Here is a 111443-nt window from a genome sequence, read left to right as displayed (position 1 = left end):
CGGCCGAGGTGTTGGCGTGTTTGTCGACCGTGACCACGACTTGATCCATCGGAAGGTTCAGCCGCTTGGCCATCGCCTCGATGATGCGGACGTTGGCCTGATGCGGCACCAGCCAGTCGATATCGCCGGGCGTGAGCGCGTTCGCCTCCAAGGCGGCATCGATCGCTTCGGCCATGCGAACGACGGCATGCCGGAACACCTCTCGTCCCTCCATCCGCAGATGTCCTGTGGTCTGGGTCGAAGACGGCCCTCCGTCGACGTAAAGCGCGTCGTGGTGCCGGCCGTCGGAGTAGAGATGGGTCGAGAGGATGCCACGGTCGTCGTTGCCGCCTTGACCGGGTTCGGCCCGCAGCAAAACGGCGCCGGCGCCGTCGCCGAAGAGCACACAGGTCCCACGGTCGTCCCAATCGAGAATACGGCTGAAGGTTTCTGCGCCGACGACCAAGGCCGTCTTGGCCTGGCCCAGACGCAGGAAGTTGTCGGCCACCGCCAAACCGTAGACGAAGCCGCTGCAGACCGCCTGAACGTCGAAGGCGGCGCCGCCGGTGGTGCCGAGCTGCGCCTGTACCCGGGTCGCCGTCGCGGGAAAGGTCTCGTCCGGCGTGGCCGTGGCGCAGACGATCAGATCGACGGCCTGGGCCGGCACGCCGGCGCGTTCGAGCGCCTGACGGCAGGCGGCGACGGCCAGGTCGGATGTCAGCTCGCCCTCGGCCGCGATGTGGCGCTGACGAATGCCGGTACGCTTGACGATCCAGTCGTCCGAAGTGTCGACCTTTCGGGCCAGCTCGTCGTTGGTCCAAACGGTCTCCGGCAGATAGGCGCCGTGTCCAATCACTTGCGAACGCAAGGGCATCAGGGGATCCGGGGAACTTGGGCCGGAGCCGGTTTAGACGGCTGCAGCCTGGGCGGGACTGGAAGAGCGACGGTCGAGTTTTCCGATATCGGCACGAATCGAATCGATGAAGCGATGGCGCGCCAAATCGACAGCAAGTGTAACAGCATGCGCGAAACCTAGCGCATCGCTTCCTCCATGGCTTTTCACGGCAATGCCGTTCAGGCCCAGCAGGACGGCGCCGTTGTAGCGGCGGGGGTCCACGCGCTTGCGCAACTTACGCATCGCCGGCTTGGCCAGAAGGTAGCCCAACTGGGCGAGCGGCGAGGATCGGAAGGTGCGGCGGAGAAACTCGGTATAGAGTTTTACGGTCCCCTCCGCGGTCTTCAGCGCGACATTGCCGGAAAAGCCGTCCGTCACCACGACATCCGTCGTACCGGTGGCGATGTCATCGCCCTCGACGAAGCCGTAGAAGCGGCCCGGCAGATTGACCTCGCGCAGGATAGCGGCCGCCTCCCGCAGTTCCTCGTGCCCCTTCTGCTCCTCCGAGCCGACGTTCAGCAGTCCGAAGCTCGGCTCCTGCAGTCCCAGGACCGAACGGATGAATGCGTTGCCCATAACCGTGAACTCGACCAGGTTTTCGGCGTCGCAGGCAACATTGGCGCCCAGGTCCAGCATCACCGACTCGCCGCGCAGCGTCGGGAAGAAGGAGGCCATGGCGGGACGGTCAATCCCTTGCACCATCTTCAAGGCGAACTTGGCCATCGCCATCAAGGCGCCGGTGTTGCCGGCCGAAACGCAGGCATCCGCCTCGCCGTCTCTCACGGCGTTGATCGCCAGCCGCATCGAGGAGTTGCGGCCGCTCCGCAGGGCCACCGACGCACGCTCGTTCGAATCGACGACCTCATCGGTATGAACGATCCGCGAGACCTTCTTCAGCTTCTTCAACTTGTTCAGAAGCGGGCGGATCTGCTCTTCGCGTCCATAGAAGACGAAATCCAGGTCGGGCTTACGGCGCAAGGCCATATTCGCGCCCCGTATCACAACGGCCGGCGCGTGATCGCCTCCCATGGCGTCCAACGCGATGACTAAACGAGCGCTCACAGCCTCTATAGGTTCCAAGTGCCGCAGGCGAACCCGACGGCGGCGACTTAGAACTCGTCCTTTGGCTCTAGGATCTGACGACCGCGATACATCCCGGTCTTCAGGTCGATATGATGCGGGCGACGCAACTCGCCGCTATCCTGGTCTTCGACATAACTCGGGGTCTTCAATGCGTCGTGGGCGCGGCGCATATCGCGGCGCGACTTCGACACCTTCTTCTTGGGTACAGCCATCTTTCTACATCCTTATTCTTGCAAGGTCGAACTGTGCTCCCTCTCGAGAACATGCCCTTGGTACAAAAAAGCAGCGCGGCCGGGCGTCAAGACCGCCCCACCCCGAAGCCCCGGACCCTGCGCTTTACACACCCAGCACCCCTAGGGGACGCTGGCATTCCAGCCCCTCTTAGCCCAAAACGAAAGGGAGCGGCAAGGGCGCCGGCCTCGCGCGCGGCGTCTTTGTCACAAGCTACCTCTTACGCCCCTCACCTCTTCCCGCCCGTCCCGGTCGGAGCTGTTCAAGCACCGCGAAGGGAGAGATCTCCCGATTCGACGAAGCGGCAGCGCCCGCTCCATCGGTCTGTTGCGCGTCCGGAGCGCCATCGGGCCCGAACTCGCTTCGGTTCAACACAGCCTCCGCCGCGCGCGGAAAGGGATCGAGCGCGACCGCCAAAGTCTGCGCCATCGCTTCCCCCAGATCGATCGCTCCATGCTCGATCGGCTCCGGCGGATCGTCGCCCTCGGCATCGACCAGGACCTCCCCGGCATCCTGAAGCTGAGACTCCGTCGCGAAGCTCAAGGAAACCGGCAATTCGAGAGCGAAAGGCACCGGCTCCAAGCTCACCACGCAGACCTGCGCGCCCTCTGACCGCAAACGGCCGGCAACGCGGACCAACCCGGCCCCGACCCGATTCACCTGAAGATCCGCGCTCAGGCGGTCCAGACTCTTCAGATCGAAACGTACCGCCAGGGCCGCGCGTTCCAGGGGTTTCGCCTCGATTTCGACGAGGGCCGTCTGCGCCCCGAGCTTGTCCAGCGCAAAGGGGCGCGAAAACTCCGGATCCGGCCCGCGCAGCCTGCCTTCGGCCAGGCCCTGACTCCCCTTCCGCATGGTCGTTTCCTTCCATTCCCGGCCGCGACCGAAGCTCTCTAACCGGCCCTTAAGCGGCGTCTTTCAGCCGATCTCGGTGACCGCAGTTTCGGAGGATGCCTCCTCCACCGAAGGCGGGGGGCCGAAGACGATCCGGCCGACGAGAAGCTCGGCAATCGCCTGATCCGACAGATCCCGTTTCTCCCGTCGCAGATAGGCTGCCATGCCTTGGATCTGCAAGGGGCTGGGCTGGTCACCGCTGCCGTAGAGATTACGGGTCAGCGCAGCCTCCAGATCCGAGGGCTCCCGCGCAGCCAGCGCTTGCTCGTAGGCCCGGTAGCGGCCCATCAAAGCCTCGCCCATGGCCTTGAGGCGCGTTGCGCTGCCGTGATCGCCCGCACCACTGTTCCGAACCGACTGGTCGAGATGGAAAGCCATGATATCGAACAGGCGTTGCGACAAATCCTCGGTTGCGCTGCGATCCTGCTTCAAGCGATGAAAAACGAGGAAGGAATGCAGCGCGAGGAGCTCGAAGCGGCCGTCGACGCTGTCCGGAATCGCCATATCCGTATAGAATCCAGGCTGGCGCGCCTGGATCACGATCGTATCGTAGAGAGCACGCGCCGCCTCGTCCCCGCGGCGGTCGCCGGGAGTCTTCAAGGGGTTGCGGCTAAACAGTCGTGTCAGCACAATCGCCTCGCCTTTCGTGGGGCTTCGGCATTATTTAGAGAGTCGCCCCGGACCGTTGACCGTCAAATGGCAGATTCCGGCCAGAGGTCAAGGCGACGTTGCCAGGACGGATGTAAAGACCATGTTCGAGTTTACGTTACCTCATCTTCGCCGGCTGCTGTTCGCCGGCACAGCCGCTTTTCTGCTCGCCGGCTGCGCGGAGCGCGTCGACGTGCGCGGCAACCTGCCGGATGTCGAGCAAGTGGTTGAGATCCAGCCGGGTCTGTCGACCCGTGACGACGTGGTTCGGATCCTGGGGACGCCTTCGACTCTCTCCAGCTTCCAGGATCGCACCTGGTACTACATCGGTCAGCGCCAGGAACAGTTCGCGTTCCTCCGGCCCGACGTCACCGACCGCAGTGTGCTGATCGTCACCTTCGACGAGCGCGGACTGGTTCAGGAAACCCGCCTGAACACCATCGAGGACGGCCGCAGCGTCGATCTGGTCGATCGGGAAACCCCGACCGAGGGCCGGGAACTGACGGTCCTGCAGCAACTGTTCGGCAACCTAGGCCGCTTCCCCGGATCGACGGGGGAGTAGAACCCTGCATCCAGGAGGGGCGTTCGGCCACCCCTGGCTCGGCGCCGCGCAAACGAAAAAGGGCCCGGAGAGATCTCCGGGCCCTTCGTCGTTTTACCTGCCACTCGTTAGTGCGCGAGCACCGCGAGCAGGAGCAAAGCCACGATGTTGGTGATCTTGATCATCGGGTTGATGGCAGGGCCGGCGGTATCCTTGTAGGGATCGCCCACCGTATCGCCGGTGACCGCGGCCTTGTGAGCCTCGGAGCCCTTGCCGCCGAAGTTGCCGTCCTCGATGTACTTCTTGGCGTTGTCCCAGGCACCGCCGCCGGCCGTCATGGAAATCGCCACGAACAGTCCGGTGACGATCACGCCCAGCAACATGGCGCCAAGCGCGGACAGTGCCGCCGACTGATCGGCAACGACCCAAACAACGAAGTAGAGCACCAGTGGCGAGAAGATGGGCAACATCGATGGGACGATCATCTCCTTGATCGCCGTCTTGGTCAGCATGTCGACGCAGCGCGCGTAGTCCGGCTTCTGCGTGCCTTCCATGATACCCGGCATCTCCTTGAACTGGCGCCGGACTTCCTCGACCACGGCACCGCCGGCACGGCCGACCGCCATCATGCCCATGGCGCCGAAGAGATAAGGCAGCATGCCGCCGACGAAGAGGCCGATCACCACGAAGGGGTTCGACAGCGAGAAGTCGACGACGACGCCCTCGAAGGCCTCCACCCCTTCCGCGATGAAGAAGTTCAGATCCTCGGTGTAGGCGGCGAAGAGCACCAAGGCGCCGAGACCGGCCGAGCCGATCGCGTAGCCCTTGGTCACCGCCTTCGTGGTGTTGCCCACGGCATCCAGAGCATCGGTGGTCTCGCGCACGCTGGCATCGAGGTCCGCCATCTCGGCGATCCCACCCGCGTTGTCCGTGACCGGGCCGAAGGCGTCGAGCGCCACCACCATTCCGGCCAGGGCCAACATGGCCGTCACCGCGATGGCGATACCGAAGAGGCCGGCAAGCATGTAGGTCAGATAGATGCCGACCACGATCACCAGGGCCGGCAGGGCCGTCGCTTCCATGGAAACAGCCAGTCCCTGGATCACGTTGGTGCCGTGCCCCTTGACCGAAGCTTCCGCGACCGACTTGACCGGCCGGAAGTTCGTGCCGGTGTAGTACTCGGTGATCACGACGATCAAGCCGGTGACCGCCAGCCCGACGAGGGCGCAGAGAAAGAGGTCGAAGCCGGTAAAGACGGTGTCGCCGTAGCTGTAGTCCGTGCCGAATCCGATCGTCGCCCAAGTCACCGGGATAAAGGCGATGGCCGAGAACACCACCGATGCGCCGAAGCCCTTGTAGAGAGCGGCCATGATCTTCTTGCTCGGCCCGAGCTTCACGAAATAGGTGCCGGCAATCGAGGTGAAGATGCAAGCGGCGCCGATCAGCAGCGGATAGAGCATCATGTCCGGCAGGAACGTCTGGCCGGCGAAGATGATCGAGGCCAGCACCATAGTGGCCCCGACCGTGACCACGTAGGTCTCGAAAAGATCGGCAGCCATGCCGGCGCAGTCGCCGACGTTGTCGCCAACGTTATCGGCGATCACGCCGGGGTTGCGGGGATCGTCCTCGGGAATGCCGGCTTCGACCTTGCCGACCAGATCGGCGCCGACGTCCGCGCCCTTGGTGAAGATGCCGCCGCCGAGGCGCGCGAAGATCGAGATCAGGGACGCACCGAAGGCGAGCGCCACCAGGGCCGCCACGATCTCACGGTCGCCCAGACCGTAACCGACGAGCAGAAGCAAGGCGAAGTAAAGGCTGAGCCCGAGCAACGCGAGCCCGGCGACCAGCATGCCGGTCACCGCTCCGGACTTGAACGCCACGTCCAAGCCCTTCTCCAGCCCGCCGGTCGCGGCGGCCTGCGTCGTACGCACGTTCGCGCGCACCGAGACGTACATTCCGATGTAGCCGGCAAGTCCGGACAGCACGGCGCCGATCAGGAAGCCGATTCCGACGATCGGGCCGAGCAAGATGGAAACCACCACGAAAATGACCGCTCCAACGATGGCGATCGTCCGATACTGGCGGTTGAGGTAAGCGGCGGCACCCTCCTGGATCGCAGCCGCGATCTCCTGCATGCGCTCGCTTCCGGCGTCTTCCGCAAGTACCGATTTCGCCGTGATCGCGCCATAGACAACAGCGACAAGTCCGCTGAGGATGACGAGAATCAGAGTCACTTCCATGAGACGCTTCCCCCGTTTGCCCGAACCGACTGCCCACGCTTTCCAACCATCGTTCGGACGGTCACGCGGACACTCGAAAGTGGTGTGAAATACCCAGTGCGCCCCGCTCCGAAACGAGGCGCGCGGACCATGGCAGAAGTGCCTCGTTATGGCAACAGAGTCAAAGAAACCGGGGAGATACCAGCGAAACGGCAGTGTTTGTCCAGGACCTTCAGGCGGTCGCGGTCCGGCGCGTTCCGAGCCAGGCCAGCGCGGCGAGGACAAGCAGCAGAGGCACCACCACCGCGAGGTTGACCGCCGCCCATCCCAGGCCGTTGTAGAGGGCGCCGGACGAAAAGGCCGTGATCGCGACGGTGCCCCAGATCAGGGTGTCGTTGAGCGCCTGCACCTTGGCCTTTTCTTCGGGCCGGTACGTTTCCGTCACCAAGCTGGTGCCGCCGATGTAGAGGAAGTTCCAGCCCAGGCCCAAGAAGATCAAAGCGACCGAAAAGTGGGTCACCTCGACGCCCGACAGATTGACGCCGACGCAGCCCAGGATCAGGAGCACGCCGAGTCCGAGAACCGGCAGGTGCCCGAACTTCTGGATCAAATGGCCGGTGAAGAAGGAGGGCGCGTACATACCCAGTACGTGTAGCTGGATCACGAAGGCCGCAACTTCGAAAGGATGGTCGCAGCCGAGCATCGCCAGTGGCGTCGGCACCATGATCAGGTTCATGGCGCCGTAGCCGACCATGGCGGCGAGGACCGCGACGATAAAGGCCGGCTGACTGGCAATCTCCAGCAAGGGCCGCCCGCTAGCACCGCCCGCCGCACGGACGGGCGTCGGGATGCGGATCAACTGGAGCAACGCCATCACAAGAAGGTTCAGAACCGCGATCGCCAGAAACCCGCCGAAGAACAGCAGCGGCTCAAAGAGATCGCGTGTGTGCTTTGCCAGCTCCGGCCCCAGAACCGCCGCCCCGACGCCACCGGCCATGACCAGAGAGATGGCCTTGGGTCGAAAGCCGGGGCTGGCCGTGTCCGCGGCGGCGAAGCGATAGAAGCCGCCGTGCACCGCCATCACGCCCAAAAACCCGGAGCCAACGCAGAGCAGCACGAAACTGCCGTACCAAACCGCGGCAGCGGAGATCAGACTCCCCACGAGGCCGCAGAACGCTCCGAGCGTGAAACCGGCCCGGCGGCCGAAGCGCTGCATGAAGAAGGAGGCCGGTATAGTGCTGCAGAGCACCGCCAGAAACTGCAGAGCCAAGGGGAAGGTCGCGAACTTCGGATCGGCGGCGAGCATGTAGCCGACCACCGCCGAAACGGTCATCAGCAGGCTGAGCGAACTGATCGTCAAGGCCATGCAGGCGGCCAGCACCGCGACGTTGCGGACTGTGGGATTGCGGTCTCCCGAGAAGGGCTGAGCTATGGATTCCGTCATGGCGGCGAGAGCTTAGCGACAGCACTTCTCCGGCGCCACCTGCAGAGCGACAGGTCAGCTTTGTAAATCGCGCTGGCCCTTGACCCGGTCGACCGACCGGATCAAAACGTCGGTGATCACGCCAGGGCCGAGTTCGCGCTCGCTGACCAACAGGAGGCGCTGCTTGACGAGCGGCAGTTCCGCCCCGCCCTGGCGGACGAACTCCAGCGACATCAAACCGTAAAGCTCGGTGTTGAAGGCGTCGATGACCCGCGGCATGGCCTCGCGTAGCTTCGCATCGGCCTCCGGGCCTGCCACCTCGACGGAAATTGCCAGCGTCAGATGATGCGTCACGCGGTTGTTTTCGATCACCGGGACCAGCAGTTTGTCCAGACTGACGTAAAGCGGCGCCGGTTTTATCGCCGCCTTTTCCGCCTGCATCTTCTCGTAGAGCGGCATACCGTAGGTCCAGGCGGCAAAGCCACCGCCACCCAGAAGGGCGAGTAGGACCAGCAGAATTACGAGGCGCTTCATTTTCGAGCTCTGAACCGGAGTTTAAGTCGCCGGCCCAGACTCCCCTAGGCGTGGTAAAGGCCGAGTAAAGTCGGCTAGAAGTGAACCCAGCCGGGGCTTTCCAGCTCCAACCGGCGGCCCTCTCGATCCAGCACCGTAACTCCCGGTTCCTCGAGGGTCCGGCCGATACAGGCGACCGGGACGCCCGTCTCGCGGCTCAAGGCCGCAATCGCCTCGGCATTCTCCGGCGCCGCCGTAAAGGCCAGTTCGTAATCGTCTCCGCCGGTTAGAATCAAAGGCAGACAGTCCGGATCGTCGGCGAGTACCGATCCCGCCGCCTCCGACAGCGGGACGTCGGCGGACCGAACTTCCATGCCGACCCCGGAGGTCTTCGCGATATGGCCGAGATCCGCCACCAGGCCATCGGAGATATCCAGACAAGCGGTGGCAAGGTCCAACAAACCCGGCCCGAGCGCGGTTCGCGGCTCGGGGAGGCGGTAGCGCGTTTCGAGAAAGGCACGCTCTCGCTCCGGCAGGCCGGTGAGGCGGCCTTGTCGAACCAGAAGACCCAGCGCGCCATCCCCGATCGTGCCGGTGACGTAGACGAAGGCCCCCGGTTCGGCGGTTCCACGCTCGAGTACCCTCCCGTCCGGAACCCGCCCGAAAGCAGCCAGGGACAGGGTCACGGGACCGGGTGTCGAGACGGTATCGCCACCCAACATGACAAGACCGTAGCTGGCCTGATCGGCGGCAAGACCTGCGGCGAAGCGCTCGATCCAGCTCTCGTCGCGCGCCTTGTCCAGCGCCATCGTCAGCAGATAGCTCTCGGGACTGGCCCCCATGGCCGCCAGATCCGAAAGATTGGTCCTCAAAAGCTTCCGGGCCACGAGATCGGCGGGATCGTCCGGCAGGAAATGAACCCCCTCGACCAGGGTATCGATCGTGGTCACCAGTCCGCGCGCACCGTCGGGCGCGATCACGGCGGCGTCGTTGGTCAAGCCGAAGGCCCCCGGCGCGTCCTTCGCCAAAGGTGCGAAATGACGCGCGATCACAGCAAATTCGTCGCGCGCGCCCATGGATTCAACCGAACGCCTCGGCTCTGACCAGACGGGCCAAACGATCCAAAACGCCATTGACCAGGGCCGGCTCGCGCCCCCCGAAGAAGTCGTGGGCCAGTTCCACGTACTCGCTGATCGCGACTTTCGGCGGCACGTCGGACCGGTGCGCCAATTCGTAGGCGCCCGCGCGCAAGATGACCCGCAAGAGAAGCTCGAGACGCCCAAGCGTCCAGTCGGGCGCAAGCAGGGGCGTCAGCATCTCGTCCAGCCCTGGTTTTCGCGACGAAACGCCCTTGACCAGATCGCTGAAAAGGTCGCGATCCATATCGGCCAGCCGCAAACCCTCGTCGATCTCCTCCTCCAGCCGGTGCTGCAGGAACTCCAGCAACACAGCGTCGGCGCCGACTCCCGCCACCTCGATCTGATAGAGCGCCTGCGCCGCGGCGAGCCGGGCGATACGCCGCCTGCGCGCGGGATCGTGTCGGGGTGCGGGGGCCATCACGTCTCTCAGCGGGGAAAGAGCCGAAAACGGCGCTTGAGATCTAGCATCTGAAGGCAAGCGCGCGCCGCTTCACCACCCTTGTTCTTCCGATCGCGCGCGGCGCGGGCCCAGGCCTGATCGGCGTTCTCAACCGTCAGGATGCCGTAACCGAGCGCAAGGCTGTAGCGCACCGCCAGATCCTGGAGGCCGCGAGCGCTTTCGCCACAGACATAGTCGTAATGCGAGGTCTCGCCGCGGATCACGCAGCCGAGAGCCACATAGCCGTCGAAACGACGGCGGCCGGCGAAGAAATCCATGGAGCGAATGGCGTACTGGATCGCCGCCGGAACCTCGAAGGCGCCAGGCACTTCAAAGCACTCGTAGGTGGCATCCGCCGTCTCCAGCGCCTCGATCGCGCCGGCCCTCAGTTCGTCGGCGATCTCGCTGTAGAAGCGAGCCTCCACCACCATAATGTGTGGGCGGTCGTCCATGAAACCTACCTACTCCGTTACTTAGCGCGACGCGTTTTACCGTCCGGCTGAGGCCGAGCCGCACCGCCGGCCGATCCGCGATCCTACCCGATGACAGTCATGCAGGCTCGCCGTCCAGGGGCAGTTGGCCGACGACGCGCAGGCCGTAGCCTTCGAGCCCGACGATGGTGTGCTTGGTGTTGTGCAGAAGGACCATGTCCCGAACGCCGAGGTCCAGCAGGATCTGTGCCCCCTCCCCGTAGTCGCGCAGTTGCACGGAGGGACGCCCGCCCTCGTCCAAGCGCGCCTTGATCTCTTCTTCCAGGCTACTCGCGTAGGGTTGGCGGATCAAAACCGCGACCCCACGCCCGGAGTTGCCGATCACCTCCAGCGCCGCCTCCAGTTCGCCGCCCCGGCCAAGCGACAGATCGCCCAGCAGGTCGTCGAAGAGGTTAAGGGCGTGGACCCGCACCGGAACCGGCGCGCCGTCGTCGATCTGCCCGCGCCAAAGCGCCACGTGCTCGGCGCCGGTGACGGTGTTGCGATAGATCGTCATGGTGAAATCGCCGCCGTGGCGGCTCGCGAAATTGCGGTCCAGTCGCCGCTCGACCAGCTTGTCGTGTTTGCGGCGATAGGCGATCAAATCGGCGATGGTCGCAATCTTGAGGCCGTGGCGCTGCGCGAAGGCGATCAAGTCGTCGCGCCGGGCCATGGTCCCGTCTTCGTTCATGATCTCGCAGATCACACCGGCCGGAATGAGCCCCGCCAGGCGGGCAAGGTCAACGGCGGCCTCCGTATGGCCGGTTCGCACCAGAACGCCGCCGTCGCGCGCCATCAACGGGAAGATGTGGCCCGGCGTGACGATATCCTTCGGCCGGCTGTTCGGATCGATCGCAACCCTGATCGTTCGGGCCCGATCCGGCGCGGAAATCCCTGTGGTGACACCCTCGCGGGCCTCGATCGACACGGTAAAGGCCGTCTGATGACGCGTTTCGTTGCTGCGCGCCATCATCGGCAGATCGAGCTGTTCGATCCGCTCGCGCGTCATGGCCAGGCAGATCAAACCGCGACCGTAGGTGGCCATGAAGTTGACCGCCTCCGGCGTACACATCTGCGCCGGGATCACCAGGTCCCCTTCGTTCTCCCGGTCTTCGTCGTCGACCAGGATGAACATGCGGCCGTTGCGCGCCTCCTCGATCACCGCCTCGATCGGCGAGGCCAGCTCACCGAAGGTGACGCGCCAAGGGTCCTGCGGGTTGGGATTCACCATGGAGTCTTCGCTACAAATCCAGAAAGCTGGCGTCAGACGCCGACCGCGCGGCTGGCCAGCAGCCGCGCAACGTAGCGTGCGAACAAGTCGATTTCCAGGTTCACCCGGTCCCCGCCGCGCAAACGTCCGAAGGTCGTGACCGCGTAGGTGTGCGGGATGACGTTCACCCCGAAGGTCGCACCGCCGCCCTCCCCGTCCCCTTCCCGGTCCTCGACGTCGTTGACCGTCAAGGACACGCCGTCCAGGGCGACGGAGCCCTTGGAGGCGATGTAGGGCGCGATCTCCGGACCGACGGCAATCCTGAAACGCCAGGACCCGCCCTCCTGAACAACCGTTTCCACCCCCGCCGTCGCGTCGATATGGCCGGAGACCAGGTGACCGCCCAGTTCCTCGCCCAGCGCCAAGGCACGTTCGAAGTTCACCGGCGTCCCTTCGCGCCAAGCGCCAAGGGTGGTCTTCGACAGCGTCTCGGCCGAAGCATCGACCGCGAACCACCCTTGCCCCCGATCCACCACCGTCAGGCAGCAACCGTTGCAGGCAACCGAAGCACCCAAGGCAATCGTCGCCGTGTCATAGCCGGTTTCGAAGGCGAAGCGCGTGTCGCCCCGCCGCTCGATGCTGCGTACCGCGCCCAGATCCGTAACGATTCCCGTGAACATGACGAAGGATTTAGCTCGCCCGGCGCCAGCATTCCAGAAGATCCGGACCGAGGCGTTCGAAGCCTTCGAAGTCGAAAGCCGGCGCTTCGACCAGACGGTCGAGCCCGAAGCCCGCAACAGCAGGCAGGCCGTCGCCGCCGATCAGTCGGCCAGCCTGGAACCACGCCAAGCGATCGACGAGGTCCGCGCGCAGAAATCCAGCGGCGACTTGGCCGCCACCCTCGACCAACAGGCGCGTGATGCCACGCTCGGCGAGCACTGCCAGCACCTCCGTCACGTCGAGACGCTCCGCCGCATCCAGGCCGACGGTCAGAACCTCGACGCCCGCCTCGCGGAGCGCGGTCAAGCGATCCTTCGGATTGTCGTCCCGCGTGAAAAGCCAGGTCGGCTGCCGGTCGGCCCCGGCGATCATCTTGTGGGTCAAGGGGGTCCGCAAGCGGCCGTCGAGCAGCACCCGAAGGGGGTTGCAGGACGTCAACCCGGGCAGTCGAACGTCAAGCTGCGGGTCGTCGACGCCCGCCGTCCCGGCACCGACGAGCACCGCATCGTGATCGGCGCGCAGCAGGTGCGCGCGTGCCCGTGCGGCTTCGCCGGTGATCCACTTGCTCTCGCCGCGCTGAGTCGCGATGCGCCCATCCAGCGTGGTCGCGAGCTTCAAGGTGACAAGCGGCCGCTGTCGGCTGATGCGCAGAAAGAACCCCTCGTTCAGGCTGCAGGCTTCCTCGGCCATCAAACCGACCTCGACCGAGATGCCGGCGTCGCGCAGTTGTTGCAGCCCGCGCCCCGACACCCGGGGATCCGGGTCCTCGCAGGACACCACGGCGCGCGCGATACCCGCCTTGATCAAGGCCTCCGTGCAAGGCGGCGTCTTGCCCCAATGGGCACAGGGCTCGAGGTTGACGTAAGCCGTTGCCCCCTTGGCCGCCGCACCGGCGCGAAGCAGGGCTTCCGTTTCGCCGTGAGGACGCCCGCCGGGCTGGGTCCAGCCGCGCCCGACCACGCGACCGTCACGCGCCAGGACGCAGCCGACCGATGGATTCGGAGCGACGCGGCCGAGACCGCGCTCCGCCAGACGCAGGGCCGTCGCCATCAAGGCGTGGTCTTGTGGGCTCCAGGAGACGGATCTCGGGTCACCGGACGGCGGCAGACCGGGCGGAACCTGACCGGGCGGCATCAGTGCGTCTGGTCTTCGGCCTCGACGCCGAGCTTACCGATGAAGTCCTCGAAGTCGCCGACTTCGCGGAAGTTCCTGTAAACGCTCGCGAAGCGGACGTAGCCGATCGGGTCCAGAGTCGCCAGCGCATCCATCACCATCTCGCCGATCAGCTTCGAGGGGATCTCGCTTTCACCGGACGATTCCAGACGCCGGACGATGCCATTCGCGACCCGCTCGACGCGATCGCGGTCGACCTGTCGTTTCTGCAGCGCGATCAGCATCGACCGCAAGATCTTCTCGCGATCGAACGGCTCCTTACGGCTCTTGCTCTTCAGCACGGTCAACTCGCGAAGCTGAACGCGCTCGAAGGTCGTAAAGCGAGCGCCGCAGTTCGGACACTGGCGGCGTCGGCGGATTGCGGCATTGTCCTCGGTCGGCCGTGAATCCTTTACCTGGGTATCCTCGTTGCCACAGAACGGGCAGCGCATTCCAAACTTCTCCCCCAATATCCCCGAAACACCACGCAGGCGTGTGGTGGACTACGACTAGACTTCCAAATCCGGATAAATCGGAAAACGTTGGCAGAGCGTCTTCACCTCCGCCTTGACCTCTGCTTCCAAGGCCGCGTTGCCCTCTTCACCGCTACGGCGCAGCCCATCGAGCACCTGATCGATGAACTGTCCGACCCGCACGAACTCCGCCGTGCCGAACCCGCGCGTCGTGCCCGCCGGGGTTCCGAGACGAATGCCGCTGGTGACCATCGGCTTCTCCGGATCGAAGGGCACACCGTTCTTGTTGCAGGTGATACCGGCCCGATCCAAGCTCGCCTCGGCGGCCTTGCCCGTCAGCGCCCGCGGCCGCAGGTCCACCAGGCAGAGATGATTGTCCGTCCCGCCGGTGACCATGTCGAAACCCGCCTCCATCAAGGTTCCGGCCAGCGCCCGAGCGTTCTCGACGATCTGACGGCTGTAGGTCTTGAACTCGGGCCTGAGCGCCTCGCCGAAAGCGGCCGCCTTGCCCGCGATGGCATGCATCAGCGGCCCGCCCTGCAAACCCGGAAAAGCCGCGGAGTTGATCTTCTTGCCGAGATCGGGATCGTTCGACAGCACCATGCCGCCCCGCGCGCCGCGCAAGGTCTTGTGCGTGGTGGTCGTGACGATGTGAGCATGGGGCAGCGGGCTGGGATGGACGCCGCCGGCCACGAGCCCGGCGAAGTGCGCCATGTCCACCAGGAAGTAGGCGCCGACCTCGTCGGCGATCTGGCGAAAGCGGGCGAAGTCGATGATGCGCGGATAGGCCGACCCGCCGGCGATGATCATCTTCGGCTTGTGCGCGCGCGCCAGCCGCTCGACCTCGTCGAAATCGATCAGACCGTCGTCCTTGCGCACCCCGTACTGAATTGCGTCGAACCACTTTCCGGAAAGGTTCGGTGCCGCGCCATGGGTCAGATGACCGCCCGCCGAGAGAGACATGCCCAGGATCGTATCGCCCGGCTTCAACAGCGCCAGCATGACCGTCTGGTTGGCCTGCGCGCCCGAATGCGGTTGTACGTTCACGAAGCTGCAATCGAACAGCTTCTTGGCACGTTCGATCGCCAGGGTCTCGACCACATCGACGTGTTCGCAACCGCCGTAGTAGCGGCGCCCCGGATAGCCTTCCGCATATTTGTTCGTCAGCACCGACCCTTGGGCCTCCAGAACCGCGCGAGAGACGATGTTCTCGCTGGCGATCAGCTCGATCTGGTTCTGCTGGCGACCCAACTCGTCGCGCAAGGCTTCCGCCAGATCGGGATCGCTCTCGCGGACCGAAGCCGAGAAAAAAGCGCTCGGCATGCTTTCCAGGTTTTGCGCGGCGTCTGAGGGGCTCATGGCAGTCACCTTCTGTCTGAAACTCTGTTTAGCGGCGAACCGTACCGGGATATCGCGCCAGGACATCGCGCCGGGCGTCGCAAAAACCGAAGCGGAGGCCCTAGGGCGCGCCGAGCTTCTCCACACGGCCGGCATGACGTCCGCCCTCGAAAGGGGTGTCGAGAAAGGCGAGCAGAATGTCCTTGGCTGTTTCCAGCCCTGTGATGCGGGCGCCAATCGCCAGGACGTTGGCATCGTTGTGCTGACGCGCCAAGCGGGCCGTTGTCGTGTCGTGACACAGGGCCGCACGAACGGCGGGATTACGGTTGGCGGCGATCGAAATGCCGATACCGGTCCCGCAGACGATCACGCCGCACGGCGCCTTCTTCGATGCCAGGGCGGTGGCGATCGCCTTGCCGTAGTCTGGATAGTCGACCGACTCGGGTCCATTCGTGCCCAGGTCGAGCAGGCTGTAGCCGAGCGAGGTCAACTCCTTCGCCAAGCACTGCTTCAATTCATAGCCAGCGTGATCAGCAGCCAGCGCAACGGTCTTGTCGGTCATGACTCTCAGTCGCCGTGCCCGCAGGCTCCGATGTGGATGGATCGTGGAGGTGGCCTTCGCCCCCCGACGTGGCCTGAACGCTACCATATGTCGGTTCGCCGTCAAAGCTCACCACAAGGCCTGGACTTCATAATTCGACTTCCCACCCCGAATTTCTAGACTTTCGCGAGATTCGACAAAGTGGCCCTTTCCACTCTCGTCAGCATCGCTTTCGTCGTGATCTCCTTAAGGTGAAGCGGGACTTATTCAATAATAGACAGCGTACCTTTATGCTTTTCAGTAACGAGTCTTTCGCGTAGTGTGACGATCATTGGGGGTCTTAAGTGGGGCGGCTGAGAATGACCGAAGAAACGCGAGAAGATGTCAGCGAAGCCGAAGTGCTGAGAATGACCGCGGCGGTGGTGTCAGCCTACGTGCGGAACAACTCTCTGCCGACCGCCGACGTGACTGGGCTGATCGGGTCCGTCCACCGGGCACTAGCGGAACTCAATGCCTCCGCGATCGAACCCGAAGCGCCGACACCCGTGGTCCCGATCAACAAATCCATTCAACCGGATCACCTGATCTGCCTGGAAGACGGCCGCAAGCTGAAGATGCTGAAGCGTCATCTGCGGACCACCTATGGGATGACACCGGAAGACTATCGGGCCAAGTGGGGGCTTCCGGCCGACTATCCGATGGTGGCGCCCAGCTACGCCAAGCAACGTTCGGCTTTCGCCAAGCAGATCGGCCTGGGCACCAAGGGCGGACGCCGCAAAAAGCGCAGGTAGCACGCCCCCGCCCGGCGCGCGCCGCATCGACCCGGATCGACTGTGCGGTATCGCCCTGTCGCGGTCCTGCGAGACCGTGGCTCCGCCGAGGCTGCGTCACAGCTCTTCTTGCGCAGACCTGTACAGATCGGGGGCAACCCTGGATATAGTATGGCAAGCGCACCTTCTGGCGGAGGATGCGATTGAATCCGCCGGCGCCGATAACCTCCGCCCGGCGCCGGCGAAAGACGGATAAACAACCAGGTAAACAACCAGGGAGATTGAGACATGACGTTCGGCAAGTCATCGCTAGCCCTTGCCGGTCTGGCAGGCATACTGCTCGCCACCGGCCCGGCTGCCGCACAAGACGTCAAAATCGGCGCCCTGATGCCGATGACCGGCGACCTGCAGGCTTTCGGCCCCTCGTCGCTGTCCGGGATCGAACTGGCGCTGAAGGAGATCAACGCACAGGGCGGGCTGCTCGACGACCGCACGCTCACCGTTGTTGTCGGCGATACCCAAACTGCGGCTCAAACGGCTGTCGACGCCGCTCAGAAGCTGGTGAACGTCGATAGCGTCATCGCCATCGTCGGGGCCCTCTCGTCGGGGAACTCGGGGCCCGTCGCCACCTCCGTGACCGGACCGCTCGGCATCCCACAGGTGTCCAGCGCTTCGACGGCCCCGGTGCTCAGCGACATCGACGACAAGGACTTCTTCTTCCGCACGGTGCCGGCGGACAGCCTGCAGGGCGTGGTGCTGGCGCAGGTCGCCAAGACCGAAGGCTTCGATACGGTCTCGGTGCTCTACATCAACAACGATTACGGCGAAGGCTTGGCGACCGCCTTCACCGGAGCCTTCGAGGCCAATGGCGGAACGATCGCCGCCAACCTGGCCTACGAGCCGGGCAACGCCTCCTACCGCGGCGAGTTGCAGAACGCAGCCGGCGACGGGGCCGAGGCTCTGGTTCTGATCGGCTATCCCGAAAACGGCGTAGCCATCCTTCGGCAGTCGCTCGAGGGAGGCTTCTTCGACTCCTTCATCTTCACCGACGGCATGAAGACGCCCGACGTGATCTCGGCGATCGGCGCGGACTTCATGGACGGTTCGATCGGCACCGCTCCGCAAGCCGTCGCGGACAGCCCCGCCGCGGTCACCTTCCGCGATGCCTACGAGGCGGAGTACGGCGAGTTGCCGCCGAAACCCTTTATCGACACGGCCTACGATGCCGCTTTCGTCCTGGCTTTAGCGATTGAAAAGGCCGGCTCCACCGACGGCACGGCGATCCGCGACGCCCTGCGCGAGGTCTCCAGCGCACCCGGCGTCGAGATTCTGCCGGGCGAATGGGAGAAGGCGAAGGCCACGATCGCGGCCGGAGAGGACGTCGACTACGTCGGCGCCGGCGGCAGCCAGGATTTCGATGCCAAGGGCGACGTGCCCGGCACCTTCGCGTTCTGGGCCATCGAAGGCGGCGAGATCGTCACCCGCGAGGTGCTCGCGCCCGACATGTAGTCGCGTTCCGTTGCGTGCGATTGCCGGCGCCCGCGGGCAACTTCCCGCGGGCGCCGTGCTTTCGGCGGTCCTCGCCCGCCGTAAAGAGTATCGGTTCCGAGGTCAGTATCGGTTCCGGGCCGCCGCCCACCACAGCCGCAGGGCGCGGTTCGGCAATGCCATCTGAACCCGCGAATCGAAGGGATCGAAACCGGATCGCTCCAGCCGTGTCAGATAGCCGTCGGCCAAGCGCGCCGGCAGCAGAGCCGGCAAAGCCTCCCGCGAGACCTCGCGGTGCCGGTGACGGGCTTCAGCCAGGTGTTCTCGCGCCCGTTTCGCCAGGCGCATGACCACGCCGGTGAGCGCATCGGAGCTTTGCAGCTCGAACAGCTCGGCGATTTTCACCCCGGTCACGGCAAGATGATCTTCCGGCAGGTAAAGCCGTTTCTGGCGCGCATGGAACGGCACCGCCCGCAACAGACCGGTCAGGGCCCAGGCGACGCCGACATGTCGGGCGGCTGCCTGCGCGGCCTCCCCCTCGCAGCCGAGAACGGTCAGGGCCAGCCTCTGCAGCGTCGCGCTGGTTCCTTCGGCGTAGCGCTCCAGCGCGGCGAGGTCCGAGGGCGCCGCCGGGTCGAGATCGGCCTCGCGGGCCTCCAGCAGACGCTCGAAAGCCGCGCGCTCGAGACCGCGATCGCGGATGGCCGCCGCCAAGGGCTCGACCACCTGGTGCTCACGCACAGGCCCGCCCAGATAAATCTGATCCAGCGCCTCGCGCCACCACTGCAGGCGGATTTGACCGAGCGTCGGCTCGCTGACGAGCTCCGCGGTCTTGGCCACCTCCAGGTTGAAGGCATAGAGGGCGAACAGGGCTTCGCGCCGCTCGGCCGGCGCGAAAAGGCAAGCCAGAAAGCGGTCGCGGTCGCGCGTCCGGACCTCCTGAGCGCAGTAGGAAAGAGCGTTACTGGGCATCGCAGCGCCCGAACGTCGCAGTGGACATGGAACCCCATAGAATTCAAATGGTTCACATAAGCGTACCTTCGCCTATGTAAGCGGGGCCGGTCGCGGTAAAACACGCGAACGATCCAATGCGCAACCGCGCTCACCGGATTTCCATCCTGGCCAATATGATCGACGTAAGGAGAGACGTCATGCCGTTCCAATTGCCCGAGTTGCCCTATGCCAAGGACGCGCTCGAGCCCCATTATTCCGCGAAGACTCTCGAGTTCCATCATGGCAAGCACCACAACGCCTACATCACCAAGACCAACGAGCTGGTCGCGGGTACGGAGCTTGACGGCAAGCCGGTCGAAGAGGTGATCGCCGCGGCCAAGGCCAAGGGCGACAAGACCCTGTTCAACCAGTCTGCCCAGATCTGGAACCACACCTTCTTCTGGCACGGCATGGCGCCGGGCGGCGGTGGCGCTCCGAAGGGTGCCGTCGCGGAGGCCATCGACAAGGCCTTCGGCAGCTACGCCGACTTCGTCAGTCAGTTCAAGGCAAAGGCCGCAGGCAACTTCGGCTCAGGCTGGACCTGGCTGGTCAAGACCGGCGGCGGCCTCGAGATCGTCAATACCGACGATGCCGATACCCCGCTGGCGCACGACGGCATGACCCCGCTGCTGACGGTCGACGTCTGGGAGCACGCCTACTACCTGGACTACCAGAACCGCCGGCCCGACTACGTCCAGTCCTTCTTCGACAACCTGGTCAACTGGGATTTCGTCAACGAGAACTTTGCGAAGGCCTGAGCAAGGTTGCCCGTGAAGACGACAACGAAAGGGCCGGCTCGATGCGAGCCGGCCCTTTTTTCTTGAGCAGAGCGATCCGCCCCTGGATCCTCATCGCCTTGTCAGGCGACGCGCCGAGCCAAGCCGACGAGAGGTCAAGTCGCCTCGTCAGACGGCGATCAGAGCCGCCGCGACCCGGCGGCCCTCGGTCTGCAGCAGATTGAAGGTCCGCGCCGCGGCGCCGGTGCCCATGCACTCGGCCACCGGTCCCTTCTCCCGAATCGCGCTGCGCAAGGCCTTGGGCAGCAACACCGACTTGGCGCCGGTTCCGATCAGCAGAACCTCGTAGGACGGGCTCTTGTCGAGGATGAAAGCCAAGCTTTCGAGCGTGATCTCGTCGTGCGAGCCCACGGCCCAGGCGCTGGTCTCGTTCATGGTCAACAGGAGCGCGCCCTCGTGAAGCTGGCCCGCGACCGTGAAGCGGCCGGGTCCGTAGCCCTCGACGAGCTGCCGACCCTCCGGCAGTGACGATGTGAGATCGTCTTCCTTCATGACTCTCAGGTCGGCGACTTCGCGCCGCTTTCAACCGCCCCTTTCGGCAGAGTCTGCGCTTCGTCGCCATCTCCGCCGGTCAGTTGTTCGCGCCGCAAGCCCATGTAGAGCAGCAGCGGAACGGCCAGGGCGACCGAGGAGTAGGTACCGATCACCACGCCCCAGATCAGGCCCATCGTGAAGCCACGGATCACCTCGCCGCCGAACACCGACAGCGCAACAAGGGCAAGAAGCGTGGTCACGGAGGTCAGCAGCGTGCGCGTCAGGGTCTTGTTGATCGCCAGATTGAGCAGCTCCGGCATCGGCATCTTCTTGAATTTTCGGAGCTTCTCGCGGACACGGTCGAACACCACGACCGTGTCGTTGATCGAATAGCCGGCAATGGTCAAGACGGCCGCGAGGGTCGCCAGATTGAACTCGATCTGAGTGATCGCGAAGAAGCCGATGGTGGCGATCACGTCATGCGCCAGGGCAACCAGCGCCGCCAGGCCGAACTGCCACTCGAACCGCAGCCAGATGTAGATGCCGATGGCTCCCAGCGCGAGCACGGTCGCCAAAATACCGGCCTGGCGAAGCTCGGCGCCCACCTTCGGTCCGACGAACTCGGTCCGGCGGTATTCGACCACCTGCTCGCCCAGCGTCTGCTGCACCAGCTCGATGGCGGCCCGCTGGTCCGCATCACCGCCGTCCTGCCGGCTGATGTTGAGCAGCAGCACGGTCGGTTCGCCGAATTCCTGAAGCGTGATCTCGCCGAGGTCGAGGTCGCCAAGGTCCGCGCGCAACTGGCCCAGATCGGCCGGCTCGCCGGTTTCCACCTCCATCAGAATGCCGCCCCGGAAGTCGACCCCGAAGTTCAGGCCCTGAACGAAGAAGGTCCCGATCGATCCCAAGACCAGAAAGGCGGAGAACAGCATGAAAAGCTGCCGCTTCCCGAGGAAGTCGAGCTTCGGGTCGATCGGAAGCAGTCGGATCAAGGCCATGACGTGGGTCCTACTCGAAACGGCTCAGATCGGCAGAGCCTTGGCGGGCGTGCGCCGGCGGCGCAGCCAGGTGACCACCAGAAGGCGGGTCACCATGATGGCCGTGAACATCGACGTAAGAATGCCGATGGCAAGTGTCACGGCGAAGCCGCGGATCGGACCCGAGCCGAACTGGAACAGCAGCAAGGCGGCGATCAGGGTCGTCAGGTTGGAGTCGATAATCGTGGTGATCGCCCGCTTGTAGCCCGCATCGATCGCGGAGACAGGCCCGCGCCCGAGACGCGCCTCCTCGCGTATGCGCTCGAAGATCAGGACGTTGGCGTCCACCGCCATGCCGATGGTCAGCACGATGCCCGCGATACCCGGCAAGGTCAGCGTCGCCTGGAGCCCGGAGAGCGCAGCCGTCAGCAGGATCAGGTTGATGATCAGGGCGACGTTGGCGAAGAGGCCGAAGAGGCCATAGGCCGAGCCCATGAAGACGATGACCAGAAGAAGGCCGAGGACCGCCGCGAATTCGCCGGCCCGAATCGAGTCGGCACCGAGCCCCGGACCGACAGAGCGCTGTTCGATGACGGTCAAGGGTGCCGGCAGGGCGCCGGCACGCAGCAGCAGCGCCAGGTCTTGCGCGCCCTGAACCGTGAAGCTGCCGCTGATCACCCCGCTTCCGCCCAGGATCGGTTCGCGGATGACCGGCGCCGAGATCACCGCCTCGTCGAGTACGATCGCGAAAGGCCGTCCGACATTCTCCTGCGTCACCTGACCGAAGCGCTGGGCTCCGGTCGAGTCGAAGCGGAAGCTGACCACCGGTTCGCCGTCCTGGAAGGTCGGCTGGGCATCGGTCAGGTTCTCGCCGGACACCAGGATCCGTTTGCGAACGACGATCTGCGACGCACCCATGCCGTCGTCTTCCATCGGCAGCAGTTCGGAGCCCGGCGGGACAGGGTCGATACCTGGCTGGACGTCGCCGTTGACCATGCGGAAGCTGAGCTGCGCCGTCTGCCCCAACAGATCGATGAGGCGTTCCGGATTCTCGACGCCGGGCACCTGGACCAGGATCCGCTCCTCACCTTGTCGCTGAATGGCCGGCTCGCGGGTGCCCAGTTCGTCGATCCGGCGGCGCACGATCTCGATCGACTGCTGCAGGACGGTGATCTGGCGCTCCTGCTTGACCTGCGCCGTCAGCTCGATTTCGCCCTCGCCCGTGCTGTCGTTGATCCGCAGCAGAGCGTCGCCGGTGAAGACCAGCAGTGCCTCCTGTGCCGCCTGCGCCTGGCCGGGATCGCGCAGCGTGAAGAAAACGCTGTCGCCCTCGCTGCGCAGACCGGTGTAGCCGATCCGCTCCTGCCGCAGCTCGCTCCGCACCGTGTCGACGAGGTTGTCCAGTTCCTCCTCGAAAACCGTGTCCATGTCGACCTCGAGCAACAGCGAGGATCCACCTTGCAGATCGAGGCCGAGACTTACCTGCTGATTGGGCAGCCAGGACGGCAGACTTTCGGTGATCTGTCGCGGCAGGAGGTTCGGCAAGGCAAACGCGAAACCGAGCAGCACGACGGCTAGAACGGCCATGAGCTGCCAGCGGGAAAACTGGACCATTGAAATTCCAGACCTTTTTTAACGCCGGGCGCCGGGATTGTCGCTGCGCCGGGAGCGGTCGCCTCGTTTATCGACCAGTTTACCGGCGCTTGCGGTCCGACGACGAGTCGTCCTCGGCCAACTGCTCGTCCTCGCCGTCCCACTCGTCTTCGTCCTGGGCCTCGTCGGCTTCTTCCTTCTTCCGACCGCGTGCCTTGCTGCCGCGCTCGACCGGCTGGCCCTTGCCGACGATCTCCTGCACCGTGCCGCGCAGCATACGCACCTTCACGCCCTCGGCGATCTCCAGATCGACCTCGGTGTCGGAGATGACGCGGGCGACCGTGCCGTAGATACCGCCGGCCGTCACCACGCGGTCGCCCCGGCGCAGGGCCTGCACCATCGCCTTATGTTCTTTCTGCCGCTTCTGCTGAGGCCGGATCAGAAGAAAATAGAAAACCACGAAAATCAGGATCAGCGGCAGGAACGTCAGCAAAGCAGAACCACCGTCTGCGCCGCCGGCCTGAGCATATGCGGGAGAAATCAGCATCGAGTCCTCGTCTTGTTGGCACCGCAGTCGACCTGACGGCGCGGGCTAGGCGCCGCTCGCAGGCCACCGGGTCGGAAAAGTCCGGCGGACTATAGCCGCGCGCCCAGGTTTTGCAACGCTCACCCGCAAAATCCGAAGCGGCGCAACCGGCCCCGGCCGATTGACCGAGGCTGTCCGAGGAGACTAGCTTCCCGGCCGCCTGCCAGTTGTATCTCCAGACTCATTTGGGGTTTTCGATGCCGCCGTCCAATGCCGAAGAGCTTTCGCCCCTGCTAACGCGAATCGCGGAGGCGCTGGAGCGTCTGTCACCCGCCGAAGAGAGCGAAGCCGAGCAGATCGCCACCGACGGCTACGTCTGGGACGCGGAGGCCGGACGGCCATTGCCCGTCCCGAAGATCAACAGGGTGGCCTTCCCGCTGCTGGTCGGCATCGACCGGCAAGCGACACTGCTGCTGAACAATACGGAGCGCTTCGCGCGCGGGCTGCCGGCGAACAATGCGCTGCTTTGGGGCGCGCGCGGCATGGGCAAGTCCTCGCTGGTCAAGGCGGCCCACGCTCAAGTCAACGAGTCGCTGAAACTCGACCCGACTCTGGCGCTGGTGGAGATCCACCGCGAGGACATTCCGACCCTGCCCCGCCTGCTCCACCTGCTACGCGATCAGACGCCACGGCGATTCCTGCTGTTCTGCGACGACCTCTCCTTCGATCAGGAAGACGCCAGCTACAAGTCGCTGAAGGCCGTTCTGGAGGGTGGAATCGAAGGCAGACCGACCAACGTGCTGTTCTATGCCACCTCGAACCGGCGCCACCTCATGGCCCGAGACATGATCGACAACGAGCGCTCGACCGCCATCAATCCCGGCGAGGCGGTCGAGGAAAAGGTCAGTCTCTCCGACCGCTTCGGGCTCTGGCTCGGATTCCACAACTGCGATCAGCAGACCTTTCTGACCATGGTCGAGGGCTACGCCGCCCACTTCGGCTTGCAGGTGGAGCCCGCGCAGTTGCACGCCGAGGCTAAGGAATGGTCGGTGACCCGCGGCTCGCGCTCCGGCCGTGTGGCCTGGCAGTTCATCCAGGACCTCGCAGGACGCCTGGGTCGCCCGATCGAGCTTTAGGAGAAGACACCCTGCACGGCGGGAGCGTCTCCATCCTCCGGCCGCCAGTCGGCTCCGAAGAGCGTCTCGCGCAGGGTCCGCCAGGACTCCCCGTCCGGCGCCGAAAGCAGACCGATACCCTGGCCGTCCTGCGGCCGGTAGGGACGCCCGTCGAGCAAGGAGGAGGCTCCGCCAGCTTCCTGGTGCAGCTGGACACCGGCGAGGTGATCCCAGGGCTTGGTGCTGCTGAAGAGCGTGAAGTGAGTCTCGCCGGCGGCCAGTCGCATGTATTCCTGCCCCGAACAGCGCAGGCTGCGGACCTGACGGACCTTGCCCCGGTTACGGTCGACCTTGGCCTTGAGGGTTGCCCGGCCCCGGAAGCCGGCATGCAGCGTGCCGCTGAGATCCGCAGGCGGGCCTGCCGGCGCCACCCGCAGCCGTGTCCCGGCCAGCCAGGCCCCGCCGCCCCGCTCAGCCGTCGCGGTCACGTTCCGCACCGGATCGTGAATCCAGCCGGCCAGCGTTTCCTCACCCCGGCAAAGCGCGACGATGACGGCGAAGGCGGGATCGCCATGGGCGAAGTTAAAAGTCCCGTCGACGGGATCGACCACCCAGACCGGGGCGTCGCTCTCCGCAAGGGCCTCCATGGAGAGCTCGCCGCGCGCCACCATCTCCTCGCCCAGGACCCAGGAGCCGGGCAGCAGCCCGGGCAGCCGCTCGGCCAGCGCCGCCTCGGCCTCCTCGTCAGCCACCGTCACGAAGTCATTGACGCCTTTGTCGCGCACCTCATGGGCCGCGAGCGCGCGAAAGCGCGGCAGCACGACCTCGGCGGCCACCTCGGCAATCACGTCTTGAACCTTTTGCGGATCGATCTGCATCGTGCCTCAAGAATAGGGCCCAAGCGGAAACGCACAAGAAGCCGCCCCGAATACGGGCCAAGCCCACCCCGAACCCAGACCATAAAGAAAAGGGCCGCGAGGCTTGCGCCCCGCGGCCCGATCCTTCGGACGCGGTTGTCTGGTACGGAGGAGCCTAGAAGCCCATTCCGCCCATGCCACCCATTCCGCCCATGCCACCCATATCGGGCGCACCGCCGGCCATGTCGTCCTTCTTCTCCGGCTTCTCGGCCACCATCGCCTCGGTGGTGATCATCAGACCGGCGACCGAAGCTGCGTCCTGCAGCGCGGTGCGCACCACCTTGGTCGGATCGATGATACCGGCCTTGACCAGGTCGCAGTAGACGCCGGCGTAAGCGTCGAAGCCGTGGTTCTTGTCTTTCTGCTCCAACAGCTTGCCGACGACCACCGAGCCGTCGCTTCCGGCATTCTCGACGATCTGACGGATCGGCGCCTGCAGCGCCCGGCGGACGATGTCGACACCGACACGCTGGTCGTCGTTACCCGGGGTCAGCTTGTCCAGACCCTTCGAGGCGTAGAGAAGAGCGGTTCCGCCACCGGGGACGATGCCCTCTTCGACAGCCGCACGGGTTGCGTGCATGGCATCGTCGACGCGGTCCTTCTTCTCCTTGACCTCGATCTCGGTGGAGCCACCGACCCGGATCACCGCAACGCCGCCGGCCAGCTTGGCCAAGCGCTCCTGCAGCTTCTCACGGTCGTAGTCCGAGCTGGTCTCTTCGACCTGGGCGCGGATCTGACCGCAGCGGGCCTCGATGTCCTTCTTCTTGCCGGCGCCGTCGACGATCGTGGACTCTTCCTTGGTGATCGTCACCTTCTTGGCCTGCCCGAGCATCTTGATGTCGACGTTCTCGAGCTTGATGCCGAGATCCTCACTGACGACCTGGCCACCGGTCAGGGTCGCGATGTCCTCGAGCATGGCCTTGCGGCGGTCGCCGAAGCCCGGGGCCTTGACGGCGGCAACCTTGAGGCCGCCACGCAGCTTGTTGACCACCAGGGTCGCCAAGGCCTCGCCCTCGACGTCCTCGGCGATGATCAGAAGCGGACGGCTGGACTGCACGACCGACTCCAGCAGCGGCAGGATCGGCTGAAGACCCGACAGCTTCTTCTCGTGGAGCAGGATGTAGGGGTTCTCCAGCTCGCAGATCATCTTCTCGGCGTTGGTCACGAAGTAGGGGCTGAGGTAGCCACGGTCGAACTGCATGCCCTCGACCACATCCAGCTCGGTGTCCAGGCTCTTGGCCTCTTCGACCGTGATGACGCCCTCGTTACCGACGCGCTGCATGGCGTCGGCAATCATGTCGCCGATCTCTTTGTCGCCATTGGCCGAGATCGTGCCGACCTGAGCCACTTCGTCGGGATTGGAGATCTTCTTGGAGCGCTTCTTGAGGTCGGCCACGACGGACTCGACGGCCATCTCGACGCCGCGCTTGAGGTCCATCGGGTTCATGCCGGCGGCAACGGCCTTGGAGCCCTCGCGCACGATCGACTGCGCCAGCACGGTCGCCGTGGTGGTGCCATCGCCGGCCAGATCGTTGGTCTTGCTGGCGACTTCGCGCACCATCTGGGCGCCCATGTTCTCGAACTTGTCAGCCAGTTCGATCTCTTTGGCGACCGTCACGCCGTCCTTGGTCGTCCGGGGCGAACCGAAGGACTTGTCGAGCACCACGTTGCGGCCCTTGGGACCGAGCGTGACCTTGACCGCGTCGGCCAGAATGTCGACGCCGCGCAGCATCCGCTGGCGTGCGTCGGAAGAAAAGCGAACGTCTTTCGCTGCCATGTCGTAACCTCTCCTTGTCTTACGTGAGCGCGCTAGCCTTGCAGAGCTTCGCGCTTACTGGATCACGCCCATGATGTCGGACTCGCGCATGATCAAAAGATCCTTGCCGTCGATCTTGACCTCGGTGCCCGACCACTTGCCGTAGAGCACCCGGTCGTTCTTCTTGACGTCGAGAGCATTGACCTTGCCGTCATCGCCACGCGAGCCGGGGCCCGCGGCAATGACCTTGCCCTGCATCGGCTTTTCCTTGGCGGTGTCGGGAATGATGATGCCGCCGGTGGTCTTTTCCTCGTCTTGCAGAGGCTCGACGACCACGCGGTCGTGCAACGGCCGAAACTTCATGGAGCTCCTCCCTTTGGGGCGGTTGGTCATGGATTACAAAGCAAAGCCGACGCGCGCAGTCTGCAGCGACCGGCTGTTAGCACTCCCGTGCCGAGAGTGCTGAGGTGCATATATGAGGGGCTGTCGGAGTGTCAACCGAAAGCCGCCACGATCATAAAAGCTTAGTGCTCCGCCGCCGCCGCAATTCCCATCCGTCGCCGACGGGAAGCGCGGCTAGCGCCTGCCGAGATCTCTGATACGGCTGCCGTCTCCGTGACGGCGGCGGAAGCGCTCGAGGTCGGCCGGGGCGAGACTCACGACCAGATGAGCTTGCCCTTCGTCGTCGCGCCGCCCGGTGACATGGCCGTGCTGGTAGAGCCAGGCGATCGCGGCGCCGTCGCTGAGGTTCACCGAACAGGCGATGGAGCGGTGCGCGGCCTGCAGACGCCGCTCGACCATCGCGAGCAGGTCTTCCAGGCCCAATCCCTCGACAGCCGACACACAGACCTGATCGTCTCGCCGGCCGGCCTGCGCGGCCAGAACTTCGCGGGAATCCGCGTCCAGCAGGTCGATCTTGTTGAGCACTTCGAGAACCGGTTGACTGCCCTCGGCCTCGGGCTCGACACCAAGATCCGACAGCACCTCCAGCACGCTCAAACGCTGAGCCTCGCTGTCGGGATGCGCGATGTCGCGAACATGCAGGATGAGATCCGCCTCCAGCACCTCCTCCAGCGTCGCCCGAAAGGCCGCCACGAGATCGGTCGGCAGATCGGAGATGAAGCCGACGGTATCGGACAGGATCACGGACTGTCCGCTCGGCAACTCCAAACGGCGCATGGTCGGATCGAGTGTCGCGAACAGAAGGTCGCGCGCGAAAACCTGCGCTTCCGTGAGATGATTGAAGAGGGTGGACTTTCCGGCATTGGTGTAGCCCACCAAGGCGACCACCGGATAAGGAACCCTGCGGCGGGCCGAGCGGTGCAGTTCGCGTGTGCGCTTGACCTGTCCCAGCTCACGCCTGAGCCGCGCGATGCGGTCGGTAATCAGCCGGCGGTCGATCTCGAGCTGACTTTCGCCCGGACCGCCCAGAAAGCCGAAACCGCCGCGCTGCCGCTCCAAGTGAGTCCAGGAGCGCACGAGGCGCGAGCGCTGGTAGCTGAGGTGCGCCAGCTCGACCTGAAGTTGACCTTCCTTCGTCCGGGCCCGTTCCCCGAAGATTTCCAGGATCAGGCCGGTGCGATCGATCACCTTGCACTTCAACGAGCGCTCCAGGTTACGCTGCTGAACCGGTGAAAGCTGGGCATCGATAACCGCAACCTCGACGTCCGCGAGGTCGATGTCGGAGGCTAGGCGCTCCACCTGGCCACTGCCGAAGAGCGTGGCCGGCCGCTTGCGCTCGACCCGGACCACAGTCTCCAGCACCACCGCGAGGTCGATGGCCTGTGCGAGGCCCACGGCCTCGGCCAAACGCGCCTCGGCGGTGCGAGGATCGTCAGCGGACGGGCCGTCCCGCAGATTGGGGTGGATAACGCAGGCTCTCGTCGCCGCGCCGGCTTCGCCGGTTCCCGTCTGGTGACCCCGCCCCTGCCCGTTTGCACACAGGTGATCAGAGCTCCGCGTCAAATCCGAACCCGCCGCCTCAGGCCTCGGCCGAGGCCTCTTCGCGCTCGCTGGGCTCGAACAGAGAGATCGGCGCCGAAGGCATCACAGTGGAAATGGCGTGCTTGTAGACGAGCTGCGAATGCGCATCGCGCCGCAGCAGGACGCAGAAGTTGTCGAACCAGGTTACAATTCCTTGCAGCTTTACACCGTTGACCAGAAAGATCGTGACCGGAACCTTGTTTTTGCGGATGTGATTAAGAAAAACATCCTGCACGTTTTGCGACTTCTCGCCGGCCATTGCGTCTGTCCCTGTTGTTTTTGTTCAAGCCCGATTGTTGTTTGTCGCGCAGCTCACCGGGCTGGTGCAAGCTGTCGCGCAAAGACCCGGCGCGCCAAGTTTTCGTGGCGAACCGACCTCCGAGAAGTAGTATGCAGAAGCTTGGTTTAAAAGGAAACCGAGGCGCCTTTCTTTGTCACCGCTCCCTCAGTTCGGACTCACCGGCCGAGCGCCAAGTTCAAAAGAGCGGAAAAGTCGGCAACATGCGCCGCTGGTTCGTGCCCCGGAAACTCCCCGGCGGCAGGCGGTTCGTCCCGAATCAGAATGGGCGTGCACCCGGCGTTGACGGCGCAGAGCAGATCCACGTCGGTATCGCCGACGAACCATACGCCGGGTCCGGCCGCGCAACCGCTCTCGCCCAAGGCCAAATCGATAGGATCGCGCGCCGGCTTGTCGCGCGGCGCGTCGGTGGCGCCGACCAAACGATGGAAGTGGTCCGTCCACCCCAGCTCTTGGGCTTCGATCCGCAGAAAACGGCCGCTTTTGTTGCTCACCACGGCAAGCGTCAATTCCGACCTGTTCGACAGTTCGGTGAGCATGGCACCGGCCCCGCTGCGTTCCCGCAGATGCGCCAGATGATCGCGTTCGAAGGCTTCATAGAAGAGGCGCGTGGCTTCCTCGGCCCGCGTTCCGAACAGCGCCGGGAAAGCCTCGCGCGCCGACTGCCGAACCTTCGCCCGGGTCTCGTCGAGAGTCCAAGGGCGCTCTCCCATGGCCTCGAAGGTGACCGTGAGCGCGTGATGAATGGTCGACCAGGTGTCGACCAGGGTGTTGTCCCAATCGAAAAGCAGCGCTTGCGGGCGCGGTATGCCGCTGCTCACGAGGTCAGGCGCCATCACCTCGGCCATCGTCTCAGACCTCGTCATGCGGCGGTCTTTGCACGCCCGGCTCCGGCGCTCTCGATGTAGCTCACGTAGGCCTCACGCAACTTCATGGTGAGGAGGCCGGGATGACCGTTGCCGACCGCTTTTCCGTCGATCGCGGTCACCGGCATGACGTAGTTGGTCGAGGAGGTGATGAAGGCCTCCTTGGCGGACAAAGCCTCCTCCACCGTGAAAGACCGCTCCTCGAAGGTCACGCCCTCTTCGGCCACGCGCTCCAGCAGCGCCACCCGGGTGATGCCGTTCAGGATGTCTTGATTGGCGTTTCGGGTTACGAGCACGTTGTCCTGGGTAATGATCCAGGCGTTGGTCGAGGTGCCCTCGGTGACCTGTCCTTCGCCATCGACCATCCAGGCCTCCAGCGCCCCGGCCTCGTGGGCTTGCTGCTTGGCCAGGCAGTTGGGCAGCAGCGAAACCGACTTGATATCGCGCCGCGCCCAGCGGATGTCCGGGACGGTGATGACGGAAACACCGGCCTCCAGCTTCTCCTTGGACGCCGGCTTCATCTGACGCACCGTCATGACCACCGCAGGTTTGGCCGCGACCGGAAACTTATGATCCCGCGGCGCGACACCGCGCGTGATCTGCAGGTAGAGAAAACCGTTGCTGAGATGATTGCGGCGCATCACCTCGCGGCTGATCAGCTTCAGGGCCTCGCGACGCATCGGCATGGCGATCCGCAGTTCGCCGAGAGAGCGCTCCAGCCGGTCGAGATGCAAAGATTCATCGACCAGAATGCCATTGTGGACGGGCACCACCTCGTAGACGCCGTCGGCGAACTGGTAGCCGCGATCTTCGATATGGACGGCCGCCTTGGCGTGCGACAGGTAACGACCGTTTACGTAGGCAGTACGAGGCATGGCTCCTCCGGCGGACTGAAGAGGGATTGGACTTCCGTAGCTCCATAGCAGGAGATAGCGCGCTTGTCTTCGCAGCGAAGTCCGCGAGCGGGCGTGGCACGGCGCTCGCCGAGGTTTTCCTGAACGCAGCTTTAGCCCCTAGAAAAACTCCAACTTCACGGCAAAGAGCTTCTCCACCTTCTTGACCGCGTTACTGGCCGCGAAGATGGTCACGAGATCCCCGGCGCGAATGACCGTATCTCCGCGCGGTACCATCACCTCCTCGTCGCGCAGAATGGCGCCCACGACCACGCCTGCCGGCAGCTTGGCGTCGCGCAGGGGTTTGCCGACCAGCCGGCTCGTCTCCATGGCTTCGGCCTCGATAATCTCGCCGAGATCCTCCGACAGGGAATAGACGGCCCGGATGCGGCCGCGGCGCACATGCTGAAGAATCGTGGAAACCGTGATCCCGCGCGGGCTGACCACGGTGTCGATGCCCAGCGGTCCGACGAGCTGGCCGTAACTGGTCGAGTTGATCAGCGTGACGGCACGCATGCAGCCGTGCCGCTTGGCCAGAAGCGACGCGAGAATGTTCACCTCGTCGTCGTTCGTCACGGCTATCACGGTTTCCGTACTGCCGATATTGCATTCACCGAGGATCTCGAGATCCAGGGCATCGCCGTGAATCACCACGGAGCGCTTGAGGGTCTGAGCGACCAGTTCGGCGCGCTGCTTGTCCATCTCGACCAGGCGGAGCTGCACTTCGGGCTGCTCCTGCTCCATGATCTGCGCCAGATTGAGCCCGATGTTGCCGCCGCCGAGGATCACCACGCGGCGCGCCTGTCGCTCGTCGTGCCCGAAGGTCAGCAAAGCCCGGGTCAGATGCTCGCTGTCGCAGACGAAGTAGGCATCGTCACCGGGCTGCAGCTCGCTGTCACCATGAGCGACCATGCCCTTGCCGTCGCGTTCGATCCCGACGATAGAGATGTTCAGATCGGGAAAGAGTTCGGTGAGCTGACGCAACGGCGTGTTGATGATCGGCGTGTCTTCCAGCACGTGGACGCCGATGAGGGAGATCCGGCCATCCGCGAGGCTGATCGCATCGAACGCGCCGGGCACCGACAGGCGGCGGCTGATCGCGCGCGCAACCTCGATCTCGGGTGAGATGATCACGTCGATCGGCAGGTTATCGTGGCTGAAGAGGTCGGACCAAACGGGATCCAGGTAGCTCTGATGGCGCACCCGGGCGATCTTCGTCGGAACCTCGAATAGCGAGTGGCAGATCTGACAGGCAACCATGTTGACTTCATCCGCGTAGGTGACGGCGATCACCATGTCGGCGTCGGCCGCACCCGCCTGCTTCAGCACTTCCGGATGGCTCGCAAATCCGACCAGTCCGCTGACGTCCAGGCTGTCGGAGATCCGTTGCACCAGGTCCGGCGAAATATCGATCACCGTGACGTCGGCATTCTCACTCGCCAGATAGCGCGCGATATTGAAGCCGACCTGGCCGGCGCCGCAAACGATGACCTTCATAGCGAAGCGTCTGTTGGCATGGAAAAGCCCTTGTTGATGTCAGCGGTCGGCGCTGTTGATGCCGAGCGAGCGCAGCTTGCGATGCAGCGCCGACCGCTCCATTCCGACGAAAGCGGCGGTGCGCGAGATGTTGCCACCGAAGCGCGTCACCTGGGCCTCCAGATACTGCCGTTCGAACTGCTCGCGCGCTTGGCGCAGGGGCAGCGCCATGATCTCCGCCGCGCCCGAACCTTGTAGGACGGGCGGCGCGGAAGAGCTAACGTCGGGCGGCAGATGCTCGGCACGAACCGGTTCCTCGGCGGCACCGGGGGCCATGATCAGCAGCCAGTCTATGACGTTGCGCAGCTGACGCACGTTGCCCGGCCATTCATAGGTTTGCAGGGCCGTGATCGCATCATCGCCCAGCCGGCGTCCGGCAATGCCGGCGGAGTCCGCCGACCGCTGCAGGAAATGCTCGACCAGCGCCGGTATGTCGTCGCGTCTTTCGCGCAAGGAGGGAACATGCAGCGGCACGACATTCAACCGATAGAAAAGATCCTCGCGAAAACGGCCATCGCCGATCAGGGCGCCAAGATCGCGGTTGGTCGCGGCGATCACGCGCACATCCACTTCGACGTGTCGGCTTCCGCCGACGCGCGTGAAGAACTGATCCTGCAGAACCCGGACGATCTTGCCCTGGGTCTCCAAGGGCATATCGGCGACCTCGTCGAGCAACAGCGTCCCGCCGTGCGCGCGCTCGAAGGTACCGATCTTGCCGGCGCCGTCCTGACCGTTGGATCCGGTCTCGACGCCGAACAGCTCCTGCTCGATCCGCTCCGGGTGCATGGTGGCGCAGTTCAGCACCACGAAGGGACCGTTCGCGCGCTTCGAACTTTGGTGAAGCTGACGCGCCGCAACTTCCTTGCCGGCGCCGGCCGGCCCGGTGATCAAGACGCGGCTGCCGGTCGGCGCGACCCGCATCAGGCCTTGGCGGAGTTGCTGGATCGCACTGCAACGACCGATCAGTTCGTTCTCCGTACTGCCGCGCAAACGCAGCTCGGCGTTCTCCTGCCGCAGGCGCGCGGCCTCGATCGCGCGCTGCACGATCAGCAGCAGTCGGTCCGCCTTGAACGGCTTTTCGATGAAATCGTAGGCGCCGTCCTTGATCGCCTCGACCGCCGTTTCGATGGTGCCGTGTCCGGAGATCATCACCACCGGCAGGCCGGGTTGCTCGCGCTGCAAGGCACGCAGAAGCTCGAGACCGTCGAGCCGCGAGTTGTTGAGCCAGATATCGAGCACAAGCAGGTTGGGCCGGCGGGCCCGGATCGCTTCCAGCGCGGCATCCGACTCCGCCGCCGTGCGCACGCTATAGCCCTCGTCCTCGAGGATGCCTTGGATCAGCAGCCGGATATCGGCCTCGTCGTCGACGATCAGAATGTCGTCCGCCATAGAGTCGCCTAGTTCCTCAAAGATTTGGGGTCGCGTGGCTGCGCTCGGAACTCCGAGCGTCTCCCGTGCCAGGCGTTTCGTCGCCCGACGAGAAAGTCAGGCATACTACTGCGCCGCCTCCCTCCGGATTGTCGGCAAGCCGCAGGCTGCCGCCGTGGTCTTCCATGATCTTCTTGACGATGGCCAGGCCGAGGCCGGTGCCTTTCTCGCGAGTCGTTACGTAGGGCTCCGTCAAACGCTCGCGGTTTTCGCGCGGCAAACCACGGCCGTTGTCCACCACCGTTACGCTCCAGCCGTCCTCGCACTCGCCAAGCTTCACGGCGATTCGGCCGGGCTGGGGAGTCTCACCGGCCTCCTGCTCCGCGGCGACACGTGCCTCCACGGACTCCACAGCGTTCTTTAGGATGTTGGTCAAAGCCCGATTGATCTGGGCCGCGTCCAGGGCGCGCAGAATGGGTCTATCCGGCAAATCGAGACCGAAGTCGATCTCGGCATTCCCGCTGTCCTGCAGTACCACAGCTTCGCGCAGCAGTCCGCGTAGATCGGTCTCCCGCATCTGCGGCGCCGGCATGCGCGCGAAGGAGGAGAACTCGTCCACCATGCGGCCGATGTCGCCGACATGGCGCACGATGGTGTCCGAAAGAACACCGAAGGTCTCGGCATCCTCGTCGATTTGCTTGAGGTATTTGCGCTTCAGGCGCTCGGCCGAGAGCTGAATCGGCGTCAGAGGATTCTTGATTTCGTGCGCGATGCGCCGCGCCACGTCGGCCCAGGCCGCCTTGCGCTGAGCGGACAGCAAATCGCTGACATCGTCGAAGGTCACCACATAGCCGATGATGCCTTCCGCATCGCGCTCGGCCATCACCCGAACGAAGAGGGTGCGGGCGCCGTCCTGCCTCGGCAGCACCACCTGGCTTTCGTGAACGCGCCCCGGCCGCCGCCGCGCCCGAAGCAGCAGTTCGCGCACGTCGCGGGAGAGATTGGCCAGCTTGCGCCCGCGAAGCTGCTCGGCATCCACTTGCAGCAGGTCGCACGCCGCCCGGTTGGGCAGCATCACGCGGCCATCCCGGTCGAGCGAGATCACCCCCGACGACACACCGGAGAGCACGGCTTCGATGAAGCGCCGGCGTTCCTCGAGCTGCCGGTTGGCATTCAGCAACTCACGTCTTTGCCGATCCAGCTGCGACGTCATTCTGTTGAAACTGCTCGCCAGGACGCCGACCTCGTCGCTCTGCTCGGACTCCGGCTCGTCCACCCGCGCGCTCAGGTCGCCGCGACCCACCCGCTCGGCCGCGTAGATCAAGCGGCCGATCGGCGCGCTCAAGCGGTCGGCGAAGGAGAGGCCGACCCATACGGCGGCCATCAGCAGGAGCAACGCCACGACCAGGAAGATCATCGCAAAGGTGACGATCATCCAGTTCCGCTCGCCTTCGAGCTGTTGATAGAGCTGCACGGCGGTCGCCGACTGGTCCATGTGCGCCAGAACTCTGGGGTCGACGAACCGTTCGACAACCAGATAACCGCCGCGCAGCCGCTCCAATGCCATCAGGGCTCTGACCCGGTCGTCATTCTTGGTGGTAACGATGACCGCCTCGCCACGGTCGGCGTAATCCATGGCCCAATCGGGCGGAAGACGCGGTTCGTACTCGAGTGCGGGCGGGATGCCGGCGCGCGAGAGAACCTGACCGTCGCGGGTCAGAACCATCGCCTCGGACAGCGACCGCAAGCCCGCCTGATTGGCGACGAAGCGATTGAGCTGCTCGGGCGTGGCGCCGACGGTGGCCAGTTCCCGGTCGACCTCGGCCGCCATGGCGACGGCATCGGCGTTGATCGCGCGGCCGTGTTCTTCTAGGTAGGAGGTCGCCACGGCCATGGACTCGCGCAGGGCCGTGCTGACCCTCTCACTGAACCAGCCCTGCAGTCCGTAGTCGAACAGCAACACCGAGAAAACGGCGACGATCACCGTCGGTGTGGCCGTTACGAGAGCAAAGAGGCCTACGAGACGTGCATGCAGCCGTGCCCCGGCGACATTGCGACGCCCGGCGATCCAGAGGATGGCAACCCGCCGCGCAATGAGCACACCGAAGGCCAGCAGCAGTACCAAATTCAGATTGATCAGCAGCAGAACGTCGCGCGGATCGGCCAGCGCCTCGATTTGCCGCGTCATGGCGGCAAAGGTGATGAAACCCACGGCAAAGGCCGCGATCAGCAGCAGGATCGCCAGCCGCTGTTCAAGCTTTGCCCGACCGGCCCAGGCGGCAAAGCGCCGCCAGAGCCGCGATGCCGTTGAACGCTCGAGAGCTTCCTGCGCCCTGCCGGGCCGAGCGCTGCTCTCCGGCACGTCCGCGGCCTGATCGGCCTTTATGTCCGCCTCGACGGTCATGGCGGCGGATCGACCTCCAGAATTGACGCTTGCCAGAATTGACCTTTGGACGCGTCTATTGGGCCACTCTGTTGCGAGAACGCAACAGATAATTGATGTCGGCCATCGGATTATGCAGCCCTATCGGTCGCGTTTCGAAGTCCGGAAAACCCCAAGAGCCTTGGGACTCGCTCCGATCCGGAGGCCGGTCCTACTTGAGGCCGCGAACGACCTCGATATCCAAGTCGCGAATTTTCTTGCGGAGCGTATTGCGATTGAGGCCGAGCAAGCCCGCAGCCTTCAGCTGATTGCCGCGCGTCGCCGCCAGCGTCAACTCGATCAGTGGCCGTTCGACCTCACGCAGGATACGCTCGTAAAGACCGCTTGCCGGCAGTTCGTTCTTATGCGCGGCGAAGTAGTCCCGCAAATGCCGCTCGACGCTCTCGCCCAACGAGCCGCCCGGCGTCGCGGTCGGCAGCCGTGCGCCGCTGGCAATCTCTCCCGGCGCCTCGGCCAGTTCGCTTCGGATCACGCCGACATCGATCATTTCCTGGCTGTAGAGCGCGGCCAGGCGTCGGACGAGATTCTCCAACTCCCGGACATTGCCTTGCCAGGTATGATTGCGCAGGTAGGCCATGGCCTCGGCCGTCAAAGTCTTCGTCGGCAGACCTTCGCCGCCGACCTGGCGAAAGAAGTGGCGGACCAGTTCCGGTATGTCTTCCGCGCGTTCGCGCAGCGGCGGCAGGCGGATCGGCACGACGTTGAGGCGGTAGAAAAGGTCTTCGCGAAACTCGCCGGCGCGCACCATCTGGCGAAGGTCGCGGTGCGTGGCCGCGACGATTCGAACGTCGGCCCGTATGGGCGTGCGCCCACCGACGGTCGTATACTCGCCTTCCTGCAGCACACGCAGCAGCCGGGTCTGTGCCTCCAGCGGCATGTCGCCGATCTCGTCGAGGAACAGCGTCCCGCCCGCCGCCTGTTCGAAACGCCCCGCGCTGCGCGCCTGAGCGCCCGTGAAAGCGCCTTTTTCGTGCCCGAACAGCTCGCTCTCGATCAATTCGCGCGGTATCGCCGCCATGTTGATGGCGACGAAGGCTCCGGTCCGGCGCTTTCCGTAGTCGTGCAGAGCGCGGGCAACCAGTTCCTTGCCCGTTCCCGACTCGCCGTAGATCATTACCGTGAGGTCGGTCCCCATGAGGCGCGCCAGAACGCGATAGATCTCCTGCATGGCCGGCGAGCGGCCGATCAGAGGCAGCCTCTCGTCATCCTCCGCCGCGGTCGTCGCGGCCGACCCGTCGTGCGGTTGCGACAAAGCCCGTTCGACCGCGCCGACCAGCTCCCGCAGGTCGAAGGGTTTGGGCAGGTACTCGAAGGCGCCGCGTTCGGTCGCCTTGACGGCGGTCAGAAGCGTGTTCTGTGCGCTCATCACCAGAATACGCAGCTCCGGCCGGACCTTTTTGATGCGTGGAATCAGATCGAGTCCGTTGTCATCCGGCATCACCACATCGGTGATGACCAGATCCCCCTCGCCGTCCCTGACCCACTGCCACAGCGTTCCCGCCGTATCGGTCGTGCGAACGTCGTAGCCTTCGCGTCCCAAAGCCTGCGACAACACCGTGCGGATGGCACGGTCATCGTCGGCGATGAGAATTTTGGCTGCAGTCATAGCCGGTCTCCCGCGTCTGACCCTCAGGGCGCTTTCGGCAGCATCAACCTGAAGGTCGTGCCCTTCTCATCGCTGTCAAACTCGATGGTGCCGCCGTGGTCCCCCAGGACTTTGGCAACCAATGCAAGGCCCAGCCCCTTGCCCGCGGGCTTGGTGGTGACGAAGGGGTCGAACAGACTGGCCCTCAGGTCCTGAGGAATCCCGGTTCCGCTATCCTGAATCGTGACGACCAGAGGCAGGTCGACACGGCTGCCGCCGCCCGGGACCGCCAGGCGCACGCCCTGTTGATAGCGGGTCGCCAGACGAATCTCGCCGCCGGTCCTCGGCACCGCTTCCGTCGCATTCTTCACCAGGTTCAGAAGCGCCTGGATCAGCAGGTCGCGGTTGCCGTAGACCGGCGGCAGCGACGGATCATAGCTCTCGTGAAAGGTCACCTGGCCGGCAAAGCCCGTCTCGGCGAGCCGGCGCACGTGACCGAGAACTTCATGGATATTGACGGCACCGCGCTCGATCGGGCGGTCGTCGGCGAACATCTCCATGCGATCGACCAGGGAGACGATCCGGTCCGCCTCCTCGCAGATCAGGCGCGTCAAGACCTGGTCGCCTTGATCGGCGGACGCCTCCAGAAGCTGAGCCGCACCGCGGATGCCGGACAGCGGGTTCTTGATCTCGTGCCCCAGCAGCGCGGCCATGCCGGTGATCGAACGCGCAGCACTGCGATGGGTGAGCTGGTGGTCCAGCTTGCGCTCGATCGAGCGCTCGTGCAGAGCCACCACGACGTGCCCTTCATGCTCGCTGATGACGGCCACATCGACCGCAACCAGACGGGTGCCGATGCGCGGCGTTTCGATGGTCACGCCGAACTCCGTGATGGAGTGCCCGCCGGCCCGCGCCTGCTCGACCAGCATGAAGATCGGGTGGTCGGCGGACAGCAGATCGGTCAGCGGCCGGCTCAGCAGCGTTTTCGACGACTGCCCCAGAAACTGCTCGGCCGCCAGATTGACATAGACGAAGCGACCGCCGTCATCGAGGACGAATAGCGGTTCGGACAGAGCGTTGAGGATCGCGCTGTGATCGATGTCGCTGCCGGAGATGACACGGCGAAGAGCCTGCGCGGACATCATGCGGCCAGAACCTCCGGAGCCGTGGCGCTGTCCTGGGACGCGCCTACTTGGGACGCACCTACCTGAGACGCGCGGTCGTAGAGAGTTTGGACCAAGGCGCGGACCTCGCCCGGATCCTCGGCGCGGTTGATCCGGCGGCGGAACTCGTTCGCACCGGTCAGACCGGCCACGTACCAGGCCAAGTGCTTGCGGGCGATGCGGTTGCCCATCACCCTGCCGTGGTGACTGAGCAGGGCATCGTAATGCTCGAGCAGGATATCGCGTTGCTCCGGCAGGCTTGGATCGGGGTCCAGACACCGCTCGGTCAGCCAGGCGATGGCCTGCCGCAGAAACCAGGGGCGGCCTTGCGCGCCGCGCCCCACCATGACACCAGCGGCGCCCGACTGGGCCAAGGCCAGGTCGATAGCCTCCAAGCTGTCGATATCGCCGTTCACCAACACCGGCAGGTCCGTCGCCTCGACGGTGGCGCGCACCGCCCGCCAGTCGGCGCTGCCGTTGTAGAGCTGGCAGCGGGTCCGACCGTGAACGGTCAGCAGGCGCACACCGCAGTCGCGGGCGATACGCGCCAGTTCCGGCGCATTGCGGCACTCGTCGTCCCAGCCCAGGCGCATTTTCATGGTCACCGGCAGGTCCACCGCCTTCACAACAGCGGCCATGATGCGCCCCGCCAGAACCGGCTCCCGCATCATCGCCGAGCCGGCCAGCTTGTTGACCACCTTCTTCACCGGGCAGCCGAAATTGATATCGATGATCGCCGCCCCGCGATCGGCATTGAGCCTCGCCGCCTCGGCCATCACATCCGGCTCGTGGCCCGCGAGTTGCACGGCCATGGGGAACTCCTCCGGCGTCGAGCTGGAGAGCTTCAGCGATTCCTTGGTCTGCCGGATCATCGACTGACTCGCGATCATCTCCGACACCACCAAACCAGCGCCCAGCCGCTTGACGAGGCGACGGAACGGCAGGTCGGTGACACCCGACATGGGGGCCAAAACCACCGGAGCGAAAGAGAGTTCGTCGATCCGAATGCCCATCATTGAGGCATCCGAAGCTAAATGCTTATTCATTGAGCGTGTTGTAACGGCTTGAACACGCCCTTGCACGTCTTTTCGCGACAGCGAAGTAGGGAATTCGGCTCTTTCCCAGGTCGGCGCGAGTCTTGGCCGCAGATCCTGGCAAAGACTGTTCGTGAGCGAATTTAAAGTCCGAGTCACTTGGACGCGGAAACCGGCCGGGTCAGACGATCAGCATGTCGGTGACGAACTTGACCCCGGGATAGGCCAATGTCAGCAGCAGGTAGGCGACCAGCACCAGACGGCCGGCGCGCTTGCCGCGCAAGCCTGTGCGGCTTTGCAGGTAGAGCAGCAGCCCGATCACCGCGAAGGCCAGCAGGGACAGAAGCGTCTTGTGATCGAGCGGCAAAGCCTGCGCCTGGACCCAGGCCAAACCGACCCCGGTCAGGATGCCGAGCCCCAGGACCGTCTCCGCGGCGGCCAGGAAGTGGAACTGCAGGCGCTCGGCATCGGCAACCGACGGCAAGCGTTCCGTCAGGCTGCTGCGGCGCTTTCGCTTGAGGGAACGCTCCTGCAGGAAGACCGCCGCGGCGGCCACGGCGGCCAAGGTCGCGAGCGCATAGGTCGTCAGAGAAACGGCGATGTGCAGAAGCAACCAGACGTCCGCCTCGGACTCGGTCGGCAGCGACGCCGGCTCGGGTCCCGTCTCGGCCGCGATCCAGATCGTTCCCAGCAGGCCGAGGCACAGGAGATAGGGCAGCAGCAAGGCGGCCAAACGCCAAGCCTGCCGTAAGAGGGCAGCCGACGCGGTGAAGGCGGCCAGCGACACGGCGACCGATAGCCACAGTGCGGCGCCGAACCCGGTCGACCAGCCGCCGCCGAGTTGAACGGAGATCGCCGCCACCGGCCCCGCTACGGCAACAGCCAGAACCGCCCAGAAGACCATGTCCGGACGGTCGTTGCGCCAACGCCAGGGCAAGAGCGCAGCCGGCAACAAGGCAGCCAGAGCGGTCAGGTTGATCAGGAAAGCGATCGGCATCGCCGCTATATAACACCCCTTGGCCGAGCGCACAGCCGTACCAACGCCTGTTCCGGGCGAACAGGAGCGCTTTCCACGATCCCGCTTGCGCGAGAGAAGATCGGGCAGACTCAAAGGCTTGAGCAGGCGTCCGGCAGCAAACGGTTCCACCGGCGCGGAAAGCGCTGTAGAGCAGAGCGTGATGGCAAAGAAGGAACAAACGATGAGCGGGAAGACGGCGGCGATCGTGGTCGCGGCTGGACGGGGCAGCCGCTTCGGCGGCGGCCCACCGAAGCAGTATACGCCGCTGGCCGGCCGGCCGATCCTGACCCATGCGCTGGCCCGCCTCGCCGCGCATCCCAGGATCGGGGCGGTACGGGCCGTCATCCATCCGGAGGACGAAACCGCCTACGCGGAGGCCGCCGCAGGGCTGGATCTGATGCCCCCGGTGCACGGCGGTGCCGATCGGCAGGAGTCCGTCCGCCATGGACTTGAGAGTTTACATGAGGAAAACCCCTCTAACATTCTGATTCACGACGCAGCGCGGCCTCTCCTCGAAGCTGATGTCGTCGAACGCCTGCTGTCCGCTTTGGAACAGGCCCCAGGGGCTCTGCCCGTGCTGCCGGTTGCCGATACGCTGAAGCGCGGCGCCGGCGCGCGGGTCGTCGAGACGGTGCCGCGAACGGACCTCTATCGCGCGCAGACGCCGCAGGCCTTCCACTTTCAAGCCATCTTGGCGGCGCACCGCGCGGCCGCCGGGCGCCAACTCACCGACGACGCCGCGGTGGCGGAAGCCGCCGGCCTGCCGGTCGCCCTGGTCGAGGGCTCACCGAAGCTGCTGAAGATCACGACGGCGGCCGATCTGAGCGAAGCCGAGAGCTGGCTGCGCCCCGGATTATCGGCTCAACCGCCGGCGGGCGAAGTCCGGGTCGGCCAGGGCTTCGACGTTCATCGCTTCGGTCCGGGCGAGGCTGTGATCCTCTGCGGCCTGCGTATCCCCCACAGCCAGGCCCTGGTCGGTCATTCGGATGCCGACGTGGCGCTGCATGCCCTGACCGACGCGATCTTGGGCGCGCTGGCCGACGGCGATATCGGCAGCCACTTTCCGCCTAGCGACCCGACCTGGCGCGGTGCGGAGTCGGCGCGCTTTCTGCAGCATGCCGGCACTCTCGTCACGGCACGCGGCGGGCGCCTGCTCCACTGCGACGTCACCCTCATCTGCGAGGCCCCCAAAATCAGTCCGCATCGCCCCGCCATGCGCCAGCGCGTCGCGGACATCCTGGGCCTCGCCGTCGAGCGGATCAGCGTCAAGGCGACCACCACAGAAAAACTGGGCTTCACCGGCCGCGGGGAAGGCATTGCCGCCCAGGCGACCGCGACGCTCGAGCTGCCGCCCGGCCCGTGAAACAGACACCGGCGGACTCCCTACAACAGCCGGCGGGCTGGCAGCGCCCGCCCTTCTGGCGACTGGAAAGCCTGATCGCCACCTGGTTCGGCGCCGGGCTGCTGCCCAAGGCGCCGGGCACCTGGGGATCCCTGGCCGCCCTGCCCTTCGCGGTCCTTCTCGTGTGGCTCGGCGGTCCCTGGGCTCTGTTGGCGGCGGCGGCAGCGCTTTTCGTCATAGGAACCTGGGCCAGTGCCAAGTACGCCGGTGCGCGGGCCGACCCGGGGGAAGTCGTGGTCGACGAAGTGGTCGCCCAGTGGCTGGTGATCTTCCCGGTGGCCCTCGACCTGAAACTCTATCTATTGGCCTTCGTGGCGTTCCGTGTCGCCGACATACTGAAACCCTGGCCGGCGAACTGGGCGGATCGACGCATCAAGGGCGGGCTGGGCATCATGCTGGACGACATCCTGGCCGCGCCCTACGCCATGATCGTCTGTTACGCCGCCTGGGTTTGGCTAGGAAGACATTCATGTTTCCCCTGGACGTACTAGAGACCGCCGAGGCCCTGCTGTCGCGGTATCGCAGCGCCGGCAAGCTGCTGGCGACGGCGGAGAGCTGCACCGGCGGTCTGATCGCCGGCGCCCTGACGGAAGTCGCCGGCTCCTCCGACGTGGTCGAGCGGGGGTTCGTCACCTACTCCAACGCCGCCAAGACCGAGCTTCTGGGTGTGCCTGAAACGACGCTTTCCAGATTCGGTGCGGTCAGCGGCGAGACGGCGCAAGCCATGGCCGAAGGTGCGCTTGCGGCCAGCCATGCCCAGGTCGCGCTGTCTGTGACCGGGATCGCCGGACCGGGCGGCGGCAGCGTCGAGAAGCCGGTGGGACTCGTCTGGTTCGGACTGGCCCTTCGGGGCGAGGATGCGGCCCAGAGCGACCGCCAGCTTTTTTCGGGCGATCGCACCGCCGTGCGCCTGGCATCCCTGCGCCATGGGCTCCATCTCCTCGCCCATGCCTTCTAGCCGCCTGCCCCAACGCCAACTGGATCACGAGCGCCTCCCGCCGGACGATGGCCCGGCGTCAGACCGCTTGCCGAAACCGCAACGGCCCGCGGCGCGCCCGGACCTGATCGACGTGCTGGTGACCGTCGCCTGTTTCCTGGGGGCGGGCTACCTGGTCATCGTCGTCGCGGGTGCTCTGGGGCTCGCAAGCGCCGGCGGGCGGGCCAGCGCCGTGCTCGTCCCCTTGGTGCTTGCCAGCCAGGCGGCGGTCTTTCTCGCGGTGTTCATGGTCGTCCTCTGGCACGGCCGAGGCCTCTCGCTCCGGCTGCTCGGTCTCGGTCCCATGCCGCCCGGCTGGTTGAAGCGCGGCATCCTCTGGGGCGTCGGGGCCGTGCTACCGGCGATCGCGGTCAATGCCGTCACTTTCGTACTCTTCGGCGTCGATCAGACCAATCCGCAGGTCGAGATGCTGGCACCTGCGGGCCCTTCGCTCTGGGGGTTCCTGCTGGTTCTACCGTTGGTGTCGATCCTCGTGCCTTTTGTCGAGGAGGTGGCCTTCCGGGGCGTGCTCTACGGCTGGCTGCGCCACCACCTTAAACCGGGTCTCGCGATGGCGGTCTCCGCGGCGGTCTTTTCGGTCGCCCACGGCATTCCTCAACTGATCCCCGCACTGCTTCTGGTCGGTCTTCTGCTGGCGCGGCTGCGCGAACTGGAGGACAGCCTTTGGCCCTGCGTCGCCATGCACGGCGCCTTCAACGCCGTTATGACGATGATTATGTTCGCCGCGCTCTCGGTCGGCGCGGACTCGATGGGCACGGACCCGACGCAGGCGCTTTGAGGCCGCGATCGTTTACTTCGACGGACCGTAGAGGTCCTGCGCGCGACCTTCGAAGGCAGCAACCATCCGGCGGACGGCTTCGTTGAACAAGGGCTGCAGCACCTTCTGCAGAACGCGCGACCGAAATTCGAAATCGACGTAGAAATCGATCATGCACCCGTCGCTATGCTCGATGAACTGCCATGTGTTGTTCAGGTACCGGAAGGGGCCGTCGACGTACTGAACGCGGATCACGCGCTCCTCGGGCTCGAGATCCACCCGGCTGGTGAAACGCTCGCGAATCATGCGAAACCCGACGACCAGGTCCGCTACGATCTGCCGCTCCTCGGATTCCCGCTGACGCACGCGCGCCGCCTTGCACCAGGGCAGGAACTCGGGATAGCGCTCCACGTCGGCGACCAGATCGAAGAGTTCTTGCGGCTGGTAGGGTAGCAGACGCTGCTCGGCATGGGTGGGCATGATCTGGATACGATTCGATGGTTTCGGGCAAGTCGAGCGTTTCGGACGGGCCGGACGGTAGGACGCAGAGGTCGTCCCGGCAAGGCGTCTGTAACGCCGCCTCGCGCCGGAGAAAAAGATAAGATGTCGAAGTTAAGTTTCTGTGAGAGCTGCCAGAACCGCTGTTGCGGAGACCCGCCTTGCGACAGGCGTCAGCCGGCGGCAGCGACCTGCTTCTCACGCGCAAGGCGCAGGCGGGCGAAATCCTCGTCGGCATGATAGGAACTGCGGGTCAGGGGACTCGCGGAGACCAGCAGGAAGCCTTTGGCGAAGGCCGCCGTCTCGTAGGCCTTGAAGTCGTCGGGCGTAACGAAACGCTCGACCACGTGATGCTTCGGCGTCGGTTGCAGGTACTGTCCGATGGTCAGGAAGTCGACCTCCGCCGAGCGCAGATCGTCCATCACCTGCTGCACCTCACTCTTCTCCTCCCCCAGGCCGACCATCAGGCCGGACTTGGTGAAGATCGTCGGGTCGAGCTGCTTGACCCGGTCGAGCAGGCGCAAGGAATGAAAGTAGCGCGCGCCCGGCCGCACCGTGGGGTAGAGCCGGGGCACGGTCTCCAGGTTGTGGTTGAAGACGTCCGGCTTGGCCGCGACCACGACCTCCAGCGCCCCCTCCTTCCGCAGGAAATCCGGCGTCAGGATCTCGACGGTGGTCGTGGGCGTCGCCTCGCGGATGGCCCCGATCACCTTGGCGAAGTGCTCGGCACCGCCGTCCTCCAGGTCGTCGCGATCGACCGAGGTGATGACCACGTGCTGCAGACCCAGCTTCTTGACCGCCTCGCCGACCCGGTAAGGCTCGAAGGGATCGAGGGCGCCCGGCTTGCCGGTGGCCACATTGCAGAAGCTGCAGGCGCGGGTGCAGATGTCGCCCATGATCATCATGGTGGCGTGCTTCTTGGCCCAGCATTCGCCGATGTTGGGGCAAGCCGCCTCCTCGCAGACCGTGTGCAGCTTGTGCTCGCGCACCACCTGCCGGGTCGCGTGATACTCGCGGCTGACCGGCGCCTTGACCCGCAACCAGGCGGGTTTGTTCCGCTGCACGGGATTGTCGGGCTTATGCGCCTTCTCGGGATGACGCAGGCGAGGCTTCTCGGTCATGTCCGTCATGTCCCTAGAAATGGACCGCCCGCCCGTAGGCATCAAGCACCGACTCGTGCATCATTTCCGACAGGGTCGGATGCGGGAAGACAGAGTGCATCAGGTCGGTCTCGGTGGTCTCGAGCTGCATGGCGACCGCATAGCCCTGGATCAGCTCGGTCACCTCGGCGCCGATCATATGGGCGCCCAGCAACTCGCCGGTGTCCGCGTCGAAGACCGTCTTGACCAGCCCTTCCGGCTCGCCGAGCGCGATGGCCTTGCCGTTGCCCATGAAGGGGAAACGGCCGACCTTGAGCTTGTAGCCGGCGGCCTTGGCCTTTTCCTCGGTCAGGCCGACCGAGGCGATCTGCGGCTGACAGTAGGTGCAGCCGGGAATGCGGCGCAGGTTCAAGGGATGAACGTCGTTCTTGCCGGCGATCTTCTCGACGCAGATCACGCCTTCGTGGCTGGCCTTGTGGGCCAGCCAGGGCGGGCCGCAGACGTCGCCGATGGCATAGACGCCCTGCTCGCCGGTCTGCATCCACTCGTCGATCACGATGTGGCCGCGCTCGACCTTCACCTTGGTGCCGTCCAGACCGATACTTTCCGTGTTGCCGACGATGCCGACCGCGGAGATCACCTTCTCCACGTCGAGCACCTGGGTCTTGCCGCCCTGCTCGACCGTCGCCTTGGCCAAGCCCGAACCGTTCTTCGGCCGCTCGACCTTGGTCACCTTGGCCCCGGTCAGAATCTTGATGCCCTGCTTCTCGAAGGTCTTGCGCGCGAAGGCCGAAATTTCGGGATCCTCGGCCGGCAGGATGCGCTCGACCAGCTCGACCACCGTCACCTCGGCGCCCATGGTGCGGTAGAAGCTGGCGAATTCGATGCCGATGGCGCCGGAGCCGACCACCAGGATCGATTTCGGCATGGTCTCGGGCACCATGGCTTCCTTGTAGGTCCAGACGGTGCTGCCGTCGGCCTCCAACCCCGGGAGCTGGCGCGCGCGCGCGCCGGTCGCCAGGATCACGTGCTTGGCCGTCAGTTCGGCGACCGCCTTGCCGTCCTTCTCGACGTGAATCTTACGCTTCCCGCCGGCACTGCCGTTCAGCTTGCCGTGCCCGTCGAAGACCGCGACCTTGTTCTTCTTGAGCAGATGCTTGACGCCGCCGCTGAGCTGTCCGGCCACCTGGCGCGAGCGCTTGACCACCGCCGCCATGTCGAACCCGATGTTATCGGCCTTCAGGCCATAGGTCTTGGCGTTCTGGAAGTAGTGGTAGATCTCGCTGGTGCGGAGCAGGGCTTTGGTCGGAATGCAGCCCCAGTTGAGGCAGATCCCACCCAGATGCTCGCGCTCCACCACAGCCGCCTTCATGCCCAGCTGCGCCGCGCGGATCGCCGCGACGTAACCGCCGGGGCCGCCGCCCACGACGACCAGATCGAAATCGCTCTCGGCCATGCTTCGCCATCCCGTGCTCAGTTGACGCGCGGCCTCCGCAGACGAGAAGGCCGTCTCGATCTTCTATCCGCCCGGCGCCACAAGAAGGCATCGCCGCGCAGGCGTCCCGGTCCGGCGAGGCCTAAAGCAGCATCGAAAGCGGGTCTTCGATCAGCTTCTTGAAGGCCGCCAGGAACTGCGCACCCACCGCGCCGTCGACCACCCGGTGGTCGACCGACAAGGTGCAGGACATCACGGTCGCGACGGAGAGCGCGCCCTCCTTGACGACCGGGCGCTGCTCGCCCGCGCCGACCGCGAGGATGCAGCCCTGCGGCGGATTGATGACCGCCTCGAACTGCTTGACCCCGAACATGCCCAGATTCGAGATCGAGAAGGTTCCGCCCTGGTACTCCTCGGGCATCAGCTTACCGTCGCGCGCCTTGCCGGCGAGCGTGCGCATCTCCGCGGAGATCTGCGCGAGGCCCTTGCCGTCGGCCTGCTTCACGATCGGGGTGATCAGGCCGGCCGGTGTCGCCACCGCGACGGAGATGTCCGCGCGTTCGAAAAACAGCAAGCCGGAGGGATCGAAGGCCGCGTTGGCCTCGGGAACCTGCCGCAAGGCCAGAGCGGCGGCGCGGATCACGAAGTCGTTGACCGACAGCTTGTAGGCGCCCTCGCCCTCTGGCGCGCGGCTATTGAGGTCCTTGCGAACCTTCAGCAAGGCATCCAGCTCGCAGTCGACGGTGAGATAGAAGTGCGGAACGGTCTGCTTCGACTCGGTCAGGCGCTGCGCGATGACCTTGCGCATGCCGGAGAGGGGGTCCTGCTTGTAGGGAATGCCGAAAGCATCGGCGAAAGCCTTGCCGGATACGCCCTGAGGCATGGCCGTACCGGCGGATGTCGCCGCTGGCGCAGGCGCCGTGGCAGCGGCCGCAGGCGACTTGGCCGCGGCCGTCGCTCCACCGGCAAGCGCGCCCTCGATATCGGCCTTGACGATCCGGCCATGCGGACCCGAACCCTTCAACTGGCCAAGATCGAGGCCGGCCTGCTGCGCCATTCGGCGCGCCAAGGGAGATGCGAAGATCCGGCCGTCCGAAGAAGCAGTCGCGGCCTCCGGCTTGCCGGAGGTCGCGGGGCTCGGCGCCTCGGCTCGACCGGCTGCGGGAGTCTCGCCGCCACCGCTGCCGTTGGTGCCGCCGCCGGGTGCCGGCGGTGCCTTCGACTGAGCGACCGAGATGTCGATGTCGCCCTCGTTCTCGCCCTCTTCGAGCAGGATGGCGATGACGGCGTTCACGGCGACGGCCTCGGTTCCTTCGCCGACGACGATCTTACCGATCTTGCCTTCCTCGACGGCTTCGACCTCCATGGTGGCCTTGTCGGTCTCGATCTCGGCGATCACGTCGCCGGAGCTGACCTCGTCACCCTCCTTGACGTGCCACTTGGCCAGAGTGCCCTCGGTCATGGTGGGCGAGAGCGCCGGCATCAGGACGTTGATCGGCATGACGCTTCCAATTCCTTCCAGAACGCGCGACGGACGACCGCCCTCTTGCGGGACGGCCGGCGGTCAGTCGCGATAGCAAACCTGCTTGGCCGCCGCCACGACCTTGTCGGCCTGCGGCAGTGCGAGCTTTTCCAGATTGGCGGCATAGGGCAAGGGCACATCCGCACCGGTCACACGCGCCACCGGCGCATCCAGGTGATCGAAGGCCTGCTCCATCATGACGGCCGCCAACTCCGAGCCGATGCCGGCGAAGGGCCAGCCTTCCTCGGCGGTAACCAGACGATTGGTCTTCTTGACGGACTCGACGACCGTCGCCGTGTCCATAGGGCGGATCGTGCGCAGGTCGATGACCTCGGCGTCGATGCCCTCCCCGGCCAACTGTTCGGCGGCCTCCAGACAGCGTCCGACCATGATCGAATGGGCGACAAGGGTCACATCGCTGCCCGACCGCACGATCTTCGCCTTGCCGATCGGCACCAGCCAGTCCTCGCTGTCCGGCACCTCGAAGGACTGCCCGTAGAGAATCTCGTTCTCCAGGAAGATCACCGGATTGGGGTCGCGGATCGCCGACTTCAGCAGGCCCTTGGCATCGGCCGCCGACCAGGGCGACACCACCTTCAGGCCCGGCACATGACCGTACCAGGAGGCATAGCACTGGCTGTGCTGGGCCGCGACGCGCGAGGCGGCGCCGTTCGGCCCGCGAAAGACGATAGGGTTCTGGATCTGACCGCCCGACATGTAGAGCGTCTTAGCGGAGGAGTTGATGATCTGATCGATCGCCTGCATGGCGAAGTTGAAGGTCATGAACTCCACGACCGGCCGCAGGCCGTACATGGCGGCGCCGGCCGCAAGACCGGTGAAGCCATGTTCCGTAATCGGGGTATCGATGATCCGCTTTTCGCCGAACTCCGCCAGCAGTCCCTGGGTCACCTTGTAGGCGCCCTGGTACTCGGCGACCTCCTCACCCATGACGAAGACCTTGGCGTCGCGGCGCAATTCCTCGGCCATGGCGTCGCGCAGGGCGTCGCGCACCGTCAGGGTCTTGGTCGGGCCGGTCCAGTCCGGTTCCGGCTCAGGCGCCGCTTGGGCGCTCGGAGCCGGGCTGGCGGCGGCTTCTGAGGTGTTTTCTGCGGCCGCTGCCGCCGTCGCGGACTCGGACGGCTGCGAGGCTTGGACGGCGGGCGCAGCCGCAGCACCGTCCAAGGCCGCCGAATCCTCGCCCTCCTCGAGCAGCAGGGCGATGGGCGTATTGACGGCCACGTTGTCGGTGCCTTCGGAAATCAGAATGCGGCCGAGCGTTCCCTCCTCGACCGCCTCGACCTCCATGGTCGCCTTGTCGGTCTCGATCTCCGCCAGTACGTCGCCGGAGGCGATCTCCTCGCCCTCCTGCTTGAGCCACTTGGCCAGCTTGCCCTCGGTCATGGTCGGCGAGAGCGCCGGCATCAGCACTTCAATCGGCATCGTTTCTGTCCTCCCGTCGCCGCCCGCTTACTCCGCCGCCTCGGCCTCGGTGTAGACCTCGGTCCACAGCTCGGCCTCGTCGGGTTCGGGCGAGTTCTGGGCGAACTCGGCTGCCTCGGAGATGATTTCCTTGACCTTGCGGTCGATGGCCTTCAGTTCGTCCTCGCTGCAGTACCCCTCTTCGATCAGCGTATGCTTCAACCGATCGATCGGGTCCCGCTCGGTGCGCATCTTCTGCACCTCCTCCTTCGAGCGGTACTTCGCCGGGTCGGACATCGAGTGGCCGCGATAGCGGTAGGTCAGCATCTCCATGATGTACGGGCCCTTCCCGGCACGTACATGCGCCACGACCTTGTCGGCAGCCTCGCGTACGGCCAGAACGTCCATCCCGTCGACCTGCAGACCCGGAATGCCATAGGCTTGGCCGCGGTTGTAGAGCTCCTGAGCCTTGGCGGAGGACCGCTCGCTCGAGGTACCCATGCCGTACTTGTTGTTCTCGATCACGTAGATGACCGGAAGGCTCCAGAGCGCCGCCATGTTGAAGGCCTCGTAGACCTGTCCCTGGTTGACGGCCCCGTCGCCCAGATAGGTCAGGCAGACGGCCTCTTCCTCCAGGTATCTGTGGCCGAAGGCGATGCCGGTTCCGATCGGCACCTGGGCGCCGACGATGCCGTGGCCGCCGAAGAAATTCTTCTCGCGGCTGAACATGTGCATGGAGCCGCCCTTGCCCTTGGAGTAGCCCGTACGGCGGCCTGTCAGTTCGGCCATCACGCCCTTCGGGTCCATGCCGCAGGCAAGCATGTGGGCGTGGTCGCGGTAGGACGTGACGACCGTGTCCTTCTCGGTGATCGCCGTCTGCAGGCCGACCACCACCGCTTCCTGGCCGATGTAGAGATGGCAAAAGCCGCCGATCAGGCCCATGCCATACATCTGGCCGGCCTTCTCCTCGAAACGGCGCGCCAACAGCATCTCGCGGTAGAGTTCCAGGAGGGTCGTCTTGTCGTGCTTCTTGGCCCGCTCGGCCTGCCGCTTGGTGGCGCTCGCCGCGCTGGCCGCCGCAGCTTTCGACGGCGACTTGGCGGACTTGGGCTTGCCATCGCCGCGGGTCGCCCCGGAGGAAGCGCCGCGTGCGGCCTTGGTCGAAGGCTTGGAAGCGGACGCCTTGCCACTTCCCGATGCTCTGTTAGCCATTGATTTCCAGCGCTCTCCCTATTGCGCGACCATGCGAGCGTTGCCCCCGCTACGACCACGGCGTTAAGGTAAAGGCGCCAAAAGGGAAATGCAAGAAACAGGGTAAATATTTGTAATATAAAACAAAAATGAAAATTAACTGAATTTGGATTAATTTATGTTTCGATCAGATCTCCGCAGAACCATCGTCTCCTCGGCATAGCCGTAGTTCAGGAGCGCGCGGGCGCGCTCCTCCAGCAAATCCGGATCGATGCTGCCGTCCCGCAGACGGTCCACCTTGCCCGACAGCTCTCTGCGTTCGGAGGCCACGGCCGCCGCCACGGCTTCGGCCTCGGCCAGTTCCTGGGAAAGATGTAGATAAGCGAGAAAACCGCGCTCGCCCTGAACAGCGTGATAGGCGAAATAGCCGATCACGCCGACGGCGAGAACCTGCGGCAGGATAGTCTTGAGGCGACGACGAATTTCCGAGGCGAGCTGCATGACCGCAGAGAATCACGCCCGGCGACTCCGGTCAAATCCGGAGTCAAGAAAATCGAGACAATCCCCGTGACCTGTGGCGCGAAGGACTCACAGGGCCCCTTCCATCGGCGCCAAACCGCAAGACGGCGCTTTAGCCGAGGCGGATACAGCCGCGGCCCGCATAGTTGGCGGCCGCCGCCAGTTCCTCCTCGATCCGCAGGAGCTGGTTGTATTTCGCCAGCCGGTCGGATCGGGACAGCGAGCCGGTCTTGATCTGCCCGCAGTTGGTCGCGACCGCGAGGTCCGCGATGGTCGCATCCTCCGTTTCGCCGGAGCGGTGGGACATCATGGCGCCGAAACCGGCGCGGTGCGCCATCTCGACGGCCTCCAGCGTCTCGGTGAGAGTCCCGATCTGATTGACCTTGATGAGGATCGCATTGGCGATGCCCTGATCGATGCCGCGCCGCAAGCGCTTCGGATTGGTCACGAAGAGGTCGTCGCCGACGAGCTGCGTCTTCGTCCCGATCAACCGCGTCAGTTCGGTCCAGCCGTCCCAATCGTCCTCGGCCATGCCGTCCTCGATGGAAACGATGGGATAGGCCTCGGTCAGCTTGGCCAGTTCGCCGGCCAGATCGCCCGAGGTAAGCAGCCGCCCCTCGCCGGCCAGATCGTACTTGCCGTCCTTGAAGAACTCCGTGGCCGCGCAGTCGAGCGCCAAGGCGATCTCCTCGCCCGGCTTGTAGCCGGCGGCCTCGATGGCACCGACGATGGCGTCCAGAGCCTCGGTCGCCGAGCGCAGATCGGGCGCGAAGCCGCCCTCGTCGCCGACGTTGGTGTTGTGGCCAGCGGCTTTCAGTTTGCTCTTGAGTGCCTGGAACACCTCGGCCCCGGCACGCAGCCCCTCCGCGAAGCTCCCGGCGCCCCAGGGCACGATCATGAACTCCTGGAAGTCGATGGGGTTGTCGGCGTGGGCACCGCCGTTGACGATGTTCATGAAGGGCACCGGCAGCGTGCGCGCGAAGCTGCCGCCGACATAGCGGTAGAGCGGCAGGCCGCTCTCCTCCGCGGCCGCCTTGGCCAGGGCCAGCGACACGCCGAGCAGCGCATTGGCGCCCAGCCGCTCCTTGTTCTCGGTGCCGTCCAACTCGATCAGAGTGCGGTCGATGGCGACCTGATCCTCGGCTTCCAGGCCCGAAAGCACGTCGAAGATCTCATGGTTCACGGCCTCGATGGCCTTCAGCACGCCCTTCCCGCCATAGCGGTTCTTGTCCCCGTCGCGCAACTCGACCGCCTCATGCGCGCCGGTCGAGGCGCCCGACGGCACCGCAGCACGTCCGAAGGCACCGCTCTCCAACGTGACATCGACCTCCACCGTTGGGTTGCCGCGGGAATCCAGAATCTCGCGGGCACAAATGTCGACGATGGCGGTCATGGTCGCTCCTCTAAGGTCGGATTGCAGCGTGATGGGCGGCGTGATGGCGTCGGCGATGGATAGCCGGACAGCTTTGCCGGGACAAGCCGCTCGCTCCCGTCATGGGATCGGTTAGCCCGCCTTGGCGACACGGTCCAAGGCGACGAGTTGGCTCAAGAGTGCCTCGAGCTCGCGCAGCGGCACCATGTTCGGTCCATCCGAGGGCGCGCTGTCCGGATCCTGGTGGGTCTCCATGAAAACCGCGGCCACGCCGACCGCGACGGCGGCGCGTGCCAGGACCGGCACGAACTCCCGCTGACCGCCCGACGTCGCGCCCTGCCCGCCCGGCTGCTGCACCGAGTGGGTCGCATCGAACACCACCGGATAGCCGGTCTCGGCCATGATCGGCAGGCTGCGGAAATCGGTGACCAGCGTGTTGTAACCGAAGGAGGCCCCGCGCTCGGTCAGCAGGATGCGGTCGTTGCCGGACAGCGCAACCTTCTCCGCGACGTTGCGCATGTCCCAGGGGGCCAGGAACTGCCCCTTCTTGACGTTGACCACCTTGCCGGTTTCCGCCGCGGCCACGAGCAGATCGGTCTGACGGCAGAGGAAAGCCGGGATCTGCAGAACATCCACCGCTTCCGCCACGGGCGCGCACTGCTCGGGCCTGTGCACATCGGTCAGCACGGGGCAGCCGACGCTCTCACGGACCTCGGCCAGGATCGGCAAGGCCTCCTCCAGCCCTAAGCCGCGATTGGAGCCGAGCGAGGTCCGGTTGGCCTTGTCGAAGGAGGTCTTGTAGATCAGCCCGATATCCAGCCGGTCGGCAACTTCCTTGATGGCATAGGACATCTCCAGCGCATGCTGGCGGGATTCCAGGGCGCAAGGCCCCGCGATGAGCGTGAAAGGCATGTCGTTGGCGAGTTCGAGATCGCCGACGCGCACGGATCTAGGTTCCGTCATGGTCAGTCCTTTTGCCTGCGGCGCCAAGGCAGCGTTCGGACGGGTTACGGGACCGTAAGAACGATCGCGCCGCCGCGCGTTACCACCAGGCTGTGTTCATACTGTGCCGTCATGTAGTGCGCCGGCGTCGCCAAGGTCCAGCCGTCGCCGGTCTCTTCCGCCCATTCGGCGCCGGTCGAGAGGAAAGGTTCGATAGTGATCACCATGCCGTCATGTAGAACACGACGGTCCGCCGGGTCGTAATAGGATGGGATATAGCCCGGTTCCTCGTGCAGCGCCCCGCCGACACCGTGACTCTGGAGGTTGCGGATGATCGTATAGCCTTGCTGACGCGCCATCTTCTCCACCGCCTTGCCAATGCGATTCATCGGCGTACCGGCGCGCACCACTCCCACGGCACGCTCCAGTGCCTTCCGCGTCGTTTGGCAGAGCCGACGCTGCGCCGCCGTGGTGGGCGGCACCGCAAAGCTCGCACCGGTATCCGCGAAGAAGCCGTTGCGTTCGGCGGACACGTCGATGTTCACCAGATCGCCGGCGGCGATCCGACGCTCGCCTGGGATGCCGTGTGCGATCTCGTTGTTGACGCTGATGCAGGTCGCGCCCGGAAAACCGTAGGTGGTCTCCGGGGCCGAGCGGGCGCCCCGCGCCTCCAGCCCCTGACGGCCGAGGCCGTCCAACTCGCCGGTCGTCATGCCGGGCTCCAGGGCCGCGCCCATGTCCCGCAGAACCTGGGCGACGATCTGTCCGACCGCCTTGAGCTGTTCCAGATCTTCCTGGCTGCCGACAGTCATTGCCGGCCCCTACATGAGCCGCGACTGTTCCAACGCCGCGCGGACGAAGGACGTGAAGAGCGGATGCGGCTCGAAGGGGCGAGACCTCAGCTCCGGATGGAACTGCACACCCATGTACCAGGGATGCCCCGGCAGTTCGACGATCTCGGGCAAGACACCGTCCGGCGAAAGGCCGGAGAAGAGCAGTCCCGTCGTTTCCAGCTGCTGCTTGAAGTTGATGTTGACCTCGTAGCGGTGGCGATGCCGTTCGCTGATCTGCTCCGCACCGTAGATTTCGTGAACCTGGCTGCCTGGGATGAGCTTGGCGGGGTAGGCACCTAGGCGCATCGTACCGCCCAGATCGCCCTCGGTGCTGCGGCGTTCCACCTCGTTACCGCGCAGCCACTCGGTCATCAGGCCGACCACTGGCTGATCGGTCGGGCCGAACTCGGTCGAGCCCGCCGCCGGCAGATCGGCCAGATTTCGCGCCGCTTCGACGACGGCCATCTGCATCCCGAGGCAGATGCCGAAGTAAGGGACGTTGCGTTCGCGGGCGAAGCGGGCTGCGGCGATCATGCCCTCGGTGCCGCGCTCTCCGAAACCGCCGGGCACCAAGATCCCATGGACGTTCTCCAGCTCGGCCAGATAGCCCGGCTTCTCGAAGATTTCGGCATCCAGCCAGCGCACGCCGACCCGCACGCGGTTGGCGACGCCGCCGTGGGCCAAGGCTTCCGCCAGCGACTTGTAGGCATCGATCAGGCTGGTGTACTTGCCGATCACGCCGATCGTCACCTCGCCATCCGGTCCGCGGATCGCGTCGCAGACCTCATCCCAGCGACCGAGGTCGGGAGCCGGCGTGTCCAAACCGAAGTGGTGGCAGACCTCCTGGTCGATCCCCTCCTGGTGATAGGCGCGCGGCACGGCGTAGATCGTGTCGACATCCAGGGCCTGAATGACCGCCTGTTCGCGCAGGTTGCAGAAGAGCGCCAACTTACGCCGTTCGTCGCGGCCGAGCGGCATTTCGGAACGGCAGACCAGGATGTCCGGCTGAATGCCGAGCGACTGCAGTTCCTTGACGGAATGCTGAGTCGGCTTGGTCTTCAACTCGCCGGCGGTCGAGATGTAGGGAACCAGCGTCAGGTGCATGAAAAGGCTGCGCTCGCGCCCCAGTTCATTGCCCAACTGGCGGATCGCCTCGAAGAAGGGCAGCCCCTCGATGTCGCCGACGGTGCCACCGATCTCGCAGATGATGAAGTCTTCGTCCGTGATGTCGGCCCGAACGAACTCCTTGATCGCATCCGTGACGTGGGGAATGACCTGAACCGTCGCCCCGAGATAATCGCCGCGCCGTTCCTTAGCGAGGATCTTCGAGTAGATCTGCCCGGTCGTGACGTTGTCGCTCCGCCGCGACGCGACGCGGGTGAAGCGCTCGTAGTGCCCCAAGTCCAGATCGGTTTCGGCCCCGTCCTCCGTGACGTAGACCTCGCCATGCTGGAAAGGGCTCATGGTGCCCGGATCGACGTTGAGGTAGGGATCGAGTTTGCGCAGACGGACCTTAAATCCACGCGCTTGCAGAAGCGCGCCGAGTGCCGCCGAAGCCAAACCCTTACCGAGAGAAGAGACCACGCCGCCGGTGATGAAGATGAACCGCGTCATGGACCGCCACTATCCCTGCTGAAGGCGCGCACGGCAAGAGCCGAAGCCGAGGTGCTGGACCGGCATGAGTATCCTGTAGATTTGAACGTACGGAAAACCGGCGCGGCGAACGCACAACGGTCGTGACAGGAATAGGGGTCAGTTCGGAGTCGCGACCAGCCCGCAGCCGCGAAACAGGTTCACTGTAGCGGCACGCTGGGCTCGGCCGGCTCCGCCGGACTGGAATCCGGCAAGACCGGCGCAGGCGGCGTGAAGGTATCGCCGACAGGCTGATCGAGGATCGAACCGCCCTCGCGATGGCCCCCGGCCAGGATCGCCAAGGTGATGGAGGTCGCCATGAAGCAGGCCGCGAGAATCGCCGTGGTCCGGGTCAGGAAGTTCGCGGTTCCGCGGCCGGTCATGAAACCGCTCATGCCGCCACCGCCGCCACCGCCGCCACCGCCGATGCCCAGGCCGCCGCCTTCGCTCCGCTGCATCAGCACCACCCCGATCAAGACGACCGCGATCAGCAAGTGAACGACAAGAAGTATCTGTTCCATAGTCCCAACCTGAAACACCAAGGTAGCCGCGCGAGCCCGGTCCCGGCGGCTAGGTTGCGCGATCGCTTGGGATGCGCAGCCAAGATTTCATAGCTTCGGCGCTATGTAAGGGATCGGCGCCGCAATGGCTAGGGCCGATCATCGCCGCCGCATCGATGGAGCCGGATCAAAGCGGACAGGCCGTCGCAATCGCCCAAAAATCTTCGGTTTTCAAGCTGGCACCGCCAACCAGGGCCCCATCCACGTCCGCCAGAACCATCAACTCCTGCGCGTTCTCGGGCTTCACCGAGCCACCGTAGAGCAACCGCGTCGCGTCGGCGCGCCCCGCGCCGAGCAGGTCGGCCAAGTGGCGGCGCAGAGCCGCGTGGACTTCTTGAACCTGATCCGGCGTCGCGGTTCGGCCAGTCCCGATAGCCCAGACGGGCTCATAGGCGATCACGAGGCCGGTCTCTTCCTGCGCCAAGGCCGAAATCGGCAAGGCCCTCTCGATCTGCCGCGCAATCACTGCGAGGGTCTCGCCGGCGTCACGCTCCGCCTCGGTTTCGCCGACGCAAACGATCGGTGTGAGACCGCTATCCAGGGCCGCTTCAGCCTTGGCGCGGACTGTCGCATCGTCTTCGCCATGGTTCTGGCGGCGCTCCGAGTGCCCCAGAATGACGAAGTCGCAGCCGAGATCCCTCAGCATCGCCGCCGAGACATCGCCCGTGTGCGCGCCCGACTGCACCGCATGACAGTCCTGGCCGCCGAGCGCGATACCGCCGCCGACGATGGCGTCGCGGACCGGCCACAGCAGCGTGAAAGGCGGGCAGACGAGAAGGTCGCAGGCCGGCGGCTTCGGATCACCGTAGTCGGCCGCTTGCTGGGCCCGCTGGGCAAGCGACTCCGCCAGCTTCAGGCCGTCGGCCGTGAGGCCGTTCATCTTCCAGTTTCCGGCAATCAGTTTACGCCGCATCGATCCCCTCCACGGACATACCTCGGCTCGCGCAGCCACAGGCCTCGGTGCGCAGAGGCCTTAGCACGAGCGGAACGGTCCGGCCAGTCGTCGGTCGGACTTAGTCCGGCCTGAGCTTCGCCGGATCCCCCGGTTTCAGACACCGGGAGCGAGCAGAGGTTCGGTCAAGCCTGGGCAAAAGCACTAAACATCTGATTGCAATAGAAATTCGGGCAAACCCGAGGACCGCCTTAGCAATTCCCTCCGCCGCGTTCCTGCACTAGGATGCGCTGCTTCGGGATCGCATGCGCCAAACGGCGCAGATCCAGACGCAGACTCAACGGAATTCGGGACTCATGAACTTTTTGCGCGGCATCGTTGCCAAGGTTTTCGTCTACACGCTGTTCGGCCTGCTGATCGCCAGCTTCGCGATCTGGGGCGTGGGCGACATCTTCCGTGGCGGCGGCCATTCCCAGACGGTCGCGACGGTGGGCGAACAGGAGATTTCCGAAGCCGCGTTCCGCAGCAATCTGGCGCAGGACTATAGCCTCCTGCGCCAACGGATCGGCCAACAGGTCGACCCGGAAATGGCGCGCGCCATCGGCCTGCCGCAGCAAGCCCTTAACCGGCTGGTGGTCGAGGCGCTGTTCATCCAGCAAGCCGACGACCTCGATCTGGCCGTTACGGAAGACACCCTTCGGTCGGAGATTGTCGGAGACCCCAGCTTTCGCGATGCGCTCAACACCTTCGATCGCAACCGCTTCCAAGCCTTTCTGAGAAGCCAGCGAATTTCGGAAGCCCAGTTCCTGGAGCGCCTCTCCGCCCAAGTGGTGCGCGACCGGGTGGTCGGCGCCATCGGCCTGGGCGTGGAGGCACCCCGGATTCTGGCCGAGGGGCTTTACCGCTTCCAGGCTCAAGCACGGATCGCAGACTACGTCGAACTGCCCTTCGGCAGCCTGGAAGAGATTGCCGAGCCGGACGCGGCAGAGCTGCAGAGCTTCTACGACGCGACGCAGGACACCTACATGGCGCCGGAGTTCCGGACGCTGACCTATATCGACCTCAGCCCGCAGGCTTTTATCGCCGAGATGGCGGTCAGCGAAGACGAACTGCGCACCGCCTACGAGGAACAGCGCACGACTCTGGGCACGCCGGAACGCCGCAGCGTGTCTCAGATGATCTTCGACGACGAAGCCGCAGCCGCAGCCGCAGTCCAACGCCTCCAGACAGGTGCGGATTTCGCGAGCCTGGCCGAGGAGCTTACCGGTCAAGCGCCGGTCGACTTCGGTTCGGTCGTCCGGTCGGACCTGCCCGGCGATCTCGCGGAGGCGGCCTTCGCGCTCGAAAACGGGGAAAGCAGCCAACCGGTGGAAACCAGCTTCGGCTGGCATCTCCTGCATGTCGCGGAGATCCAGGAGGGTGAGACTCCCAGTTTCGAAGCTGTCCGCGATCAGGTCCGCGAAGACCTTCTGTTCGGCCGGGCGATCGACGAGCTGATCTCGATCGCCAACCAATTGGACGATGAACTGGCCGGCGGCGCGACACTGGAAGAAGCCGCGCAGACCCTGAATCTGCCGGTGAGCAACCTGGACGCCTACGGGCGCGAAGGACGGGATTCGGAGGGCGGATTGATCGAGGGCTTGCCGCAGACCCAGAGCTTCAGCGAAGCGGCCTTCAGAACCGAGGCCGGCGACACCTCCCTGCTGCTGGAGACCGACGATGGCGGCTACTTCATCCTTCGGGTCGACGGCGTGATACCGCCGACACCTCGCCCGTTGGAGGAGATCCGCGAGCAGGTGGTGACCGACTGGAAGATCGATCAGCGCGACAGCCAGCAGTTGGAGCGCGCCAGCGACCTGGTCGCTCGGCTGGAGGAAGGGCAAACCTTGCAGCGTGTCGCGGAAGCGGAAGGCCTGCAGATCAGGACGACCCCGCCGATGACCCGCGACGAGTCCGACCCCAACGTCACGCCCTCGGAGCGCCTGCCCAGCCAGCTGTTTCGACTGGAGGTCGGCCAGCCCACCATCGCCGACGCGACGGCGGGGCAGATCGTCGCCGTCCTGCGCGAGATCGTGGAGGCCGATCCGGCAACCGCCGAGGCGGAGGTGACGGCACTGCGCAGCCAGTTGCAAGGCGCGCTGGCCGGCGATGTCCTGAACCTTTACGCAACCTCTCTCGAGCGCGAGTACGGCGTTTCCGTCGATCAGGCGGTGATCGACCGTATTCTCGCGGACTTCTAAGGGCCATGCTCTGCACGCCAGAGGCCGACGTCTTTCGCAGCGCCTATCGGGCCAATCGGCCGCAGGTGGTCTTTACCCGGCTGATCGCCGATCTCGAAACGCCGGTTTCGGCCTTTCTGAAGCTGACCGACAATCGCCCTTTCTCCTTCCTGTTCGAATCGGTCGAGGGTGGCGCCACCATCGGACGCTACTCCTTTATCACCATGAAGCCGGACGTCATCTGGCGCTGCCGGCGCGATGCGACGGAAATCAATCGTCAGGCCCGCAGCGATCCGACCGCCTTCGTCCCCCTCGAGGGAGCGCCGCTGGACTCTCTGCGTGCGCTGATCGAGGAAAGCCGGATCGATCTGCCGCCCGAATTGCCGCCGATGGCGTCCAACCTGATCGGCTACATGGGCTACGATGCCGTCCGACTGATGGAACGGCTGCCCGACGACAACAAAGACGTGCTGGGCATCCCCGATGCCCTTTTCGTGCGACCGACCGTGACGGCGGTGTTCGACCGGGTCGAGGACGTGGTCACCGTCATCACGCCGGTCTGGCCACGTCCGGGCGTCGACGCGTCGGCCGCCTACGATCTGGCGCGCGAACGCCTGGCCGAAGCGGTCGAAGACTTCGGCCGCTCCCTGCCCTATCGCCGCGAACGCGCCGAAACGGCGGACGTACTGCCGGCGCCGCAGTCGAACATGGCGCCGGAGGCCTTCCGCGACATGGTCGCGCGGGCCAAGGACTACATCGCGGCGGGCGACATTTTCCAGGTGGTCCCCTCGCAGCGCTTTCACCTGCCGTTCAAGCTGCCGCCTTTCGCACTCTATCGTGCGCTGCGCCGCCTCAACCCCTCGCCCTTTCTCTTCTTCATGGATCTGGGCGACTTCGCCGCCGTCGGCTCCTCGCCGGAAGTGCTGGTCCGGCTGCGCGGCGAGACGGTCACGCTGAGGCCCCTCGCCGGGACACGCCGGCGCGGCGCCACGCCGGACGAAGACCGGGACCTCGCCGAAGATCTGCTGAACGATCCCAAGGAACTGGCCGAACATCTGATGCTGCTCGACCTGGGACGGAACGACGTCGGCCGAGTGGCGCAGATCGGCACGATGGAGGTGCCGGCCAAGTTCGTGATCGAGAACTACAGCCACGTCATGCACATCAGCTCCACCGTTGAGGGCAAACTGCGCCCCGGCCTGGACGCACTGGACGCGCTGGTCGCCGGCTTTCCGGCCGGGACGGTATCGGGCGCCCCGAAGGTCCGGGCGATGGAGATCATCGACGAACTGGAGCCGGAACGGCGCGGCCTCTACGCCGGCGCGGTCGGCTACTTCGGCGCCGGCGGCGACATGGACACCTGCATCGCCCTGCGCACCGCCCTGATCAAGGACGGCACCATGTACGTCCAGGCCGGCGGCGGCGTGGTGGCAGACAGCGACCCGGAAGCCGAGCATCAGGAATCCGTGGCCAAGGCGCGCGCCCTGATGCGCGCCGCCGAAGAGGCCTTGAGGTTCGCGCGGGCGGGTTAAGGCAACCCGGTCACAAACAAGAAGACCTCAGCCACTCGCGAGACCACCCAGAAGCCCCGTCCCGGCAGCGCAATTCGCATGTTCGCCGAACTGGTTGCCCGCCGGCAGCAGCGATACCTCGTGCCACGGCCGCAGTTGCAGGTTCGCCCCGTACTTCGGCGCGATGCCCAGAAAGGTCTTGAAGATGGCCAGGTGCGTCGGATGGGTCTCCGCCCAACCTTCCAGGTCCGCCATGGTACGGAAGTAGGCGGGGCCGAGGCTGCGGTCGGTGCCGGCACCGTCACGGCCGATTTCCCGCATGTACCGGCCGGCGTGGCAGTTTACCTCCTGGCCCCTGTCGCGCAGGAAGGCCATACCGGCTTCGAGCACCGGCTCCATCCGCTCGAGATACTCTCTGCGTTGCAACCCTTCTGTAGAGCTCCAGTCCTGTCCGGACCTGATGATGCAGAGGGACACCTGTTCGACGGCATCCGCAAAGGTCGAGCTCCAGGCCGGAATCGGAGAATTCCAGTCGGGAGGCATGCGCAAGGGTACCATCGAGCCGGGTCCTCGGGCCTAGCGGCATTCTCCGCCTCCTCGACGCTGTCATCGCCAGGCGCCGCCGTTTCCCGAGGCCGCAAGGTCCAGGCCCTCGGGAAACGGCATTACAATAGGAGCCGGATTGGCGTTGAACAGGAGCCGAACGACATCCGGACGGGAATGGTGACCGACCGGATCCGCCGAGGACTTCGCGTAGGCGATCATGGCGAGATCGACATCCGCGACGATCAGCCCTTCCGCATCTTCGGCCAGAGGCGCACCGTCGGGACCGTAGATGCGCGCATGACCGCCGCCGTCCTCGAGGAGTTCCCCAAGACCTCGGTCAGCGAAATCGCCTTACGCAACGGCTTCGTGAACTTCCCACACTTCTCGAAGCTGTTCCGCCAACGCTTCGACCGCACGCCCTCGGACTATCGGCGTCGGCGCCAGAGCAAGCGGTCTTACTCACGTTCAGATAACGCCGTGTGAACGCCCGTCGCCGAGGGTCGAGCCGCGGCCTCGACACTCCGGCAGATGTAGGTGACCGCGGCATCTGCGGTGATCCCGGTCGGATCCACCGAGGGATCGTAGGCTGTCACGGCCAGAGATCCCAGCGGCAGAAGATCCACGGCGGTCTCGATGCAGGCGGCGACCTCGGCCGTTGAGAGACCGCCCGGCGGCCGAAAGTGATTGGCCGGCGCGAAGTCCGGATCGTGCACGTCCAGATCCAAATGCAGATGCAAGGTTCCGACGCGCCCCGCCAAATCCGCAAGCGCCGTGCCGAGCGCCGCTTCCGCTCCGGCAACCCGGATCGCGGCCTCGCCGACCTGGATCACGCCCGAACGCGCCAGCAGCGCTTCTTCCTCGGCATCCAGATCCCGCGTCCCGGCCAGGATCATGCAGTCCTCGCGCAGGGGCGCGAAACCGGGAATGGACCGTGCGACGGTGGTCCAGGCATGCCCCGTCAGGATGGCGACGCCCATACCGTCCAGGAAACCGGTCGCAGTGCTGTCCGGCGTATTGATATCGCCGTGCGCGTCGAGCCACAGAACCCCCGTTCGTTCCACGCCGAGACCAGCGACGGCACCGACCGTCGTATTGCAGTTGCCGGCGAGAACGACCGGGAATGCGCCTGACTCGACGGCCGACCGGACCTCTCTCGCCACGGCACGCATGGCGGCGAAGCCCCCCGCGATCTCGCTGGGAAATCCGTCATCCAATTCAATGCGATACAACTGGAGAACATGCCCGGCGGCTTCGAGCGCCGAGACGAGGCCGCGGTCCAGCAGGCGGTCCGGCCCGCAGCCCATGCGCTGGAGATGCTGCCCGGAATCGTAGGGCGAGACGATCAGCCGAACCCGCACTGCACGTTACCCCACTCCTCACTCGCCCCGGCAGATGGGACCGACAGAGAGCGGACGAGGCAAGCCGCGTCCGATAGCGACGATCGCGCGCCAGCCCGCACCGGCAGATCTTAGTGGCTCAGGATCTGGCTGAGGAAGAGCTTGGTGCGGTCGGACTGCGGATTGTTGAAGAATTCTTCCGGCTCGTTCTGCTCGATGATCTCGCCGCCGTCCATGAAGATGACGCGGTTGGCCACCTTGCGTGCGAAGCCCATCTCGTGCGTCACGCAGATCATGGTCATGCCTGATTCGGCGAGGCCGATCATGACGTCCAGCACCTCGGAAATCATCTCGGGGTCGAGGGCCGACGTCGGCTCGTCGAACAGCATGATCGCCGGATTCATGCAAAGAGACCGGGCGATCGCCACGCGTTGCTGCTGACCGCCGGAGAGCTGCCCCGGATACTTCAGTGCTTGTTCGGGGATTTTCACCCGGGTCAGGTACTGCATGGCGATCTCTTCGGCCTCACGCTTCGGCAGGCGGCGCACCCACATGGGCGCCAGCGTGCAGTTCTCCAGCACCGTCAGATGAGGGAAGAGATTGAAGTGCTGGAAGACCATACCGACCTCGCGCCGTACCTCGGCGATGTTCTTGACGTCGCTGGTCAGCTCCACGCCGTTGACGACGATATCTCCGCGCTGATGCTCCTCGAGACGGTTGATGCAGCGGATCAGAGTGGACTTGCCGGAGCCCGAAGGCCCGCAGACCACGATCCGTTCGCCCTTGTTGATCGTCAGGTTGATGTTCTTGAGCACGTGGAATTCGCCGAACCACTTGTGCATACCGGCGATCTCGATCGCGATCTCGTCGCCGATCTGCAGCTTCGAGCGGTCGATGTTCCGCCCGTCGGCTGTCTTGTCACTCGACCCTTGGGTCGAGACCTGTGCATCACTCATTAACCTGTACTCCAGCGTTGTGCGGCCAAAGCGTAAATCTCGCTCTCTCTTACGGTCAGAGAGCGATTGATATCATGGAGGAAGCGGGTTCGCGTCCACCTATGACGATTGCGCTCTAGCGTCGTCCGTACCCCGTTTCGAGCTTGCCCTCCAGGTAGATCGAGTAACGCGACATGCCGAAACAGAAGATGAAGAAGCAGATACCGACGAAGGCGTAGGTCTCCTCGAAGAAGCCGATCCAGGCGGCATCGGTGTTGGTCGAGCGGGCCACCTGCAAGAGATCGAGGATACCGATGATCCCGAGCAGAGTGGTGTCCTTGAACAGGCCGATGAAGGTGTTGACGATGCCGGGAATGACGATCTTCAACGCCTGCGGCAGAACGATCAGCCGCATCGATTTGGCGTAGGTCAGCCCGATCGCGTCGGCGGCCTCGTACTGCCCCTTGGGGATCGCCTGCAGACCGCCGCGCACGACTTCGGCCATGTAGGCCGAAGCGAAGAGCGCGACCCCGATGAGCGCCCGCAGAAACTTGTCGAAGTTCACGCCCTCGGGGAGGAAGAGGGGCAGCATCACCGAACTCATGAAGAGAATGGTGATCAAGGGAACGCCGCGCACCAGCTCGATGAAGGACACGCAGAGCATGCGCACGATCGGCATTTTCGAACGCCGGCCGAGCGCCAGTACAACACCGATCGGCAGGGAGGCCGTGATGCCGACGATACCCGACACCAGGGTCGCCAGCAGACCGCCCCACTTGTCCGTGGACTCGATGATCAGGACAACGCCTTCGAAGATTGCCTGCCCCGCGAGAAAGAGCAGGAACGCCGCGACAAGGCTGCAGGTCGCGGCGAGCGGTGCCCAGACCCGCCATTCCACTTCGCTGGCCCGGCCGGCCGCATGCTTCAGGACCTTGGTCAGACCGAAACCGAAGATCCCGACGCAGACAAGCCACCAGAGCGGGGCCAGTCCGAACCCGACGAGAAAGAGCCGGCCGTTTATGAACTGACTGACCGGGCCTTCCGTTATCAAGATGCGATCGCCCTGCCGTAGGTCGTCGCGCTGCGCGGCCATCTCCGCCGTTGCCCGCACCTGACTGGCGACGGACTCGAAGTCGACCATTGGGCGGTCGCCGCTGAAGCCGAAAAGCACCAGCATGGCCAGCACAGGCGCGACATAGGCGAAGGGCAGCAGACGTGGTCGGCCGGAAATATCACGCATCCAGACAATGGCGCCAGCCGAGATCAAGATGATAACGGCAAGGACCAGACGCATCGGCGAGGCTGCCAGATTCACGCCCGTCAGGAGGTAATAGGCGAAGAAAGGATAAGCCGCGGCGAAGTAAAGCAACGGCTTGCGGTACGGCAGGCCGGTAAACAGCAGCGGCGCCACGGCGAACACCAACCCGATCCCGGCCAACAGCGGACGCCAGTTCTCCGAGCGATCGTAGAAGCCGGTCATGAACAGCAGAGAGCGCTGCTTGATCACGACCCAACAGGCGCCGTCATAGGAGCCGCCCCAGTCGATCAGCGGCTGCAACTGGGTGAACAGCGGCTCGGCGGCAGCCACGCTGCCGGCAGAGATCGCCGCTTGCAGTTCGGGCAGCAGATCGGCGGGACCAACCTCCGTCATTACCGGCCCCAGCGAGGCCGGGATCAACTCCGGCGGCATGCCTTCATAGCGCTGGACGAAGACAGCCAGCAATCCAGCGATGTTGCCGAAGGCGCTTTCCGCGAGGCGCTTGCTCACCGTCGCGGCCGCCGCAGCTTCCTCGCTCAGGCCCGGTGCGTCCGGATCCAGGGCGAAGTCTTCGGCACTGAAGGCGGCGATGTTGGACCCGATCAGGCCGGCCGTGCGCCCCAGATCGCAAAGCCGCCGATCCTCGCCGCTGACCACTGCATCGACAGCCACCCAGTTGGCGATGGGGACGACCACCGAATAGATCACCAGGGCCGCGATCAAGGTGGCGATGGCGTTGACGGGGCTCGAGAAGAGGTTCCCGCGCAACCAGCCGATCAGGCCGACGGTACCCGCCGGCGGCGGTAGATCGGGATGCTGACCTAGCTCGTAGACTTGGCCGTCGTCTTGGGGAACCTGGCTTTCCGACATCACCATGGCATCAGCGCTCCACCAGGGCGATGCGGCGGTTGTAGATGTTCATGAAGAACGAAATCAGCAGCGAGATGGTCAGGTAGACCGCCATCGTGATGGCGATGCACTCCACCGCCTGCCCCGTTTGGTTCAGCGTGATGCCGCTGAGGGTGGCAACCAGCTCGGGATAGCCGATGGCGACGCCGAGCGAGGAATTCTTAGTCAGGTTCAGATACTGACTCGTCAGCGGCGGCACGACCACCCGCAGCGCCTGCGGAATGATGATCAGGCGCATGGTCCAGCTCGGCTTGATCCCCAAAGCGTAGGCGGCCTCGGTCTGACCATGGCTGATCGCCAGAATTCCGGCGCGTACGATCTCCGCGATGAAGGCGGCCGTATAGGTCGAGAGCGCGAGCAGCAGGGCCACGAACTCCGGTGAGACCGTAAAGCCGCCAATGAAGCGGAAGCGCCCGAGCTCAGGTGTTTCGAAGTCCAGAGGCATCCCGGCAGCGAAGTAGGTCAGGACCGGAAGCCCCAGGATCAGGGCCGTACCGACCCAGAAGACCGGAAAGATCTGGCCTGTCGTCTCCTGTCGCTTCTTCGCCCAGCGCTTCAGAACCACCGTAGCGATCACTGCGGTCAGCATGGCGATCGGAATGGCTATGAAGCCGGGTTCGAAAATCGGTGCCGGCGCCTGCATGCCGCGATTGTTGATGAAGGCGCCGAAGCCGAGGTCGATGGACTCCCGAACCGTCGGCAGCGCCAGCATCACCGCGTACCAGAAATAGATCTGCAGCAGCAGCGGCACGTTGCGCACGATCTCGATGTACCAATAGACCGCCTTGCTCAGCAGCCAGTTCGGCGTCAGCCGCAGTACACCGAGAATGAAACCCAGAATGGTGGCGATCACGACACCGACCGCGGCGACCAGCAGCGTGTTCAACAGCCCCACGATGAAGGCGCGGCCGTGGGTGTTGGTCGGCCCGTACTCGATCAGCGTGTTGTCGAGTTCGTAGCCCGCCTGGCTCCAGAGGAACCCGAAGCCGGTGGCAATGCCCCGATTTTCGAGATTGACCGCGGTGTTCTGAATGATGAAGGCCAGAAACGTCCCGGTCACCCCCAGGGTCAGGGCCTGGAACAAAACCGCGCGAAAGCGCTGATCGGTCCAAAGCGAACTCAGCGACTTCTGATCTTGACCGGCCGTCTCGACAGCCATCCTTGCCACCCCCCGCAGATCCAGGATCAAACCTCAACGGTTCTGCATCCGAAGCTGCGACCTAATGTCGAAAAAAGGCGGATCGAACTGGACCGACGCACGGGTTGTTCCCGCATCGCCGTCCTGCGCCTTCCCGACTTGCCAAGCTGAGTCATGGACGAGGTCCTATTATGATGCGGCCGTTCCCAAACCGACCGGCAGACCTTTCGTCCCAATCGTCCTAGCCGCCGCTTCGCTCTGGCGACGAGGACGACCTAAACATAAGCGCTCACGTATTCACGACGCCGGCGTCCCAAGCAACAGCCACAGGGGCAAACGGCCTCCTCGAAAGGTAATCGGCCCGCAACCTGTTGGGGTTGCGGGCCGAGAGGATCACCGGAACGGCGGCGAGTAGAGGACGCCCCCGTCGTTCCAGAGGGCATTCAGACCGCGCTCGAGACCGAGCGGCGTATCAACGCCGATGTTGCGCTCGTAGACCTCGGCATAGTTACCGACCATGGTCACGACGTTGTAGGCGAAGTCGTTGGACAGGCCGAGCATCGCGCCCAGCTCACCCTCGGCGCCGAGCAAGCGCCGGATTTCCGGATTCTCGGACTCCATCATTTCGCTGGCATTCTCGGAGGTGACGCCCAGCTCTTCCGCCGTGATCATGGCGTTCAGCACCCAGCGCGCAACATCGCCCCACTGGTTGTCGCCGTGGCGAACCAGCGGACCCAGGGGCTCCTTGGAAATGATCTCCGGCAGGATCTTGTGCGCCGACGGATCGCTGACGGCGGAACGCTGTGCAGCCAGACCGGAGGCATCCGTCGTGTAGACGTCGCAGCGCCCGGCTTCGTAGGCCTCGCGAGCCTGGCTGTCGGTGTCGACGGTGACCGGCTCGAAACTCATGCCGTTGGTCCGGAAGTAGTCCGCCAGGTTGAGCTCCGTCGTGGTGCCGGTCTGAATGCAGACACTGGCACCGTCGAGGTCGAGCGCCGAATCCACGCCCAGATCGGTGCGGACCATGAAACCCTGGCCGTCGTAGTAGTTGATGCCGACGAATTCGAACCCGAGGTTCACGTCACGGCTGAACGTCCAGGTCGTGTTGCGGGCCAGCAGATCGATCTCGCCCGACTGCAGCGCGGTGAAACGCTCCTTGGCCGTGGTCGGGGTGTAGTTGACCATATCCGGGTCGCCGAACACCGCCGCAGCCATGGCGCGGCAAAAGTCGACGTCGAAGCCTTGCCACTCGCCCACGTCGTTGGGGGCGGCAAAACCGGCCAATCCCGTCGTGACACCGCACTGAACGGAACCGCGTTCCTTCACGGCATCCAACGTCTGGGCCGAAGCGGCGCCAGCCGTCAGGATTCCAACCGCCGCAACGGTCGTCATCATTTTGATCAGAGTCATGGGTAGAGGACCTTCCCTGTTCGTCCTGTTCATTGCAGTCTTTGCATTCATTGGTTGAGCGGCCGACCTTCCGTCGATATTGCACCGCACAACAGGCAAATATCCTTTCGTGCCGACTGCGTGCAGTCAAGATGAAACATTCGACCGCACAAGGCAATTGTTCACACTGTATCCAAAGTACCCGTGAATGCATTCTCTCCTTAAAGAGTGCGGTCTTTTCTGCCGTCACCGCGATTGCTTTCGCGAAGGCGATAGGCTGATATCGGACCCGTGGCTTCGTCGGGCCGGCATGCAGTCGGATGAGGGCCGTTCCGATAGCGGCGGGAATGCACAATAAGTTGATTGCTTCCAGGCGCCCGCCAGATCCCGGCTTTACGAGAAGCCCGGATGCCCGACCGGGTCGCGAGGGATTCTTTCCAAGGAACGAGCGGACATAGATGGCTGAGCAGACCAGAAGCACCGGACGCACCGCAGCGCGCGCAACGCGCCTCGCTCATCAAGGACGCGACGTGCGCATCTACGGGGGAAAGACCGTCAATCCGCCAGTGTCGCGCGCCTCCACCATCCTGTTCGACGACCTGGCCAGCTTGCGCGCGGGCGCGACGGGGCACAGCAAACCGGACTTCGTGCAGTACGGCCGGTTCGGAACGGAAACCCACATCGCGCTGCGCCGGGCCTGGTCGGATCTGGAGGGTTCCGACGACACTCTGCTGCTGCCCTGCGGACTGGCCGCCAACGTGCTCGCACTGCTGGCCTTCGTCGAAAGCGGCGACCACCTGCTGATGATCGACAACGTCTACGCACCGACACGAGGGGTCTGCGACGGCCTGCTTCGGCCGCTGGGCGTCGAGACGACTTACTTCGACCCGCAGATCGGCGCAGCGATCGAAGAGCTGATACGTCCGAACAGCAAGCTGATCTACCTGGAGACACCCGGCTCCCATTCCTTCGACCTCTGTGACGTTCCCGCCTACGTGGAGGTTGCCCGACGGCACGGCCTCAAGACCGCGCTCGACAATACCTGGGCGACGCCCCTGTTCTATCGCCCCTTGGAACAAGGGATCGACGTCTCGATCCAGGCTGGCACCAAGTACCTGGGAGGACACTCGGACGTCATGCTGGGTTTGGTGGCGGCCAACGGCGAGACGGTTCAGCAGCTTCGCAGCAAGTCGGACCTCCTGGGCTACAGCGTTGCGGCCGACGACGCCTACCTCGCCCTGCGCGGCTTCCGAACCCTGGAGGTGCGTCTGCGCCGGCACGAGGCCAGCGCGCTACAGGTGGCGCGCTGGTTAAGGGAGCGGCCGGAGGTCGAGCGCGTGCTGCATCCGGCTTTGCCGGATCATCCTCGACACGACCTTTTTGCAAGAGACTTCGATGGTGCCTCCGGTCTGTTCGGCCTGGTGTTGAAGCCGGGTTTTCCAGCCGCGGCAATCGAAGCGATGGTGGATGGCTTTACCTACTTCGGCCTCGGGTACTCCTGGGGCGGTTACGAAAGCCTGATCGTCCCAAGCCCGATCGAGAAGATGCGCACGGCCACCGGCTGGGAAGCTGTCGATCGGACTCTGCGGATTCATATCGGACTGGAAGACCCCAGCGATCTGATCGACGATCTGGCCAGCGGCTTCAAGCGTTTGAGCGCCACAGCCCAGGCTGCCGAGTAGAGCCATGGACGAGAAAGTCCCCGCCAACAAAAGCGACAGGTCGAACGATGGTCCGCGCCTGCGCGTTCTGCTCGGCCAATCGATCGCCATCGGGCCCGGCAAGGCGGATCTTCTAGCTGCCATAGACAGGGAAGGCTCGATCACACGCGCAGCCAAGGTGATGGGAATGTCCTACCGCCGGGCCTGGCTGCTGGTGGAGACGATGAATGCCTGCTTCAAGGCGCCGCTGGTGGAGGCGTCTCGCGGCGGCAGCGGCGGCGGCGGCAGTGGCCTGACTGACACCGGCCGTGATGTCCTGGACCGCTATCGCGCTCTCGAGGAAAAGGCTGCAGCGGCTATCGCGGAAGACCTGGAAGCCTTCACACCTCTTCTTGTGGAGACCGCCCGAACCCGCCATAGCGGAACAGAGCGGTAGAACGGCTCTGCACAGTCACGAGGCCTTGCCGGAGACCGGCAAGCGACGCCGCCCCACGCCTTAGCCGAGTGTACAATGCATATCATTGTACGCGCCATAGTCGCAGATAAGCGCTTGCGTGATAATTTTGAGTCAGATAGCTTTTATCTAAACTTATATGCATACGAATCACCATTGACTTTGTGTGATAGGGAAGGCGCGAGGACATGGTTTGGGCGGGTCTTGCAGCAGTTGCTGCACTTACCTTCATCTGGTTCCTGGTCCCCTTTGCTTACCGAAAGTACGAAGAAAATCGTCTCGCACGCCTTTGTCGGGATCAAAAGACCATTGTCCTGAGCTACGACGACGGACCTGGAGAGACTCTGACGCCGTTACTGCTAGACCTCCTGCTCGAACACCGTGCGCAGGCGACTTTCTTCTTTCTTGGTCGCAATGTTGAAGGAAAGACGGACATCGCGCAGCGCCTGATCTCAGAAGGACATGAGATCGGCAGCCATACACAGGACCACTCGAATGCGTGGAAAACTGAACCTTGGCGCGTAGCTCGAGATCTTCGCTCCGGAATTAGGACAGTCGAGACCCTCGGTGGCGATGCCAAGCTTTTCCGTCCGCCCTACGGCAAGCTGACGATCGTCGGATTGCTTGACGGTCTGGCAGGTGCCCTACGCTTCGGTTGGTGGACCGTTGACAGCCGCGACAGCTGGGACCGCCGCCCAGTCGAGGACGTTGTTGCCGAGGTCGCGGCAAAAGGCGGTGGCGTCGTTCTGATGCACGACTTTGATCGCTACGGCCCTCCGTCCAATGGCGTCAGCCATATCGATCACGTTTTGGCCCTCACCAAAGGGCTTCTCGACTGCGCCGAGCGGAGTGGCTACCGGGTCCGCCGGCTCACTGATGTCTACAAGACGGCCGCGGAGCAACGGGGATGACGGGGGGACCTCCGCGCGTTCTTGCGGTCGCATCTGGCGGAGGACATTGGGTCCAGCTGTACCGGTTGCGGCCTGCATGGGACGGATGCGAGGTGACTTATGTCACCACCAACCCTGAATTTGGTCCGGAAGTCGAAGCCGATGCAGCCGCACGCAGGCAGCCGAAGCCGCGTTTTTATGCGATCTCTGACGCCAATCGCTGGCAGAAACTTCGCCTTCTCTGGGCGCTGCTTAAACTATTCGCGATTCTGCTGAGGGTTCGTCCGCACACCATTATAACCACCGGTGCCGCCCCCGGGTACCTTGCCTTGCGGCTGGGCCGGCTGATGGGCGCTCGGACAGCATGGGTGGACAGTATTGCGAATGCAGAAGAGCTCTCGCTGTCCGGACGCAAGGCCGGTAATCATGCGGATGTTTGGCTGACCCAGTGGGAGGATCTAGCCTCCGCCAGAGGACCGCAGTATCGAGGTTCGGTGCTATGATCTTCTTGACGATCGGCACTCATGAGCCTTTCGACCGGCTCGTTAGGGCCGTCGACGAGTGGTGCGATCCGACGAGACGAAAGTGCGAAGTGTTTGGTCAGATCACGGACCGGGGCCGCTACGTGCCGAAGAACTTCGACTGGATCCCCAGCCTTCCACCAGACGCTTATCGAGAGCACTGCCGCGCAGCAGAGTTCATCATATCTCATGCTGGGATGGGGTCGATCATTACAGCCATGACATACGGCAGGCCGATCGTCGTCCTGCCGAGGCGAGGCCATTTAAAGGAAACCCGCAACGATCACCAGTACGCTACAGCTATTCGCCTCCGCGGACACTCAGGTCTTATGGTTGCACTGTCTGAGACCGAGCTCCCGAGAATTCTTGACTTCGCCGTTGCACGTGGCGGCTGGGAAAGTACAGGGACGATCGGATCTTTCGCCGATCCACGTCTGACCGATATGCTGCGGAGCTTGATTGACAGGAGCGCCAACTAACCACGCAGACTTCAGTGCTTCATGCCGCGATGACGATAGACGGCGTGCAGATGCCGCCACGACCCGCATGAGCCCTGCTGCATTCTCAAGATGCGTGCGAACCCCCGATCACACGGCTACGAGTGCCTGCCTGCTGAGGAGACCGCGGAGCGGAGCTACAACGCAGTTCCGATAGCCAACAACGGTGATGCGGTCGGTTACGAAACTTCAGCTGAACTCGAATTCCAGGTGCCATTACCTGAAACGCCTTCGCTTGCAGAGGCTTATCTAAGGGCTGCGTTACGAAGGCTTAACTCCTCTCTCTTTAAATGCACGTGCGGTTGACTGGTTAGGTGTCGGGTGACACTCGCCGGAATGAGAACCGCAACCAGTATAGACAGCAAAAAACTGTTCAAGTATTTAGAGTCAAAAATTGAGGAGCTGCCAACTGGAGGCTTGCTTGGCGGTGATTCCACATCACCTCCTGCGATGTGGTAGCGATGATCATCAGCAACCGGAACTCCATAGTGATCGTTCACAGGTTAGAATTCCCATGGCGTCTCCGCGAACGGTTGGGTGATCGGATACTTTTTCCACAACTCTTTCTCAGCTGTCGGTCTTTGGGGTATCAGGCCGTCAGCCGCTGCAGTTTGGTTGTCGAGTTGCCAGCATGACGAAAACCATTCGAATGCTCGTCGTCGCTTCCGGCGGCGGCCACTGGGTGCAGCTCTGCCGGATGCGCCCCGCGTGGGACGGCTGCCAGGTCACCTACGTCACCACCGAGCCGGGTTACCGATCGGAAGTGATGGCCGACGCCAAGGCGCGCGGCCAGCCCGAACCCGCCTTTCATGTGATTGTCGACGGGAACCGCTGGCAGAAGTGGCGACTGCTCAAGTCTCTGCTTGGACTGACTCTGATTGTGCTACGCGTCCGCCCCCAGATCGTGCTCTCTACAGGTGCGGCGCCCGGATACTTTGCCTTACGACTTGGCCGGCTGTTGGGAGCGCGGACAGCCTGGGTAGACAGCATCGCCAACGCAGAGGAGCTATCGCTCTCCGGACGTAAGGTCGGTCCCCACGCGAATCTTTGGCTGACCCAGTGGGAAAACGTCGCCCAGCCAGGCGGCCCGGATTATCGGGGGACCGTCCTGTGATCTTCCTGACGATCGGCACGCAGGAACCCTTCGACCGCTTGGTCAGGACCGTCGACGCCTGGTGCGCCTCAGCCGGAAAGGGCGGCGATCTCTTCGGCCAAATCACCGAGCGGGCCGAGTACAAACCGAAGCACTTCGAGTGGGTGTCGAGCGTGACTCCCGAGGTTTTTCAGGCCCACTGCCAGCAAGCGGACTTCATCGTATCCCACGCCGGCATGGGCTCGATCATCACTGCACTGACCTACGGCAAGCCGATCGCAATCCTGCCGCGGAGCGCCCAGCTCAAGGAGCATCGCAACGATCACCAGCAGGCCACTGCAAAACGCCTCGGCAACCGCCCCGGCCTGATGGTCGCGCACAGCGAGGAGGAGCTTCCGGGGCTGCTCGACACGCTGGTGGCCGGAAGCGGCGCGATGAACGCCAAGACCATCGCGCCTTTCGCCGACCGACGTCTGATCGAAGCGCTCCGGACCTTCATTCACGAAAAATAGAGCCGGTCTCTCCACGGATGACCTGAGTCGCCGTGTTGGAGCGTGATCGCCACGGCCTCCCCGGTTATCGCTTGCAGCAGCGCTATGTTTCTCCGACTATAACGGGCGTCATATATGGCGGTACATATCCCCGACCCGTCGCCGGAGGCGCGCGATGCTCCGAAGCCTGCTTGCCCTGCTCGTGTTGACCCTGGCCAGTCCTGGGCAAATCACGCCTGCGCAGGCGAGCGAGCGGCTGACGGTCTTCGCAGCGGCCAGCACGACGGATGCCGTTGCCGAAGTGCTGGAGCAGTTCAAGGCGAAAACCGGGGTCGAAAGCGTCGCCTCCTTCGCCTCCTCCTCGACGCTGGCCAAACAGATCGAAGCCGGAGCCCCGGCCGACCTTTTCATCTCCGCCAACGTGACGTGGATGGATCACCTGGAGGCGCGGCAGGCGATCCGCGCGGAGACCAGGGTCGACCTGCTCGGCAACAGTCTGGTCGTGGTCAGCTCCCGCGACAGCGACTTCATCTGCGGGTCCGCTGCACCCTGCGACCTGGCGGCGGCACTGCAGGACGAGCGGCTGGCCGTCGGCGATCCGGATCATGTTCCCGCCGGTCTCTATGCCAAGGAGGCACTGCAGAGCCTCGGCCAGTGGGACGACCTGGAACCGAAACTGGCGCCTACCTCGGACGTGCGGGGCGCGCTGGCACTGGTGGCGCGCGGCGAGACCCCGGCCGGGATCGTCTACCAAACCGACGCCGCTTTGCTGTCGGACGTTCGGGTCGTCTCGACTCTGCCCGTCGAGAGCCATAGTCCCATCCTCTATCCGGTCGCCCTGACCGCACGGAGCGAACATCCCGCGGCGCCGGCCTTCCTGCGCTATCTGGCGGGACCGCAGGCACGCGCGATCTTGATCCGCCATGGCTTCACCGTCGTCGCTCCTCCGACGCCGCAACCGGCCGGCTAACGGATGTTCGATCTCTCGGCGAGCGAGATCGCCGCCATCGACCTGTCCCTGCGCGTCGGTCTCTGGAGCGTGGCCGGCGGCCTGCTTCCGGCCCTGGCGGCAGCCTGGCTGCTCGCGCGCTGCGATTTCCCCGGCAAGCTCGTCTTCGACGGCCTGGTCCATCTGCCGCTGGTCGTACCCCCCGTCGTCATAGGCTATCTGCTGCTCGTGCTGCTGGGTCGCAGCGGACCGCTCGGTCAGGTCCTCGACGACTGGTTCGGCATCACGGTCGCCTTCACCTGGCAAGGCGCGGCCGTCGCCTCGGCCGTGATGGCCTTTCCCTTGATGGTGCGGGCGATGCGGCTGTCGCTCGAGGCCGTCGACCGCAAGCTCGAGGCCGCAGCGCGCACGCTCGGGGCGCCCCCGTGGCAGGTCTTCGCCACCGTCACCCTGCCTTTGATGGCACCGGGCCTGCTCGCCGCGCTCCTGCTCGGCTTCGCTCGCTCGCTCGGCGAGTTCGGCGCCACCATCACCTTCGTCTCGAACATTCCCGGCGAAACCCGGACCCTGCCGCTGGCGCTCTACACCTTCACACAAACGCCCGGCGGCGAGTCAGGAGCCCTTCGACTGGCGGTTGTTTCCGTCCTGCTGGCTCTGGCGGCCCTTGCGGGTTCGGAGTTTCTGGCCCGCAGGCTCCAGAGACGCCTTGCCGGCTGATGCTCGAGATTTCCATCGAAAAACGCCTCGGTAATCTCAGGCTGCAAGCGGACCTCGCCTGTCCCGCCGAGGGCGTGGTCGCCCTCTTCGGTCGCTCCGGCGCCGGCAAGACTTCGCTCGTCAACATGCTGGCGGGCCTGCTGCGTCCCGACCGCGGCCGCATCGTGCTGCGCGGAGAGACCTTGTTCGACAGCGCAAAGGGGATCGACCTGCCGGCTCATCGCCGGCGCATCGGCTACGTGTTCCAAGAAAGCAGGCTGTTTCCACACCTGACCGTGCAGGACAACCTGCTCTACGGCTGGCGCCGCGCCCCGGCGAAGGAGCGGCGGACGGGGCTTGTCGAAGTGGTCGATCTGCTCGGTCTGACCGCGCTGCTGGACAGACGCCCCGGGACGCTGTCCGGCGGCGAGAAACAGCGCGTCGCCCTGGGCCGGGCATTGCTGGCCAACCCGCGCCTGCTCCTGATGGACGAGCCTCTGGCCAACCTGGACCAGACTCGCAAACTGGAGATCCTGCCCTTCGTCGAGCGCTTGCGGGACGAACTCAGACTGCCGATCGTCTACGTCAGCCACGCGATGGAAGAGATCGTACGCCTGGCCGATACGCTAATCCTGATCTCCGATGGGCAGGTTGTGGCGAACGGGCCCCTGGAAGATCTCACCAGCCGGCTGGACCTGCGTCCCTTGACCGGACGCTACGAGGCGGGCGCGGTGATCGTCGCCAATCTGGCACGGCACGATTTCGACGACGATCTCAGCGAACTGGACTTCGCCGGCGGGCGGCTGGTCGTGCCGCGCCTGGACGCTCCGGCGGGCACGGAGCTGCGGTTGCGGATCAGAGCGCGCGACGTCGCTCTCTCCCGCGATCGCCCGGAAGGGCTCTCGATCCAGAACATCTTCCCAGCAAGAGTGATGGACCTCAGCGATGAAGGCGGTGCTCAAGTCGACGTGCGCCTGGACGTCGGCGGCGCGCCGCTTTGGGCCCGCATCACCGGCCGCGCCAGACGACAACTGGAATTGGCGCCCGGCTCCAGCGTCTACGCTCTGGTCAAGTCAGCCGCGATCGACCGCCACGCTCTCGGCGGCCGCCCGACCGCCGGCGGCCGCTTCATGGGGCCTGCCCAAAGCGAGACCGATCCGCAGGGGAACTGAGCCGGAATGAGGTTGGCCGAACCAGTCGGCCCGACCGGTCGCTATCTGGTCTAATGCAGCTTCAAGACCTGGTAGCGATGGTGACAAAGCTGCCAACTGCGTTCGCCGGCTTCCGCGTCGTAGGCCGCCGCCGTGACCTTGTCCTCGATGATGTCGATGGCGGTATCGCACTGATCGATCGCCCGCAGCGCGCGCCACCCCTCCGCCTCTTTCACCTCTTCGATCGCGTCCATCATCGTTTCCAGGGAGTCGATCACCTCGCCGGCTTCGGCGAAGTCCGGCGCCTCGACCTCCGGCAGATCGCTTGCCGCCCATGCCGATCTGCCGTCGACCGCCGCAAGTGTCACAGCAACGAGCGCAATACCCCCCAAGACCGTGCCACCCAGCCAGCGGCACATCGTGCACTCACCCATTCGCTTCACCCTCTAACTGTCTATTTTTATGTTAATGCAACCGAACAAGGTCGATTTCCTGTTCGTGGTAGGGCAAAAAGCCCTCGTCGTACAAGCAGGAAGCGCTGCTGGGAAGCTCTGCCGAAGCTACGAACGCAAAGCGAGCGCGGAGGCATGACGGGGACGGGAGGAGGGGGAAAACATGCCTGAGCACACGAAGGCTCCACCGGGAGATACATCTGGAGATACCGCGGCGACCGCGATGGCGGCGGGAACGATCCCAACGACAGCAAACGATTCGGCAGGTATCGCCGCGGAGAGCGCGGCGCCGGAAATCGATCCTCCAGAGATAGCCCCCGAAGAGATCGCCGAGGAGATCTTGCGTGAGGGCCTGCGCTACTGGTCGTCGAAGCTTCAGCCCGATCATCTCCCCGCGCGCGGGGATCTCGACCCGACGGAGGTTCCCCGCCTGCTCCCCTACATCGAGTTGTCGGAGGTGCTGGACGGCGGTGAGGACTTCCGATTCCGGCTGGTTGGAAGTCATCTCGTCGACACCGACCACATCAATCCAACCGGCCTGCGGTTTTCGGCGTTTTTCGAGAATCCCGCCTATCGCGCCTATCAGCTTGGGCTCTATCGATGGGTCTTCGCCCGGCGCCGCCCGCTCTACAGCCGCAGCCGGGTTCCCTTACCCACCCACAGCCTGGATGTTCTCACCGAACGGCTGTACCTGCCGCTCGCCGGCGATGGCCACACCGTAGACGTCATCCTGAACTTCCAAGTCTGCCGGGGCATGGCGGACTGCGGGCTGAAGCTCGAAGAAGCGCTCGACCCGCGCTACGGCGAGTGCTTCGCCGCCGCCCTGCGCATCTAGAGCGGTCGTGTCGCGCGGTCGGCAGGGCTGGCCACAGAGATATAACAGGGGTCCTACGCGGAATCTTCCGACTCGCTTGCCGATTTGGCTGCAATCTCCTATGTCGCGAGACAGGTCAACGAACGATTGCGGAACGTGAGGCCTTCGCCGCATGGGTCCAGGCTGCCTCGAGGTCGACTGATGAGCGATGCTGTCTCCGTTCGGCACCCTGCGGTCTCGGCCGCGGAGCGTTCCGCCTCCCCTCCCCGGCGGCTGTTCACCCGCTATCTGATCGCGGCGCTCTTCCTGCTGGTCGTGCCGTTCTTGCTGTCCTACGCGATCTTTGCCGTGACCGGCGAATGGGCGGTCCGCACCGCCTATCAGGATGTCGCGCCCGTCGCCCATGCCACCCACGCCCTGGTCGGCGTCCTTCTTCTCGTTGCTTTTCCTCTGCAAGCGCTGCTGGGACTGAAGATAACCGGAAAGCGCAGTGCCGCGCAGAGAGGGAGCGCCAAGCGCACCTGGCATCGGCGGCAAGGCAGTTTCGTCGTCGCGCTGTACCTCGCTTACGTCGCCACGGGCATGGTGATGCTTTGGGATTCCTCCGTGGTCGGGCGCGGGGTGGCGTCTCTGGCGAGTACGCTTCAGATCACGGTCCTCGTCGGGGCAAGCGCCATCTACTTCGCACTCGCCTGGCAGGCCGCCCGCAAAGGTGATATCGCCCTCCATATGGATCACGTGCTCTTCGCACTGATCGCCATATCGAATATCTCACTCGGCCGGCTCGTGATCGCGTCCTTCAAGGGGCTCGGCATAGAACCCGGCGCGGTCGTCCTGCCCGGCGGTGCGGTCGGCTTCGTGTCGGCCGGCGAGTTCGGTGCGATCACGACCATAGCGCTGCTCGCCGCCCTCTGGCTCTCCTATGCGGCCCAGCGGGGGATCGTCTTCACCCAGTGGGGAAAGACCGCCGCGCTGGCCGTTCTTCCGATCTTCTGGCCGATCGTGCTCGTTCCGGGGCTCGGTCAGTAGGCGCCGACACCGCCTGGACGGAGAGCGGCGACGGCCTGGTCGTCGCCTCCAGTTCTTCAGTCCGTCTGGATGTGCCGGCAGTTCCCACGATCCGATTCCAGGCGGCGATGCCGTGAGTCGACCGTATCACTCCGGAGATCTCCCCCCTCCCGCCCCGCGATCCGCCGAGAGTCGGAAGACCGTCCGAGTCCTGCAACCCCGCACGATTTCGCGAGCTGCGACTGTCCAGCCGTTGTGGTCCCGCCCCATCGACCACACCTCTAGATGCAAGTGAATCACGGAGGCCCGAGACGGATGCGACGAGGGACATCGTCCTCGGCTTCGACAACCTTGCGGACCCTTGAAGCGGCTTTAGCGCGATAGTCTGTTCGCAAGCCCACGGACCCGCCACCGAGGGGAGTCAGTTTGTGAGACTAGAGCCGAAGCCGATCGATCGCGTCGCCTGGTATCTGCGCCCCTTCTTCTGGAATCAGCGCCGCAAGTACGGCTCGCACCTGCAGGCCGCGTTGCTCTGGGCCCGGGCGCCCCGCCTGTTTCTGGGGGTCGCCCTGCTTTACGGCATGATCGACCGCAGGTCGTCGCCGCTGTCTCCGCCTTTGCGCTCGCTCTTGACCGTGCGCGTCTCGCAGATCAACCACTGCAGCTTCTGCGTCGACCTCAACTCCGCCACGCTGATGAAGCGTGGGGTCTCCCTCGAGAAGGTCGAGGCTCTGCCCAGCTGGCGGGACAGCCCGCTGTTCGACGAGACGGAAAAGGCGGCGCTGGCCTACGCGGAGGCGATGACCCGGTCGGACGGCGAGGTCGACGACGGCATGATGGCCGCCTTGCGACGCCATTTCGACGAAGATGCCCTCGTCGAACTGACCGGGCTGATCGCCTTTCAGAATCTTTCGAGCAAGTTCAACAGCGCGCTTGCCGTGCCGCCGCAAGGCTTCTGCCGGATCCCCGGCCGACCGGCCGCAACCGCGGAGGAAAGTCCGAAGACCGAAGCCCTGAAGGCCACTGCCGGCGGAGACTAGCGACCGGGAAACGAGAGACCGGGGGACGAAAAACCAAGGACGAGAGACCGGCGGCCTCTTGGCCAAGCTGCAAGAGTCCACCGGTTCCGGAGCCGGCGCGACCTCCGCCCCGATTCACGATCAAACTTGTGAAATTAGATTATATTACTAGATTAATGTATTGTTTTATATCATTTAAAATCGTGAAAACCCGGCCGCGACAGACGCCGCTCGACGAGGAGTCGCCTCCGCTTCTCTAAATAGGTATTTGAAATACATATTATGGGCCTGGAGTGGTTTATAGCCGTATAGTGGTATTTCAAATGCTGATTTAAACGGCGGAGCCGGAGAAGACCATGCGCCTCACCTCCTTCACGGACTTCGGTCTGCGCGCGCTGATGCGGATCGCGAGCGAGCCCAGCCGCGCCTTCTCGACCGCCGAGATCGCCGAGGAGTTCGGCATATCGCGTCACCATCTCACGAAGGTGATGGCCGCGCTGTCCAGTGCCGGCCTTGTCCGGACCCGTCGCGGGACGGGCGGCGGGGCGGTCCTGGCCCGCCGGCCGGAAGACATCCGGATCGGCGAGGTCCTGCGGTTTCTGGAGCGGGATCAGGCGCTGGTGGAATGCTTCCAGTCCGACGGCGGCGCCTGTGCGATTACGCCGAATTGCCGGCTGCGAAGGATGCTGGCCGAGGCCGAGGAGGCCTTCATCGGTCGCTTGAACCGCTACACCCTGGCCGACTGCGCGCTGGAACCCCTCGCGGCATGACCCGCCCTGTTCGCCTCGAGGCCGGAGGGAGAACCCGCCCATGAAAGTCGAGTTGACGGAGGACGGCGCGATCGTGTCCGCCGAAGACATCGCCCCCTATCTGGATCTTGCGCCCGCCGCCGTACCGGAGCTTCTGCGCAAGGGCGCTCTCACCACCTTTTACGAGCGCGGCGAAGGTGCGGACGCGGGCCGCTTCCGTCTGACCTTCAAGTACCGGGGGGCCAGCGTTCGCTTTACCTGCGCCGCGGACGGGACCGTTCTGGGCCGGTTTCACACGCAGACGGTCCGCTGACATGACGTCCTCCGCGGAGCAGCTTCGGGCCTGGTCGGGACCGGCGATCCTGTCCTTCGGGTTCCGGCCTTTCTTCCTCTCCGCGGGACTCTGGGCCGCGCTGATCATGGCCCTCTGGATCCCGATGCTGTCGGGCCGGCTGAGCCTGCCGACCGCCTTCGATCCCCTGTCCTGGCATGCCCATGAAGCGCTCTTCGGATATCTCGGCGCCGTCGTCGCCGGCTTCCTGCTGACCGCCGTGCCCAACTGGACCGGCCGGCTGCCGCTGGTCGGCTGGCCGCTCTTCGGCCTCTTCGCCCTTTGGCTGCTGGGGCGCGTCGCGGTGGCCGTCTCCGCCTTGCTGCCGGCCTGGACGGTGGGGCTGGTCGATCTCGCCTTCCTGGGCCTGCTCGCCGCCGTCATCCTGCGCGAGATCCTCGCCGGCAAGAACTGGCGCAACCTGATCGTGCTGCTGTTGCTCGGCGCCCTGATCGCCGGCAACGTCCTGTTCCATTGGGAGGCCGCCGGGCAGGACGGCCACGCGGCCTCCGGACTCGGGCTGCGCCTCGGTCTGGCCGCCGCCGTCATGATGATCGCGGTGATCGGCGGCCGCATCGTGCCCTCCTTCACCCGGAACTGGCTGGTGAGGCGCGGCGCCACCTCCTCGACCGCCTGCTCCTGCCAACCGAAAGGGCCCTTCCCCGCGCCCTTCGGCGCCTTCGACAAGGTCGTCCTGCTGATCAGTCTCTTCGCGCTGCTCTGCTGGGTGGCGGCCCCCGCCTGGCCGGGCAGCGGGATCGCCCTGCTGGCGGCCGGCCTGGCGCTCTCCTTGCGCTTGGGCCGCTGGCAGGGTCTGCGGACCGGGGCCGAGCCGCTGGTCTGGATCCTCCATGTCGGCTACGCCTTCCTGCCGCTCGGGATGTTCGCCCTGGGCACGGCGATCCTCTGGCCCGGCGCGCTGACGAACGTCGCCGCCCAGCACCTCTGGATGGCCGGCGGGATCGGCGTCATGACGCTGGCGGTCATGACCCGCGCGACCCTCGGCCACAGCGGGCGCGACCTGACGGCCGACGCCTGGACGACCCGGCTCTATCTGCTGGTCATCGCCTCGGTGATCGCGCGTCTGCTCGGCGGCCTGCTCCCCGACTGGGCGTCGACACTCTACGCCCTCTCCGCCGCCCTCTGGTGCGCCGGCTTCGCGGGCTTCGCGCTGCTTTACGGGCCCTTGCTGATCCGCCGGCGGAGGGAGCCGCGCTAGGTGGCCGGCTGGACCGAGTACGCCCTGGCCTTTCTGGCCTTCTTCCTCTCCCACGCGCTGCCGGTCAGGCCGCCGGTCAAGAGGCGGCTCGTCGCCGGGCTCGGGCCGCAGGGCTTCACGCTCGGCTACTCCCTGCTGTCCCTGGCCCTGCTCGCCTGGCTGATCGCGGCGGCCGGGCGCGCGCCCTTTCTGCCGCTCTGGGGCTGGGCGCCCTGGCAGGCCACCATCCCGCTGACCGCCATGGCCGCCGTCTGCCTGCTGGTGGCGCTCGGCCTCGGCCGCCCAAACCCCTTTTCCTTCGGCGGCCTGAAGAACGAGACCTTCGACCCCGCCCGGCCTGGCCTGGTCCGCTGGACGCGCCACCCCTTGCTGCTGGCCCTGGCGATCTGGGCCGCCGCGCACATGCCGCCCAACGGCGATCTCGCCCACCTGCTGCTCTTCGGAAGCTTCGCCGCCTTCGCCCTGCTCGGCATGCGCCTGATCGACCGCCGCAAACGCCGGCAGATGGGGGAGGATTGGGAGGACCTGGTCGAGCGGGTAAGAGAGAGTCCGAAACCGACAGGCGCCGACCTGACGGTGGATCTGGCCTGGCGCCTCAGTGCGGCGGCGCTGCTCTACATTCTGCTACTGCTCCTGCACCCGCAGCTCTTCGGCGTTTCGCCGCTGCCGTGATGACTAAACAAACACAGCTTCGTCGACGGAAACTCAGATCAAGGCAAGTGCATACAGCGACACTCGAATAGGCTTCTAACTACCATAAACTCGAACAAATCGGTCTTTTGCTGTTCGAAGATTATATAGAAACCCTTGCCACCCGGCCCTTCTTGCAGTTTCCCGAAGAGGTTTGCGAGGTTCGAAGATTGACTGCTCTTGAAGATCAGCCGATAAATAATAGATTGAAAAATTAAAATAATCATCATTAAAAATAACGAGAAACAGCGGAAAATAGATACCAGCGTCCATTCTTTCTTTCTGAGGCGCCCACGCAGCACCCAATACTTTATCCGGAATTTCACATCTCTTCTTAGACCTTGTTGCCTTGACCTGCGCTAAGAAGCCGCAAAAATCACATATTACGTCAGCGCATTTGAAATTTCTTGGGAGCCGTTTAAGAGTTTTTGCTCTTTTACAAGATGGACAGGAGCAGAGTTTACAAACGGCATTTTCGCCGCTCTCTCCCAACTGTTGGTGCTGAGTTGGCATTAGAGAAACCGATCAAATTACACTAAAAAGACAAATACACATCACTCACTCAGACCGAGTTTATCAAAGAAAATTGAATTCCGCGCCTGTGCGTCGAGCAGCAATTTGTCGTACGGAATGACTTCGGCGTAGGTGTCAGGGTTTAGGGTGTAACCAAAAAGCCCCTTGCCGTCTGGCGTTGAATTGAATCTACCCCTCAGACGCTTTGTGAGTCCGGCAGTAATATCTGCAACTATATAGCAATGGAATGATGTGTTCGCGCCAATCCCCGAAATCACATTGCCTTTTCTGTCGCGTATGGTCTTACTGGACTTAAACAGCGTAACGTAGTCCATAAGCTGCATTAGAGGATCATTCTTGTCCGTATAGTCCTCGAGGCCAGGCCTTTTGAACTCGACTAGTATGACGGTATCGCAGGAACGTTCACTTTCTCTCCAGGCAACGCAACTATCATAGAAAAAGGCAATGTCCGGCTCACGACCTGAGTCTGACTCCGTGTAGCTTTTGATCGGTCTATCGGAAGCAAAAAAATTAAAGAAAGCGAGCCGGTCATCTAGGATCCATAGATTATTGTCGTCGATATGAATCTCACTCGATTCAATTCGCATCGGACATATGAGTTGGTGAATCGCTTCCTCAAGATGATGTTTTTCGTCATCCGCTTCAGCAAAACCACGAAAATTATCGAGTAAATCCAGAACAGCTTTTCTCTTTATAACGTATTCAGAAAGTGAACCCTTTTTATCATCTAATATATATCCTTTATACTCGTCGATTTTACCGGCAATAGCTTCATCATATTTCTGCGCAGCATCAATATCGCGCTTTACGCCATCAAAACGGCGTTGCCTGCGATAGCGATTCTGCGCCATTTCTACGTATATTCTTTCTTCGTTATTGCTGTTGGCTTGAAGGTTATCTACAAATTGGTCAATTTCATCTTGAACATAAATATATTGCGGGTGTTTTCTAATAATTTCGAATGCAATCGATTTCTTTTGTGCAAGCGCCTGTTCAACGTACTCCTTCAGAAATTCTTTGACGCTAGACGCAACCTGACGCCGTATCAAACGTCCCTCTTCAGGATCGAAAATGAAGTCGGTGCGTTGTGGATTGACGTGGGTATCGAGATAGTCACCTGTGACGGTTCCAACGTAAATCTGTTCGCCGTCAAGAGAGCCCAGGCCAATCTGATCGTCAATGCCGTACTCCTTTACGCCACGATCATTGGCGCAAAAGCACATCCAGTTGTTGACCGAACCACGAGGGCGGATACTTTTGTCACACTTCATATGACGAACAATAATGGGTTGATTTTTATTCTCTATCTCGACTTCAATAATCTGCTCAACTGATTCATTAATCTTTTCTTTGAACTCTTTTTGAAGATCAATGACGCCGTTGTCGTGTAAATAGATAAGAGGAGAGTTATCGCCAGCAAAAACAGGTAGGAAGTGAGCGATAACTCGCTGAACAATTGTATCTGTTTTAACCGGACACCTTGCTCCGTAAGAGTCCAAGAATTCACTCAATGTGACTGTTGTTCCGGGTTCCTTTGGCGCGATGTCTGAGGGCTCTTTGGTATCGACCTGGTTGCTTTCGCGCAGAACGAAATTGAATTCAACCTGCTTCAGAGTGTCACCGTTGAGAAAAGATGAACTGACGGTGATGTTCCCGAAAACTTTTAGCCAGCCGAGACGACCGATGCCCTTACCGCCTTTGCTTATCTTGTGCTGGGTGAAGGGTGTGCAAAAAGAGGCGAAGTTTTCCTCATTCAGACCAATTCCGTTGTCGCGTATCATGAAACCAGCGACGGGGGTGCTGCCGTCTTCAAGCGTATCGCGATGAATATCGATGTCGATTCGGCCTTTTTCAGCAAGTCTGTCATCCCCAAACCGCTCACTGATCGCGTACAAAGAATTGCTGACGGCCTCATAGAGAGGCAATAGCGCGCTGGTCTCTGACGGCTTGAGCGGAAGGCGCGCAACCTGCCCAATGACATCGGTATGTAAGTTTGGCACCTGCTTCTCCGCTAAACATCGCGTTTCTAATCTGCCTTGGTCTTGAACTCATGCGTCCGCGTGCATTCAATCAGTCTATGATTGTATTTTTCCGGCTTCTCTGCAACCCCGCTGGGCGGCACGCTGGATTTCTTCGCCCCGACGACCCAGGCGACCTTTCCTTGAACAAACGGAAGGTAATCGCAGAAGCCGGCGAGCAGAGAAGACTTGCGGACTGCAAGGCCCAGCGTCGCAGTCAGATCGAGGTTGTCGCGATCCCGCTGGGTACATTCGGCCGCCGTCAAAGGCAAACGTCGGTCGCCATGTCTTCGATGAAAAATGGCGCGCAGCTTTGGATGAACAAGAGAACTACGTCTTCGCCATAGCACTATGATAGTTGAGGCTTTCGGCATTTGAGACATGTGGAGGCGACAATGCAGCCGTGCTGCGTCGTGCGGCGGGAGGCCAGCATCAGATATTCGAGTATTCGTACGAAGAGATCCTTTCATCTAGCTCAGATCAACAGCCTCACCTAAGTCGCGCCCAATCACTTCGGAAATCAGGAATAACACGCTCTTCGATCAATCGATCGAAGAGGTCGAAGAATGACGCCTCGCTTCTCTGCCAGCTAAGGAACCCGCGCTCGCGGCTGTTGCTCATGTCGGTAAAGCATTCGATCTCGCGGCCGAGATCGGAATCGGTGTGCCACCATGAGGTCAGATGGGTCGCCACATGTGGGGCCAATTCGTGCTTGTCGACGATGTCTTTCCAGACCGCATCGGCATTCGCCATCTGATGGGCGAGCGGTCGAGGCTCTTCAGGCAATGGCGCAGGTGTCAGGCCGAAATAGCTGGCGATACGCGACCACATCCTTTCCCAACGAAACAGGTCGCCATTCGCGACATTGAATGCGGTGTTTGCCGCAATCGGTTCGGTCGCTGCCCAAGCCAGATGGTTCGCCAGCAGCCGGGCATCGGTGATATCTGTCACGGCCCCATATTGCGCGGCGGAACCGGGAAAGACGAAGGGGCGCTTCGTCTCCCGGCAGATTGACGCATAGACCGCAAGTGTCACGCCCATATTCATTGCGTTGCCGAGGGCATAACCGATAAGCGTGTGGGGGCGGTGCACACTCCACGAAAATCCCCGCCGTTCGGCCGCATCGAGCAATTCGTCCTCTTGGTCATAATAGAAGTTGGGAGCGGGCAACCGTGGCTGGTCCTCCTGAAACGGGGTGTAAGGCAACCCGGTAGCGTAGGCCTCGAAAGAACCGAGATAGTGCTTGAGACCGGTAACCAGCGCGACATGGGAAAGCGACGAATTGGCGAGCCCGTCCAACACGTTGCGGATCATCGCGCGGTTGACGATGCAGTTCTCGGCTTCCGTCGGTTGCGGCGACCAAGTGCAATAGAAAAGCTTGTCTATACAGGGCAGTTTTCCCAGCACAGACTTCGTCGCAGCCCGATCCCTTAGGTCCAAGGCGACATGGCTGACCGAACCTTCCGTCTCTATTCTTTCAAGTGCGAGCGTCACCACGCGCCAGCCCCTGTCGATTAGGAGTCTTGAAAGGTTGCTACCGGCCATTCCGGTCGAACCGACGACTAAGGCGGTGTAACGCACTTATCGCGCCTGGACTTCTATGCGTACGCGATCGAATGACGGCGCCATTTGCTCGGCAGCTATAGTCTTCGAGCAGAGCTGTGTGGCGTTTGGCAAGGGGTTCTCCTGTTCTCCAGTTCATTTCCGGCTTTGGAGATGGGAGTTATTTTGGGGAATGTGCGTCCCCTCTCAGGGGACGGTGGGACTATTGCGGCTCACATCAGCCGCCTCGTCCCAAGGCGGCTCGGGTCGCCAGGTCTCGGCCAACAGATCAATAAAATGGCGGACCTTGGGCGATAAGTGCCGACCGGTCGGATAAACGACGCGGATCGGTGGCCCGTCCAGAGCATGGTCTTCAAGAATGGGTTGCAGTCGGCCAGCGCGAAGATCAGCGCCGATAAGAAAAGTCGCGAGTTGCCCGATGCCATATCCGGCGAGCACTGCATCTCGCAGCGACTCCGAGTTACTCGTACAAAACCGCCCGTGCACCCGAACAAACTGCTCATTTACTGCTGTTTCGGCCCCATCCGCCGGGACTTGAGATCGAAAGCGCCACTCTGTCGGACGACCGCCATGAGTAAAGGCGAGGCAACTGTGATCGCCCAAATCAGTCGGCGTCATCGGAGCATCATGCGATGCCAGATATTCAGGCGACGCGCAGGTGACCAGACGATGCCGAGCCAGAGTGCGGCCGACAAGCTGACTGTCTTCCTCGCCTCCAATTCGGATGGCGACGTCAATGCCTTCCTCAATGAGATCGACATAGCGATCCGTGAAGGTGACGTTCACCACGACCTCGGGCCACATCTCCATGAAGCGGTGAAGTACCGGCAATACATGAAGGCGACCGAAGGACACCGGCAGATCGAGCCGGAGCCGTCCGCGCGGTTGCTCCGTCCGGCTTGCCATATCGAGTTCGATTTCTTCGAGGTCGGCCAGAACCCTCACGCAACGCGCGTAGAAGGCCTCGCCTTCGTGTGTGAGGGTAACGCTGCGGGTCGTACGCTGAAGCAGGCGCACACCAAGGCTATCCTCGAGCCGCACCACGCATTTGCCTACGGCCGAGCGAGACAGGCCCAGCTGCTGCGCAGCAATCGTGAAACTTCGAGCGTCGGAGACACGAACGAATGCGGCAAGGTCTGTGATGCGGTCAATGGCCATAGCGGAACACTGATTGCACACCTTATGTCCCAAGTGAAGTCACGAATGAACTGTTTGTGTTGCCGTGCGCGCCAATTATCGTCTTTCAAAATCAATGTGCCCTGATGTGAAAGATGATCACGATGACTCTGATCGACCGCCGGACAGCTATGCTGATCGCAATCTGCATAGCGAGTTTTCTCGAACCCTTGGCAACCACCGTAGTCGTGGTTGCGCTTCCCGCAATTCAGCAAGCGACAGATGCTACTTTTGCCGACCTGCAATGGATCGTGAACGCGTATGTTCTGACCTTCGCCGCCTTGGTGCTGACCGGCGGCGCTCTGGCAGATCGTTTTGGCCGCAAATTGGTGTTCCAGCTTGGCCTTCTGGCCTTCCTTGCCGGCTCGATCATGTGCGGACTCGCCAATATCCCGATTGCACTCAGCATCGGGCGGGGTATCGCCGGGCTCGGATCGGCATTCATGCTCAGCGCCGGTCTCGCGCTCATCGTTCAGGATTTCCATGGTCGCGAGCGCGTCCGAGCCTTCGCAATCTGGGGTGTGATTGTATGTGCCGGAGCAGTCTTCGGTCCCTTGATCGGCGGGTTGATCACCGATGCTTTTGGCTGGCGATGGATATTTCTCTCCATGGTGCCGGTATGCTTGCCGCTGCTTCTGCTGACGCATTGGAGCACTCCGGAATCGCGCGATCCGCTGTCGCAGAAACTGGACTGGCTCGGCCTCGGCAGCTTTACGGCGATGTTCTTCGTGCTGATGTACGTCCTGATCGAAGGCAACGCACTTGGCTGGACCAGTCCCATCGTCCTCGCTTTGCTTGCGGCCACCGTTGTGCTGACAGTAATCTTCATTACTGGGCAGCTACGTCAGTCGCGGCCGATGTTTGATCTGTCGCTCTTCACGGACAGGACCTTCACTGGCGCGTCGATCGTGGCGGTGGTCATTGCCGCCGCGTTCTTTACGCTGATCGTCTATTTGCCGCTCTACTTTCAGGGTGTGGTGAATTACGGACCCACGGAGGCGGGCCTGGCTCTGCTGCCGCTCGGCGTACCGCTTCTGCTGATGGGACCGGTCAGTGGTCGTCTTGCCGCAGTCGTATCCCCAAAGCTTTTCCTCCCGCTCGGCCTCCTCATCATTGCAAGCGGGGCAGCCTGCATCGCTTTGATGCCTCAGTTCGGAATAGGTGCGGTTTATGCCGGTATGTTCATCGCCGGAATCGGCGCTGGACTTATCAATGGGGAGCTTTCCAACGTCGCGATCAGTGTCGTTGAGCCGGAGCGCAGCGGCATGGCGTCGGGCATCAACAACACTATGCGCCAGTTCGGTTACGGGATCGGAATCGCTGGTTTGGGCGCGCTATTCGGCGGGATGGTTGTCTCCGCGCTGGCTGACCAAGGACGCGATTTTGCAGAACGGGTGGCTTCCGGCGATATCGAGGCTGCAGTGGCTGGACTATCGAATGCCGACGCCGCACGGATCGCAGCCGACACCGCGTTCATAAATGCGTTCAGCACGATTTGCTTCGTTGCGGCCGGCATCGCCGCAGTTGGAGCGGTGTTGGCGTTTGCGCTCATTCGCAAGGATCGGCCTACTGAAATACAGCCTTCGATCGCTCTAGCGGACAGAAATGGTTGAAGCTGCGCTTCACAAGTTATGCGGCGCCTTGCCGTCTCGTCGATGACATCGTTGCATTTTTGGAGACCGGTGAAGCCAAGAGAACAGATGCAATTCTCGCAGAAAAAGTGGGAATTCTAATTGGAACTGAGCCGCCTTCGCTATTTTCTGGCAGCGGCCGATGAGCTGAGTTTTCGCCGCGCGGCCGATGTTGTCGGCGTCAATCAGTCGGCGGTGTCGCGTCAGATTGCGGCCCTGGAAGACGAACTCGGCGTCACGCTCTTCGAACGCAGAAGCACGGGCGCGCGCCTGACAGAAGTCGGGCGCGTGTTTCTCGCGGACGCGCGGAGGATCGTCGCGGATGTTGACCGGGCGCGCGAAACAATTGCGGCGGTGGCGTTCGGCACTGAAGGCCGATTGCGGCTGGCAATCTGCGAAGATGCCACGACACCGACATTCGCGGCGATCATTGCCGCTCACCGGGAACGCTGCCCAGCTGTCACATTAGACCTGTTCGAGATACCGAACGCTATGCAGCCGGCGGCACTTCGGCGTGGCGAAATCGATGCCGGTCTCTTGCTGCCGCCAGTGCGTCGGGATGGAATTCAGCTTGATGAACTGTGGCGTGAGGACTGGTTGGTCGCCATGCCGAGCGATCACCGCTTCGTGGACATGGAAACCGTCTCCATAGGCGATTTGGCGGGCGAGAATTTCATCACCGCGCATCCCGAGTTTGGCCCCGGCTGCCATGCCCAGAGTCAGGATATTTTCGTCGCGGCGGGCATTCAGCCGCGCATTGTTGCCCGAGCGTTTCGCAGGCTGACGATGGCGATGCTGGTGCAATCCGGGGCGGGCGTGACGCTGGTTCCGGGTGCGTTTTCTGGCGTTGCAATGGACGGTATCATGACACGCCCACTGTCGTCCGAAGGGCATCGAATGTGCGTCGCGGCGGCATATCCTGAGGGCGATATGCAAGGCATCGTAGCGCAGTTTCTGCGCACCGCGAGCGCGGCTGTTACCACTTTTCAAGCGCAGTAAGTTGCAGTTCAGTCCGATGGCATTTTGCTGTACGTCAGGGATTGAGAGCGACAGCGGAGGGAAGGAAGGGGATGGCAAGATAAAGCGAGTTGCCTCGCTGCCGGAATTTCGTTCCTAGCCATCTGTCTGCACATGGTTTTTGCGCCTCGCCCTTCAGAGGCCGCAATGTGCGGCGGTGCCGCATGCTTGCGATTTTCCTTTAATTTCAATGCCTTTAACGGTGCTGTCTGCGAGGTGCGGTGATCGACAGATCGCCGTTTCTGCGATTGCACCTGTCTTTCTTCGCCACGCTGCGCTCGACGCTTTCATCCTCTTGAACCGCTGATTTCTTCGCCCGATCGTCTTTCCATGGCACAGGACCACGACAGCATTCGCATCCGTCCCGGTAGGGTCCGCGATCGGGGCGTGTCGCGCCCGGTGCGCCACCACCCGGCGACCTTTATGGGCGAGGTGCATCAGGCGATCCGCCGGGCGGGCGGCGATCCGAACCGATTGCCCGGAAGGGGGAAGCGCAGCGGCCGGTTCAATGCGAGCGGCCGGGGCGCGAAGGTCGCGGCGGGTTTGAAGGGCCGGAACGGTTGGAGCCGGAGCCTCACCGGCGAGCGCACAAGGTCGCGCCGCGTGGCGGTGAAGGCTCGGATCGTGAAGCTCAACCCGCAGCGCGGCGGCCGGCGCGGAAGACAGTTCGTCAGCGCCAAGGCAGTGGACGCGCATCTGCGCTATCTGGAGCGCGATGGCATGACCCGCGACGACGAGAAGGGCCAGGTCTACTCCGCCGGGCGCGATGTCGAGGACGGCCGCGCCTTCCTGGAACGGGGTCGCGAGGACCGACACCAGTTCCGCTTCATCGTGTCAGCCGAGGACGGCGTCGAACTGTCCGACCTGCGCGAGACCACTCGTGATCTGATGCAGCAGATGGAAGCCGATCTCGACACCAAGCTCGACTGGATCGCGGTCGATCACCACAACACCGGTCATCCGCATACCCATGTCCTGCTGCGCGGCGTCACCGATCAGGGCAAGGCGCTCAACATCGCCGGCGACTATATCGCCCACGGCATCCGCGAGCGGGCGAGCGAGATCGTCACGCGGGAGCTGGGCCGTCAGGCTGAGCAGGAGGTATCGCAGCAGCTTCAGAGCGAAGTTCATGCCGAGCGCTTCACCCGGCTCGACCGGATGCTGATCGCCGAGCAGGAGGCGCGCAGCGAGTTCGCCGATCTGCGGCCCGACAAGGACATGCGCGTCCTATTCCGGAAGAACCGGGCGCTGCTCATCGACCGGGCGCGCCATCTGGAGCGCATGGGTTTAGCGACCGAAGTGACGCCGGGCCGGTGGACGATCGCCCCGGAGGCTGAGGGCACCCTGCGGGAACTCGGCACGCGCAATGACATCATCAAGACCATGCAAAGGGCGTTGAACGAGGCCGGCCTTGCCGAACCGCGGCGTGGCGCACGCTATGTGATGCATGGCGCGGAACTGGCCGAGCCGGTGACCGGGCGCGTCCTGTCGAAGGGCCTCGGCAGCGATGAGCTGGGCGAGCGCCTGCATCTCGTCATCGACGGCGTCGATGGCCGTATCCACCACATGGAGGTGGGTGCGTCTCGTACCGAGGAGATCGGGCGCGGCGTGATCGTCGAAGCCACGCCGCCCCCGCGCACGCCCCGCGCCGCCGATCGCAACATCCTGGCCGTCACCGGCGCCGATGGCGTCTACAGCCCGTCGGAGCATCTTGAGGTGGCGCGCGTCCAGGCGAAGGACCTTCGCACTGATCCCGAGATGTTCGTCAAAGCCCATGTCCGGCGACTGGAGGCGCTGCGGCGCGCTGGGATCGTCGAGCGCATCCACGCCGAACACTGGACCATTCCCGCCGACCTGCCTGAGCGCGGTCTCGCCCATGATCTCAAGCGCGACGGCCGCGATGCCCGCCTCAAGCTCCTCTCACCCATTCCGCTCAGCCAGCAGGTCACGCATGACGGCGCGACCTGGCTCGATCGCGAGCTGACGGCACGCCGGCCTCTCTCGGTCGCGGCACATGGGTTTGGCCGGGAGGTCAATGATGCACTCGACCGGCGCGCTCAGCGTCTCGTCGATATGGGTTACGCCACAGCGAAGGATGGCTACATCAACATTCCGCACAAAACCGTCGCGGTGCTGGAACGCCAGGAGGTCGAGCGCATCGGAAAGGCGCGCGCCGCCGAGCGCGGGCGCGTATGGGAGCCTGCGCAGACCGGCAACTATGTCGCGGGCACGCTGGTCGGCTCGACCCAACTCGCCAGTGGGCGCTTCGCCATGATCGACGACGGGCTCGGGTTCAGCCTCGTGCCCTGGAGCCAGCCACTAGAGAAGCAGCTCGGCAAGCATATCACCGGCATCGCCATGTCCAGCGGCGGGGTGGATTGGGACTTCGGACGACAGCGGGGACTGGGGCTTTGAGGAAACCGGAGGAGGAAGCGGTCGTCCTCCGCTGCAAAGTGATAAGCTGAGCTATCTGAGAACAGCCCTTCAATCACGAAGCCACCGAGCTTGAAACTCGCCAGACCAAATTCACCAAAAACCGCGAGTTAATTAGCGCCCATTCAGGTCCCGACAGTCCTCTATCCCCGTTTTTGAGAAATCGGTTGTGGTATTCGTGTATTTGTGTATTCGTTTATAGACTGAAACGAATCGAAGGATGAGGCTGGTGGCACTGAAAGACCTGGTTGCGCAGAAGGCAGCTCTGACTGAGGCCGCAATCGAAGAAGTTATAGCGGACTATATTCGTTATGATGCAGATGCTCGGGAAATCATATTCACGCCTGCTTTCGCCGGACTATCAAACAAGGCGAAGATTCTCGTCTTTCTGACGGCGCAGGTAGGTTGGCAGTTCGTAGTTGATGAAACGGTGACCACTGCCTTGAAACCGGCTGAGTTGGAAGAGCATTTGGGGATACCTGGCGGCACCCTTCGCCCGACCCTGAAAGACCTCAAAGATCGGCATCTGATTACGTCGAAGGGCGGTGAGTATTCGGCTCGAGCTGGCAGCTTGGAGGCGATCAAATCCGAGCTCAGTGGCGGTGGCACAACGCCAAAGCCGAAGGCACGGAAGCGCAACAAAGCTAAGAAGACGGTGGATACGTCATCTGGCGATGCAGACAGCGGTACAAAGCCAAAGGCTGCAAAGAAGGCGTCGAAAAGTGCGAACAACGGGGCCGGCGAGCGATTTTCGGCTTGGATCGAGGACGGCTTCTTTGATGACGAGAGAACGCTAAAAGATGTTCAAGACCGATTTCATGAAGTCGGCGTCATCATCGCACGCACAAGCATCCCCCAATTCCTCTTAAAGGCTGTTCGAGTTGGAAAACTCAAACGGACGAAGAAGAAGGTGGGGAACAAAGACCTGTGGGTCTACCAGACCGCCTAGCTCGAGCCGATGAAGCTCTTTGAGGAAACTTCCATTGAACCCGATCGACATTAAAGCTGCCCTCTCAGCGATCCCTGCGGCGTTACTCGACCCGCTCCTCGATCAGTTTGAGGAGGCAGTGTCAGAATATCGCGCCGGGGACTGGGAGAAGGTCGGAACGAAAGCAGGCAAGTTCTGCGAGATCGCTTACACGATATGCGAAGGACACGCGACAGGCACATTTGCGGCGTCTCCGAGTAAACCAAAAAGTATGTTTCATGACTGCCAGAAGCTAGAACAGCACAATAAGACTCGCGGAAGGCCTCTTTGCATACAGATTCCTCGCGTCCTCATAGGCCTTTATGAATTGCGCAACAATCGGGCGATAGGACACGTGAGTGGCGAGATCGATCCAAACCACATGGACGCAGAGTTTTACCTTCGCGGCATGAAGTGGATCGTGGCTGAGTTTGTGAGATTTTTCTCGAAACTTCCCGTCGCGGAGTCCCGTGCAGTTGTAGAAGCTGTAACCGCTAGAACCCACCAGATCATTTGGCAGAGCGGTGAAATTCGACGTATTCTGGATCCCAGAAGATCGGCGGAAGATAAGGTGCTCATCCTGCTCTATGCCGAGAACAAGGCAGTTTTGGTTTCGAACCTCCTCAGATGGTCGGAATACAAGAACGGTTCGAGGCTGCGTAAAAACGTCCTACGAACGCTACACGACAAAGCGATGATACACTTCGACCAGAAGCACGACACAGCGCAAATACTTCCACCGGGTCAGCGTAAAGTTGAAGGGGCTGATTTCTTAGAAATGAAGGATTAGAGCTTTATTTGAAATCGGGGTTCGCTAACTCCGAAGTATAGGGGTATTTGTTGATTTTGTTAGCGAGCATCGCCTTTGTCTTGGGGGCGATGTGAAAAGTGGCGCTACATCCTTGGGCACCTGAGAACACTCAATAGGTTGGGTTGCGCTTGCTATGTGCACCATAGAGTGGTACACAATCTCCCTGTGGAGTTGTTGAATGATTGCGAGCTTTCGGGATGAGTGGCTGCGCGCCTTCTTCGTCGACGACGTGCGCTCGCGGGGCATTCCCGCCGATCTCGAAAGCCGATTGTTCCGTAAGCTCCAGATGATCGACGACGCGATGACCGATCAGGATTTGCGCGTGCCGCCAAGCAATCATTTCGAGAAGCTGCGTGGCAATCTCGCCGGCCTGCATTCGATCCGCGTCAACAAACAGTGGCGGCTGATCTTCGCCTGGGATGGCGGCAAAGGCGAAGCCAGCGGCGTCTATCTCGACGACCATAGCTACCGATGAGGTGAAATGATGTTGATGACCAAGCGCAAGCCGGCCCCCGTTTCGGAAATCCTCATTGAGGAGTTCATGAAGCCGATGGAACTGACCCAGGCGGCGCTCTCCGAGGCGATGGGCGTGCAGCGCAAGCATGTGAACGAACTGTGCAACGACCGGCGCAACGTGACAGCCGCTACGGCGCTGATCCTGGCGCGGGTGTTTGGGACCAGTCCTGACTTCTGGCTCAATCTCCAGCGCCGCAACGATTTGTGGCAAGCGATGCATGATCCGAAGAAGCGCAAGCGGATCGACCGGGCCAAGCCTTTGAAGAAGGCGGCGTGATGATCGCCGTTTGTGCGAGACGGGTTGCTACACCCACCGTGCGCCTGTCTTTGCACGCCAAGACGCGCGTCGCGCCCTGGCGTACACATGGCCGGTTCCGCCATGCTTATTCGACGCCGATCATGGCGGGATGGCGCAGTCCCGGCATCATCGCGGCAAACCGATCGAGCGTCGCCGGCCTATGGGGGCCGCTCCGCTCGATCTCTATGACTATGTTCCGGTGCCCGGTTCGCAGACACGTCACCGCAGGAACGCACGACAAGCCTTCCGCATCACCGATGACTGGCCAGAGGTCGTCCCGGTCACCGAGGCGGAAGTGCGCATCGTCGAAGCCTATTTCGGCGACATCCTGGACGAGCTGTTCGGGCCGCTTCCCTAATCCGAGGATCAAGCCATGACTGACGCAGCCTCTCGCTCACCGGAGGCTGCGCCTGATAGCCCCGCCATTCGCGCCGCGCTCTATCTGCGCGTCTCCACGAACCGTCAGGCCGAACACGATCTCTCCATCCCGGACCAGCGCCGGCAGGCCGAGCGCTATTGCACCGCCAAGGGCTGGCAGATTGTGGCGGAGTATTTCGAGCCGGGCCAGTCGGCGACCGACGACAGACGTCCCGAGTTCCAGCGTATGATGGACGCAGCGCTTCATGGCGGGACGCCCTTCGACGTGGTGCTCGTCCATTCGTTCTCGCGCTTCTTCCGTGACCAGTTCCAGCTTGAGTTCTATGTCCGCAAACTGGCGAAGGCGGATGTCCGGCTCGTCTCCATCACCCAGGACCTGGGCGACGATCCGATGAGCAACATGATCCGCCAGATCATGGCGCTGTTCGACGAGTATCAGTCGAAGGAGAACGCCAAACACGTCCTGCGCGCCATGAAGGAGAATGCGCGCCAGGGTTTCTGGAACGGCGCGCTGCCTCCCATCGGCTATCGCACCGTTGAGGCCGAGAAGCGCGGAGCGAAGATCAAGAAAAAGCTGGAGATCGATCCGATCCATGCCGAGACCGTGCGGCTGATCTACCGGCTGGCGCTACGCGGCGATGGCGACAGCGGGCCGATGGGGCTCAAATCCATCACCAAGCACCTCAACGAACGCGACATCCGCACCCGTGATGGCGGCCGCTGGGGCATTGCCGCCGTCCATCAAATCCTGACCCGCACGACCTATGCCGGCGAGCATCGCTTCAACACCTACGACTCGAAAGCCAAGCGGCCGAAGCCCGAGTCCGAGCATGTCGTTATGGAGGTGCCGGCCATCGTACCAAAAGAAGAGTGGCAGGCGGTGCAGGCGCATCTCAAATCTCGCAATCCGAAGTGGACGCCGCCCCGCACGGTCAGCGGGCCGACGCTTCTGACCGGTATCGCCTTCTGCGCGTCCTGCGGCGGTGCGATGACGCTGAGGACCGGCAAGAGCGGGCGTTACCGCTACTACACATGTTCGACCCGCGCACGGCAAGGCAACACCGGTTGCGGTGGCACGACCGTGCCGATGGGCAAGCTCGACAAGGCGGTAACCAGCCACATCGAAAACCGCTTGCTCGATCCGCGACGTTTGACGGCATTGCTTTCGGAAGTGCTAAACCGGCGCGAAGAGTATATCGCACGACGCCAGAGCCATATCACCGAGCTGCGCAAGCGCGCTTCGGAGGCCGACGCCAAGCTCAATCGGCTCTATGAAGCGATCGAGAACGGCATCGCGGACCTCGGCGATCCCGCTTTGAAGGGGCGTGTCGCCGAACTCTCCGCCATCCGCGATCAGGCAAAGGCTGATGCAGAACGAGCGGCAGGCGCGATCGAGCGCGCGGGGCCGGAACTCACAGAAGAAAAGGTAGAAGCGTTCGCCAGTGCCGCACGCAAGCGTCTGCGCAAGAGCGACGGCAGCTATCGCCGCGACCACCTACGCGCCGTTGCTCAACGCATCGAGGTGATCGACAAGACCGAAGCGCGCATCATGGGCTCGCGAACCGCGCTTCTGAAAACACTCACTGCCGCCAGCGCACAAACGACGGCAGGCGGCGTGCCCACTTTGGAACCGAAATGGCGCGCCCGGCAGGATTCGAACCTGCGGCCTGATGCTTAGAAGGCACCTGCTCTATCCAGCTGAGCTACGGGCGCTGACCGGGTGTCGTTATGGACCGGGAGGGCCTAGTGCGTCCAGCGCAGGCGGCGGTCGTACTTGAAGTTGTCGGCGTAGGCCTTGGGCCGGACCTCGCGCTGGCTCGGCCGCTGCACGCTGTACATGTAGCCGTGGCGCTTGGCGTAGTCCACGGCCTCCTCCTCGCTGTCGAAGAAGAGGCGGAGCTGCTGGCGCGTGTCGCCCGAGGCGGTCCAGCCCATCAGCGGCTCGATGCTGCGCTGCTGCTGCGGCTCGAACTCCAGCACCCAGCGCTTGGTGTTGGCCCGGCCGGACTGGGTGGCCGTCTTGGGGCTTCGGTAAATCCGCACCTGCATGGCGGTCTCTCGTTCTCTCGGGTGTCGACTGGCGCTTTCGTGCCGCGCTGTCAAAGATGTCGTCCTGTCAAAGATATGGTCGGGGAGACTGGATTCGAACCAGCGACCCTCTGCTCCCAAAGCAGATGCGCTACCAGGCTGCGCTACTCCCCGGCCCGCCCGCCGCCGTGCCGCTCTGCAGGCTTGCGCGCTTATAGCACTCCGAAGTAGGAGCGCCTAGAGAGCGATCCCACGTCCCCGGATCGGTTGCACTGGAAGTCAAACACGGCCGCGTGAAGATTTCGTAGCCGTAACCCGCCCAATCGGAGGCCGCTTTGTTCACCCCCTTTCCCGACGGCAGTCGCGCCCGCGTCGTTCAGGCCTACCGGCGCCCCTACGAGGCCCCCTTCCGCGCCGAGGCGGGTGCCGCCGTACGGCCGGACTTCGGCCCGAAGACCGATATCGAGGGCTGGATCTGGGCGGAGGACCCGGAGGGACGCGGCGGCTGGACGCCGCTGGCCTGGCTCGACCGCAGCGCCGAGCCCTGGCGCCTGACCCGCGATTTCGACGCCCTGGAGCTGACCGTCGCCGAGGGCGAGGAGGTGACGCTGCACTTCGCCGAGAGCGGCTTCGTCCTGGCGACGACAGCCGACGGCGAGACCGGCTGGCTGCCCGACGGCGTGCTGGAGCGCCTGCCCTAGCCGCCGCCGGCTTTCACGCCGGCTTTCACCCTGGCCTTTAACCCCGCCGCGCTCCGGGCTACATCAGGCGCGCAGGATTTCCCCCGCGACGCGACAAGGCTTCATGGACTCGCTCTCCCCCTCTTCCGCCCCAGGCTCCGCCGCGACCGCCGCCGACGGTCCCGTCGCGCAGGCCGTCGCCAGGCGGCGCACCTTCGCGATCATCTCGCACCCGGACGCCGGCAAGACGACGCTGACCGAAAAGCTGCTGCTGTTCGGCGGCGCGATCCAGCTCGCCGGCGCGGTCAAGGCGCGCGGCGAGCGGCGGCGCGCCCGCTCCGACTGGATGAAGGTGGAGCAGGAGCGCGGCATCTCCGTCACCTCGGCGGTCATGACCTACGACTACGCCGGCTGCACCTTCAACCTGCTGGACACGCCGGGCCACGAGGACTTCTCGGAGGATACCTACCGCACCCTGACGGCGGTGGACTCCGCCGTGATGGTGATCGACGCGGCCAAGGGCATCGAGGCGCAGACCCGCAAGCTCTTCGAGGTCTGCCGCCTGCGCGACATGCCGATCGCCACCTTCATCAACAAGATGGACCGCGAGGCGCGCGACCCCTTCGAGCTGCTGGACGAGGTCGAGCAGACCTTGGCGCTGGACGTCACCCCCGCCTCCTGGCCCATCGGGATGGGGAAGAACTTCCTCGGCTGCTACGACCTGATCCGCGACCGCCTGATCCTGGTGGCCCGCAGCAAGGGCGAGCGGCCCGACGAGGGCGAACTCTGCAGCGGCCTGGACGACCCGAAGCTCGACGAACTGCTGCCCGGCTGGGCCGTGGCGGACCTGCGCGAGCAGGTGGAGATGGCGCGCGGCCTCTGCCCGCCCTTCGACCTGCAGGCCTACCGCGAGGGCAACCTGACGCCGGTCTACTTCGGCTCGGCCCTGAACAACTTCGGGGTCCGCGAGCTGCTGGAGGGCCTGGCCGAGATCGCCCCGGCCCCGCGACCGCAGCCGACGGCGGAGCGCGCCATCGCGCCGCAGGAGGACAAGGTCACCGGCTTCGTCTTCAAGATCCAGGCGAACATGGACCCCAAGCACCGGGACCGCATCGCCTTCTTCCGCCTCGCCTCCGGTCACTTCAAACGCGGCATGAAGCTGCGGCAGGTGCGCACCGGCAAGCAACTGACCCTGCACACGCCGGTGCTGTTCATGGCCCAGGACCGCGAGACGGCGGAGGAGGCCTGGGCCGGCGACATCATCGGCATCCCCAACCACGGCAACCTGCATCTGGGCGACGCCCTGACCGAGGGCGAGGAGCTGCACTTCACCGGCATCCCGGCCTTCGCGCCGGAGCTGCTGCAGCGGGTCCGCCCGACCGACCCGCTGAAGGCCAAGCACGTGGGCCGCGCCCTGCAGCAACTGGCCGAGGAAGGCGCCGCCCGCGTCTTCAAGCCGCGCTTCGGCTCCGACTGGATCGTCGGCGTGGTCGGCGCGCTGCAGTTCGACGTGCTGGCCGACCGCATCCGCACGGAATACGACGTGCCGGTGATCTTCGAGCCGACGACCTGGATCACCGCACGCTGGCTGGAAGCCGACGAGACCCAGACCCTCAAGGCCTTCTGCGACGCCAACCAGACGAGCCTCGCCGACGACCACGACGACCAGCCGGTCTTCCTGGCCCGCAACACCTGGCACCTGGACGACGCCGCCAAGAACAACCCGAAGATCAGGTTCCTCAAGACCCGCGAGCGGGTTTACTAGAATGCGCAGATAAAAGCCGGTTTGGAGTGCAAACCCGGATCGGCGAAGTTAGCCCGGCACGGCATCCTTCGGCACGCGCCCCTCAGGGTCGCTCCTCAGGATGAAGTGGTCCTTCCAATCAACCAGTCGCCGCCATGCTGAGGAGCCGCTCGGCGGCGTCTCGAAGCAGCGTCAGATCCGAGGAGTCCCTGCATGTCCCCACGTACCATCGGTATGTCCGACAGCCTCTACGACTACGTTCTGAAGGTCTCGCTGCGCGAGCCGGAGATTCTCGCGCGCCTGCGCGCGGAGACGACGGCGGGGCCCGGCGGCGCGATGCAGATCTCGCCGGAACAGGGGCAGTTCATGCAACTGCTGGCGGAGCTGACCGGCGCGCGGAGTTACCTGGAGGTCGGCACCTTCACCGGCTACTCGGCGCTGGCCATGGCCCTGGCCCTGCCGGCCGATGCGGAGTTGGTCTGCTGCGACGTCAGCGAGGACTACACCAACATGGCCCGCCGCTTCTGGGACGAGGCCGGCGTGGCGGATCGGATCAACCTGCGGATCGCCCCGGCGCTCGAGACCCTGGAGGCGCTGCAGGGCGACGGGCGGCAGTTCGACCTCATGTTCGTCGATGCGGACAAGGAAAACTACGGCGCCTACTACGAGGCCGGGCTGAAGCTGGTGCGCCCCGGCGGACTGCTGATGTTCGACAACGTCCTCTGGGGCGGCAGCGTCGCGGATCCCGACAAACAGGACGCCGACACCCTGGCCATCCGCGCGCTCAACACGGCGCTTCAGGGCGACCCGCGCGTGTCCCTCTCGCTCGTCCCGATCGGCGACGGTCTGACTCTGGCGCGGCGGCGCTAGCAAAACCAAGGCACGCTGGAGCGTAAATCCCGGCCTCTCTTATGTTTAGAGAGCGATTCACGTCCCGGGCGTGCTCTAGCAGAGCCGGAGTAAGGCGAACGGCACTTTCATGTAATTGTCGGCGTTTACGATATTCTTAGGTGGGAGTTAACCCTTTTTGACGCAGACTCGAGCATCGCTCTGCTGGTGGAGCGAGTCGCGGTCTTTAAGGGGGACCCGCAATGCGTCGATTTTTCACCTTCGTCGCTCTTGCTTCCGGCCTTGCTGCTGCACTGGCCGGTGCCAAGGTCGACGCGGCTCCGGCGGCCTGCCAACAGCGGGACGACGTGCTGAAGCATCTGGCCGGCAAGTATCGGGAAGCTCCGGTCGCCTTGGGCGTGACCAACACCGGGGGTCTGGTCGAAGTTCTGTCGAGCGGTGAAGACGGAACCTGGACGATCATCGTCACCTCCCCGACGGGTCTGAGCTGCCTGATGGCCGCCGGCGAAGGCTGGCGACCGCTCGAAGAGGTTCTGAGCGGCACGCCCGAGGCCTAGCGGTCCGAGCTTGACCGGGCTGCGCGGCGGAAGCCGCGCCGCCGCCGGTTCAGGCCGCCGCTAGTTCAAGCCGTTGACCTTGACCCGGTCGCCACGGGCCAGGCCGAGGCGCGCGAAGGTTCCGCCCGGCACCTCGAGGATCGCCCGCACCGGGACGTTCGAGGAAATCGGCGCCGTCGAATGCGGCACGGCGTTTTCATGCGCGCCCAGGATCGTCCAGTCCGGCCCGATCCAGATCATGTCAAGCGGGATGTAGGTATCCTTCATCCAGAAGCTGGACACCCTCGGCCGCCGATGCACGAAGAGCATGCCGGCATCGGCCGCCAACTCCTCGCGAAACATCAGTCCCTGCGCCTGTTCGTCCGGCGTCCGGGCCAGCTCGACCCGAAAGTCGTGCTGGCTGCCGTCGGCCGTGGCGATGGTCAGCGGCACGACCGGCAGGTCCGAGGCCGCCGCCGAGACCAATGGCGGAGCCTGGAAGAGAAAGACGAACAGCAGAAAGCGGACCATGAGCGACGCTGTAGCCCGCGGAAGCGGCCCAGGCAAGGACTTCGGGGACAAGAGCTTCACTCCGTCTGTCGAGAGATTTGCCGGTCAGGGTGCGAGCACGGCGGCGGCGGCGGCTCGGATTTCCGGCCGGATCGGCCCCGATCTCGGAGCGTCGGCCAGTGTCGTGAACCAGGCCTCGGGCGGAGAGCGGCCCAGGCGGTGGCGCCACTGCAGGCCGCGCAGCAGCGATTCGGCCGCCGGCGGCAGGCGTTCCGGAATCTCCCGCCCGTTCAAGATGCCCCAGAGACCGGCCCAGGCGCGCCCCACCGACCAGGGATTGTAGCCGCCGCCGCCCAGCGCCAGCAGGCGCGGTGCCAGAGGTTTGATCGCCTCGGCGATCCGCCAGAGCGCGCCGTTCGAAAGCGAGAGTTTGCTCAGCGGATCTTCCTCCAGCGCATCGGCGCCGCATTGCAGGACGATCGCTTCGGGTTCGAAAGCCTCGATGAGCGGCAGGATCGCCGCTTCCAGCAGGAAGAGCGCTTCGCTGTCGTTGGCGCCTGGCGGCAGCGGCAGATTGCGCGCCAGACCCCCGGCGCGATCCGCCAGGCTGCCCGGCCCCCCGGTCTCGCCGCGGGACAGGGGCCAGCGCCCCTCCTCGTGCAAGGACAGCGTGAAGACCCTCGGGTCGTCGTGAAAGGCGTCCTGAACGCCGTCGCCGTGATGCGCGTCGATATCGAGATAGAAGACGCGGGTCAGTCCGCCGTCCAGCAATCTCAGAATTCCGAGCACCGGGTCGTTGAAGTAGCAGAAGCCGCTGGCGCGGTCCGGCCGCCCGTGATGGGTCCCGCCCGCCGGCGAGTGGACCAGACCGCCTTCCGCCAACAAGAGGTCGGCGGCCAGGATGGAACCGCCGCAGGCCGTGGCGGGACGCCGGAAGACTTCGGGAAAGATCGGGTTGCCGGCCAACCCGAGTTGGAAACGCCGCTTGACCTCGGCTTCGAGGCGCTGGTCCCGCTCCGCCCGCTGCACGGCGGCGATGTAGTCGGGATGGTGAAAGCGGGCCAACTCGGCCGCCGTTGCCTGCGGGGAGACCAGATACTGCCGGTCCGGCAGCCACCCGAGCACGCGGCAGAGGTCGATACAGGTGGAGACGCGCGGGATCGCCAGCGGATGAGCCCGGCCATAGGTCGAGCGGCGGTAGATTTCATGCCCGATCATGCGCGGCGCCGCCGCGGGTCTGGCGGGCGCGGGCGCTGCGGCTGAGGGAGACGGACGGTCGAGCGTTTCCGGCATTGCAATGAGGGTATGGTGGCCCCCGCCAAGTCTGTCCAGTGCGGCAAGCTGGCATCCGGCGGCAAGCCGCGCCATAGTGCCGTCTCTTTTCACCGGGGGAGCCGTTCGACGGCTGAGAGGTCCCGCAACCAGGAGCGCATCCTGGGGGACGACCCCAAGAACCTGATCCGGTTCGCACCGGCGTAGGGAGGTGGGCTGCCGCATGTACGCCTCGCCGCTAGGCTCCCCGAAGCAGACCGCACCCACCGTGACGGTCGAGGCCGCCAGCCTGGTCTATGACGGCCTGCCGCTGTTCGACGACCTGCATCTGACCCTTCCGGCCGGCGAGATCACCGCCCTGCTCGGCCCCTCCGGCGTCGGCAAGTCGAGCCTGCTGCGGCTGATCGCCGACCTGGAAGCCGCCGCCGAAGGCCGGGTGCACGACGGCAGCGGCCAGCCGCTGACCGGCCGTGTCGCCTACATGGCTCAGCAGGACCTGTTGCTGCCGTGGCTCGATCTGACCGGCAATGTCCTGCTGGGCGACCGCCTGCGCGGCACCGCCCCGGATTTCGCCCGTGCCGAAGCGCTGTTGGCGGAGGTCGGTCTCGGCGACCGTCGGCACGACAAGCCGGCGGCCCTCTCGGGCGGCATGCGTCAGCGCGTGGCGCTCGCCCGCACGCTCTTCGAAAATCGGCCGGTGGTTCTGATGGACGAGCCCTTCGGGGCGCTCGACGCCATCACCCGCCTCGACCTTCAATCCCTGGCCGCCGAGAAGCTGGCGGGCCGCACGGTTCTGCTGGTGACGCACGATCCGCTGGAGGCCCTGCGGCTGGCCCAGGGCCTTCTGATCATGGCGGGACGTCCCGCGCGCCTGGAAAGGCCAAGCCGCCCCGAAGGCCCGACCCCGCGCGAGGCGAGCGATCCGGCGGTGCTGCGCGGACAGGCCGACCTGCTTGCCCGGCTCGGCCGTGCCCGGACCCCGGTATGACGCTGCTGCGTCCCTTGCTGGTTTTTCTCGCCGTGCTGGTCGTCTGGCACCTGGGCGTCACGTTGAGCGGGGTTCCGCATTTCCTGCTGCCGGGTCCCCTGCGTGTCGGCGACGTGCTTCTCGAGCGCTGGCGGGAGCTGCTGGCGAATGCCTGGGTGACCGGGTTGGAGATCGTCTTCGGGCTGCTGCTCGGCACCCTGCTCGGATGCCTCTCGGCGCTCTCGCTGGCTCTGCTGCCGCCGCTGCGGCGCTGGCTTCTGCCGCTGCTGGTGGTCAGCCAGGCGATCCCGGTCTTCGCCATAGCCCCGCTCCTGGTGCTCTGGTTCGGCTACGGCCTCGGCCCCAAGATCGCGATGGCCACCTTGATCATCTACTTCCCGGTGACCGCCGCCTTCTACGACGGTCTCCGCCGGACGGATCCCGGCTGGCTGGACCTGGCTCAGACGATGGGGGGAAGCCGCCTTTCGATTCTGCTGCGCGTGCGCCTGCCGGCGGCGCTTCCAGCCCTGACGTCGGGCCTGCGGGTCGCGGCCGCCACGGCCCCGATCGGGGCGGTGGTCGGCGAATGGGTCGGCGCGGGCGCGGGCCTCGGCCGCATGATGCTGGACGCAAACGGCCGGATGCAGACCGATGTGATGTTCGCAGCTCTCTTCGTGCTGGCGCTGCTGGCTCTGGCGCTCTACGCGCTGATCGATCACGGATGCCGCGCCGCCGTGCCCTGGGCCCGGGAACGCAACTGAGGGCTCGGGCCGTCGACGAGACTGCAAAGCGATTCCATCGGGTCGCGATCTGCTCTAGCGTGCCACTCTCAAAGAACCGATGACTACGAACGGTCGGCATCAGAACCGGCCGTCGCTTGCCCGCGAAGAGGATTCCGACCCCTATGCCGATCAAGACCATCCTGGTCCATCTGGCCAACGACGCGCATCACGTCGAGCGGCTGGACGTGGCGGTGCGTCTGGCAAAGCAGCACAACGCCCATATCACCGCACTCTTCATAACCTTTCCGGTCGGCATGCCGGCCAGTGTCGCGGGGCGCGGTGCCTCCGCAGTCTTTCTGGCCGAGGCGCAGGAGCAGGCGCGTGCCCGCGCGGCCGCCTTGGAGAAGGAGTTCGAGGGAACCTGCAGCAACCAGGGCGTTTCGCACACCTGGGTGGTCGAGGACGGCAGCCACCAGCAGGTGCTGTCCCGTCACGCCCATGTCGCCGACCTGATGATCGTCAGCCACTCGGAGCCGGGCGAGTATCTGGAAGACCGCTTTCGCCTGCGCCTTGCCGAGGAACTGGTGCTGGAAGTCGGTTGCCCCGTGCTGCTGCTTCCCAGACTCAAGCCGGTGCCCCCCTTCGGCGAGAACATCCTGATCGGCTGGCGCTCGAACCGCGAAGCCGTACGTGCCGTACGTGGTTCGCTCGACCTCCTGCGCGCCGCCGGATCCGTGACGGTCGCAACGGTGGGCCCGACCCCTGAGGACAAGCTTTCCGAACATGAACTCGTCGCCTATCTGGCGCGGCACGGCATTCGGGCGGAGGGCGTCAACCTCGAGGAAGAGGACGGCGTCGGCGCCACCTTGTTGGCGGAGACCAAACGGCGCGGAAACGACCTGCTGATCATGGGTGCCTACGGCCGATCGCGCCTGCGAGAGGTCATCCTCGGCGGCGCGACGCGGGAGGTCCTGCGCAACGCCGAAATCCCGATTCTGGTGAGTCACTGATCTTCGAGCCCGCACCTCGCCGCTTTTCCGCTTGCAAAAGAGGTCGCGACTCGCCGTAAGGTCAGCAGGTAGATGTTTGAAGTTCGCGATATGGCTGCAAAAACAGCTTCACTCTGCAGCCATACGGTGACAAGACTGTGATATCATGGAACTAACCCGACCCTTCGTCGGTTTAGTTGCGTACACGTGTGCTGGGGGGTGCGTTTCGCGCGTGCTTCCGCCGGGCGCTCAAACGATCGCGCTCAAGACCGAACAGACAGATGGAGAAGCACGAATATGTCCGCTTTCGCCAAGACTCTAAGCAGCGCCGCTCTGGCCCTGACCGTCGCCGCCGGCGCCAGCTTCGCGTCGGCCGACGCCAAGGCTGCCAACCTCGCGGAGACCGCTGCCGCCGCAGGCAGCTTCCAGACGTTGATCGCGGCCGCCACGGCGGCAGGGGCCGTGCCCTATCTGACCGGCGACCAGCCCTACACCGTCTTCGCGCCGACCGACGACGCCTTCGCGAAGCTGCCGGCCGGCACCGTCGACAACCTTCTGCTGCCGGAAAACCGGGCCACCCTGCGTAAGATCATCGCGCTGCACATCGTGCCCGGCACGATCCCGGCCAGCGCGGTGCTGGGGCAGCAGGTGGCACCGCTGACGATGGCGTTGCAGTACATCTACATCAACGGCGCGACCGCCAACGGCGTCTTCATCGACACCGACGAGGCGGACTACCCCTCGCCGAACACGGCTCAGGTCGTTCAGGCTGACGTCATGGCCGACAACGGCGTGATCCACGTGATCGACAACGTGCTGCTGCCGTAACGGCAGGTCGTCATAACGACGGTTCGAAGGGGCCGGCCGCAAGCTTGCGGCCGGCCCCTTTTCCTTGCGTCAGAACAGGCCTTCGGCAAAGAAGATCAGGGTCACGACGACGAAGAGTGGCACCAGGAAGACGACCGACCAGAGCATGTAGCCGAAGAAGCTGGGCATCGCGACGCCCCGCTGTTCGGCGATCGAGCGCACCATGAAGTTGGGCGCATTGCCGATATAGGTCATGGCTCCCATGAAGACGGCACCGCAGGAAATCGCCAGCAGCGTGGTTGACCACTCGGTCATCAGTTTGTCGACATTGGGCGCCCCGCCGGCGGTGTTGAAGAACACCAGATAGGTCGGCGCATTGTCGAGGAAGCTGGAGAGCACGCCGGTCGACCAGAAGTACATGTAGTTGATCGGGAGCCCGTCCTCCTTGGTCACCGAGCGGATAACGTCGGCAAGGGCGCCGTTGTCTCCGGCGCGCAGCATGGCGATGGCCGGAATGATCGTGACGAAGATGCCGGCGAAGAGCTTCGCGACCTCGAGAATTGGGAACCAACTGAAGCCATTGGCTTCCCGGCTTTGGCCAGGGGTCATGCGCCAGGACAGATAGGCGATCGTCAGCAACAGCAGATCGCGCACGATGTTCTGCAGTTCCCACTCCGTATGATAGAGGTCGAACGAGATGCCCGGTTGCCAGAGACCGCTCATCAGCACGCAGCCCATCACGCCCAGCAAAAGCACGATGTTGAAGCTGCCCTCGAGCGAAAGGGGTTCTTTCGCCTCACCTTCCGCACCAGCCCCCGCACCGTTCTCTGCGGGGCCTTGCTCGGCCGGAGCTCCGCGTCGCGCTTCGTTACGAAAGAGATAGCTGTCGAAGACGAAGTAGACCAGCAGCAGCGGCACCGCCATGACGAGCATGGGCAAAAACATGTTCGTCATCGGCCAGAAGAAGTCGACTCCCTTCAAAAAGCCCAGAAACAGCGGAGGATCGCCAAGCGGCGTCAGGGACCCGCCGATGTTGGCGACGAGAAAAATGAAGAATACCACCGTATGGACCCGATGCTTGCGCCAGTCGTTCGCTCTCAGGATCGGACGGATCAGCAACATCGCCGCACCGGTCGTGCCCATGAAGCTGGCAAGAACCGTGCCCAACGCCAGGATCGCCGTGTTGACCGCCGGGGTCCCGCGCAGGCTTCCCTTCAGACGTACGCCCCCCGCCACCGTGAAAAGCGCGAGCAGCAGAATGATGAAGGGGATGTATTCGAGGATTGCGACATGGATAACCTCGAACAAGGCCAGTTCCCAACCGAACACGACGGCGAAGGGAACCAGGAAGGCCGAAGCCCAGAAGGCCGAGACCTTTCCGAAATTATTGTGCCACCAGATTGGTGCGACCAAGGGAAAGATCGCGATCGACAGCAGGATCCCCATAAAGGGAATATCCCAAATCAAAGTCAGCTCGGCGCCTTCCAGGTGCGGGACGGCGGAATGCGCGCCGCCCGCCTCCGCCGCGAAAACCGACTTCGCACCCCACAGCACGAGAATGGCCGACAGGCCGATAAAGCTAAGCAGAAGCGACCTGGAGACCGGCCGCTTGGCATTGACAAGAGCGAGCATCGACGCAAGCACAAGCGGACCCTTCGCTTCGGAGATCGGGGCACCGCGGCAGCCTAGCCGGCCGGAGTGCGCGGGAGGACAAGGAATGACCGCAAATCGGTCGTTCGGCGGCGGAGTATGCCTGATGCTCCGAAGCCCCGCAAAGCTCCATCGTAAGAGTGTGAATTCCCACACCGGCAGTGCGAAAATGCAGGCCCGCCCTCCGCTTGCGGTTGGTGCGGGCTTGATGGTGTAATCCGCGGCGGCAGCTAGAGACCGGCATGGATACGCACCTGGCAGGCCCGGAATTCGAAGCCAGAGAACGCGTCAAGGAGGACAGGAGACGCATGGACATGCGTATCGATAGGCGGTGTGTCGATGGACTGTGTATCGATGGACTGGGCCTCAATAGGCTGCGCCGCGCGCTTCCGAAGGCAGTCGCCGCGGTCGTCGTCGCCGCCGTAGCCTTTGGCCTCACCGGCGGCACTGCCGGGGCGCAAGACCAGAACTACAGTCTCGCCACCGGGAGCGTCGGGGGCACCTATTATCCCGTGGGCGTCGCGCTCTCCACTTTGATCAAAGTCAGGCTGCAGCCCCAGCAGGGCATCAACATGTCGGCGATCAACTCCGCCGGCTCGGGCGAAAACGTCCGCCTGCTGCGCGAAGGGACCGCGCAACTGGCCATCTTGCAGGGCCTGTTCGGCTTCTACGCCGTCGAGGGCTCGGGGCCCATGGAGACCGACGGCGAGCAGGAGCATCTGCGCAGCGTCACGGTGCTCTGGGCGAACGTCGAGCACTTCCTGGTCGAACGGCAGCATGCGACGACGGGGACGATCGCCGACCTGATCGAGATGCAGGGCCAGCCCATGGCCATGGGCCGCCAGAAC

The 111443-nt window shown here is 64.0% G+C and carries 112 protein-coding genes, 2 tRNA genes and 1 riboswitch (2 of these 115 cut by a window edge); of the genes, 47 read left to right on the top strand and 67 right to left on the bottom strand.

The window, feature by feature from the left end:
• The 5 genes from DBZ32_RS02305 to DBZ32_RS02285 all read right to left on the bottom strand — a co-directional run.
• Window positions 1–853, bottom strand: partial view of a beta-ketoacyl-ACP synthase III gene (locus tag DBZ32_RS02305; protein ID WP_119165510.1) — the 5' portion only. Its footprint begins 122 nt before the window's first position; only the first 853 of its 975 coding nucleotides appear in the window; the start codon lies at window positions 851–853; the stop codon falls past the left edge of the window.
• 33 nt (window positions 854–886) lie between these two features.
• Complete coding sequence (plsX, locus tag DBZ32_RS02300) at window positions 887–1936, bottom strand: phosphate acyltransferase PlsX (protein WP_119165509.1); 1050 nt, start codon at window positions 1934–1936, stop codon at window positions 887–889.
• Between the two features lie 47 nt (window positions 1937–1983).
• The gene (gene rpmF, locus DBZ32_RS02295; protein ID WP_119165508.1) at window positions 1984–2169 is read right to left on the bottom strand and encodes a 50S ribosomal protein L32; all 186 of its coding nucleotides are present in this window, start codon (window positions 2167–2169) and stop codon (window positions 1984–1986) included.
• A gap of 232 nt (window positions 2170–2401) precedes the next feature.
• Window positions 2402–3043, bottom strand: coding sequence for a YceD family protein (locus DBZ32_RS02290; protein WP_119165507.1), 642 nt, complete (start codon window positions 3041–3043; stop codon window positions 2402–2404).
• A 63-nt stretch (window positions 3044–3106) separates the two neighbouring features.
• Window positions 3107–3712, bottom strand: coding sequence for a ubiquinol-cytochrome C chaperone family protein (locus DBZ32_RS02285; protein ID WP_119165506.1), 606 nt, complete (start codon window positions 3710–3712; stop codon window positions 3107–3109).
• Window positions 3713–3833: 121 nt separating this feature from the next.
• Between DBZ32_RS02285 and DBZ32_RS02280 the strand changes: the two genes are divergently transcribed.
• Complete coding sequence (locus DBZ32_RS02280; protein WP_119165505.1) at window positions 3834–4292, top strand: outer membrane protein assembly factor BamE; 459 nt, start codon at window positions 3834–3836, stop codon at window positions 4290–4292.
• A gap of 107 nt (window positions 4293–4399) precedes the next feature.
• Here the strand turns inward: DBZ32_RS02280 and DBZ32_RS02275 are convergent, their stop codons facing one another.
• The 12 genes from DBZ32_RS02275 to rpiB all read right to left on the bottom strand — a co-directional run bounded on the left by DBZ32_RS02275 (window position 4400) and on the right by rpiB (window position 15929).
• On the bottom strand, window positions 4400–6511 hold the full coding sequence (locus DBZ32_RS02275) for a sodium-translocating pyrophosphatase (protein ID WP_119165504.1): 2112 nt from the start codon (window positions 6509–6511) through the stop codon (window positions 4400–4402).
• 211 nt (window positions 6512–6722) lie between these two features.
• Window positions 6723–7934 carry an MFS transporter gene (locus DBZ32_RS02270; RefSeq protein WP_119165503.1) on the bottom strand — a complete coding sequence of 404 codons (1212 nt, stop codon included), beginning with the start codon at window positions 7932–7934 and terminating at the stop codon, window positions 6723–6725.
• A 54-nt stretch (window positions 7935–7988) separates the two neighbouring features.
• Entirely contained in the window at window positions 7989–8447 is a 459-nt protein-coding gene (locus DBZ32_RS02265) for a flagellar basal body-associated FliL family protein (protein ID WP_119165502.1), read from the bottom strand.
• Between the two features lie 74 nt (window positions 8448–8521).
• Window positions 8522–9502 (bottom strand): thiamine-phosphate kinase, encoded by a 981-nt coding sequence (gene thiL, locus DBZ32_RS02260; protein ID WP_119165501.1) that lies wholly within the window; start codon window positions 9500–9502, stop codon window positions 8522–8524.
• A 4-nt stretch (window positions 9503–9506) separates the two neighbouring features.
• The gene (nusB, locus tag DBZ32_RS02255) at window positions 9507–9983 is read right to left on the bottom strand and encodes a transcription antitermination factor NusB (RefSeq protein WP_119165500.1); all 477 of its coding nucleotides are present in this window, start codon (window positions 9981–9983) and stop codon (window positions 9507–9509) included.
• A gap of 8 nt (window positions 9984–9991) precedes the next feature.
• Window positions 9992–10456, bottom strand: coding sequence for a 6,7-dimethyl-8-ribityllumazine synthase (locus tag DBZ32_RS02250; protein ID WP_119165499.1), 465 nt, complete (start codon window positions 10454–10456; stop codon window positions 9992–9994).
• 97 nt (window positions 10457–10553) lie between these two features.
• Window positions 10554–11705, bottom strand: a complete 1152-nt coding sequence (gene ribB, locus DBZ32_RS02245; protein WP_119165498.1) for a 3,4-dihydroxy-2-butanone-4-phosphate synthase — start codon at window positions 11703–11705, stop codon at window positions 10554–10556.
• A gap of 32 nt (window positions 11706–11737) precedes the next feature.
• Window positions 11738–12364, bottom strand: coding sequence for a riboflavin synthase (locus tag DBZ32_RS02240; protein ID WP_119165497.1), 627 nt, complete (start codon window positions 12362–12364; stop codon window positions 11738–11740).
• 10 nt (window positions 12365–12374) lie between these two features.
• Window positions 12375–13538 carry a bifunctional diaminohydroxyphosphoribosylaminopyrimidine deaminase/5-amino-6-(5-phosphoribosylamino)uracil reductase RibD gene (ribD, locus tag DBZ32_RS02235; RefSeq protein WP_268877929.1) on the bottom strand — a complete coding sequence of 388 codons (1164 nt, stop codon included), beginning with the start codon at window positions 13536–13538 and terminating at the stop codon, window positions 12375–12377.
• Window positions 13538–14008 carry a transcriptional regulator NrdR gene (nrdR, locus tag DBZ32_RS02230; protein WP_119165496.1) on the bottom strand — a complete coding sequence of 157 codons (471 nt, stop codon included), beginning with the start codon at window positions 14006–14008 and terminating at the stop codon, window positions 13538–13540. Before nrdR ends, ribD begins: the two co-directional genes overlap by 1 nt.
• Window positions 14009–14065: 57 nt before the next feature.
• The gene (glyA, locus tag DBZ32_RS02225) at window positions 14066–15352 is read right to left on the bottom strand and encodes a serine hydroxymethyltransferase (protein ID WP_407923485.1); all 1287 of its coding nucleotides are present in this window, start codon (window positions 15350–15352) and stop codon (window positions 14066–14068) included.
• Window positions 15353–15488: 136 nt separating this feature from the next.
• Window positions 15489–15929, bottom strand: a complete 441-nt coding sequence (rpiB, locus tag DBZ32_RS02220; RefSeq protein ID WP_119165495.1) for a ribose 5-phosphate isomerase B — start codon at window positions 15927–15929, stop codon at window positions 15489–15491.
• 338 nt (window positions 15930–16267) lie between these two features.
• Here rpiB and DBZ32_RS02215 point away from each other — a divergent pair, with 338 nt between their 5' ends.
• Together DBZ32_RS02215 and DBZ32_RS02210 are read left to right on the top strand one after the other, a co-directional pair.
• Window positions 16268–16699 (top strand): MucR family transcriptional regulator, encoded by a 432-nt coding sequence (locus tag DBZ32_RS02215; protein WP_119165494.1) that lies wholly within the window; start codon window positions 16268–16270, stop codon window positions 16697–16699.
• A 267-nt stretch (window positions 16700–16966) separates the two neighbouring features.
• Window positions 16967–18187, top strand: a complete 1221-nt coding sequence (locus tag DBZ32_RS02210) for an ABC transporter substrate-binding protein (RefSeq protein WP_119165493.1) — start codon at window positions 16967–16969, stop codon at window positions 18185–18187.
• 102 nt (window positions 18188–18289) lie between these two features.
• Here the strand turns inward: DBZ32_RS02210 and DBZ32_RS02205 are convergent, their stop codons facing one another.
• Window positions 18290–19138 (bottom strand): phytoene/squalene synthase family protein, encoded by an 849-nt coding sequence (locus DBZ32_RS02205; RefSeq protein ID WP_119165492.1) that lies wholly within the window; start codon window positions 19136–19138, stop codon window positions 18290–18292.
• 179 nt (window positions 19139–19317) lie between these two features.
• Between DBZ32_RS02205 and DBZ32_RS02200 the strand changes: the two genes are divergently transcribed.
• Entirely contained in the window at window positions 19318–19917 is a 600-nt protein-coding gene (locus DBZ32_RS02200; RefSeq protein ID WP_119166308.1) for a superoxide dismutase, read from the top strand.
• 147 nt (window positions 19918–20064) lie between these two features.
• Here the strand turns inward: DBZ32_RS02200 and DBZ32_RS02195 are convergent, their stop codons facing one another.
• The 4 genes from DBZ32_RS02195 to yajC form a co-directional block, all read right to left on the bottom strand.
• A complete protein-coding gene (locus tag DBZ32_RS02195) occupies window positions 20065–20448 on the bottom strand; it encodes an Mth938-like domain-containing protein (protein ID WP_119165491.1) in 384 nt (127 codons plus the stop codon).
• 5 nt (window positions 20449–20453) lie between these two features.
• Entirely contained in the window at window positions 20454–21428 is a 975-nt protein-coding gene (secF, locus tag DBZ32_RS02190) for a protein translocase subunit SecF (protein ID WP_119165490.1), read from the bottom strand.
• Window positions 21429–21452: 24 nt separating this feature from the next.
• Window positions 21453–23021 carry a protein translocase subunit SecD gene (secD, locus tag DBZ32_RS02185; protein ID WP_119165489.1) on the bottom strand — a complete coding sequence of 523 codons (1569 nt, stop codon included), beginning with the start codon at window positions 23019–23021 and terminating at the stop codon, window positions 21453–21455.
• 79 nt (window positions 23022–23100) lie between these two features.
• On the bottom strand, window positions 23101–23547 hold the full coding sequence (gene yajC / locus DBZ32_RS02180) for a preprotein translocase subunit YajC (RefSeq protein WP_119165488.1): 447 nt from the start codon (window positions 23545–23547) through the stop codon (window positions 23101–23103).
• Between the two features lie 236 nt (window positions 23548–23783).
• On the opposite strand from yajC, the gene DBZ32_RS02175 reads away from it, so the two are divergent.
• On the top strand, window positions 23784–24662 hold the full coding sequence (locus DBZ32_RS02175; RefSeq protein ID WP_119166307.1) for an ATP-binding protein: 879 nt from the start codon (window positions 23784–23786) through the stop codon (window positions 24660–24662).
• Here the strand turns inward: DBZ32_RS02175 and DBZ32_RS02170 are convergent.
• From DBZ32_RS02170 to ccsA, 14 genes are all read right to left on the bottom strand, one after another.
• Window positions 24659–25519, bottom strand: coding sequence for an inositol monophosphatase family protein (locus tag DBZ32_RS02170; RefSeq protein WP_119165487.1), 861 nt, complete (start codon window positions 25517–25519; stop codon window positions 24659–24661). The genes DBZ32_RS02175 and DBZ32_RS02170 overlap by 4 nt on opposite strands.
• 154 nt (window positions 25520–25673) lie before the next feature.
• Window positions 25674–27335 carry a chaperonin GroEL gene (groL, locus tag DBZ32_RS02165; protein WP_119165486.1) on the bottom strand — a complete coding sequence of 554 codons (1662 nt, stop codon included), beginning with the start codon at window positions 27333–27335 and terminating at the stop codon, window positions 25674–25676.
• A gap of 54 nt (window positions 27336–27389) precedes the next feature.
• Window positions 27390–27677: a co-chaperone GroES gene (locus DBZ32_RS02160; RefSeq protein WP_119165485.1), complete on the bottom strand. Its 288-nt coding sequence runs from the start codon at window positions 27675–27677 to the stop codon at window positions 27390–27392.
• A gap of 213 nt (window positions 27678–27890) precedes the next feature.
• Window positions 27891–29183 carry a GTPase HflX gene (gene hflX, locus DBZ32_RS02155; RefSeq protein WP_235830074.1) on the bottom strand — a complete coding sequence of 431 codons (1293 nt, stop codon included), beginning with the start codon at window positions 29181–29183 and terminating at the stop codon, window positions 27891–27893.
• A gap of 112 nt (window positions 29184–29295) precedes the next feature.
• Complete coding sequence (gene hfq / locus DBZ32_RS02150) at window positions 29296–29556, bottom strand: RNA chaperone Hfq (RefSeq protein ID WP_119165484.1); 261 nt, start codon at window positions 29554–29556, stop codon at window positions 29296–29298.
• Window positions 29557–29753: 197 nt separating this feature from the next.
• A complete protein-coding gene (locus DBZ32_RS02145; protein WP_235829971.1) occupies window positions 29754–30461 on the bottom strand; it encodes an HAD family hydrolase in 708 nt (235 codons plus the stop codon).
• Window positions 30458–31336: a D-amino-acid transaminase gene (locus DBZ32_RS02140; RefSeq protein ID WP_119165483.1), complete on the bottom strand. Its 879-nt coding sequence runs from the start codon at window positions 31334–31336 to the stop codon at window positions 30458–30460. Before DBZ32_RS02140 ends, DBZ32_RS02145 begins: the two co-directional genes overlap by 4 nt.
• 138 nt (window positions 31337–31474) lie before the next feature.
• Window positions 31475–32851, bottom strand: coding sequence for a Trk system potassium transporter TrkA (gene trkA / locus DBZ32_RS02135; protein ID WP_119165482.1), 1377 nt, complete (start codon window positions 32849–32851; stop codon window positions 31475–31477).
• A 39-nt stretch (window positions 32852–32890) separates the two neighbouring features.
• Complete coding sequence (gene ntrX, locus DBZ32_RS02130; protein WP_119165481.1) at window positions 32891–34279, bottom strand: nitrogen assimilation response regulator NtrX; 1389 nt, start codon at window positions 34277–34279, stop codon at window positions 32891–32893.
• A 16-nt stretch (window positions 34280–34295) separates the two neighbouring features.
• Window positions 34296–36662 carry a sensor histidine kinase NtrY-like gene (locus tag DBZ32_RS02125; RefSeq protein ID WP_119165480.1) on the bottom strand — a complete coding sequence of 789 codons (2367 nt, stop codon included), beginning with the start codon at window positions 36660–36662 and terminating at the stop codon, window positions 34296–34298.
• Window positions 36663–36852: 190 nt separating this feature from the next.
• Window positions 36853–38307 carry a nitrogen regulation protein NR(I) gene (gene ntrC, locus DBZ32_RS02120; protein ID WP_119165479.1) on the bottom strand — a complete coding sequence of 485 codons (1455 nt, stop codon included), beginning with the start codon at window positions 38305–38307 and terminating at the stop codon, window positions 36853–36855.
• 23 nt (window positions 38308–38330) lie between these two features.
• Entirely contained in the window at window positions 38331–39431 is a 1101-nt protein-coding gene (locus DBZ32_RS02115; protein ID WP_235829961.1) for a two-component system sensor histidine kinase NtrB, read from the bottom strand.
• Window positions 39428–40462 carry a tRNA dihydrouridine synthase DusB gene (dusB, locus tag DBZ32_RS02110; protein WP_119166303.1) on the bottom strand — a complete coding sequence of 345 codons (1035 nt, stop codon included), beginning with the start codon at window positions 40460–40462 and terminating at the stop codon, window positions 39428–39430. Before dusB ends, DBZ32_RS02115 begins: the two co-directional genes overlap by 4 nt.
• A 202-nt stretch (window positions 40463–40664) precedes the next feature.
• Entirely contained in the window at window positions 40665–41480 is an 816-nt protein-coding gene (gene ccsA / locus DBZ32_RS02105) for a cytochrome c biogenesis protein CcsA (protein ID WP_119165478.1), read from the bottom strand.
• Between the two features lie 202 nt (window positions 41481–41682).
• On the opposite strand from ccsA, the gene DBZ32_RS02100 reads away from it, so the two are divergent.
• The 4 genes from DBZ32_RS02100 to DBZ32_RS02085 all read left to right on the top strand — a co-directional run bounded on the left by DBZ32_RS02100 (window position 41683) and on the right by DBZ32_RS02085 (window position 44678).
• On the top strand, window positions 41683–42864 hold the full coding sequence (locus DBZ32_RS02100; RefSeq protein ID WP_119165477.1) for a bifunctional 2-C-methyl-D-erythritol 4-phosphate cytidylyltransferase/2-C-methyl-D-erythritol 2,4-cyclodiphosphate synthase: 1182 nt from the start codon (window positions 41683–41685) through the stop codon (window positions 42862–42864).
• Window positions 42861–43394 carry a phosphatidylglycerophosphatase A family protein gene (locus DBZ32_RS02095; RefSeq protein WP_235829956.1) on the top strand — a complete coding sequence of 178 codons (534 nt, stop codon included), beginning with the start codon at window positions 42861–42863 and terminating at the stop codon, window positions 43392–43394. The genes DBZ32_RS02100 and DBZ32_RS02095 overlap by 4 nt, the downstream gene beginning before the upstream one ends.
• Window positions 43373–43861, top strand: a complete 489-nt coding sequence (locus DBZ32_RS02090; RefSeq protein ID WP_119165476.1) for a CinA family protein — start codon at window positions 43373–43375, stop codon at window positions 43859–43861. The genes DBZ32_RS02095 and DBZ32_RS02090 overlap by 22 nt, the downstream gene beginning before the upstream one ends.
• A 67-nt stretch (window positions 43862–43928) precedes the next feature.
• Window positions 43929–44678 carry a CPBP family intramembrane glutamic endopeptidase gene (locus tag DBZ32_RS02085; protein WP_208539077.1) on the top strand — a complete coding sequence of 250 codons (750 nt, stop codon included), beginning with the start codon at window positions 43929–43931 and terminating at the stop codon, window positions 44676–44678.
• Between the two features lie 12 nt (window positions 44679–44690).
• On the opposite strand, the gene DBZ32_RS02080 is transcribed toward DBZ32_RS02085, so the two are convergent.
• From DBZ32_RS02080 to tpiA, 13 genes are all read right to left on the bottom strand, one after another.
• Window positions 44691–45137 (bottom strand): type II toxin-antitoxin system RatA family toxin, encoded by a 447-nt coding sequence (locus DBZ32_RS02080; protein WP_119165474.1) that lies wholly within the window; start codon window positions 45135–45137, stop codon window positions 44691–44693.
• Window positions 45138–45328: 191 nt separating this feature from the next.
• On the bottom strand, window positions 45329–46285 hold the full coding sequence (lipA, locus tag DBZ32_RS02075) for a lipoyl synthase (RefSeq protein WP_119165473.1): 957 nt from the start codon (window positions 46283–46285) through the stop codon (window positions 45329–45331).
• Between the two features lie 4 nt (window positions 46286–46289).
• Window positions 46290–47711 (bottom strand): dihydrolipoyl dehydrogenase, encoded by a 1422-nt coding sequence (gene lpdA, locus DBZ32_RS02070; RefSeq protein WP_119165472.1) that lies wholly within the window; start codon window positions 47709–47711, stop codon window positions 46290–46292.
• 121 nt (window positions 47712–47832) lie between these two features.
• Window positions 47833–49191, bottom strand: a complete 1359-nt coding sequence (locus DBZ32_RS02065) for a pyruvate dehydrogenase complex dihydrolipoamide acetyltransferase (protein WP_119165471.1) — start codon at window positions 49189–49191, stop codon at window positions 47833–47835.
• A gap of 63 nt (window positions 49192–49254) precedes the next feature.
• On the bottom strand, window positions 49255–50652 hold the full coding sequence (locus DBZ32_RS02060) for a pyruvate dehydrogenase complex E1 component subunit beta (protein WP_119165470.1): 1398 nt from the start codon (window positions 50650–50652) through the stop codon (window positions 49255–49257).
• A gap of 27 nt (window positions 50653–50679) precedes the next feature.
• A complete protein-coding gene (pdhA, locus tag DBZ32_RS02055; protein WP_235830073.1) occupies window positions 50680–51621 on the bottom strand; it encodes a pyruvate dehydrogenase (acetyl-transferring) E1 component subunit alpha in 942 nt (313 codons plus the stop codon).
• Between the two features lie 372 nt (window positions 51622–51993).
• Window positions 51994–52323, bottom strand: a complete 330-nt coding sequence (locus tag DBZ32_RS02050) for an FtsB family cell division protein (RefSeq protein WP_119165468.1) — start codon at window positions 52321–52323, stop codon at window positions 51994–51996.
• 130 nt (window positions 52324–52453) lie between these two features.
• Window positions 52454–53734 carry a phosphopyruvate hydratase gene (gene eno, locus DBZ32_RS02045; protein ID WP_119165467.1) on the bottom strand — a complete coding sequence of 427 codons (1281 nt, stop codon included), beginning with the start codon at window positions 53732–53734 and terminating at the stop codon, window positions 52454–52456.
• A 111-nt stretch (window positions 53735–53845) separates the two neighbouring features.
• Window positions 53846–54676: a 3-deoxy-8-phosphooctulonate synthase gene (gene kdsA, locus DBZ32_RS02040; RefSeq protein ID WP_119165466.1), complete on the bottom strand. Its 831-nt coding sequence runs from the start codon at window positions 54674–54676 to the stop codon at window positions 53846–53848.
• A 44-nt stretch (window positions 54677–54720) separates the two neighbouring features.
• The gene (gene map / locus DBZ32_RS02035) at window positions 54721–55467 is read right to left on the bottom strand and encodes a type I methionyl aminopeptidase (protein ID WP_119165465.1); all 747 of its coding nucleotides are present in this window, start codon (window positions 55465–55467) and stop codon (window positions 54721–54723) included.
• A gap of 9 nt (window positions 55468–55476) precedes the next feature.
• Entirely contained in the window at window positions 55477–57102 is a 1626-nt protein-coding gene (locus DBZ32_RS02030) for a CTP synthase (RefSeq protein ID WP_119165464.1), read from the bottom strand.
• 179 nt (window positions 57103–57281) lie between these two features.
• Window positions 57282–57641 carry a preprotein translocase subunit SecG gene (gene secG, locus DBZ32_RS02025; RefSeq protein WP_119165463.1) on the bottom strand — a complete coding sequence of 120 codons (360 nt, stop codon included), beginning with the start codon at window positions 57639–57641 and terminating at the stop codon, window positions 57282–57284.
• Between the two features lie 166 nt (window positions 57642–57807).
• Window positions 57808–58593: a triose-phosphate isomerase gene (tpiA, locus tag DBZ32_RS02020; protein ID WP_119165462.1), complete on the bottom strand. Its 786-nt coding sequence runs from the start codon at window positions 58591–58593 to the stop codon at window positions 57808–57810.
• 335 nt (window positions 58594–58928) lie between these two features.
• Here tpiA and DBZ32_RS02015 point away from each other — a divergent pair, with 335 nt between their 5' ends.
• Window positions 58929–60812 (top strand): peptidyl-prolyl cis-trans isomerase, encoded by a 1884-nt coding sequence (locus DBZ32_RS02015; RefSeq protein WP_162906519.1) that lies wholly within the window; start codon window positions 58929–58931, stop codon window positions 60810–60812.
• Window positions 60813–60817: 5 nt separating this feature from the next.
• Window positions 60818–62323 carry an anthranilate synthase component I gene (trpE, locus tag DBZ32_RS02010; RefSeq protein ID WP_119165460.1) on the top strand — a complete coding sequence of 502 codons (1506 nt, stop codon included), beginning with the start codon at window positions 60818–60820 and terminating at the stop codon, window positions 62321–62323.
• 27 nt (window positions 62324–62350) lie between these two features.
• Here the strand turns inward: trpE and DBZ32_RS02005 are convergent, their stop codons facing one another.
• Complete coding sequence (locus tag DBZ32_RS02005) at window positions 62351–62860, bottom strand: phenylacetaldoxime dehydratase family protein (RefSeq protein ID WP_119165459.1); 510 nt, start codon at window positions 62858–62860, stop codon at window positions 62351–62353.
• 165 nt (window positions 62861–63025) lie between these two features.
• Here DBZ32_RS02005 and DBZ32_RS02000 point away from each other — a divergent pair, with 165 nt between their 5' ends.
• Window positions 63026–63331 carry a helix-turn-helix domain-containing protein gene (locus DBZ32_RS02000; protein ID WP_208539076.1) on the top strand — a complete coding sequence of 102 codons (306 nt, stop codon included), beginning with the start codon at window positions 63026–63028 and terminating at the stop codon, window positions 63329–63331.
• Here the strand turns inward: DBZ32_RS02000 and DBZ32_RS01995 are convergent.
• From DBZ32_RS01995 to DBZ32_RS01975, 5 genes are all read right to left on the bottom strand, one after another.
• Window positions 63304–64206, bottom strand: a complete 903-nt coding sequence (locus DBZ32_RS01995; RefSeq protein WP_119165457.1) for an arginase family protein — start codon at window positions 64204–64206, stop codon at window positions 63304–63306. The genes DBZ32_RS02000 and DBZ32_RS01995 overlap by 28 nt on opposite strands.
• 110 nt (window positions 64207–64316) lie before the next feature.
• On the bottom strand, window positions 64317–65027 hold the full coding sequence (locus tag DBZ32_RS01990; RefSeq protein ID WP_208539122.1) for an amino acid ABC transporter ATP-binding protein: 711 nt from the start codon (window positions 65025–65027) through the stop codon (window positions 64317–64319).
• 229 nt (window positions 65028–65256) lie between these two features.
• Window positions 65257–67254 carry an amino acid ABC transporter permease gene (locus DBZ32_RS22360; RefSeq protein ID WP_235829955.1) on the bottom strand — a complete coding sequence of 666 codons (1998 nt, stop codon included), beginning with the start codon at window positions 67252–67254 and terminating at the stop codon, window positions 65257–65259.
• 4 nt (window positions 67255–67258) lie between these two features.
• A complete protein-coding gene (locus DBZ32_RS01980; protein ID WP_119166300.1) occupies window positions 67259–68446 on the bottom strand; it encodes an amino acid ABC transporter permease in 1188 nt (395 codons plus the stop codon).
• 372 nt (window positions 68447–68818) lie between these two features.
• On the bottom strand, window positions 68819–69835 hold the full coding sequence (locus DBZ32_RS01975; protein WP_119165455.1) for an amino acid ABC transporter substrate-binding protein: 1017 nt from the start codon (window positions 69833–69835) through the stop codon (window positions 68819–68821).
• Between the two features lie 437 nt (window positions 69836–70272).
• On the opposite strand from DBZ32_RS01975, the gene metC reads away from it, so the two are divergent.
• The 10 genes from metC to modC all read left to right on the top strand — a co-directional run bounded on the left by metC (window position 70273) and on the right by modC (window position 78238).
• Window positions 70273–71496 carry a cystathionine beta-lyase gene (gene metC / locus DBZ32_RS01970; protein ID WP_119165454.1) on the top strand — a complete coding sequence of 408 codons (1224 nt, stop codon included), beginning with the start codon at window positions 70273–70275 and terminating at the stop codon, window positions 71494–71496.
• 4 nt (window positions 71497–71500) lie between these two features.
• The gene (locus tag DBZ32_RS01965) at window positions 71501–71911 is read left to right on the top strand and encodes a winged helix-turn-helix domain-containing protein (protein ID WP_119165453.1); all 411 of its coding nucleotides are present in this window, start codon (window positions 71501–71503) and stop codon (window positions 71909–71911) included.
• A 206-nt stretch (window positions 71912–72117) separates the two neighbouring features.
• Window positions 72118–72840, top strand: coding sequence for a polysaccharide deacetylase family protein (locus tag DBZ32_RS01960; protein ID WP_119165452.1), 723 nt, complete (start codon window positions 72118–72120; stop codon window positions 72838–72840).
• 92 nt (window positions 72841–72932) lie between these two features.
• Window positions 72933–73322: a glycosyltransferase family protein gene (locus DBZ32_RS01955; protein WP_208539075.1), complete on the top strand. Its 390-nt coding sequence runs from the start codon at window positions 72933–72935 to the stop codon at window positions 73320–73322.
• Complete coding sequence (locus DBZ32_RS22785; protein WP_119165450.1) at window positions 73319–73819, top strand: glycosyltransferase; 501 nt, start codon at window positions 73319–73321, stop codon at window positions 73817–73819. Before DBZ32_RS01955 ends, DBZ32_RS22785 begins: the two co-directional genes overlap by 4 nt.
• 649 nt (window positions 73820–74468) lie before the next feature.
• The gene (locus tag DBZ32_RS01945; protein WP_119165449.1) at window positions 74469–74951 is read left to right on the top strand and encodes a glycosyltransferase family protein; all 483 of its coding nucleotides are present in this window, start codon (window positions 74469–74471) and stop codon (window positions 74949–74951) included.
• On the top strand, window positions 74948–75442 hold the full coding sequence (locus DBZ32_RS01940; RefSeq protein WP_162906518.1) for a glycosyltransferase: 495 nt from the start codon (window positions 74948–74950) through the stop codon (window positions 75440–75442). Before DBZ32_RS01945 ends, DBZ32_RS01940 begins: the two co-directional genes overlap by 4 nt.
• A gap of 154 nt (window positions 75443–75596) precedes the next feature.
• The gene (gene modA / locus DBZ32_RS01935) at window positions 75597–76391 is read left to right on the top strand and encodes a molybdate ABC transporter substrate-binding protein (RefSeq protein WP_119165447.1); all 795 of its coding nucleotides are present in this window, start codon (window positions 75597–75599) and stop codon (window positions 76389–76391) included.
• A 3-nt stretch (window positions 76392–76394) separates the two neighbouring features.
• Window positions 76395–77087 carry a molybdate ABC transporter permease subunit gene (modB, locus tag DBZ32_RS01930; RefSeq protein ID WP_119165446.1) on the top strand — a complete coding sequence of 231 codons (693 nt, stop codon included), beginning with the start codon at window positions 76395–76397 and terminating at the stop codon, window positions 77085–77087.
• Window positions 77087–78238: a molybdenum ABC transporter ATP-binding protein gene (gene modC / locus DBZ32_RS01925; protein WP_119165445.1), complete on the top strand. Its 1152-nt coding sequence runs from the start codon at window positions 77087–77089 to the stop codon at window positions 78236–78238. Before modB ends, modC begins: the two co-directional genes overlap by 1 nt.
• Before the next feature lie 50 nt (window positions 78239–78288).
• Here modC and DBZ32_RS01920 read toward each other — a convergent pair whose 3' ends face one another.
• A complete protein-coding gene (locus DBZ32_RS01920; protein ID WP_162906517.1) occupies window positions 78289–78651 on the bottom strand; it encodes a hypothetical protein in 363 nt (120 codons plus the stop codon).
• A gap of 181 nt (window positions 78652–78832) precedes the next feature.
• Here DBZ32_RS01920 and DBZ32_RS01915 point away from each other — a divergent pair, with 181 nt between their 5' ends.
• From DBZ32_RS01915 to DBZ32_RS01885, 7 genes are all read left to right on the top strand, one after another.
• Entirely contained in the window at window positions 78833–79504 is a 672-nt protein-coding gene (locus DBZ32_RS01915; protein ID WP_119165443.1) for a PAS domain-containing protein, read from the top strand.
• Between the two features lie 180 nt (window positions 79505–79684).
• Window positions 79685–80512, top strand: coding sequence for a hypothetical protein (locus tag DBZ32_RS01910; RefSeq protein WP_119165442.1), 828 nt, complete (start codon window positions 79685–79687; stop codon window positions 80510–80512).
• 407 nt (window positions 80513–80919) lie between these two features.
• Complete coding sequence (locus tag DBZ32_RS01905) at window positions 80920–81531, top strand: carboxymuconolactone decarboxylase family protein (protein WP_119165441.1); 612 nt, start codon at window positions 80920–80922, stop codon at window positions 81529–81531.
• Between the two features lie 335 nt (window positions 81532–81866).
• Window positions 81867–82280, top strand: coding sequence for an RrF2 family transcriptional regulator (locus DBZ32_RS01900; protein WP_119165440.1), 414 nt, complete (start codon window positions 81867–81869; stop codon window positions 82278–82280).
• Between the two features lie 40 nt (window positions 82281–82320).
• On the top strand, window positions 82321–82572 hold the full coding sequence (locus DBZ32_RS01895) for a DUF6522 family protein (protein ID WP_119165439.1): 252 nt from the start codon (window positions 82321–82323) through the stop codon (window positions 82570–82572).
• A 1-nt stretch (window position 82573) separates the two neighbouring features.
• Entirely contained in the window at window positions 82574–83809 is a 1236-nt protein-coding gene (locus DBZ32_RS01890; RefSeq protein ID WP_119165438.1) for an NnrS family protein, read from the top strand.
• Entirely contained in the window at window positions 83810–84481 is a 672-nt protein-coding gene (locus DBZ32_RS01885) for an NnrU family protein (protein WP_119165437.1), read from the top strand.
• 75 nt (window positions 84482–84556) lie between these two features.
• Here the strand turns inward: DBZ32_RS01885 and DBZ32_RS22780 are convergent, their stop codons facing one another.
• The 5 genes from DBZ32_RS22780 to DBZ32_RS01860 form a co-directional block, all read right to left on the bottom strand.
• Window positions 84557–85012: a DpnI domain-containing protein gene (locus DBZ32_RS22780; RefSeq protein WP_119165436.1), complete on the bottom strand. Its 456-nt coding sequence runs from the start codon at window positions 85010–85012 to the stop codon at window positions 84557–84559.
• Between the two features lie 41 nt (window positions 85013–85053).
• Window positions 85054–87033 carry an ATP-binding protein gene (locus tag DBZ32_RS01875; protein ID WP_119165435.1) on the bottom strand — a complete coding sequence of 660 codons (1980 nt, stop codon included), beginning with the start codon at window positions 87031–87033 and terminating at the stop codon, window positions 85054–85056.
• Window positions 87034–87059: 26 nt separating this feature from the next.
• The gene (locus DBZ32_RS01870) at window positions 87060–87323 is read right to left on the bottom strand and encodes a hypothetical protein (RefSeq protein WP_162906516.1); all 264 of its coding nucleotides are present in this window, start codon (window positions 87321–87323) and stop codon (window positions 87060–87062) included.
• A gap of 217 nt (window positions 87324–87540) precedes the next feature.
• The gene (locus tag DBZ32_RS01865) at window positions 87541–88632 is read right to left on the bottom strand and encodes an SDR family oxidoreductase (RefSeq protein WP_119165433.1); all 1092 of its coding nucleotides are present in this window, start codon (window positions 88630–88632) and stop codon (window positions 87541–87543) included.
• A gap of 168 nt (window positions 88633–88800) precedes the next feature.
• Window positions 88801–89772 (bottom strand): LysR family transcriptional regulator, encoded by a 972-nt coding sequence (locus tag DBZ32_RS01860; RefSeq protein WP_119165432.1) that lies wholly within the window; start codon window positions 89770–89772, stop codon window positions 88801–88803.
• A 122-nt stretch (window positions 89773–89894) separates the two neighbouring features.
• Between DBZ32_RS01860 and DBZ32_RS01855 the strand changes: the two genes are divergently transcribed.
• From DBZ32_RS01855 to DBZ32_RS01815, 9 genes are all read left to right on the top strand, one after another.
• A complete protein-coding gene (locus tag DBZ32_RS01855) occupies window positions 89895–91403 on the top strand; it encodes an MFS transporter (protein ID WP_162906515.1) in 1509 nt (502 codons plus the stop codon).
• A gap of 120 nt (window positions 91404–91523) precedes the next feature.
• Window positions 91524–92420, top strand: a complete 897-nt coding sequence (locus DBZ32_RS01850) for a LysR substrate-binding domain-containing protein (RefSeq protein WP_119165430.1) — start codon at window positions 91524–91526, stop codon at window positions 92418–92420.
• Between the two features lie 348 nt (window positions 92421–92768).
• Entirely contained in the window at window positions 92769–94853 is a 2085-nt protein-coding gene (locus DBZ32_RS01845; protein WP_119165429.1) for a DUF3363 domain-containing protein, read from the top strand.
• A gap of 247 nt (window positions 94854–95100) precedes the next feature.
• Window positions 95101–95820 carry a hypothetical protein gene (locus DBZ32_RS01840; RefSeq protein ID WP_162906514.1) on the top strand — a complete coding sequence of 240 codons (720 nt, stop codon included), beginning with the start codon at window positions 95101–95103 and terminating at the stop codon, window positions 95818–95820.
• Window positions 95821–95854: 34 nt separating this feature from the next.
• The gene (locus DBZ32_RS01835) at window positions 95855–96628 is read left to right on the top strand and encodes a hypothetical protein (RefSeq protein ID WP_119165427.1); all 774 of its coding nucleotides are present in this window, start codon (window positions 95855–95857) and stop codon (window positions 96626–96628) included.
• Between the two features lie 199 nt (window positions 96629–96827).
• On the top strand, window positions 96828–97124 hold the full coding sequence (locus tag DBZ32_RS01830; protein ID WP_119165426.1) for a type II toxin-antitoxin system RelE/ParE family toxin: 297 nt from the start codon (window positions 96828–96830) through the stop codon (window positions 97122–97124).
• 9 nt (window positions 97125–97133) lie between these two features.
• Complete coding sequence (locus tag DBZ32_RS01825; RefSeq protein ID WP_119166299.1) at window positions 97134–97442, top strand: HigA family addiction module antitoxin; 309 nt, start codon at window positions 97134–97136, stop codon at window positions 97440–97442.
• Window positions 97443–97572: 130 nt separating this feature from the next.
• Window positions 97573–97821: a hypothetical protein gene (locus tag DBZ32_RS01820; RefSeq protein ID WP_119165425.1), complete on the top strand. Its 249-nt coding sequence runs from the start codon at window positions 97573–97575 to the stop codon at window positions 97819–97821.
• A 15-nt stretch (window positions 97822–97836) separates the two neighbouring features.
• Complete coding sequence (locus DBZ32_RS01815; RefSeq protein ID WP_119166298.1) at window positions 97837–99519, top strand: recombinase family protein; 1683 nt, start codon at window positions 97837–97839, stop codon at window positions 99517–99519.
• Here the strand turns inward: DBZ32_RS01815 and DBZ32_RS01810 are convergent.
• The 3 genes from DBZ32_RS01810 to DBZ32_RS01800 form a co-directional block, all read right to left on the bottom strand.
• Window positions 99478–99554, bottom strand: a tRNA-Arg gene (locus tag DBZ32_RS01810). The two genes, DBZ32_RS01815 and DBZ32_RS01810, sit on opposite strands and share 42 nt — an antisense overlap.
• A gap of 30 nt (window positions 99555–99584) precedes the next feature.
• Window positions 99585–99890: an ETC complex I subunit gene (locus DBZ32_RS01805; protein WP_119165424.1), complete on the bottom strand. Its 306-nt coding sequence runs from the start codon at window positions 99888–99890 to the stop codon at window positions 99585–99587.
• Between the two features lie 76 nt (window positions 99891–99966).
• Window positions 99967–100043 (bottom strand) — tRNA-Pro (locus tag DBZ32_RS01800).
• 161 nt (window positions 100044–100204) lie between these two features.
• On the opposite strand from DBZ32_RS01800, the gene DBZ32_RS01795 reads away from it, so the two are divergent.
• The 4 genes from DBZ32_RS01795 to DBZ32_RS01780 all read left to right on the top strand — a co-directional run bounded on the left by DBZ32_RS01795 (window position 100205) and on the right by DBZ32_RS01780 (window position 103699).
• Window positions 100205–100570 carry a peptide-binding protein gene (locus tag DBZ32_RS01795; RefSeq protein WP_119165423.1) on the top strand — a complete coding sequence of 122 codons (366 nt, stop codon included), beginning with the start codon at window positions 100205–100207 and terminating at the stop codon, window positions 100568–100570.
• A gap of 103 nt (window positions 100571–100673) precedes the next feature.
• Entirely contained in the window at window positions 100674–102314 is a 1641-nt protein-coding gene (locus tag DBZ32_RS01790; protein ID WP_119165422.1) for a peptide chain release factor 3, read from the top strand.
• Between the two features lie 192 nt (window positions 102315–102506).
• Window positions 102507–103163, top strand: a complete 657-nt coding sequence (locus DBZ32_RS01785) for a class I SAM-dependent methyltransferase (RefSeq protein WP_119165421.1) — start codon at window positions 102507–102509, stop codon at window positions 103161–103163.
• A 221-nt stretch (window positions 103164–103384) separates the two neighbouring features.
• Complete coding sequence (locus DBZ32_RS01780; protein WP_119165420.1) at window positions 103385–103699, top strand: hypothetical protein; 315 nt, start codon at window positions 103385–103387, stop codon at window positions 103697–103699.
• A 60-nt stretch (window positions 103700–103759) separates the two neighbouring features.
• On the opposite strand, the gene DBZ32_RS01775 is transcribed toward DBZ32_RS01780, so the two are convergent.
• Both DBZ32_RS01775 and DBZ32_RS01770 read right to left on the bottom strand, forming a co-directional pair.
• Window positions 103760–104209 (bottom strand): DUF192 domain-containing protein, encoded by a 450-nt coding sequence (locus DBZ32_RS01775; protein WP_119165419.1) that lies wholly within the window; start codon window positions 104207–104209, stop codon window positions 103760–103762.
• A gap of 84 nt (window positions 104210–104293) precedes the next feature.
• On the bottom strand, window positions 104294–105556 hold the full coding sequence (locus tag DBZ32_RS01770) for an acetoin utilization protein AcuC (protein WP_328587471.1): 1263 nt from the start codon (window positions 105554–105556) through the stop codon (window positions 104294–104296).
• A 9-nt stretch (window positions 105557–105565) separates the two neighbouring features.
• Window positions 105566–105687: riboswitch (TPP riboswitch) on the top strand.
• On the opposite strand from DBZ32_RS01770, the gene DBZ32_RS01765 reads away from it, so the two are divergent.
• The 4 genes from DBZ32_RS01765 (at window position 105684) to DBZ32_RS01750 (ending at window position 108966) form a co-directional block, all read left to right on the top strand.
• Complete coding sequence (locus DBZ32_RS01765; protein WP_119165417.1) at window positions 105684–106448, top strand: ABC transporter ATP-binding protein; 765 nt, start codon at window positions 105684–105686, stop codon at window positions 106446–106448. It overlaps the preceding riboswitch by 4 nt.
• A complete protein-coding gene (locus tag DBZ32_RS01760) occupies window positions 106445–107188 on the top strand; it encodes an ABC transporter permease (RefSeq protein WP_119165416.1) in 744 nt (247 codons plus the stop codon). The genes DBZ32_RS01765 and DBZ32_RS01760 overlap by 4 nt, the downstream gene beginning before the upstream one ends.
• A gap of 143 nt (window positions 107189–107331) precedes the next feature.
• The gene (locus DBZ32_RS01755) at window positions 107332–108159 is read left to right on the top strand and encodes a universal stress protein (RefSeq protein ID WP_119165415.1); all 828 of its coding nucleotides are present in this window, start codon (window positions 107332–107334) and stop codon (window positions 108157–108159) included.
• Window positions 108160–108435: 276 nt separating this feature from the next.
• Complete coding sequence (locus DBZ32_RS01750; RefSeq protein WP_119165414.1) at window positions 108436–108966, top strand: fasciclin domain-containing protein; 531 nt, start codon at window positions 108436–108438, stop codon at window positions 108964–108966.
• 69 nt (window positions 108967–109035) lie between these two features.
• Here DBZ32_RS01750 and DBZ32_RS01745 read toward each other — a convergent pair whose 3' ends face one another.
• The gene (locus DBZ32_RS01745; protein WP_235829954.1) at window positions 109036–110589 is read right to left on the bottom strand and encodes a sodium:proton antiporter; all 1554 of its coding nucleotides are present in this window, start codon (window positions 110587–110589) and stop codon (window positions 109036–109038) included.
• A gap of 314 nt (window positions 110590–110903) precedes the next feature.
• On the opposite strand from DBZ32_RS01745, the gene DBZ32_RS01740 reads away from it, so the two are divergent.
• Window positions 110904–111443, top strand: partial view of a TAXI family TRAP transporter solute-binding subunit gene (locus DBZ32_RS01740; RefSeq protein WP_235829953.1) — the 5' portion only. 546 nt of this gene lie beyond the right edge of the window; 540 of the gene's 1086 nt are visible here — the first part of the coding sequence; its start codon is at window positions 110904–110906; its stop codon lies off the right edge, out of view.

Source organism: Algihabitans albus, from assembly GCF_003572205.1.
Lineage (GTDB): Bacteria > Pseudomonadota > Alphaproteobacteria > Kiloniellales > DSM-21159 > Algihabitans > Algihabitans albus.
Note: the sequence above shows the minus strand (reverse complement) of the source record. Positions and strands in the feature narration are given on the sequence as shown.

What these genes read in the sequence shown, in the direction of transcription:
- pdhA (WP_235830073.1), bottom strand. Translation starts at nt 51,621, where the DNA reads ATGCTGTTGGCGCGCCGTTTCGAGGAGAAGGCCGGCCAGATGTATGGC.
- DBZ32_RS02280 (WP_119165505.1), top strand. Translation starts at nt 3,834, where the DNA reads ATGTTCGAGTTTACGTTACCTCATCTTCGCCGGCTGCTGTTCGCCGGC.
- groL (WP_119165486.1), bottom strand. Translation starts at nt 27,335, where the DNA reads ATGGCAGCGAAAGACGTTCGCTTTTCTTCCGACGCACGCCAGCGGATG.
- DBZ32_RS01770 (WP_328587471.1), bottom strand. Translation starts at nt 105,556, where the DNA reads ATGGCGCGGCTTGCCGCCGGATGCCAGCTTGCCGCACTGGACAGACTT.
- DBZ32_RS01915 (WP_119165443.1), top strand. Translation starts at nt 78,833, where the DNA reads ATGCCTGAGCACACGAAGGCTCCACCGGGAGATACATCTGGAGATACC.
- DBZ32_RS02005 (WP_119165459.1), bottom strand. Translation starts at nt 62,860, where the DNA reads ATGGTACCCTTGCGCATGCCTCCCGACTGGAATTCTCCGATTCCGGCC.
- modB (WP_119165446.1), top strand. Translation starts at nt 76,395, where the DNA reads ATGTTCGATCTCTCGGCGAGCGAGATCGCCGCCATCGACCTGTCCCTG.
- lpdA (WP_119165472.1), bottom strand. Translation starts at nt 47,711, where the DNA reads ATGGCCGAGAGCGATTTCGATCTGGTCGTCGTGGGCGGCGGCCCCGGC.
- modC (WP_119165445.1), top strand. Translation starts at nt 77,087, where the DNA reads ATGCTCGAGATTTCCATCGAAAAACGCCTCGGTAATCTCAGGCTGCAA.
- secG (WP_119165463.1), bottom strand. Translation starts at nt 57,641, where the DNA reads ATGGAACAGATACTTCTTGTCGTTCACTTGCTGATCGCGGTCGTCTTG.
- DBZ32_RS02270 (WP_119165503.1), bottom strand. Translation starts at nt 7,934, where the DNA reads ATGACGGAATCCATAGCTCAGCCCTTCTCGGGAGACCGCAATCCCACA.
- trpE (WP_119165460.1), top strand. Translation starts at nt 60,818, where the DNA reads ATGCTCTGCACGCCAGAGGCCGACGTCTTTCGCAGCGCCTATCGGGCC.
- DBZ32_RS22785 (WP_119165450.1), top strand. Translation starts at nt 73,319, where the DNA reads ATGATCTTCTTGACGATCGGCACTCATGAGCCTTTCGACCGGCTCGTT.
- lipA (WP_119165473.1), bottom strand. Translation starts at nt 46,285, where the DNA reads ATGACGGACATGACCGAGAAGCCTCGCCTGCGTCATCCCGAGAAGGCG.
- DBZ32_RS02170 (WP_119165487.1), bottom strand. Translation starts at nt 25,519, where the DNA reads ATGCAGATCGATCCGCAAAAGGTTCAAGACGTGATTGCCGAGGTGGCC.
- DBZ32_RS22360 (WP_235829955.1), bottom strand. Translation starts at nt 67,254, where the DNA reads ATGGTGATGTCGGAAAGCCAGGTTCCCCAAGACGACGGCCAAGTCTAC.
- rpmF (WP_119165508.1), bottom strand. Translation starts at nt 2,169, where the DNA reads ATGGCTGTACCCAAGAAGAAGGTGTCGAAGTCGCGCCGCGATATGCGC.
- ccsA (WP_119165478.1), bottom strand. Translation starts at nt 41,480, where the DNA reads ATGCCGATCGCTTTCCTGATCAACCTGACCGCTCTGGCTGCCTTGTTG.
- DBZ32_RS02145 (WP_235829971.1), bottom strand. Translation starts at nt 30,461, where the DNA reads ATGACGAGGTCTGAGACGATGGCCGAGGTGATGGCGCCTGACCTCGTG.
- modA (WP_119165447.1), top strand. Translation starts at nt 75,597, where the DNA reads ATGCTCCGAAGCCTGCTTGCCCTGCTCGTGTTGACCCTGGCCAGTCCT.
- glyA (WP_407923485.1), bottom strand. Translation starts at nt 15,352, where the DNA reads ATGCCGAGCGCTTTTTTCTCGGCTTCGGTCCGCGAGAGCGATCCCGAT.
- DBZ32_RS02205 (WP_119165492.1), bottom strand. Translation starts at nt 19,138, where the DNA reads ATGCCCAGTAACGCTCTTTCCTACTGCGCTCAGGAGGTCCGGACGCGC.
- DBZ32_RS02210 (WP_119165493.1), top strand. Translation starts at nt 16,967, where the DNA reads ATGACGTTCGGCAAGTCATCGCTAGCCCTTGCCGGTCTGGCAGGCATA.
- DBZ32_RS02240 (WP_119165497.1), bottom strand. Translation starts at nt 12,364, where the DNA reads ATGTTCACGGGAATCGTTACGGATCTGGGCGCGGTACGCAGCATCGAG.
- DBZ32_RS02290 (WP_119165507.1), bottom strand. Translation starts at nt 3,043, where the DNA reads ATGCGGAAGGGGAGTCAGGGCCTGGCCGAAGGCAGGCTGCGCGGGCCG.
- nusB (WP_119165500.1), bottom strand. Translation starts at nt 9,983, where the DNA reads ATGGCCCCCGCACCCCGACACGATCCCGCGCGCAGGCGGCGTATCGCC.
- kdsA (WP_119165466.1), bottom strand. Translation starts at nt 54,676, where the DNA reads ATGACGGAACCTAGATCCGTGCGCGTCGGCGATCTCGAACTCGCCAAC.
- DBZ32_RS01790 (WP_119165422.1), top strand. Translation starts at nt 100,674, where the DNA reads ATGGACTCGCTCTCCCCCTCTTCCGCCCCAGGCTCCGCCGCGACCGCC.
- DBZ32_RS02195 (WP_119165491.1), bottom strand. Translation starts at nt 20,448, where the DNA reads ATGAAGGAAGACGATCTCACATCGTCACTGCCGGAGGGTCGGCAGCTC.
- DBZ32_RS22780 (WP_119165436.1), bottom strand. Translation starts at nt 85,012, where the DNA reads ATGCCAACTCAGCACCAACAGTTGGGAGAGAGCGGCGAAAATGCCGTT.
- DBZ32_RS01765 (WP_119165417.1), top strand. Translation starts at nt 105,684, where the DNA reads ATGTACGCCTCGCCGCTAGGCTCCCCGAAGCAGACCGCACCCACCGTG.
- DBZ32_RS02215 (WP_119165494.1), top strand. Translation starts at nt 16,268, where the DNA reads ATGACCGAAGAAACGCGAGAAGATGTCAGCGAAGCCGAAGTGCTGAGA.
- DBZ32_RS01965 (WP_119165453.1), top strand. Translation starts at nt 71,501, where the DNA reads ATGGACGAGAAAGTCCCCGCCAACAAAAGCGACAGGTCGAACGATGGT.
- rpiB (WP_119165495.1), bottom strand. Translation starts at nt 15,929, where the DNA reads ATGACCGACAAGACCGTTGCGCTGGCTGCTGATCACGCTGGCTATGAA.
- yajC (WP_119165488.1), bottom strand. Translation starts at nt 23,547, where the DNA reads ATGCTGATTTCTCCCGCATATGCTCAGGCCGGCGGCGCAGACGGTGGT.
- DBZ32_RS01820 (WP_119165425.1), top strand. Translation starts at nt 97,573, where the DNA reads ATGGCGCAGTCCCGGCATCATCGCGGCAAACCGATCGAGCGTCGCCGG.
- DBZ32_RS01910 (WP_119165442.1), top strand. Translation starts at nt 79,685, where the DNA reads ATGAGCGATGCTGTCTCCGTTCGGCACCCTGCGGTCTCGGCCGCGGAG.
- DBZ32_RS02160 (WP_119165485.1), bottom strand. Translation starts at nt 27,677, where the DNA reads ATGAAGTTTCGGCCGTTGCACGACCGCGTGGTCGTCGAGCCTCTGCAA.
- thiL (WP_119165501.1), bottom strand. Translation starts at nt 9,502, where the DNA reads ATGGGCGCGCGCGACGAATTTGCTGTGATCGCGCGTCATTTCGCACCT.
- ribB (WP_119165498.1), bottom strand. Translation starts at nt 11,705, where the DNA reads ATGGTGAATCCCAACCCGCAGGACCCTTGGCGCGTCACCTTCGGTGAG.
- DBZ32_RS01945 (WP_119165449.1), top strand. Translation starts at nt 74,469, where the DNA reads ATGACGAAAACCATTCGAATGCTCGTCGTCGCTTCCGGCGGCGGCCAC.
- DBZ32_RS02125 (WP_119165480.1), bottom strand. Translation starts at nt 36,662, where the DNA reads ATGACCGTCGAGGCGGACATAAAGGCCGATCAGGCCGCGGACGTGCCG.
- DBZ32_RS02140 (WP_119165483.1), bottom strand. Translation starts at nt 31,336, where the DNA reads ATGCCTCGTACTGCCTACGTAAACGGTCGTTACCTGTCGCACGCCAAG.
- DBZ32_RS01890 (WP_119165438.1), top strand. Translation starts at nt 82,574, where the DNA reads ATGACGTCCTCCGCGGAGCAGCTTCGGGCCTGGTCGGGACCGGCGATC.
- dusB (WP_119166303.1), bottom strand. Translation starts at nt 40,462, where the DNA reads ATGGGCATTCGGATCGACGAACTCTCTTTCGCTCCGGTGGTTTTGGCC.
- DBZ32_RS01975 (WP_119165455.1), bottom strand. Translation starts at nt 69,835, where the DNA reads ATGACTCTGATCAAAATGATGACGACCGTTGCGGCGGTTGGAATCCTG.
- metC (WP_119165454.1), top strand. Translation starts at nt 70,273, where the DNA reads ATGGCTGAGCAGACCAGAAGCACCGGACGCACCGCAGCGCGCGCAACG.
- DBZ32_RS01860 (WP_119165432.1), bottom strand. Translation starts at nt 89,772, where the DNA reads ATGGCCATTGACCGCATCACAGACCTTGCCGCATTCGTTCGTGTCTCC.
- DBZ32_RS02030 (WP_119165464.1), bottom strand. Translation starts at nt 57,102, where the DNA reads ATGACGCGGTTCATCTTCATCACCGGCGGCGTGGTCTCTTCTCTCGGT.
- DBZ32_RS01855 (WP_162906515.1), top strand. Translation starts at nt 89,895, where the DNA reads ATGACTCTGATCGACCGCCGGACAGCTATGCTGATCGCAATCTGCATA.
- DBZ32_RS02090 (WP_119165476.1), top strand. Translation starts at nt 43,373, where the DNA reads ATGTTTCCCCTGGACGTACTAGAGACCGCCGAGGCCCTGCTGTCGCGG.
- DBZ32_RS02275 (WP_119165504.1), bottom strand. Translation starts at nt 6,511, where the DNA reads ATGGAAGTGACTCTGATTCTCGTCATCCTCAGCGGACTTGTCGCTGTT.
- DBZ32_RS02065 (WP_119165471.1), bottom strand. Translation starts at nt 49,191, where the DNA reads ATGCCGATCAACGTCCTGATGCCGGCGCTCTCGCCCACCATGACCGAG.
- DBZ32_RS02050 (WP_119165468.1), bottom strand. Translation starts at nt 52,323, where the DNA reads ATGCAGCTCGCCTCGGAAATTCGTCGTCGCCTCAAGACTATCCTGCCG.
- DBZ32_RS01825 (WP_119166299.1), top strand. Translation starts at nt 97,134, where the DNA reads ATGTTGATGACCAAGCGCAAGCCGGCCCCCGTTTCGGAAATCCTCATT.
- DBZ32_RS01755 (WP_119165415.1), top strand. Translation starts at nt 107,332, where the DNA reads ATGCCGATCAAGACCATCCTGGTCCATCTGGCCAACGACGCGCATCAC.
- ribD (WP_268877929.1), bottom strand. Translation starts at nt 13,538, where the DNA reads ATGCCGCCCGGTCAGGTTCCGCCCGGTCTGCCGCCGTCCGGTGACCCG.
- DBZ32_RS01815 (WP_119166298.1), top strand. Translation starts at nt 97,837, where the DNA reads ATGACTGACGCAGCCTCTCGCTCACCGGAGGCTGCGCCTGATAGCCCC.
- DBZ32_RS01895 (WP_119165439.1), top strand. Translation starts at nt 82,321, where the DNA reads ATGAAAGTCGAGTTGACGGAGGACGGCGCGATCGTGTCCGCCGAAGAC.
- DBZ32_RS01750 (WP_119165414.1), top strand. Translation starts at nt 108,436, where the DNA reads ATGTCCGCTTTCGCCAAGACTCTAAGCAGCGCCGCTCTGGCCCTGACC.
- DBZ32_RS01780 (WP_119165420.1), top strand. Translation starts at nt 103,385, where the DNA reads ATGCGTCGATTTTTCACCTTCGTCGCTCTTGCTTCCGGCCTTGCTGCT.
- eno (WP_119165467.1), bottom strand. Translation starts at nt 53,734, where the DNA reads ATGACCGCCATCGTCGACATTTGTGCCCGCGAGATTCTGGATTCCCGC.
- DBZ32_RS02175 (WP_119166307.1), top strand. Translation starts at nt 23,784, where the DNA reads ATGCCGCCGTCCAATGCCGAAGAGCTTTCGCCCCTGCTAACGCGAATC.
- DBZ32_RS01805 (WP_119165424.1), bottom strand. Translation starts at nt 99,890, where the DNA reads ATGCAGGTGCGGATTTACCGAAGCCCCAAGACGGCCACCCAGTCCGGC.
- map (WP_119165465.1), bottom strand. Translation starts at nt 55,467, where the DNA reads ATGACTGTCGGCAGCCAGGAAGATCTGGAACAGCTCAAGGCGGTCGGA.
- trkA (WP_119165482.1), bottom strand. Translation starts at nt 32,851, where the DNA reads ATGAAGGTCATCGTTTGCGGCGCCGGCCAGGTCGGCTTCAATATCGCG.
- secF (WP_119165490.1), bottom strand. Translation starts at nt 21,428, where the DNA reads ATGGCCTTGATCCGACTGCTTCCGATCGACCCGAAGCTCGACTTCCTC.
- DBZ32_RS01920 (WP_162906517.1), bottom strand. Translation starts at nt 78,651, where the DNA reads ATGGGTGAGTGCACGATGTGCCGCTGGCTGGGTGGCACGGTCTTGGGG.
- DBZ32_RS01900 (WP_119165440.1), top strand. Translation starts at nt 81,867, where the DNA reads ATGCGCCTCACCTCCTTCACGGACTTCGGTCTGCGCGCGCTGATGCGG.
- DBZ32_RS02060 (WP_119165470.1), bottom strand. Translation starts at nt 50,652, where the DNA reads ATGCCGATTGAAGTGCTGATGCCGGCGCTCTCGCCGACCATGACCGAG.
- DBZ32_RS02115 (WP_235829961.1), bottom strand. Translation starts at nt 39,431, where the DNA reads ATGATGTCCGCGCAGGCTCTTCGCCGTGTCATCTCCGGCAGCGACATC.
- DBZ32_RS01845 (WP_119165429.1), top strand. Translation starts at nt 92,769, where the DNA reads ATGGCACAGGACCACGACAGCATTCGCATCCGTCCCGGTAGGGTCCGC.
- DBZ32_RS02015 (WP_162906519.1), top strand. Translation starts at nt 58,929, where the DNA reads ATGAACTTTTTGCGCGGCATCGTTGCCAAGGTTTTCGTCTACACGCTG.
- DBZ32_RS01760 (WP_119165416.1), top strand. Translation starts at nt 106,445, where the DNA reads ATGACGCTGCTGCGTCCCTTGCTGGTTTTTCTCGCCGTGCTGGTCGTC.
- DBZ32_RS02250 (WP_119165499.1), bottom strand. Translation starts at nt 10,456, where the DNA reads ATGGACGACCGCCCACACATTATGGTGGTGGAGGCTCGCTTCTACAGC.
- DBZ32_RS01980 (WP_119166300.1), bottom strand. Translation starts at nt 68,446, where the DNA reads ATGGCTGTCGAGACGGCCGGTCAAGATCAGAAGTCGCTGAGTTCGCTT.
- secD (WP_119165489.1), bottom strand. Translation starts at nt 23,021, where the DNA reads ATGGTCCAGTTTTCCCGCTGGCAGCTCATGGCCGTTCTAGCCGTCGTG.
- hfq (WP_119165484.1), bottom strand. Translation starts at nt 29,556, where the DNA reads ATGGCCGGCGAGAAGTCGCAAAACGTGCAGGATGTTTTTCTTAATCAC.
- tpiA (WP_119165462.1), bottom strand. Translation starts at nt 58,593, where the DNA reads ATGCGGCGTAAACTGATTGCCGGAAACTGGAAGATGAACGGCCTCACG.
- DBZ32_RS01785 (WP_119165421.1), top strand. Translation starts at nt 102,507, where the DNA reads ATGTCCCCACGTACCATCGGTATGTCCGACAGCCTCTACGACTACGTT.
- DBZ32_RS01990 (WP_208539122.1), bottom strand. Translation starts at nt 65,027, where the DNA reads ATGCACAAGTGGTTCGGCGAATTCCACGTGCTCAAGAACATCAACCTG.
- DBZ32_RS02080 (WP_119165474.1), bottom strand. Translation starts at nt 45,137, where the DNA reads ATGCCCACCCATGCCGAGCAGCGTCTGCTACCCTACCAGCCGCAAGAA.
- DBZ32_RS02100 (WP_119165477.1), top strand. Translation starts at nt 41,683, where the DNA reads ATGAGCGGGAAGACGGCGGCGATCGTGGTCGCGGCTGGACGGGGCAGC.
- nrdR (WP_119165496.1), bottom strand. Translation starts at nt 14,008, where the DNA reads ATGCGCTGCCCGTTCTGTGGCAACGAGGATACCCAGGTAAAGGATTCA.
- DBZ32_RS01830 (WP_119165426.1), top strand. Translation starts at nt 96,828, where the DNA reads ATGATTGCGAGCTTTCGGGATGAGTGGCTGCGCGCCTTCTTCGTCGAC.
- DBZ32_RS02200 (WP_119166308.1), top strand. Translation starts at nt 19,318, where the DNA reads ATGCCGTTCCAATTGCCCGAGTTGCCCTATGCCAAGGACGCGCTCGAG.
- DBZ32_RS02265 (WP_119165502.1), bottom strand. Translation starts at nt 8,447, where the DNA reads ATGAAGCGCCTCGTAATTCTGCTGGTCCTACTCGCCCTTCTGGGTGGC.
- DBZ32_RS01960 (WP_119165452.1), top strand. Translation starts at nt 72,118, where the DNA reads ATGGTTTGGGCGGGTCTTGCAGCAGTTGCTGCACTTACCTTCATCTGG.
- ntrX (WP_119165481.1), bottom strand. Translation starts at nt 34,279, where the DNA reads ATGGCGGACGACATTCTGATCGTCGACGACGAGGCCGATATCCGGCTG.
- DBZ32_RS01775 (WP_119165419.1), bottom strand. Translation starts at nt 104,209, where the DNA reads ATGGTCCGCTTTCTGCTGTTCGTCTTTCTCTTCCAGGCTCCGCCATTG.
- ntrC (WP_119165479.1), bottom strand. Translation starts at nt 38,307, where the DNA reads ATGACTGCAGCCAAAATTCTCATCGCCGACGATGACCGTGCCATCCGC.